The sequence below is a fragment of the Mycoplasmopsis alligatoris A21JP2 genome (assembly GCF_000178375.1).
Classification (GTDB): Bacteria; Bacillota_I; Bacilli_A; order Mycoplasmatales; family Metamycoplasmataceae; genus Mycoplasmopsis; species Mycoplasmopsis alligatoris.
Window position 1 is genome coordinate 1 of sequence record NZ_ADNC01000027.1, and the last position, 115343, is coordinate 115343.

Below are 115343 nucleotides of genomic sequence, written 5' to 3' on the forward strand. Positions count from 1 at the left end.
ATTTAAATCTTGTTGATGAAATTTTTGTAATTTCAGGTTCTTATAAAAATAGTTTTACTAATAAAAATTTAACATTAATTACATCAGAGTTAGCTAAACAAATTCTTGATGCAACAAATCCTCAAAGTGTTTTTGCTTTATGCAAAATTCCACAAAATAAATATAAAATTACCGGTAACAAAGTTGTATTTTTAGATAATTTGCAAGACCCTGGAAATGTAGGAACGATCATAAGACTATCAAAGTCTTTTGACATTGATACATTGATTGTTAAAAATTTTGATATTTACTCACCTAAATGTTTACGCTCAACACAAGGTGCAATATTTAATCAAAATATAATTTTAGTAAATAATAATGATTTACTAAAAGAGCTACAACACAGTGGTTTTGAGATAGTAACTACTGTTTTAAATCAAGAATCCATTGAACTAAACAATTTTAACTTTAACAAAAAAACTGTAGTGATTTTTGGAAATGAAGGCAGTGGAATTGAAAAAGAAATAATTAACAATTCTAATAAAAAAATATACATACCAATATCATTTGAAAGTTTAAACGTTGCTACTTGCGCAGCTATTGTTTTAAACAAATGAAGAAACGGATAAAAATGACAATAACAGAACTATTAAAAGTATTAAATGAAAAAGAATTTAAAACTAGCATTTACGGTTATGACATAGAACAAGTAAATAAATTTTTTGTAGATTTTTCTTCAAATTTATACTCACATGATATTGAATTTCAAAAAATAAGCAATGACTATGAAACACTACAAAAAAAATACATTGAATTAAAGCAAGACGCTGAAAAAATGAAATTTGATCTTAAAAAACAAAGTGACATAATTAAAGGGTTTACTAATGGAAAAAAATAAAAAAGATGAGTTTAAAAACTTAATAAATTGATTTCCTGGACACATGGCAAAAGCCATTAAGGAAATTAAAGAAATCTCAACTTTAGCCGATTTATTTATTGTAGTTCTAGATGCACGTTGCCCTATTAGTTCTTATAACGAAGACTTTGACAAAATAGCACCTACTAAACCAAGGTTGTTTATTATTACAAAATCTGATATTATGGACCAAAATAAAAAAACACTAATCACAAGTAGATTTAAAAACGAAAATCTGCTATGGTTAGACTTAAGAAAAAGTAAATCCAGAAATCTTATTTTAGCTAAAATAAATAAAATCATGGATGCTAAAATAAAACGCGACAAAGAAAAAGGAATGATTAGTAGTAAACTAAAAAGTTTTGTTGTTGGAGTCCCAAATAGTGGAAAAAGTACACTAATTAATTTAATGCAACAAAAATCTACTCTTAAAGTTGCAAATTATCCAGGTGTAACTCGCCTTAAGCAATGAGTTATAGTTGGTAATCATTACTTTTTAGACACTCCAGGTATTTTACTTCCTAAGTTTGAAAATCAAGAAATAGCAACTAAATTAGTTACAATAGGTTCTATAAAAAGCGACATATTCCCATTAGATTTTATTTCTACTCAATCATTTAAATTAATGTCTAAATATTATCCAGAAATAATTAAAAATCAATTAGGAGTCGAACCATCACAAGACGAAAAAGAAATCTTTTCTATATTTCACGATATCGCTAAAAATAAGGGATTTTATACAACAAACAATAAAGTTGATTTAGTAAAAACCAGAATATTTTTTATGAATTGAACCAAAACTATAACTGGTGTAACCTTTGATTAAAAAACATATTTGTTAAAACAAGTATGTTTTTTTATTAAATTAATAATCGCTCATAATTCTTATTATCATAGAAAAAAACGTTTGTTAAAAATGAGATCATAGTATTCAAGTTTTTTCTGTCAAACAAATAAAACTGATGTTTTATTTTATCTAAATACCTATAAATAAGGCATTTTGGTTTGAAATTTCTTCATTGAATTTGTGTAAATATTTTTCTTTAGCAAACATTATAGATAAAATAATTTTTTGTTTTTGATCTTCTGAAAAACTTAAATTGTATAAATTAGCTCTTTTTTTAAGATCTTGAATATTATCTTCTTGTGATTTGATAAGAGCACTAAATACTGAGATTAAGTTTTTAATTTCTTTAATTTGTTCACAAGTTTAATAATATTTTGACTTCTTTCTTTTGACCTCCAACAATAACACCACCAACACAAATATTTCACCATCTTTTGTCACAACCATATATTTTTTGTCAAGTATGTTTGCAACTTTATTAGTTGTTTCAACATCTTTAAGAAAAATTTGTTGCGTAAATATGCTAAGCAATCAATTTTTAAAATAAAAATCAAACAATATTGAAAATGTTTGATTTTGTCCTTACTCAGCTTTTAAAACATCAAAATATAAATCATTCAAATTTACTGATTGTTTTCCGCTGGAGTCAATTTTGATTTCTTTTTTTAGTAAATATAAAAGAAGTTTATTAAATAAGAGATCATCGCATTTTAAGTGAATAATGTTGTCTTTAATTTGATATTCAACATGATAATTTTTGTTAAAAAGTTTTAATGAATCTTCTACTATTCAAATTTCAGGAGATTTAATATAGTAGCTATATTCTTTCTCACTTGTTTTTTCTTGAATGGTTTTTGTTTCGTAAATTTTTCCTTTTTCAATTACAGTATAGCTATCTATATATTTTTCAAGTTCAGCTAAAATATGACTTGAAATAAAAATTGTTTTGCCTTTTTTGTTTAAATCTTTTAAAATTTCATAAAGTTCAATTCTTATTTTTGGATCTAAATTAGCCGCTGGTTCATCTAATATTAATATTTCTGGGTCATTCAATAGTGATTGAATTAAAAGTACTTTTTTCTTCTCTCCAGATGATAAATTTATTCCAGATTTTTTTAAAATTTCTTCTGATAAGTTATGATTTTTTGACAATTCTTGAACCTTTAGTTTTCCTTGTTCAACGCTTAAGCCACTAAGTTGAGCCATCATTTCTAAATATTCAAATACTTTTAATTTTTTTGGAAAAGTTGCTTCTTCTGGTATGTAACCAATTTTTCTTTTTGATTCTTGATCTTTAAAACTTTGACCTAATATTTCAATTTCTCCAGTAACACTTGGATAAAATCCTAAGAGTGAACGAAAACTTGTTGTTTTACCAGCACCATTAGCACCAATAAAACCGTGAAATTGACCTTCATATATTTTAAAATTGATATTATTCAAAACTGTTTTGTGTCCAAAAGATTTATTAACATTTTTAAATTCTATTGCTATTTTTTTCATATTAACGAATCTCCTTTTTCTTAGTAATGTAATATCCACCAATTATTGAAGATACTGAAATTATTGATATGATTAAAAACACTAAATAAATTGGATACGATCAAGATTCTTGTTTTGAAATAATTATTGAATTCATTTCATAAATCGAAGGATTTTCATTTACTTTGTCTAATAAACTAAATATAGTGGCAGGAACTTCTTTGTATTCATTTAAATATTTGTCTAGTACTAATGCATAAATAACAGTTTTATTTAATGTTTGAAAGTTTATAAATGGTATTTTTCTATATAAGTAGTTAGCGTAATTTTCTTTTAATTCCTTTTTAAGAAATTCACGACTTTGAACTTCATTTTCATTTGAAACTGATTCTGTTTTTTTCAGTTCAACAAATAAGTTATCAATTTGTTGGTCTCAATTTTCAAATTCAAGTATTATTGTTTTATCAAGGAATTTTTTTAAATTATTAGATATTGCAGTAAAGTAATTATCATTAAATTTTTGAATTCTTTGTGCTAAATTATTAGGATATTTCTCTGGCGATAAATCTTTATTTTTTAGTAATTCATCTATTAAAACTTTTAATTCTGATTTTTGTTTTTCATCTAATTCTACAATAGAGTTAAGATCAAAATTATTTTTTTCTTTTGAAATTTCTACTAATTCAATTCCAAATTCTATTGATTGATAATGTGATGTAGTTTCATTAGCATCCGGTAAGTAAACTTTGTATTTTCTTGTATATTGTAAAAATTCTTTAACTTTTTGCAGTGTATCAAATAAATTATTGTTTGTAGTTATAATTTTTTGATTATTGTTTAAGGATCAGTAAGTTAAAAACTCTTTGTTTATTTCATCTGCTGTTAAGGGTTTTGAGTATACAAAATTGTTGTTTTGTGGAATTGCTACACCTGGTGTACCTGAATTATTTATATTAAAAACTTTTGAATATGAACTAGTAAACATTTTTGAAACATCAAATAAATAAGAAATATTAGCTAAAATAGGCTGAGTAGGCTGGTCTTGATATAATCTTCCACCAATTGATATTTTTGGCTTACCTACAGCTAAATCGGTAAATTTTTTATTATTGTCATCCTTTAAAGATGTTGCATTGTTTTTTATTGGCTCATTAAATCCTAAGTTATTAAATATATTTGTTAATGATAAAAGTGATGTTAGAAATGTAAATATATAATATGATGAAAATATTAATCCCACTGATGCATTAGCATTTAATACTGATGAAACAAGTCCAAACAGACTTATAAAAAATAAATTAACCAGTAAACACAATAAGGAATAAGCAAGAGTAAAAAGTAAAAATAATTTTAGATCGGTTACAAATGAATCAGATTTTAAAGCTGCAAATATTAAGGCAAAAAATATAGTTAATAAATAATAAACAATATTGAAAAAGCTAGTAAAAATTGATGAATTTAAAAAATTTGAAAAGAACATTTTTTTTCTTGAAATTGGTTTAGATTGCATAACATATGTCAAGCCCTCTCTCTTAACAAAACCAAAACAAAAATTAGATACTAAAACTGAGGAAAGAACAAGTAGAGGTAAAGCTAGAGAAATTAAACTCATGAAGTAACCTTCAACTTGGTTTTTTCCAAAAACAGGAAATTTATCTCCTAAAAAATAATTTAATAAAAAAGTTAATATTGCAAAAATTGCAGTTAGACCTAATGTTAAGTATAATGTCATTGATCTTTTATAAGCTAAAAGATTTAATTTAAATAAAGTTTTCATAGATATATTTTACTATTTTTATTCAATATAAAATCAAACAAAAAAGCCGCTATTATGCAGCTTTTGAAGGGATTATTCCACCAGGAATCATTTTAGCTATATCATCTGGTAACTTTGATGGGTCAGCATTTTTTAAGTCATTTGAATTTACTTTTCCAATGTATTTATCAATAATGCTATTAATTAATTTTGTTTTTAATTTTGGATCAACATTTTTATCGGTATATTTATCTACAATGTTGGTAACTATTTTTGTTGCAGATTCCTTACCGGTTTCATTTAGTTTATCTTTTATATTTAGCGATCCTAAAATTTCATCAACAGGCTTATCATTAATTTTCAATTTACTTGTATCAGCTTTTATAACTGCTTCAATTTCTTTTTCAGTTATTTTTGCTGCTGGATTTTTCTCAATAACTTTCTTTACTTCATCATCAATTTTTTTATTAATAATATTAGCAGCTTGATCACTAAATTCAGGGTTGTTTAAAACATTAACGGTTTTATCAACTAATTCCGTTTTATCCTTGCCGCTAAGACTATTAGGATCTAAAAAGATCAATTTTAAAACATCTTTTTTTTCTAATAAATCGGTTATAGTAGTTAAATTTTTACCTAAACCAATACCATAATTTATGGTTGTTATTTTAACTAATGGATTCAAGAATTTATTTGTAAAATCATTATCTGCTCTTTTAGAAAAGTTAATAACGTTTGATATTAACACTGCTGAAGGAACAGCGGCTACAATACCTATTAATGCACCAAGTATTCTTGATAAAATTACTTTTTTTGATTTTTTAGGTTTCAATTTTCCTATTATAGAAATAATTGCCACTGCTAAACCAAAAATAAAATAAGCCAATAAAAGACAAATTGCTGCAACTAAAGGAGTTACAATCTTTATGATTAACTGCGATGCTGTTTTAAACTCAGGAGTTGTAGAAAATTCTTTTCCAACAACGTCTGCTAAAATTGTTTCAATATTCGCATTTAAAAACTTCGAAAATATTAAAGAACAAATTATAACAACAGAAGGAATAACAACTAAGGCTACTGCACTTCTTAAAATTCCTAATAAAAATCCTAGTAAAAACCCTATTAATAAAATTATTACAAATATTATTGGAACTGAAATTTCGGGTTTTAATACATCAGCTACTTTATTTAATTGAATTATTAAATCTTGTGCTGGATTATTTGGTTCTTTGTTAATAATAATATTAGAATTAGTTAACATTTTAACCTCCTATAGATAAATTGCATTTGCAACTTTTTTTCAAGGTTGTTTTTTATTGATTCTGTCAATAAATAAATTCCCTTGTAGATGATCTAGTTCGTGTTGGAAAACTATTGCTACATAGCCAAATACGTCAAAAGTAACAACCTTTTTTTGAAAGTATGAATATGCTTCAACAATAACCCTTGCATCCCTATGTACAAATCCTTCTTGACCTGGTCAATCTTCATGAACGCTTAAACATCCTTCGCCTTCAGATAAGGCAGTTTTGGTTTCACTTCTAGAAATAATTTTAGGATTAAACAATACATCTCTAAATATTTCTTTGTTATTTACTGAATCACGTACATGAACATAAAAAACGTTTTTTAATATACCATATTGAACAGCTGCAACCCCTACTCCTGGCCGAAATTTAGAATTTTCTTTTTGACTATCGTCGATATGATAAATCATCTTTTCAGCTAGATCAATATCTTCTTGAATAAGTGGAATTGATACATTTACAGATTTCTGCCTTAAAACTTTTTTTGGCAATTTAACTAACTTTACATCAAACATAGTTTTATTATAAACTATTACAATCTTATTTTTCTTATTTTAAAATATAATTTAAACATGTTAAGAATAATTTCAGGAAAATACGGAAAACGTTTAATTGAGCAACCAGATTATGATATTACAAGAGCTACAAGCGATAAAATTAGAGAATCTATTTTTTCCGCATTGCACTTTGAAATAGAGGGAAAAATTATTTTAGACTTGTTTTCTGGTAGTGGTTCATGATCAATTGAAGCTTTATCACGAGGTGCACTAAAAGCTATTAGTATAGAAAAAAATAAGGCTGCTTTTGCAGTTATTCAAAAAAACGTTTCTAATCTAAAAATTACAAATGTTGAATTACACAATTATGATGCTTTAAGATATTTACAAGGTGCAAAAGGTAAAAAATTTGACTTTATTTTTATGGATCCGCCTTTCAAGGAAATTAATTTATTAAATGATAGTTTAAAATTTATTATTGAAAATAAAAACCTTGCTACTTATGGAACAATTATTGTTGAAACCGATCAACCAGAAAAAATACTTATACCCAAGGGTTTACAGGTAAAAAAGGAAAAAAAATATGGAAAAATAACAATACTTTTTTTAAATGAATTTTTCTAAATTTTCTCAATAAATAATTAAACCCAAATCTTTTAAATGAAAAATTAATTTTAAATATATTTCTTTGTTAATTTCTAATGAAACGTTGCTTAAATATTTTTTGTGATCATTTCTTAATAAATAATAAGCTTCCAAAGTTTCGTTATTTAAAGACTTATCAGAATGTAAATTACATAAAAAACCACCTAAAAAAAATTCAAAATCTACTATTTTTTTAGTTGACAAACACACACAACATTTATAAAAGTTAGGTTCTGATCCGTGAAGTTTTAACAAATATGAACAAATAATAGTTAAAATATAAGAATTTTTTCCAAAACCAACAAAATCAATTAATTTTTCATAAATATCTAAAATGTTATTTTTGCCTGTAAATAAGGATAATATGTAAACTAGTTTTTGCGCAAACATAGAATTAAACAAAATAGTACTATCAAAACTTTTTAAAGTATTTGATTTTTTTAATTTACTCATTTTATTATTTAAACGTGCCTGAAAATATTCAATTTCAACAATTGAAGCAGGTATTAAATTGCTACGATTTTTGCTTAATGGTGAATTTAAACCAAAAGCATATAGTTTTAAAATTCCTTGGTTGGTCAAAACACTTAAAATACTTGTTTTTTCATCTATTGCTTCAATTTTCAAAGGAATACATTTTTTCATTGATTCGGACATTATTTTAAATTATATTATTTTTAATTTTATAAAATATAATAATAAGTAAATTTAGGAGATGATGTGGATTTATTAGATGTTAAAAACGCTTTAGTCGAAGTTATTAAAGTTACACCTGGTGTCAAAGGTCTAAATGTTTATGATTTAGTTAATACAACAGTTGTTGATTTAAACGAGGAAGAATGAGCTGAAAATATTTTTGTTGAAGAAACAAGTAAAGGCTGAGCAATAAGATGTGCAATTACTATTTTAAGAGGAATTTCTGCTAAAAACATAGTTAATGAAATTCACCAACAACTTAATTTTAAATTCAAGAAAAAAAATAAAGTTCTCTACAAGTTAAACATAATGATTAAAGGAGTTTCAGATGAATAAAAATTTAGACGGTCAAATGTTTTTAAACGCAATGATTTCAGCAAGTAATGCGCTGAATAATTCAAAAAACAAAATTGACGCACTTAATGTTTTCCCAGTGCCAGATGGTGACACCGGAACAAATATGGCTTCAACAATTACAACTGCAGTTAAAAATTGTGAAAATGTAACCGATGAAAGTATTGGTGTAGTTTCTGCTGCAATTGCAAAAGGAATGCTTTTGGGCGCTAGAGGAAATTCAGGAGTTATACTTAGCCAAATTTTTAAAGGTTTTTCACTTTCTTTAGCCGATAAAAACTCAGCGACAATTAAAGATTTGATTAACGCTTTAAAAGGAGCAAGTAAAAAAGCTTATGGAGCTGTTTTAAAACCTGTTGAGGGAACTATACTGACAGTTATTAGAGAAACTAGTGAAGCTATTGAAAAAGATTTGAAAAAAACTCATTCAAGCTTAACATTAGTTGAATTTTTTACAGTTGTTTTAGAACAAATGCGTAAGGCTTGTGATAATACACCTAACAAATTAAAAATTCTAAGAGAAGTTGGAGTTACTGATAGTGGAGGTGAAGGTTTATACTTAATTTTTAGTGGACTGCTTTCATATTTTGAAGGTAATCCAGTTCAAATTTCAAAAAATACTGATGACATTACAAAATTTATAAACGATACTGAAGTTTATGATGGAGAATTTGGTTATTGTACCGAATTTATTGTTGATTTAGTTGAACCCGAATCGTTTAATAAAGAAGAATTTACAAAAGAAATAGAACAACTTGCTTCTTCGTTGGTTGTTGTAAATGATGAAAATATTTTAAAAGTTCATGGTCACACAATCAAACCTGGAGACATGCTTAATATGTCACAAAGATATGGTGAGTTTTTAAAAATAAAATCAGAAAACATGACTATTCAAGCTAATAATTCTAAATCAATAGCAGAATCTAAAAAACCTTTAGAACAGTTAGAAAATGCAATTTGTGGAATAATTTCATGTAACTTAGGATCAGGAATTATTTCAAAAATGCATGAATATGGTTGTGACTATATTGTTGAAAGTGGACAAACACAAAACCCTAGTGCACAAGACTTAATAGATGCAATAAACGCAGTAAAAGCTGAAACAGTTTTTATACTTCCAAATAACTCAAACATTATTTTAGTTTCTCAACAAGCAGCACAAGTTGTTACTGATAAGACTGTTGTTGTTATTCCTACAAAAACACAAATTCAAGGTCTTAGCGCTATACTAAATTTCAATAAAGAAAATAGTGCAAAAGACAATTTAGAGTTCATGAGTGAAGCTATTGAAGAAGTTGTAAGTGCTGAAGTTACCAAAGCAGTAAGAACTACAAAAATTAATGGTGTAGACATTAAAGAAGGCGAATACATTTCGATTTTAAAAGGTCAAATTATTGCATCAAGCAAAACATATATTGAAGCAGCTAAGGAAGTTATTTTTGAAATTCTTGACGAAGATGATAAAGAAATAATAACTATTTATTATGGTGACAAAGTTAGTCAAAGAGAGGCTGAGGAATTAGCAAACATTGTGCAAGGAAATTACGATGTTGAAATCGAAATTTACCAAGGTGGACAACCTAATTACCACTTTATAATTGGAGCTGAATAATGAATCAATACAAAATAGCTTTTGACTTTAGCGGTAGTGATCACGGAGTAGTTCCTGTTGTAGAAGCTGCTAATGAATTTTTAGAAAAAAATCCAAATTTTAAACTTATTTTAGTTGGTAAGAAAGCCGATTTAGACTCATCATATAATGGTGCTATTCATAAAAATATTGAAATAGTTGATAAGCCAATTTACCCAAGTAATATTAAAAATATAAAACAATCTCTAAGTGAAGACACTGCCATGAATCATGCTTTTAATTTGGTAAAAACTAATCAAGCAAATGCAATTATGTCAGCTGGTGATAGTGGGTTATACTTAGGATCAGCAACACTTATTTTAAAAAGATTGCAAGGAATTTCAAGACCTGCTTTTATGCCACTTATGCCTACAACAAAGGGGAAAAAATTCTTACTTCTTGATGTTGGTGCTAATATAACTACTAAAGCAAACTATCTAGTTGAATGATCAATTATTGCAAATGAATATGCAAAAGTTTTACTAGATTTAACAAACCCTAGAATTTCACTATTAAACATAGGAACAGAAGATTACAAAGGTACTGAAGAAGTAAAAGAAGCTCATCAATTACTTAAAAATGAAAAAATAAATTACATTGGTTTTCAAGAACCTCGAAACATTTTAAACTGAACAACCGATGTTGCAGTTATCGATGGATATGGTGGTAATTTAGTTCTAAAATCTCTAGAAGGTGCAATACTAAGTTTTAAAGACTTAATTAAAGGTAAAATAATGTTAAAAACTATAAGAAAAATAGGTTATTTATTTTTAAAAGGTGCATTCAAAGATGTTGCTGAAACTTTAGATTATCGAAATGTTGGTGCAGCATGAGTAATAGGTGTTGATGGTGTTGTTATAAAATGTCATGGTAGTTCTGATAAAAAATCATATATAGGTGCTTTTAATCAAGTTAAACTAGCTCTTGAAAAAAACGTATTATCCTATGTTAAAGAGAGTTTAGACCAAAAAAATAAAGCGGTAATTAATGATTAAGTGCACAAATTTTGATGAATTTTTTAAATATCATGAAATTGAACCTAAAAACAAGTTAATTTACTTTCAAGCCTTAAAACATGGCTCATTCGTAAAAAAACAATCAAAATTAGAAAGTTATGAGCGCCTTGAATTTTTAGGTGATTCTGTTCTTCAACTTTTTGTTAGTTCATACATTTATACTAAATTTCCTAACATGGAACAAGGTAAAATGACTGAATTAAGAGCAAAAGTAGTAAACGCTAATTCACTTTCACAAGTATCTAATAAAATAGGATTAATTAATCTATTAAAAACAGGCGGTGGACAAACCGCCGTAAGTGTTAAGTCATCAACAAAAGTACAATCCGATATTTTTGAATCAATTATTGGTGCAATATTTGTAGATTTAGGATTAAATCATGCTTATAAATTCATAAGGCTACATTTATCATCAACAATAGATAACTTATTCAAACATGAAAACAAAGATCCAAAAACACGTTTACAAGAATATTTTCAAAACATTAGCCGAGAAAATATAAAATATATAGTAGATCAACTTCCTAACAAATCATTTAGTGCTAAAGCTACTCATGACAAAATAGTTTATGGTATAGGTAAGGGATCTTCAAAAAAAGAATCAGAAATAAACGCAGCTCTAGAAGCGTTAAAAAAATTAAATATAGGTTAAGGTAAAATATGAAATTAATAAAAATTGAAGCTCATGGATTTAAATCTTTTGCTGACCCAGTTACACTTCATTTTGATGGAGGAGTAACAGGAATTGTTGGTCCAAACGGTTCTGGCAAAAGTAATATAAATGATGCTATTAAATGAGTTTTAGGAGAGCAAAGTTCTAAAGAATTGCGTGGAGATAATATGGCTGATGTTATCTTTGCAGGTTCTAAAACAACAAAATCACTAGATAGAGCTGAAGTTACTTTAACTTTTGATAATCGTGAAGGATCTTCTTCACATCCTAGTGAAATTATTACAATCTCACGCGTTCTTGAAAGAGGAAAAGGTGCAAACCAATACTACATAAATGGAGAATTATGTAGACATAAAGACATAAAAGCTATTGCTATGGAAACTGGTATAGGTAAATCATCTCTTGCTATTATTTCACAAGGAACTGTTGCAGATATAGCAGAATCAACTGATGAGCAAAGAAGAGGAATTTTTGAAGAAGCAGCTGGTGTTTCAAAATATAAATTTAGAAAACTAGACGCTACAAGAAAATTAGAAAAAACTACTGAATCATTAGAAAAAGTAGATGTATTAGTTGCAGAACTTGAAAAACAATTAGTTCCATTAAGAAAACAAGCTGATAAAGCTAAGGAATATCTTAAAAAAACTGAGCAACTTAAAGACATTGAAATCGCCGTATTGGCGCATGATATAGAACTTTATGAAGGTCAATATAGACAATTAACACGTGAATTAGAAGGTGTTGAAGAAACTAAAAATGACTATACTGAAAAAATTGAAAAAGTTGAATCAAAACTTAACAAAAGTATTTTACAAAGAGATGGACTTCAAAAAGAAATTTCTGCCTTAATGGGTAAATCAAAAGGTATTAATGAAAGACTAAAAGACCTAGAAATTCTTGCTAATAAAGAAAATCAAAGACAAGAATTAATTGCTCGTGGAGAAATAAAAGTAAGTAGTGCTGAACAAATTCAAAGTCTTAAAAAGATTCTTGAAGAACTTGGGCATAAAATAAATTATTTTATTGAAGAAGAAAAAAACACAAAACAAAAATCTACAGACTTTAATAACCAAATAAATGAACTAAACAATAAAGTAAACGAGTTAACAATACAAATTAACGATAAAAAACACAAAAAAATTAAACTTGAAACCAAACTACAAATAATGGTTGATCAAAAAGAAAGTAAAAGTAACTTATTTAAAGGAACAAAAACTATTCTTGAAAACAAAAGTTTATTTAAAGGATTGCATGGAATTGTAGGAGACTTAATAAAAGTTAATCCTGAATATGTTGCAGCAATTGAAACTGTTTTAGCAAATGCAACACAACACATTGTTGTTGAAAACCCTGAAGTAGCCGTTAAAGCTGTTAACTTTTTAAAATCAAATAATTCAGGTCGTGCTACATTTATACCTCTAAAATCTATTCAACCTAAAAGCGTTAGAGATGACCATATGCTGGTTATTCAAAGTCATCCTGGTTATGTAGGAATTGCAAGCGAATTAATCGATGTAGAACCTAAATATGAAGTTTTAAATAAATTCTTATTAGGAAACATAATTGTTGTTGAAGATATTGAAACGGCTAATAAAGTTGCAAACATACTTGACAAAAAATATATGGTTGTGACAAAAGATGGTGACATTATTCGTGTTGGTGGTGTTATTGTTGGAGGATCAAAAGAAAGAAGTCAAAATATTATTGGACTTGATGAACAAATTAAAGAAATTAAAAACTTAATTCCAGGATTTAATGCTCTTATCAAATCACAAGAAGATAATATTCAAGATCTTAAAACAAAAAGAGCTAATTTATATCAATATAATGCTGAAATTCAAAAAGATATTTCAATCATTATTGAAAAAAGAGTTAACGCTCAAAATCAATTTACTGAATACAAAAATCAATTAAGTTCGTTATCAACTGAAAAATTTGAGCTAGATAGTTCAATTTCAAGAAATGTAGAAAACATTGAAATTTTAGAATCTCAATTCCGTTCAATTTCAGCTGATTTAAGAGCAAAAAATGAAATTTTTGACTCATTAAACATTGAAATTAATGGATTAAACATTTCTAAAAATGATTTAGAAAAAAATTTAAGAGATCTTAACTCATCTTTTGCTAAAAAAATAGCTAGTCAAGAAAGAGCGAAAATCTACTTTGAACAAAACAAAGAAAGATTAATTACTCACTATAAAATGACTGTAGAAAACGCCAAAAATGACTATAGACTAAGCATTTCCATAGAAGAAGCTAGAGAATTTGTTGAAACAACTAGGGAAGAAATTTCTTCATTAGGAACAGTTAATATTGAAAGTATTGAACAACTTTTAGAAGTTGAAGAAAGATACAACAATTTTGTAACAAATCGTGAAGAACTTTATCAAGCTAAAGAAACAATTTTAAATGCAATAGCAGAAATGGACAAAATCATCATTACTCGTTTAACAACTATTGTTAACGATGTAAACACTGAATTTGATAACGTCTTTAGAGCTATGTTTGGTGGAGGAAGCGCAAGAATTGACTTTGTTGATCCTAAAAACATTTTAGAAAGTGGAATTTCAATTGAAGCTCAACCTCCTGGAAAAAGCATTAAAAACTTAAAACTATTTTCTGGTGGAGAAAAATCACTTATTGCTATTTCTTTACTTTTTGGTATTCTTAAGGCTAGACCTTTACCATTATGTATCCTTGATGAAGTAGAAGCTGCGCTTGATGAAGCAAACGTTGTTCGTTTTGCTGAATACTTACAAGCACTTAAAGAAAAAACACAATTTGTTGTTATTACACACCGTCACGGAACAATGTCAAGAATGGACAATTTATTTGGTGCTACAATGCAAAAACGTGGAGTAACAAGTTTCTTTAGTTTACAATTATCAGAAGCTAAAAAAATGGTTGATGAATTCAACGAAATTAATGATTAAAAACGCAAATTACTGCGTTTTTTATTTAACTATTTATACGTGACAAACAAAGTAAAAATACAAAAGTTTTTGCTAAATAAAATAGATTAAAAAATGTAATTTTAAAAACCTTTATTAATGTCTCTTATAGTATAATAAAAGAACGCCATCATAGCTCAGTCGGTAGAGCACATCCATGGTAAGGATGGGGTCGCAGGTTCGATTCCTGTTGTTGGCACCATATCTTTTTAAAGACCAAACTAAGGAAAAATTATGAAAAAAAATATTTTATTAACTAGCATTATTGGTGCAACCATTGTGCCAGTTTCTTTTGCACTTATTTCTTGTAATGTAAATTTAGATAACAAAGATAATTCTAAAGTAGAAAATAACAATAATTCTTCTACCAACAATGATCCTAAAAACCCTGTGGATAACGGAAATACGAATAACAAACCCACCGATAATAAAGATAAAAATCCAGGATCTTCTACCGGTTCAGATGTTAATAAAGAAACCGATAAAAAAATAAGTATTCCTGCCACAAAATTAAAACCAGGAATTACTAAACCAAGAGTTGTTGAAGAATTTAAACTTGATAAAGTAGAAGTCGTTTCTAACTTTCCTGCTTGAATACCAAGCGAACATTTAAATGAAGCTAAAACAGAAATATTGAAGGATAAATTTATAGTAAATAATTTGGCAAGTGGAGTAGTTTTTACAAATAAATTACTTGATTTTAATGACAAGAGCGGCGAAATAATAATTGATTATTTATTTAAAAGAGAAAATGCTAATTTAGGGAAAAAAACATTTACTATAAAAGTTAATAAAATGCCTCTTCCAAATGATCTGTCATTATTCGTTGAAGGAACTAGTAAAAAAATACCAGAAAACTATAAATTAAATAGCGATTCAAAATTAGATGATTTAAAAAAATACGTTAACATTTCTTTACGATCGATTGATGGAGTAAGTGAGGCTGTTCTAAAAAGATACCAAATTGAATTTATAGATACAAAAGTTTTACAAAATAATTTGTTACAACTAAATTACAAAATAAAAGCCCCTAGTTTTTACACCTTTTCAAAAAAAGATGGAGAGGAATATGGACAAAAAAGCAATATTAAAAGTTTAACACTTGAAATAGAGAATGAAATTAATGCAATATTAAGTAAAATAACAATAAACAACAACAATCAAAGAAATAATGTTACTGCATCTTATTTGTTGGAAACTTATAAAAATGATACAGGAAATAATACTCTTAGATCTAGATTTGTAAACGGCGGGTTAATAATAATTCCAGAAATACCATCAAAAAAGGTTTATTCACCAGAAATAGTAGCGGTTGAAGCGGATGATTTGAATGGAAAATTAACTATACAATTTCATTTAAAAGATTCTAGCACTGAATACAGTAATGTTGAGAATTCATCAGTTCGCATTTTAGAAATAACTGGATTTAAAAAAGTTAAGCCTGAATTTTCTAACACTCATGATGACATTCAAAATAAATTTTATATTGATTATGGAACTCAAGCTAAGTTGAAAGACAAACTTAAAACAATTCCAGGTTTTACAAACTGATATGAAAACGACAATAAAATTGAAAAATTATCGCCATATAATGGTGGATATAAACCAAACAATCTTTTCAATTTATGGTTTAATAAAATTAACGCAGATGTTTTAACAGAAAAAAGAGAGTTGTCTTTACAGGATGAATCAAGACCAATATATGAAATTATTGAAGTTAACAAAGAAAAAATTAATAATAAAATAAAAATTTCTTTAAAAGTAAAGGTGTATATGCATATATACGGGTACACAGAAACAGAATTTATAACAACTATTTCATTTTTCAAAAATTAAAAAAGCGTTTCCGCTTTTTTATTTTTTGAATTTAAATTCTTCAGGAATTTTATTTAAACCTTCACTAAAAAGTTTTGTTTTCATATTAGGATATAATTTTTTTAATTCTTCTCTATATGAAGACTTTTGGTTCTTTCCTCCTCCATATATTAAATCGTATTCTTCTAAATTATATTTACCGTATAATCCTTTGTAATCGAATCCTTCGCTTCTAAACGCTGCAGAATATCCAGTTCCAGCATTTGCGTTTGAATAGTAATAAACAGAGAGTAATTCATTTTTATCCGTTCTCACACTACTTCCACTTGACCCTCCAAATGGCGCATAAAATCTTGGCATATAATTTAGTCCATAAGAAAAGTATTGCTTTCCATCTTTTCCTTTATATAAACTTCCATCATCATTTAAAGGATGTGTAATAAAGACGTCTGCTAAACCTGGTTTATCACCAAAATTTCTATAACCTATTTGATATGATAAGTAGTTCCCTCTACTAATTTTATCTAATAATTCTGGAGCTAATTCAGGACCTGTTTCAGTTTTTACTAATTTACCATATCAACCACTATCTCCATTAACTCATAATGATCTAGATTCTTTTCTAGCTGCAATTTCGGCAGCATCTTGATATTCATTTAAGAAATAGTCAGCATCACTTCTTGGATAACCAACAATATAAAGACTATCTTTATCATTACCTATTTTTCCAGAAAGAGGAAAATCAATAGGTTCATATTTTTTAAGATAACTTGTTGATTTAAATTTAACGTGTTCTGATTCTTTACCAGCGTAATTATTGGTTAAAATTTTTGCAGTTTCCTCAGCTTTTCCTTTTGCAGAATTATATTTTTCAACTGTTTTACCATCTGCAATAACACCAAAACCAGTAACTTTTGAAAAATCTATTTCTATAACAGCGAAGTCGCTCATTTCTTCAACATCTTTAAATTTTTCTCTTAATTCAGATGATAAATATTCTTTTGGTGAAGAATTTAAATAATCTTTTGCTCAAAAAACAACTTTAGCAGCAGGTTTATTTTCGTCAAAATATAATGAAAAATCTTCTAAACGCTCTTCAAATTTACTTGTTCTTATTTTATTTCTCTCTACAATTTCTTCATTAACCTTCATTAAACTCAATGTTTTAGCTTTGTCTAATCCTTCTGCAACGTGGGCATTTGTACCAAAGTAAAACTTAGTAGGTTGCTTACCATTTTCTGGTAATTCATAGTCCATTATTCAAATTGTTCCCATAGTGGATAATGATTTTCCTTTATTAATACCCTCCGTTTCTGGAACTAAATCTGAAAAACTTATACCTAATGTTTGTAAGGCAGCTTGTTTGTATTTTTCATTAGGTAACGTTCTTGCTAAACCGGTTAATTGAAAGGAGTTTCTACCAGAAGCATCAACTCATGATAATCCATATCCAGGTATACCATTAGTATTTATATTTAATCCTTCTACATTTCCATTGGCTCCATATTTAGGCACTGTAAATCCTTTAGAAAATGCATCATTATATGTATCCAAGTTTAATTCTTTAGCAATTTTGTCATATTTTGCTGCATTATCCGTACTAGCTTTTTCATCACTTCTTTTGCCTTTAATTTCTCATTGTCTATTTAGATTAGCTAAATACTTTTCACTGTCCATAACAAATCTTGTATATTGGTCAGCTTTTACATATTTAGATTTTTCAGATGATACCAATGAATCAGCTGGATCAAATGGAATTTTATTATCTGCTCCAGATCCAAATGGGCTTGTTTGAAAACCACTTAACTCAATTTTTTTCTTAATAACAATTTTGTCATTATCAATAGGACTTATTGATAAATGAACAGTTGTCTTTCCTGTTTGATTAGCCACTTTAGCGCTTTGTGGGTTAAATACGCCATCAATATTTACTTTAAATTTGTCTTTTAGTGGACCATCAATATTTAATTTAATATCGCTTGTTAATTGAATATCACCAGCAAATAATCCTTTTCATCTGTCTTCAGGTAAATCTTTAATAGATGCAACCGTAATGTTTAAATTATTATTAATTGTTTTTTCCAACTCTTCAGGAGTTGAAATTTTTGAAACATCAAGATTTGCCGCTTCATCTTTTGATAAGGCTTTACCTTCATCCCCTGTTGTTTTATTATCGTTTGTTGAATTACAACTTGCTATTATAGCAACAGGTGCAATTGCCAATGAAAACGAAAATAAGTATTTTAATTTTTTGTTTTTCATAATCTCCTCCTATGAATGCCTTAATTATAAAATATTTATAAGGACATAATATTAATTTTAATTATTAGAAAAAATTATTCAATGATTCACTCATAAAATAAACTAATAAGTCTATTCCATAGGCAAATAAAAAAATTAAATTAAATAAAAAAATACATTTTTCTATTTTTATTTTTTGAAAAACAAATATTCTAAATTTAATAATTATTAAAGAATTATAAATACAACAAGACCAGAAAATTACAAGAAATAAAATTTTTGCCTACTTATTTAAACTATTTTATAAAAATTAAATACTTAATCAAAAACATAATATATTCAAAAAATGTCAAACAAATTAACAATATATAAATTTATGCCAAAAATATTTCTATTTAGCGCTAAGGATTAACATGATTTAATTTGCCTATATTAAAAATATAATCACAAATAAATTAAAAATAGACATATTGTATGCCTATTTTTTTAAACAATATCAAAATTATCTTCATTTGAAAAATCTACATGTTTATCAATTCAGTTTTTTCTTAAAGATGCATTATTGCCCATTAAAGTACTTACTCTTCTTTCAGCAAGAGTAATATCTTCCATTGTTACTTTTATGATACTTCTTGTTGCAGGATTCATTGTTGTTTCTCACAATTGATCCGCATTCATTTCTCCTAAACCTTTATATCTTTGAATTTCTCAACTTCCTGGTTTAGATAAAATTTCTTTTAATTCACTTTCATCTCATGCATAATAAACTAAATTTTTTGCTTTATTAGAAGCTTTATATAATGGAGGTAAAGCAATGTATACTTTACCAGCTTCTATCAGAGGTTTCATGTATCTGTAAAGAAATGTTAATAATAAAATTTGAATATGTGCACCATCAGTATCAGCATCAGTCATAATTATTATTTTTCCATATTGTGCCTTAGACAAGTCAAATTCTTTTCCATATCCAGCACCAATAGAATTAATAATAGTTCCAATTTCAGTGTTTTTTAGAATGTCAATTAACTTAGATTTTTCAACATTTATAACTTTTCCACGAAGCGGTAAAATTGCTTGATATCTACGGTCACGACCACTTTTTGCACTTCCTCCAGCAGAATCTCCCTCAACTAAAAACAACTCTTTTTCTTCTGGTTTTTTAGATTGGGCTGGAGTTAATTTGTCAGATAAAATGGGTTTATCTTTTAAAATGGATTTAGTTTTTCTTAATTCTTGACGCTGTTTTTTTTCTTCATTTCTAATTTCGTATGCTCTTTTTATTTTATCTAAAACTTTTTTTGCCAATTGTTTATGTTCTATAATTCACATTTTTAAATGCTTAGTAACTAATTCTTCAACAACTCCTTTTGCATCTGGAGTTCCTAATTTATCTTTAGTTTGTCCAACAAATTCTAAAAGTTTTTCAGGTACTTTTAAAGACAAAATTACACTTAAGCCTTCGCGAATATCACTAGGTTCAAAAACATTTTTATTTTTTAAAACACCTTCTTCTATTCCAAAGTCATTAAAAACTTTTGTTAGCGCAGTTTTTAATCCAGTTTCATGAGTTCCACCATCTCTAGTTTTAACATTATTAACGAAACTTACTATTAATTCATTATATGAATCAGTATATTGGAATCCACAATCAACTTCAATACCTTTTCTACTATCATTAAACGTAATTGCCTGTGTTATAGCACTTTTACTATCATTTACAAATCCTAAAAAAGCTGCAATTCCATCTGAAAATCTAAATGTTTCACTTGTGCTTGTTGACTCATCATATAATTTTATTTCCAGATTAGAAATCAAAAAACAACTTTCTTTTAATCTCTCACTTATAACGTCATAATTAAGTTTAGCGCGTTTGAAAAAATCATAATCAGGTCAAAATTGTACCTTTGTACCAACTTTTTTTGATTTACCAACAACTTGAGTTTTTTTCAAAATTTTATCTTGACAAAACTCCGTTAAATACTCATTACCATCTCTATAAACAGTTACTACAACTTTTGTTGATAAAGCATTAACCACTGAAGAACCTACACCATGTAATCCACCGCTCGTTTTATAAGCGCCTTCATTAAATTTTCCTCCTGCATGTAATTCTGTAAAAACCAATTCAACTGCGCTACGCCCAGATTCGGTTTTTCCAACAGGAATACCACGACCATTATCTTCTATTGTAACTGAACCATCAATTCCTAATTTGACTGAAATCTTATTAGCAAATCCAGCTAAAGCTTCATCTATTGAATTATCAACTATTTCTCAAACTAAGTGGTGTAAACCATTAACATCAGTTGATCCTATATACATTCCTGGTCTTTTACGAACTGCTTCTAATCCTTTTAACTGTGTAATGTTTTTTGCTGTATAAGTATTGTTATTTGACATAATAAAAATATTATAAATTAAAAATATAATTGTTCTTAAATTTTGTATTTAGTTATTTTATAGGCAAATATGTAATTTTAAACAAAAAAGACACTTTTGTGTCTTTAATTTTTACTACTATCAAGAACTAATTGTAGGGTCTGCAAATGAATGTTTTTGCTTTTTAATATCTTGAATTAAACGTACCAAAACCGTTATTAAAGTAATAAATCCAGAAAAAATTAATAAATAACTTACAATCATTCACACATTTTGTGGTTTATATTCTCTTTGAAATACAAAAACAGTTATTGTAATTTTTAAAATTATATATATGAATATAAAAAAGAAAATAGCTCCTCACATGTCAACTAAAAAGTTACCTGCAAATTTAATTTTTTCTTCCTCCTCTTTTGTTAAGTTAGGATATTTCTCTTTTAAATCTGAAGTTCTATCAGCAAAAATCTCAAATGCGTATTTAAATGTAACGGCAATTGAAGTAATAATTAAAATGTAAATTAATAGTTTTAAAATTATTGCTGTAATAGTAACTCCTAGTTCAACTTTTAGTTTTTTCATGTTACCTTCCTTTTAAATTTATTATATTCTATATTGATAATATAATAATTATGAAAAAAAACGCTGCAAAAAACGTTTTTTTTATTATATTTTATCTAAACTTGTTAGTTTATAAGGTAAAACTATTGCAACACATGCTTCAGGACCAGTATGAATAGAAACTGCACTTGGAATATTTAAAACTTTTGGTGTTTGATTAAAAATTCTTGTAGTTTCTTCAACTATAGCATCAATTTCAGAATTTTTTGAATGTAAAAGTACAATTTCAAATTCAGAAACATTTTTGTTTTTTAACTCATCGTATTTTCCTTGTAAAACATTATAAAAAGTTTTTAAAAATGTTCTACCTTTTCCCTCTTTTAAAAGTTTTCCATCTTCGAATTTAATAATAGGAACTATTTTAAATAGTTTGGCCAAGGTGGCTGCTGCTGGTGATAATCTTCCACCTTTTACTAGAAAATCATTATATTTAGGAACTAAAGATATACTTTGGTTTTTAGACTCTTCAAGTTTTTTGAATAAAACATCAAAATCTTGACCTTCACTTAATTTTTTTTCAAATTCTAACAATTCATAAATAATCAACTGTGAAATATTGACTGATTGAACTATTTTTAACATCGGATAATCTTTTTCTAAAACTTTTAGTGCTTGATATTGTCCAGATAGATGCATACTGATTGGATAAATAACTATTGATTCGTATTCATCTTTTAACTTATCTAATAATTCTGCTACTAAACCTAGTTTTGTTGAGCTAGTTTTTGCTCTTTGTGATTCTGGGCCAAAAATATCAAATAAATTGCTTGAATTAATATCAATTCCATCGTCATATAATTTACCATCTATTTCAATATGGATAGGGATAAAAAATCAACCTAATTTTTCAACTTGACTCTTTGTTAAACCGCAAGAAGAGTCAACAATAATTGCTACTTTTTTCATGTTCTTATTATATTAAACATTAATTCAATTCAAAAAAGACTTTTTTTATTTTTTTAAAATGAATTGTGTGATGCAAAAAAGCAAAATATATAATAAATATGTTAAAAAAATACTTAGTGATATAATAGAAAAATGATAACACAACATACTTTAAAAAATAATTTTCCAAATACTTCAATTATTTCTATAGACGAATTAATTAGTACAGAATTAGAATTAAATTTTAATAAATTCACTGTATTTTGCGACAAAAATTTTAATGTTAAATCAGTAAATATTTTAAACTTAAGTGAATATGATTTTAATTTTGAAAAGCAATTTTCTGTTTTAAATAAAGAGCAAATAAAGGAATTAGAAAAACTTTTAAAAGTACATAATAAGGATTTTAATATAAAATCTAAAACCAAATTTAGCTATGGTAAAGTAATAAAAAGACAAAATCATCCTAAAAGTGAAAAACTTTTTGTTTTGCAAATACAACCAAATCCAAATTCAGATGAATCTATCCAAGTAGTAACTAACACATTAAATTCAACTGAAGGAAAAATTTTAGTTTTTGCTTATGAAGGGGCAAAAGTTCATAGCGGATTAATTATAAAAAACGGTGAAGTTGTAAATGTAAAAAGTTACGCAATGTTAAGTGGATATGAAACTCTTGGCCTAGAAGGAACTTCATTAATTTTTGGAGATGAATCTAACTGAGGAAAAGAATTTAATTTTTAGGAGAAAAATGAATATATTAGATGATTTAAAACAAAGAGGAATACTAAAACAAGTTTCTAATGAGCAAAAATTAAATTCGCTAGAAAAAAATTCAGGAGTTTATTCAGGATTTGATCCTACAGCAAAGTCACTTCATTTAGGAAACTATATAGTTATAATAAATTTACTTAGATTTAAAAAATTTGGTTTCAAACCTGTTGCGATTTTGGGTGGAACTACAGGAATGATAGGTGATCCATCTTTTAAAGATTCTGAAAGAGTTCTTTTGGACGAAAAAACAATTTTTGAAAATAAATTAAAAATTAAAGAACAATTGGAAAAATTTGGTTTAGAAGTTATTGACAACTATGATTTTTACAAAGATATGAATGTGATTGACTTTTTAAGAAATATTGGAAAACTAATAAATGTTTCCTACATGCTGGCAAAAGATTCAGTAGCTTCAAGAATAGAAAAAGGATTAAGTTTTACAGAATTTTCGTATCAATTAATACAAGGTTATGATTTCTACAAATTGTATAAGGATAATAATGTGTTTGTTCAATGTGGTGGTTCTGATCAATGAGGAAATTTAACTGCTGGTTTAGAAATTATTTCTAAAAATATAGGAGATTCAAATAAAGCAGTTGCTATTACATTTAACTTGCTAACTGATTCTGAAGGAAATAAATTTGGTAAATCAACAGGTGGTGGTAGTTTATGACTTGATAAAGAAATGAATTCTCCATATAATCTTTATCAATTTTTATATAATCAACCAGACTCTGAAGTTGAAAAACTTTTAAATCAATTAACTTTACTTGAAATCGATTATATAAAAAAAGTTATTAATGAACATTTAAAGAACACTCAAAAACGTTATGCTCAAGAAATATTAGCTTATCAAGTTGTTTCTGATATTCATTCAAAAAACGATGCTGAGCATGCTAAATTAACTTCTCAAATTATGTTTAATAAAACTTTTGACTTTACCAAAATATCCATAAACCAGCTAAATATGGTGAAAAACCAACTTAAAATTGTTGTTGTAAACAAAAATACAAATCTAATAGATGAACTTATTTCTAAAAAAATAATAAATTCTAAAAGAGAAGCAAGAGAGTTTATTTCAACTAAATCTTTAAAATGAAATATGACTCCTATAGATGAAGAATTCATAACAAAGTCAACACTTTTTGATGGCAAATATGCAATACTTCACAAAGGTAAAAAACAAATTTATTTAGTAGAAATTGCATAAAAAAGAAGATTTTGCATCTTCTTTTTTAATTATTATAAATAACTGGGAAACCCTACAAATTCTTTGACTTCTTTCATTTCGGTTTTTAAAATTTTAATGTCTTCTTTGACTTCTTTCATTTCAGCTTTTAAAATTTTAATGTCTTCTTTGACTTCTTTCATTTCAGTTTTTAAAACAGAAACATCTTGTTCTAATTTATCAAGCCTTGACATTGTTATTGAATGATTTTGTTGAACTGTTTTGCTTAAATCAAGAACTATTGTTACTAAATGATCAAATTTAGTATTTAAATTTTTTATTTCTGTTTTTAAATCATTAATATCTTTTGTTATTAATTCAAATTTAAGATCACACTCATTTTTTTTCATATCATCCTCTATCTTTTCTTGAATAATCTTTTCATAAATTATAACTTTATTTTTTTTGGTTTTTGTCATTGTTTTGATATTCATTTCTAAAATGGCATCTTTGTCAAATAATTCTTCTAATTTTTTTAGTATATCTATTAACTTCATATTTACCTCTTGATTTGTACTCATTCATTTATTACTTATTCTTGTAAAAAGGAATAAATAAGAACAAAATGTAAAATAGCAAGCAAAATAATAAAAAAATTAAAATTAAATAACCCAACAAGTATCAATATAAACAGTTCTAAACTTGAAAAAGAAAAGAATAAATTTTTAGACTGTATTAAAGATCCCGAAAATTTATTAGATATGTCTGGTAATGTAAATACTATTTTTGATAGACACATTTTTACATATAATGCAAATGGCGATTTAACAATATTAAACAAAAAGAAGTACAACAAATTAACTACACACGATGTAGAAGAAATTGAAAAGTATTCAAAAATAAAAAAAGGTTTCTAACCGAAAAACGCATTGATTAAATTCAGAAACGTAATAAAGAAATAAAAAATAGAGCTTAGTAAAAAGTTCTATTTTTTAATTAAATTTCTTCTTTTGTTTTCTTTAACAAATAGAAACATCATTAAGCTAAACCCTACTATATAAAATAAACCAGTTAACAAAAAATATGATTGAGTTAAATCCGGTTTTGATTTAGCATCTGTTATTTCAAAAATGACACTAAAGGCTATTAATCATGCTAACATTGTTACAAATATTACAATATATATTATGTTAAATAGTCTTAATTTTTTGTAAGCTAAACTTCTTCAAATAAATAATACAAAAGCCACAAGTCAAAAGATATTAATTGCCAATACTTCACTTATTGATGTAACAAAAGCAATATTTACAACAAATCTAATTAATAAATAAACAAATAAAACACTAAGTACTACAACATTAAGCAACAATGCTGGAATTAAGCATTTTTCTTTCTTAGATTCTTGTTTAAAAGTTTGCAATTTGTTTTTAATTTTTTCATTAAAAGTCATTTTATTCTCCTTTGCTTGTTAGTAAAATAATATTACATTAAAAATGTATTTTTTTTCTATTTTTTATCAATTGATGCTTTAACAAATGCAGAAAAAAGTGGATGTGGTTCTAGTATTGTTGTGTTAAATTCAGGGTGATACTGAACCCCTAAATAAAACTTTTGATTCTTCACTTCACAAGTTTCGGCAAGTCCTTCATTAGTACTATATCCAGTAAAAATAAAATCATTTTTTTCTAATTGTTTAACATATTTTTTAGTTACTTCATAACGGTGTCTATGTCTTTCAGAAACTATTGGTTTTTTGTAAATTTTATAAATTAAAGTATCTTTTAAAAAAGCTGAATCACTTGCACCAAGTCTTAATGTTCCACCTCAATCAGCATCTTTATTTTTACCTGGTAAAATATCAAGAACTGCTGTTTCTTTTTTATGATTTTCTATAAATTCTGCACTATTAGCATTTTTGATTCCGCACTCACGAGCTTGTGCAACAACCATTGCTTGAAATCCTAAACAAACTCCAAATGTAGGAATTTTTTTTGCCTTGGTATAGGCAGCTACACGTACTTTCCCTTCAAAACCTCTTGCACCAAACCCTGGTAAAATCATTACTGAATCATAAGGTTTTAAAACTTTTTCTATGTTTTCATCAGTTATATAATCAGCATTTATAACTTTGTAGGTTAGTCTAACAGAATTATGAATTGAAGCTATTTTTAAAGATTCGATTATTGATAAATAAGCGTCTTCTAAATCAGTATATTTTCCCACAAGCGCAACATTTAATTCATGCTCTTTTTCACTTTCTACTTTTTGCACAAACGATCTTCAAGGTGAAAGATTTTTTTCAAAATTATCTGCTTCTTGAATTTTAAAATAAGAAAAAACAGATTTTAAAATGTTTTGTTCAAGTAAAAATAAAGGTATTTTATAAATATTAGCTAAGTCTGGAACTGAAATAATTTTTGATGAATCAATAAATGAAGAAGTTGCAATTTTATTAATTAATGATTTTTGTAAATCACCTTGGCTTCTTAAAAGTAAAACATCCGGATTTAAACCAAAACCTCTTAAAGTTGATAATGATACTTGTGTTGGTTTCGACTTATATTCCTTTGAACTAGCTAAATATGGAACGAATGTTACATAAAATAACATTGAATTTTTTCTATATAAATTGAAAAATTTAGCAAGCGCATAAATGAATGGATTAGACTCTATATCTCCAACAGTACCACCAATTTCAACAATCATAAAGTCTGGTTTTTTAGTTTTAGCGCTATCTAAAATTATTGAAATTATTTCATCAGTTACATGAGGAACAACTTGAACAGTTTTTCCTTGATAATCACCGTTTCTTTCTTTAGTTAAGATCTTTTGGTAAATTTTACCAGATGTGTAGTTACTACTTTTATTTAACCTTACTCCTATAAAACGTTCATAGTGCCCTAGGTCTAAATCGGTTTCTCCACCATCTTCTGTAACATAAACTTCTCCATGTTCATTTGGCGACATAACTCCTGGATCTATATTAAGATAAGGATCTAGTTTTAAAACAAATACACTATGTCCATTAGCTTTTAATAAATTACCTAAACTTGCAGCGGTAATACCTTTTCCTAATCCAGAAATTGTTCCACCTGTTATAAATAAAAATTTTGTTTTCATTTTTTTTCCTTTTCTACTTAAATTAATAAAATACATTGCCAAAAAAATAGCAATGTATTCTAATACATAAATTATTTAATAATTTTTGTTACTGAACCAGCACCAACTGTACGTCCACCTTCACGAATAGAGAATTTTGTCCCTGCTTCTACGGCGATTGGAGCGATTAATTTAACTTTTAAGTTAACGTTTTCTCCTGGCATAACCATTTCACGTCCTGCTTTAAATTCAACTCCACCAGTAACGTCTGTTGTACGGAAGTAAAATTGTGGTTTATAGTTCTTTAAGAATGGTGTATGACGTCCACCTTCTTCTTTTTTAAGTACATAAATTGCAGCTTCAAATTCTGTATGAGGAATAATTGAACCTGGTTTAGCTAAAACTTGTCCACGTTCGATATCTTCACGGCTAACTCCACGAAGTAATAATCCTGCGTTGTCTCCAGCTAAAGCTTCTTTTAAGTTTTTACGGAACATTTCAATTCCTGTTACAACTGTTTTTTTAGTTGCGTGTAATCCAACAATTTCAACTTCTTCGTTGATTTGTAATCTTCCACGTTCAACACGTCCTGTTGCTACAGTTCCACGTCCTGTAATTGTGAAAACGTCTTCAACTGCCATTAAGAATGGTTTGTCAAATTCTTTTTCTGGTGTTAAAATGTATGAATCAACAGCATCCATTAATTCCATAATTTTGTCTTCATATTCTGCTTTACCTTGTAATGCTTGTAAAGCTGATCCACGAATAACTGGTGCATTGTCTCCATCAAATCCGTATTCTGATAATAATCCACGGATTTCCATTTCAACAAGTTCGATCATTTCTTCTTCACCTTCTAACATATCGCATTTGTTTAAGAAAACAACGATACGAGGAACTCCAACTTGTTTAGATAAAAGAATGTGTTCACGAGTTTGAGGCATAGGTCCATCTGTTGCAGCAACAACTAAGATTGCTCCATCCATTTGGGCTGCCCCTGTAATCATATTTTTAACGTAGTCAGCGTGACCTGGACAGTCAACGTGTGCATAGTGACGTTTTTCTGTTTGATATTCAACGTGTGATGTATTAATTGTAATTCCACGTGCTTTTTCTTCTGGTGCATTATCAATAGAAGCGTAATCACGAGCTTCTGATAATCCTTTTTTTGATAAAACTGTAGCAATAGCTGCTGTTAATGTTGTTTTACCGTGGTCAACGTGACCAATTGTACCAACATTAACGTGTTCTTTACTACGGTCAAAATCTACTTTTGCCATATTTAATATTTCCTTTCAAAATTTAATTGTATTTTAGCGCTAAAACCAACCTAAAGTCTAGCCTTCCAACTAGATCCTATCCAAAATAACGCCACATAAAATTGTTTATATTATATATTAATTTATTTTTTTAGTTTTAATATATTTGCACAATTAATTTTCATGCCTAAGCACTAAAAAAATAATGTAGATATTATACTACTTTAAGTGATTTTCTAAAAACCTTGCAACACCTGCGTTTAAAAATTCTATATCAGTATTTATATCCGCAATAGCTTTTAGTTCAGGAACTGAATTTCCTAATGCAACCAAGCAACCTATTTTATCTTTTGGTGATGCATCATTTAACGAATCTCCAATGTGCATAGCGTCTTTAGGATCAATGCCTAGGTATTTGCATACTCTTAATTCAGCATGTCCTTTAGTAACATTTGGTGCAGTAATTTCTATAAATTCATTGTATTTTCCACTTATACAAACAGTTAGTTTACCTTCATATTTTTTTGTTCATTTATCAAAAATACGGTTTAATTTTTTCTTAGAAGGACATCATAAAAGTAATTTAAATGTTTCAATTCCACCTTTATAATCTTTATAAGTTTTTGCATTGTATTTAGCAAATTTCATGATTAACTTATAAAAAACATTACTTGCAAAAGCTAAATTTTTAGCATCAGAATTTATTATTACTGTTATCTTTTCATCAAAAATATCTCTAAAAATTTCATCAACCGTTTCTTGATTAATTGCTGTTTTAGCAACTATTTGTCCATCTCAAACAATTTGTGCTCCGTTTCAAGCAATATATCTATTTTGACCAATACTTGAAACTATTTTATCAGTTACTGAATTTACTCCACGTCCTGTTGAAATAACTACTGGAATTTTTTTGTTCAATTCAATTAAATAATCTCTATTTTTTTGACTTATTTCTCTAATGTGTTTTTCTCTTATGTCAAGAAGCGTTCCATCTAAATCTAAGAAAATAATTTTTGGTATAAACGAATTTTTCATACATAAATTATAAAGTACAAATTATTTTAAAATAAAAAAAGTTTCACTTAAGAAACTGTTCTTTTTAGAATTGCTTCAATTATTTGAGCAACTCCTCCTTTTTTGTATTTTGGGCCTACATAATCAGCTATTTTTTTAAACTTTTTATCTGAGTTTTTCATCGCAATTGTTTTACCCATAACTCCAATGGTAGCAGCATCTGACATAGAATCACCAATGTGAATTGTGTCTTTTATATCAATATTTAACTTGTTACATATGAACTCATTAGCAGTCGCTTTATTAACTGAAATATCTGTTATTTCTAAAACTCAATTACCATTAGCAGTATATTTGTTAATATTTGTTAAGTTTTTTTCAACTTTTTTTAACAACTTTTTCATTAAAAATGGTCAAGATAAATAAGCAATTTTTGCAACATTTTGTGAGTTTAAAAATTTAGAGTTTTTATAGTGCTCAACATGTAGTCTTTTATGAAAAAACATGTTAGCTATTTTTTCATGAAATTTATTATAAACAATTAAATGTTCTTTATCCTCAGTAAAAATAACAAAAGGAACTTTATTAGCTATAGCAAAATCTTTTAAATCTTTTAAAGTAATTTGATTAATGTAATTACTTTTTATTAAAATATCGTTTTCATAAATATGAGCTCCAGATGAACAAATTGTAAATTCACTATTTAATTCTTTAGTTATTTTTTCAACTTTATGATCGTTAAAACTTCTTCCAGTCGAAACTACTAAATGAGAATATTTTTTAATTTTGTTTATAGCTTCCATATTTTTTTTGCTAACTAAAATAGAACTTTTTGAGTCAATCAAAGTTCCATCTAAATCTATAAAAAATATTTTTGGCCCGGTATATTTCATTTTTTTCCATTCATTTTATTTACTAACCAATTTTAAATAAGCACATTGTGTAATCATTGCACCATTATCAGTGGCATATTTAAGTTCAGGTATTATAGTGTTTTTAAATAATTTTACAAATTCACTTCTTAAATAAGTGTTGGCACTTACTCCTCCACCTAAAATTAAAGTTTCTATATTATGCTTGTTTATAGCTATTTTAGTTTTGTTTATCAAGTAATCAACTGCAGTTTTTTGAAAACTTGCTGCTACTTGTTCTTTATTAATTTCAATATTTTTTTGAGTATTATTATTTACATAGTTTAAAACTTGACTCTTTAACCCACTAAATGAAAAATCTAGTTCGTTTTGAGTATGAGGTTGAGTGAATTTTATATATTTCCCTTGATAGTTTTCAAAAATTTTATCAATTATAGGTCCGCCTGGAAAACCTAGCTTAGTTCTAGAAGATACTTTATCAAAAACTTCTCCAACTGCATCATCTAATGTTTCTCCTAATATCTCTATTTCATAGACATTTTTGGCTAAAAGTAATTGTGTATGTCCACCTGAAACTAGTAAACATAGAGCAGGGAATTTTACTTTATTGTTAATTGTCGCAGAAAATAGGTGTCCTTCTAAATGGTCAACAGGGACAAGAGGTTTATTTAATGCAATTGATAAAGCACTCGCAAATAAAAAACCTATTTGTAAAGCACCTATTAAACCTGGCTTTTCGGTAAAAGCAATATAATCTAATTTTGATAAATTATATTTTTTATTAAATTTATCAAAAATAATTGCAATATTATTAACATGCTCTCTTGATGCTAATTCCGGTACAGTTCCCCCGAATTTTTTAAAAATTTCAATTTGAGAAATGCTTATCATTTCTAAAATTTTGCCGTCTTCTAAAAGCGCAAAAGAAGTATCGTCATGGCTAGATTCTATTCCTAAAATCAACATTATTTAATACCTCCTAGTTGCGGTTTTTTTATATATAAAGGTTGTATTTTTAGCAAATCATTTGCTTCTATTTTTTTAAAAACTTTTAAGTATTTGGCTCAATCATTTTCTACTTTTATATAATCAACTTTCATTACTTCTAAGTTTGAATCACTAAGAACATTTATAGTTTTTTTAGTTTTATCATAGTAATAAATTGCATTTCCTTGAGCGTCTAAAGTTAAATAATTTTCTTCTTTTTGTAATTCTAAAATATCAAATGAATTGCATACATAAATTGGCTTGTTAAACACCATTGCAAAAGTTCTTAAAAAAACTAATGATGATCTTATCCCGGTAAAAAAACCTGGTCCAATATTTGTGTAATATTCCTCTATTAATGCAGGAATTAAGTTATTTTTTTCTAATAATTCTTTATAAGAGTCAACGATTAAATTGACTTTTTTCTTATATCCAAAATAACAAATTTTGTCAACTATTTCATTATTATTGTTTATTAAAAATAAAATAAAATCCTCAGAAGCTGTATCTAAAAACACTTTCATTATTTAACCTCTACAATCTTATATACGTGTAAATCATCTTTTAAAGTTACATTCATTTTGATAAAATTTTTGAAATTATAATTAGATAAATTTGCTCATTCAATAGCTACAATATTATCTTCAAAAAAGTCTTCAAATTCCTCTAAATCACCTTTATAACTATATAAATCAATATGAACAAGTCCTTCATAATTTTTCATATAGTTAAAACTTGGTGAATTTATATTTTCTTTTATACCTATAAGTAAGCCTAATTCTTTAACTAGCGCAGTTTTTCCAGCACCTAAATCACCATTCATAAGTAAAAATTGATGTTTTTTAATTACAGGTAAAAATTGCTTTGCAAAAAGCTTTAGTTCATCTAAATTTTTACATACAATTTCTTGATTTTTTAACATATTTGTAATTATATATTTATTTAAAAATAAAATAATTAAATATATTTCCATATTGTTTTTTTGCTCAAAATTATTTTAAAAAATTATTGTTTATAATTATCGTTAATAGTAAAACTAAAGGAGAAATTATGAAAAAAGTAGTTTTAATAGTTATTGACGGATTAGGGTTAAGAAAAGAAAAACAAGGTAATGGTTTTGCATTAGCACAAACACCTACCTTTAACGAACTTTTTAGCAAATATCCAAATTCAATTATTCAAGCCTCAGGTCAATACGTTGGATTACCTGAAGGACAAATGGGAAACTCTGAAGTAGGACACTTAAATATAGGTGCTGGAACTATTGTTTATACAGGTTTATCATTAATCAAAAAAGCTCTTGAAGATGGTAGTTATGCAAAAAATGAAGCATTCTTAAAAGCCTTTGAACATGCTAAAAAAGAAAATTCAACACTACATTTAATGGGTCTATTAAGTCCAGGTGGAGTGCACTCATTAGAAGATCACTTATTTGCACTTTTGGATGCAGCATCAAATTTTGGACTTAAAAAAGTTTCGGTTCATGTATTTGGAGATGGTAGAGATGTTGCTCCTAAATCTATTAAAGAATCAATGGAAAAATTAGAAGCATTAACAAATAAATATGGATTTAAAATAGCTTCAGTTGGTGGTCGTTTCTATGCAATGGATAGAGATAAAATGTTTGATAGAGTTGAAAAAAATTATGATGCTATTTTAGGATTTAGTGACAAAAAATATTCTAGTGCTGTCGAATACGTAAATGAACAATATGCAAACAATGTTACTGATGAATTTTTTGAACCAGCAATTAATGCTACATGTTCAAAAGAATATTTTGTAAAAGATAAAGATGCAATTATTTTCTTTAACTTTAGACCTGATAGAGCGAGACAATTAAGTCACTTATTCATAAGTTCAAATTTATATGACTTTAAACCAAAACATCAAGTTAAAATTCCAGTTTTTGTTTCAATGATGAAATACGAAGGAATGAATACAATAGTTGCTTTTGATGAGATGAAAATTACTCATCCAATTGGAAAAGTATTGGAATTAGCTAACAAAAAACAACTAAGAGTAGCCGAAACTCAAAAATATGCACACGTTACATTTTTTATGGACGGTGGAAATGATGTTGAGTATAAAAATTCAAAAAGAATAATGGTTGATTCATTAAAGGTTGAATCTTATGCAACTGCTCCACAAATGTCTGCAAAAGGAATAACAGATGAATTAATTAAAAATGCTCTTGATTTTGATGTAACAATTATGAATTATGCAAATCCAGATATGGTTGGGCACACTGGTGATCTAAAAGCAACAATTCAAGCAGTTACTTACTTAGACGAACAAATAAAAAGAGTAGTTGAATGAGCTAATAAAAATGACGTAACTGTCTTTATTACAGCCGATCATGGAAATGCAGAAATTACTGAAGATGAAAAAGGTAATCCAGCAACAAAACATACATCTAGTCCAGTTATGTTAATATGTACAGATAAAAACGTTAAATTAAAAGATGGAAAACTAGCAAATATTGCTCCAACCGTTTTAGATTATATTGGAGTTAAAAAACCTACACAAATGAACGAAGATTCTCTTTTAGTAAAATAATAAAATTAAAAACACAAGTTTTAAAAACCTGTGTTTTTTTATAAAGCTTTTTTTGAATTGTTTGAACTAATAACTATTAATCAAATCAACGAGACTATTCATAATAGTGGAAAAATTACTCCAATAGTATATTTTACAGCGTCAATTTTTACACCTAAAGTTACTACTGGAACAACTAAAGGTCCGATAAGAGAAATTAATATGAGAATCGCCAAAATAGGCTGTTTTACTCTAAAACAATAAACTACAAATTGTATAAAAAATACAATTAATATTATTCCTAAAATTAGTAATATAAGTCCTGTAACTATTTGAAAAATTAAATTTGAAAATTCTTCTTTGTAATTAATTTGAAATATATTAGCAACATTATTTCAAATTGTCAAAACAATAGACAATATTAAAATAAAAATGGCTCTGTTTCTAACTCTTAAATGATTCATTCATTCTCCTTTTTTTACATAACTAAATAATACAATATTATTTTTCTTTTAAAACTTGATTTACATATGTAGTATTTGTTGTATCTTTTATAGAATGTGAAGAACTTAAAATTTTATTAATATCACTATTTGATAAAGTAGGAGGAATAATAATTCTAAGTTTTAATTTTAAATCACCAGATGTTCTAGTTCCTTTAACACCTTTTCCAATAAGTTTGATTACCATTGTATCCATGTAAGATCTTTTTAATTTGATTTTTTCTAATCCTGAAGGAGTTGGTACATTTACAACATTTTCACTTAGTACATCTAAAAATGAAACTGGAAAATCTAAATATACATCATTTCTATCACGAGTGTAATATTTATGCTCTTTTACAATGATTTTTATGTATAAATCACCAACTGCATTCCCTTGCCCTGGCCCACCAAAACCTGTTAACTTTAAACTTGTTCCAGTAACTACACCAGCTGGAATAGTAACAGACATTTTCTTAATTGATTTAATGAATTTTTTACCATCACAAGATTTACATTTTTTAGTAACTTTTTTTCCTGAACCATTACATTTTTTACATGTTTCACGACTTTGAGCATCACCAAAAAATGTTCTTCTTATATAGTATGTTGATCCTTTTCCATTACAATCTGAACAAGTTGAAAAGTCAGCACTTGATTCAGCACCTGAACCACCACAATGTAAGCAAAGCTCGTATTTTTCAAAATTATCTTTATAAACTGTTCCATTAACTGAGTCAATAAAGGTAATTATTTTAGTCATTTGATAATCTTGTCCAACATCTCTTTGTGATGAAAAACCTGATGATTCTGAACTACCACCAAAGTTAAAAATGTCTTGGAAAAAATCACTAAATCCTCCAGAAAATCCTTCAAAAGGATTACCTGAAAAGCCTTGCCCAGCATTTGCAGAATTGTAATTTTCAGATGAACCATATTTATCATAGTGACTTCTTTTTGTTTCGTCTGAAAGAACTTCATAAGCTTCATTTATTTCTCTCATTTTTTCATCACTGGTTCCATCTTTGACTTTATCAGGGTGATATTGCATAGCTAATTTTCTATATGCACTTTTAATTGTTTTTGTATCGGCTTTTTTGTCGACACCTAAAATTTCATAATAAGTTTTCTTGCTCATAATAAATATATTTTAGCATAAAGTGCTTTAAATTGCTAAAATTAAATAATTCAAAAACGCCTATGTTCAAGACGTTTTAGTAAAAAGTGTTTTTAATCATTCTAATTTTATAGTTTTCTTTCAATAATAAAAATTTCTTAAGAAATTAATAAGAATTTAAAGCACAACTCCCTTATTAAGTTTTATTTTTAATAACTTGTGATTGGGACAATACTTAAAAAGCATTTCATAAAATAACTTAGAGTGATTAGGATGAACATAATGGCATAGCTCATGTGTCGCTAAAAATCTAATAATTTCATCAGGAAATGGATAAACGTTAATATTGTAAGTTATATGATTCTTTCTATGTTGTGCATGATAAGTTCTTGAAGTTTTAAGAGAAATTGTATGTTCTGGAATATTCATTATTTTTTCCATTTCTCTTTGGATTAGTTTACATTTTTCAAGTAATTTTATTTTAATTCAATCCATTAAAGTTTCGGAAACTTTACTTAAATTTTTAAGAAATATTTTTTCTAAAAATTCATCTTTTTTGAAGATTAAAATAAAGTTGTTTTCAATTTTATAGTTTAACTTTTCGCCTAATAAGAAAAAATAATCAGGATAAATTACTCTTACGTTTTCAGTAATAAATCCTGGGTTTTCTAAAATTATTTTTACTTCTTTATTTGCTGCTGATTCTATCTCTTTATCTGTTGTGTTTTTAAACTTAGTAATAAAAAAAGTATTTTGATTAAAACGCACACTAACTTTGCCCTCATATTGTGTTCAGTCTTTGAATATTACTTGAAATTTTGTATTATGAAGTTTCTCTAAGTTCAAAATTGCTATTGGCGTTTTCATGTTTTAATTATAAAAAAAATAATCACTTTTGATTATTTTTATCAAGTTATTTTATGTTCTTTTAAGTCTAATTCTTTGTTTCTAAAGTACTTAACAGCTGGTCATAGAGCGCCAACAACTATTGCACTGAATGCTACCTCTACAATAAAGTTTAATCAAATTAAAATAATTCAAGCTTTTAGATTTGTTAATCAAGAAATAGGTGCTACAGAATGGTGTATAAATAAAAAGACAGTAACTAATAAAGTATTGAATACAGGACATAAAATCCCTAAAACAACTGCTTTATAAATATTTGGTTTACCTAATAATTTATAAAACAAGTAAACTAATAATCCAACTAAAATTCTAGGTAAAACTGATAAATCAGGATATATAAAAGTTGGTTCTCCAAACACTATAGAAGCTATTAAAGATCCTATACCAAAAGTTAATCCGGCTGTAAAAGCTCCTATAAAGCCCATATGAAGAGTTGCAACTACAACAATAAAAGGAATTGTTGAAATATGTATTACTCCAATTTTTATATATCCCAATCATGGGACAAGACTCATCATCATTATTAATGCTACATAAATAGCACAGTAAGTTATTTTTTTAATCATTATGCCTCTCAATAAAGTATTTTATAATAAAATATTTTTATTAGGATTAGAAAATGAAAAAAAATAATGAAAAATTTTTAACTATTGATATTGGAAATTCATACATTAAAATGGCTGTTTTTGGTCAAAATGTAGAACTTTTAGAGTATTCTGTTTTTCCAACAAAATTACAAAGCATCAAACAAATAACAAAAACTATTGAGTCTTATAAAAAACTTGAAATTAAACAAGCTATTTTAGGATCTGTTGTTAAGGATTTTGATTTAATAATTCAATCTATTATTAAAGAAAATCTAAAAATTATTCCTTATAAAATAAATCAACAAACAAAATTTAATTTTGACCAAAATGGCTATGTTGAAAAAGGAATTGGACATGACTTGCTGGCTTTAGCACAATATTCAACTCTCAAAAACAAAAACGCAATAGCTTTTTCTTTTGGCACTTCATCTGTTGGTTTATTTATAAAAAACAACAAACTTGTTGGCGTTAGCATTGCTGGTGGGCTTGATTCTTCATATGAAACACTTGTTAAAAAAGCTTCTTTGTTAAACAAAATAGAAATTGATAAAAATTCCATGTTACCCTATGGTACAGATAATAAAGAATGCTTAGAATCTGGCTATCATCATCTAAGAAATGGTTTTGCTTTAAGTTTTATTAGCTCTTTAGAAAAAGAATTAAATATAGCTCAAACATTTATAGTAGCATCTGGAAATGCAGCTGGTAATTTTAAAAATAATTACAAAATAAATGTTGATAAATATGCTATTTTAGAAGGTTATTTAAATATTTTGATTACAAATTCAAAATAGTATAAAATTTGATATATGTCTAAATTAAATGAAAAAATGAGCAAAATAAAAAACGACCGGATTATTCCAGCTATTATTTTGTCTTTATTTTTTGGTGGTTTATTTTGCTTTACTATAATAGGTGGAAATGCAAATGGCAATTTTGGAACTGTTTCAAGGATAATTTCATACATAATTTTTTCTTTATTATTTGTTTATGTTTCATTTGAACTTTTTAAGTCATTTAAACTTGCATGATATATTAGTTTGTTTTTGGCTTTTGCTAGCGCTACAGCTTTTGCTCTACCATTTTCACTTATAAGTCAATACATAGATTATAGTTTAGATCCTGATAATAAATTTTCTATGATAAATGTAGTAACATTTTTATTTGAAGATTATTTAAGTGTTTTAATTCTTTTAGCTGTGTCAATTTTTTACTTTTTTTATCAAACTTTTACTATTGAAAATAGAAACATAAAAAACATTTTTATTAAATCCTTAGTTTTATTTATTGCACTTTATATATTATTAATTTCTTCAAAACAATTAATCTATTCATCAGTTTTTGCTTGACAATATTTTATATTATTTATTGCAGTTAGTATTTGTGCTGATGTAGCAGGTTTTTTTGGAGGAAAATTCTTTGGTCACAAAATTTTTAGAAAAAAATTAGCCCCAAATATTTCACCTAAAAAAACATGAGAAGGAGCAATAACAGCATTTATTTTAACTTCAATACTAATTGTTAGTGTTGTTGTTTCACTTAACTTATACAATGGAAACATCGCTGTTCAAACTATTGTTAGTTTAACATTACCTATTTTTGCAATATTAGGTGATTTGACTTTTTCAGCTATAAAACGGATGAATTTGACAAAAGACTTTTCAAAATTATTACTTGGACATGGTGGAATTTTAGATAGATATGATTCAATAAGTTTTACATTTTTCTTTGGTTTTTTAATGTTGCTTGCAATTTAAAATGAAAATAATATATTCACATTATAAAAATAATTGAATGTATTTTTTTTTGTATCTTTTATTCGTTTGTATAATAATAACATGCATTCAAAAAAATATTACAAAGACGAAGCCTTTAGCAAATTTATGGAATTTTTACAACTACCAAAATTAAACTCACTTAGAGAAAGTTTTATTTCAAAAGATATAACTTATAGCGTTGTTGATGGCAACTATTTTTTTGATGTGTCTATAACTTTTGTTAAACTACCAAACATTAGAGAATTTGACTTATTAATAAAAAAAATTAGAAACAACAATACTCATACTTTTAATGTTGACTTTACTATTATTAATAATATAAATGATAATTTACATGTTAAACAATACTTATATTATATTGCTGACAATAATTTAACTTTAAGTTGAATAAAAGACAGTTTTTTTGAACACAATTTAACTTCAAATAAAACCAATACTCATTGATTAATAAGTTATACAAACATCAATGACTCTGAAAAGATTGCACAAGCCTGCTCAATTTTTAACCAGGAAATGTCATGAATGGGATTTAAAGATTTTAAAATTTCACCTCTATTAAAAGAATATACAGTTTCAAAAACTCAAACAAGCATTGATTATCAAGAAGCTCTAAGAAAAAAAATCGAAATAGAAAACAATGAAGCTTTAAATGCAGCAAAAAAATCTCTAAATAGAAAATTAAGATATTCCAAAAGTGCTAACTATTTAAAACAAACCATTTCAGAAATAAACGCAGATGAATTAGATGAAAAATCAAGAATATGCTTTGAAGGTGTAGTTTACAAAAGTGCCTATAGCCTAGCTAAAAATTCACAAAAACATATGTATGTTTATAATATTACAGACTACGCTGATGCCATTGAGGTTAAGTTATTTTTAGAGCAACCATTAGAAGGTAATAATCTTATTAATGACAATGATTATGTTATCGTTGAAGGTTCCATAGCTAAAAATAATAGAAATGTGATATTTATCTGAGCCAACTCTATTACAAAAACTGAAAATAAATTTGAATCTGTTTTAGACGATGCCTTAACTAAAAGAATTGAGTTTAATACTAAAAGTAAAATGAATTCAATGGACGGTATTTTAAACCCTGCCCAAATTATAAAAAAAGCTAAAGAATTAAATCATAAAGCTGTAGCTCTTTTAGATTCAAACTCAGTTCAAGGATTCCCAGAATTTTATTCAAGTGCTTTAAAGCAAGGAATTAAACCAATTTTAGGAACGACTTTTAGTGCTATAAACAAGTCACATCAGGCTGTATTAAACTATCAACATGATCAAGTTTTAAAACAAGCAGATTACATAAGTTTTGATATTGAAACAACCGGTCTTTCTCCTCGTTATCACGAAATAATAGAATTTGGAGCAAGTATTATAAAAAATGGATCAATCGTTGCTCGTGAACAATTTTTTATAAAAGCTTCAAAACCGCTAAGTTCTTTTACAACAAATCTTACTGGTATAACAGATAAAATGCTTCAAGAAGAAGGTATTGAACTTAAAACAGCATTAGAAAGAATTTTAAAATTATTTGAAAATAAAATCGCTTTAGCTCACAATGCCCAATTTGATATGAACTTTGTTTTTCAAAAACTATTAGACAATTGTTATGCAATACCATCAATTTCTTTTGTTGACACATTAATGATTTCAAGAATAATTTTTCCAAACAAATCAAAACATAGATTAGGTGATTATACTTCAAACTTAGGTATTAATTACTCTGTTGATGATGCTCACCGTGCTGATTATGATGCTGAGATTTTAGCACAAGCATGAATAGCTTCAATTTCACATTTAGCTCAATTGAATTTAAACAATTTATCTGATTTACACAATTATCAAAATAGCAATTTGCATGCTAAAAAGTTCTCTAATGAAGTAAGTATCATTGCTAAAAACCAAATTGGTTTAAAGAAGCTTTTTAAATTAGTTACAAAAACTCTAACCGAAAGATTTTTTGACTCACCTAAGTTATTCTTAGAAGACTTAGAAAAAGACCAAGACTTACTGGTGGGTTCAGCTGGTTTAAATGGATTTTTATTAAACACTTTATTTTACAAAAGTGATTTAGTTTTAAGAGAATACATTAAACTTTATGATTATGTTGAAATTCCTTCAATTTCAAATTTTAAACATTGAATAGAATACGAAGATTTTACTCTTGAACAAATACAAGATGGGTTAAGATATTTAATTAATTTAGCTTTAGAACACTCAAAAATTGTAATAGCAGTTGGTGATGTTAGATACATTGATAAACCAGGTAAAGCCGCTTATGATTTATTAATTTATGCTAAAGCAATTGGTGGAGATAGACACTATTTATATGAATATAGACGTAGACATAACTTAAAAACACCAGAAAGGTTTTTCTTAACAACTGAACAAATGTTAGAAGAATTTGAGTTTTTAGGCAAAGAATTAGCTTATAAAATAGTGGTTCAAAATACAAATTTAATAGCAGATTCTATAGATAATATAGAAGTAATTAAAAAAGATTTATACACACCTAAATTTGATGATTCGCATGAGAAATTAAAAGATTTAGTTTACAAAACTGCTCATAAAAAATATGGCGAAGTTTTGCCAGAAATCATTGAGAATAGGATAAAAAAGGAAATTGATCCTATTCTAAAATATGGATATGATGTTATTTATTGAATATCACACAAACTTGTAAAAAAATCGGTTGAAAATGGATACTTAGTAGGTAGTCGTGGTTCGGTTGGTTCATCGCTAGTTGCAACATTATCCGGTATTACAGAAGTAAATCCTCTACCTCCTCACTATATTTGTCAAAATTGTAAATATTTTGAACTTGTAGAAAGCCCTATAACAACTTCTGGTTTTGATTTAGATGATAAAAATTGTCCTAAATGCAATAGCATTTTAGACAAAGATGGTCAAACTATACCTTTTGAAACTTTTTTAGGATTTAAAGCAGATAAAGTTCCAGATATTGATTTAAACTTTTCAGGAGAATATCAAGCACAAATTCATAATGAAGTTAAAAGATTGTTTGGACAAAATCATACTTTTAGAGCTGGAACAATTTCTACAGCTGCATATAAAACAAGTTTTGGTTACATAAAAAATGCTATTGATGAAAACGGAAAGCATATCTCTGATAATTTTGTTGATTATTTAACAACTCAAATTGAGGGAGTAAAAAGAACTACAGGACAACACCCAGGTGGAATCTTAATTATTCCTAAAGAATTTGATGTAGAAGACTTTTGCCCGATAAATTTCCCGGCTGATGATACAAGTAGTGACTGAAAAACAACTCACTTTGATTTTAGAGCTATTCACGATAATGTTCTAAAACTAGACTTACTAGGGCATGATGATCCTACTGCTATTAGAATGTTAGAAAAACTAACAGGTTTAAATGTAAAAAAAGATATACCAAAAAAAGATGAAAAAGTTATGTCGATTTTTAAATCACCTAAGGCATTAGGAATTGAGCCATCACAAATAGGAAACGAACAAACAGGTGCTCTAGGAATTCCAGAATTTGGTACACCTTTTGTTCGGAAAATGCTTGAACAATCTAAACCACAACATTTTTCGGATTTAATTTCTCTTTCAGGATTGTCCCACGGAACAGATGTTTGATTAAATAACGCACAAAGTTTAATTATGAATGAAGGATTAACTATTGATAAAGTTATTTCTTGTCGTGATGACATTATGGTTTATCTAATTCAAAATGGTGTTGAATCATTAGATGCTTTTAAAATTATGGAACAAGTAAGAAAAGGTCAAGGTATTAAACCTGATCAAGAAGAAATGTTGAAAAAAATTGGTATTAAAAATTGATACATTGAAAGTATGAAAAAAATAAAATACATGTTTCCTAAAGCCCATGCTACTGCATATGTACTAATGGCTTGAAGAATTGCATGATTTAAAGTTTATAAACCTTTAGAATATTATGCAACATACTTTACAACACGTTGTGATGTATTTGATATAGAATCAATGGCTAATGATGTAAATCTTGCAAAAATTAATAATAAAATTAGTGAAATAAATAATAAAAGCAATAACGAACGAAGTGTAAAAGAAAACAATTTAATACCAGTTTTAGAAATAGCTAGAGAACTTTATGCTAGAGGTTTTAGTATTTCATCAATTTCTGTACACGAATCTCTCGAAAACGAGTGAATTATTAATCGTGAAAAGAAATGTTTAATTCCTTCTTTTTCAACCATGGATGGTTTAGGAATAAATATAGCTGAAACCATTACTGCAGCAAGAAAAGAAAGACCATTTACTTCTAAGGAAGACTTTTTTAAAAGAACTTCGATTACTAAAACACAGTTTAATGAGTTTGAAAAACTTGGTATATTCGGTGATTTACCTGATTCTGAACAAAACACATTATTTTAACTATGCACAAGCATAGTTTTTTGTATATATAAATTTTTTTATACTTTACACTTATAAAAAATAAACTGTTTACCCATAAGTCTAAGTAAGTCTATAATAAAAACAAGCATTAATACAAAAAATATAAATAAAAAAACTTGCATATCTGCAAGTCTCTCATTATTTTTTAGCATACATTCAAATTTTTGCTTGTGAGCCCATTTCCTTGCCAAATATTTCTTTAACAGCTTCTATTCCTAAATCAACAGCTGCTCCAGCACATTTACCTGATAAAAATTTTCCTTTATGGTTTGTTACCATATTATCGTTTCTTAAATTAGATGCTACCATATTTGGTATTGGATAAGAAGAATAAGGAATAGAATCATCAATAATATGGTTTTCATAAATTACATTTGGCGCATCACATATTGAGATAACATATTTTTTGTTTTGTATAAATTTCTCTATAATTTTCAAAGATTCTTTATCTTTTCTTAGTTCTTGAGCTCCTGGTCCTCCAGGAACGAATAAAATATCAAATTCATTAAAGTCAACTTTATTAACCATATTTAGTTTAATAATACTAAATTGTCCTATTGCTTTAGTATATTTAGGATTGTAATAAACAATATCATCTAGCTTTTTTGTTCTTTCTAAACAAGCAACCACTCCTGTTAATTCAACATCATTAAATCTATTGTGTACTAATACTAATAATTTCATACAACCTACTTTCAAATTTATTATACCAAGCTCTAGTAACAAAAGTTTAACAAAAAAACTTGTTATACAAGTTTAGTTTGTTATTACTTTGCTTTTTTACGTTTAATAATTCTAAATACCGCAAGTATTGCAATAAAAATTGGTAGCACAATAAATATTCCAACACATATTAAATAAACTTTAAGAAGTGCTTTATTTAGTTTCTCTTTTGAAACTGCAACACCTTCCATAATTTCATGTGTTTTTTCTCCAAGAAAATCTTGTAAGTCAGAAATTCTTTTTTTATCTATAACACTTGCAAATATGTAAACTCCAGTTATTGCAACAAGTGCAATTACATTAATTATTGTAAAAACATTGACATTCCCAAATGCTTTTTGAAGAATAAGCTCCATATTAAGCTTTAGAGCAAAAATATCACTCTCAGTATTGATCTTTAAATACTTAAGTCCAAATACAACCAATGTAAAGAAACCATAAAAAGTTAAAATGTTAATAAAAATTCACATTACTTTCACTGTTTTTAAACTCATTTTGCGATAAGTTGTATGAAACATAACATTAGCTGATGAATCTCCTCTTGAATAACTATCTCTAAGTCTTTTTACTGTATTTTTTCATGAAACAAAATCAATTAAATTTCTTGCCATAAAATAAAATGCTATAAAGGAAATTAAAGCTAATAAAATGTAATAACCAATAACATTTCCATTTACCGTTTTATCTATGTATTCGGTACCAAAAGGAATTTTTATAATTTCGCTAAAAACTAAATACAAAATTAATATTGTTAATAATGTAGTAAATAAAAGTGCACCTCAAACTAATGATGTAATTCCTTTTATTACTTTTTCACGGCGAATTATTTTATAAGCTCTTGGACTTAATTGACCAAGCGGATCACTTTTTAACATTGATTCATTATTTATAGTGCGATCTAGACTACTATTTTGAATAACATTAATTCCTTGAGTGTCTTTTATTGGGTTAAACTGCATTGATCTCCATTCATATTTCTATATATTATATTATAATTGTAAAATACATGAGGTAAATATGACAAAGAGAATTAATTGAGATACTTATTTTATTTCTTTAGCAAAAATTTCGGCTTTAAGAAGTAAAGATCCAAGCACACAAGTTGGTGCTTGTATAATTAACGATGAAAAAAAAGTTATAGGTCTAGGTTATAATGGAATGCCTAATGGAAATGACATTGATTTTCCATGAGGTAGAGATAGCAAAATAGCCAAAGAAACTAAATACCCATACGTTGTTCATGCTGAAGTAAATGCAATCTTAAACGCTATAGTACAGCCAAAAGGGGCAATTATTTATACAACTTTATATCCTTGTATAAATTGTGCAAAAGTAATTGTTCAATCAGGAATTAAAGAAGTTGTTTTTGAAGATGACAAGTATAAAGACACTGAAGATGGAGAAATGGCAAGATACTTATTTGAGAAATGCAATATCAAAACACGCAAACTGACAACTAGTGCAAAAATTATTTTAGAACAAATACCAAACTAAAAGGAGTAATATTGAGGCAGAAAATCAAAAACATTACACAACACTTACCTAGTGGAACCAGTGGTTTAGGACTAGGTTCAATCTCGCTTGGAGGAATATGATTCTTCTTTATGAGATACATTTATCAAAATACTAATGAAATTTTATATTATGACTTTGGGTTAATAGTTTACTGAATGACATTCATTTTCGGAACCTATTGTTTCATAAGTATTTTAGTAAAATTTAGCTTCAATTTTAAACTCTTTATGCATGAGTGAAAAGGAAGTGCTACTTCAGGTTTTTTGCCAACTAAATGAATGCTTTTAATACAATTAATTGCCTTTATTTCAGGTCTCTACACTGGTTCTCACGACAAGGACTTTAACTACGATTATGTAACACGAGTTGTTAATGTCGGAACTATAATAGGTTCAATAATTAGCATTATTGCTCTACTACTACAATTAATTATGCTTGTTGGTTTTTTAACATTTGTTATTAAAAATCACAAAATAAAAAGCGATTTGGCTTACTCATCATGATTTGTTCCAACTGTCGGTATAGTTATTATTTGTAACGCCTATCCTAACTTTGGAAATGTTATACCAATAGAATTTTATCGTTTTGTTTGATTCATTGGATTTGGACTTTATGCTCTATTTTTACCAATCATACTTTATAAAATAATTTTCTTTAAGTACAGTGAAAAACCTCAATTTGCTTCAATGGGTGTTTTTGTTTCTCCAGGTTGTTTATTGTTGGCTTCTTTTTTAAGTATTTTTACTGACCTTAATTCGTACTTTGCATATGATTCTAAATTCTTTTGTTACTTTATGGTCATGATTTTAATAGCTATAACTATGCTTGGAATGTTTATATTCTTTATTTCACTTCTTAAAATTATTTCGCAAGGGTTTCATACAAATTGAACTGCTCTGACTTATCCTAGTGCAGTTACATCAACAGCTTTTTTAAGGTTGTATGCAGATTTTAAAGATTTGCAAGATTTAGAAAAAGTATCAACTTTTGCCCATAACTTTTTTGGAGCCGCTTACACCTTTTTCTTGGTTATAGGAAGTATCTTCTTAATAATATCGACTTTGATAATTTCTTATGTATCTTTTAGATATTTAGTAATTCACTTTCAAGTTTACTTTAGAAAACTACAATTTGAAAATGATTTATAAACTGGAATTTTTTCCACATTTAATGTAATTTTTATTCTTTATTAGCGAGTATTAACTCGCTATTTTTAATAAGCGTATAATCTAAATTGTAAAAATCTTTTAAGGTATTTTTACGTTTAATAAACTTATTTATGGAGATATTATGGCAAACAGAATGGTATTAAATCCGGTATCTTACTTTGGACGTAATTCACGTCAAAACATAGTTACTGAAGTACAAAAAAGAAAATTAAATCATGCTTTTATATGTACTGATAAATCAATCGTAGAACACAAAGTTTTAGATCTAGTTACAGATGTACTAAAAGCTAACAATTTAACATTTACTGTTTTTGACAATGTTGAAGCAAACCCTACAATTGAAAATATTCAAGCAGGAGTTGAAGCTTTTAAAAAATCAAAAGCTGATTACATTTTAACAGTTGGAGGAGGGTCAGCTCTTGACACTGCAAAAGGAATTGGAATTATTATTACCAATCCAGAATTTTATGATGTTAGATCTTTAGAAGGATTAAGTCCTACAAAAAACAGAGCGATATTTACAATAGCTGTTCCTACAACTGCTGGAACAGCATCAGAAGTAACAATGAACTACGTTGTTACAGATAATGAAAAACACAGAAAATTTGTCTGTGTTGATCCTAATGATGTACCTGAAGTAGCTATTGTTGATGCTGATATGACTTCAACAATGCCAGCTGGCTTAGCAAAAGCAAGTGGGATGGATGCTCTTACACATGCAATTGAAGGTTATATAACCAAAGGTGCAACTATCATGAGTGATATGTTACATATTAAATCAATTGAATTAATTGCACACAATTTAGAAAAAGCTGTTAAAGGTGATAAAGACGCTAGAGACAACATGATTTTAGCCTCATATGTTGCTGGAATGGGTTATTCAAATGTTGGGTTAGGAATTGTTCACTCAATGTCACACCCGCTTAGTGCTTATTATAAAATGGCACATGGTATTGCAAATGCTATTTTATTACCAACAGTTATGGAATTTAATGCTCAATATAGTGGAGAAAAATATAAAGATATTGCGGTTGCTTTTGGTGTTAAAAACACGGAAAAAATGTCTCAAGATGAGTATAGAAAAGCAGCAGTAAATGCAGTAAGACAACTATCATTGAATCTAGAAATTCCTCAAAGTCTAGTTGGTTTAATGAAACCAGAAGATTTAGAAAAAATTTCTCAATCTGCACTTTCAGATGTATGTACTGGAGGAAATCCTAGAGACGTTAATTTAGAAGACATTAAAACTTTATATAAAAAATTATTAAAATAGTTCTTAAAAGTATCGGAATCACCGATATTTTTTTAATTTTAAAAATCTAAATTACTTCTTTTTTGATTGTTTATTTAATATATAATAAAAAAATATTTGTAAGGGAGATTCTATGAAAAAACACAATAAAATCATTTTTAACTTAACTATTTCAACTTTTACACTTTTACCAGTTATTTTAAGCTCATGTTCAAAAGCAACAACTGATACTTTAAAAAAGAGCGATGTAGAAACATCTAAGTCTCCGATTAATAATAAAACCAACGAATCTATTACTATAAATAAAGAACCAATGACAACTAGTTCAGACACAAATGATAATAAAGAGTTTTTAGAATTAACCGAAAACACTATGAATAAGAATAATAAAGAAAAAGAAGTAACAAAAATTTCACAAGAAGTATTAAATTTTAAAAATAAACATAGTTATATTATTAATTTAAAAAACAGTGAAATTGCATTAGAACATAAAAACTTAATCACTAAAGTTGATTCTGATTATTTATTACTTAAAAATGAAGATAAATTACAATTAAAAAATGAGTATAGTAAAATCACTAATGTCAAAAACGCCTTATCCACAATATTAAATAAAAAAATTGAGAAGGAAGAGTTATTAAAAACAGAGATTAAAAACTGAAGCACTTTTATAATAAAAATAGATAATAAGTCTCGTTTTTTAAGTTTAAAAAATGCTTCATCTCACTTTATAAATTATTTAGATAAAGTATTAAAAGGTAAACAAATATTTAATGACTTAAATGATTATGATAATCTTTTAGAAACGTCTAAAAAATACTTAAACCAATTCATTCAAGAAGAAAAAAAATTATCACTGACAGAAGTTACTGTTGATGAGTCAAAAACTGATTTTAAATTAATTTTAAAGTCTGAAAAAGTAGTTAATTTAAAAAATAAAATACAAGAGGCCATCAAGAAAAATCCTGTTTTTAATGAATTAGACAAAAGGCTAAATGAAGCGCTAACTAAATACACAAAAATATTAGATGAAGTTTCAGATAAAAGTAAAATCGCTGACATTCATAACGCCTTTAATAATGAATTAGAAGGCATAGAAAATGGCTTTAGAAGCTTTTCTGAATTACCTTCAAACAAATAACAAAAAACTTGGTTACAATGAACCAAGTTTTTTTAAAATTTATAAATTATTTTGCTAAGTTGTAGAATGCTTTTTCACCTTCAAATGAAGCTGTTTCTGCTAATTCTTCTTCGATTGCTAATAATCTGTTGTATTTAGCAATTCTATCTGTACGAGACATTGATCCAGTTTTGATTTGTCCTGTGTTTAAGGCAACAGCAATATCAGCGATTGTTGTATCTTCTGTTTCACCTGAACGGTGTGATACAACAGCTGTCATGTTTGCTTTTTGAGCCATTTCAACTGCTTCTAAAGTTTCTGTTAATGAACCAATTTGGTTAACTTTAATTAAGATTGAGTTCATTGATTTTTCTTCAATAGCACGTTTTAAAATTTCTGTGTTTGTTACTGTTAAGTCATCACCAACAATTTGCAATTCACTTCCAAATTTTGCAGTGAATTTTTTAAATCCTTCTCAGTCTGCTTCTGCAAAACCATCTTCAATAGAAATAATTGGGTATTTTTTAACTAATGACCCTAAGTAATCAACCATTTCATCTGTTGTATATGTTAATTTAACATTTCCTAAATGATCAAATCCTGGTTTTTTAGCCTCAATAGCTGCTTTTAATTTTCCAAATGTATATACGTTGTTTTCATATAATTCACTTGAAGCACAGTCCATAGCAATAGCAACTGCTTTAGCACCTTTTTTAGCTGGTTTGTAACCTGCTGCTTTAATTGCTTCTACTAGAAAATCTAAAGCTTCTTCATGTGACTTGAAGTTTGGAGCAAATCCACCTTCATCACCAACTTGAACTCCGTGTCCAGCTTTTTTAAGTAATTTAGCTAGGTTGTGAAATACATGGTTTGCCATTTGCATTGATTCTCTAAATGTTTTAGCACCAACTGGCATAATCATGAATTCTTGAAAATCGATTGTGTTTGATGCGTGTTCTCCACCATTAATAACGTTTAACATTGGCACTGGTAATTGGTGTGCATTAAATCCACCAATGTATTTATATAATGGTAAGTCTAATTCATCAGCTGCTGCTCTAGCAACTGCTAAAGAAACTCCTAAAACTGCATTAGCACCAAATTTAGATTTTGTTTTTGTTCCATCTAATTTGATCATTAATTTATCAACTTTACGTTGTTCTGTAACTTCTAATCCTAATAAGTGTTTAGCAATTTTGTTGTTAACATTATCAACTGCTGTCATAACACCTTTTCCACCGAATCAATTTGATTCGTATGCTGTTCCTTTATCTCTTAATTCTAAAGCTTCTCTAGAACCTGTTGAAGCTCCAGAAGGAACCATTGCTGAACCGTAAGCTCCAGCTTCTGTTCAAACTTCTACTTGAATTGTTGGATTTCCTCTTGAATCTAACACTTCACGAGCATGAATTTTATTAATTGCTGACATATTGTCTCCTTTAAATAATATATAGTGGAATTATACCACTAAACACTAACATTTTATTTAATACAAAAAGCACTATAAGTCATTTTTGTGGAAATGATTATAATGCTTTATTAATTATTATAATTTACCAAATAACGCTGTGGTAAAGCCACTTTGTGATTTGTAAATTTCTTTTAAGTTTTCTTTGTATGAAGTTTTTTGGTCTTTATATCCGTTTGCTTCTGAACCTTCAATTAAGTTATATTTAGGTAAAATATATTTTGTAGGGTTAGAATTTTCTGCGCCAAATTCTTTCATATCTATTTGTATGTCATTGTGTTGTACAAATAATTCTATAGCTCCAAAACTTACAGCACTACCAAAATAAATTCCGGTTGGCAGACCGTATTCATTCATTACTAAACTACCTGATGCTCCACCTTCAAGAGAAGTTTCGATAGCTTTTGGAGAAGCTCCAGTAACGTGAATTCATTCATTTTTATTGTTTCTAGAGAAAAATCCACTTGGTGCGTTAAACACAGCTGAGTTTCTTCCTCCTTCAACAGTATTATTACCAATGCTTGAATAACGTTTGTCATCGGAATCAACCACATTATTTTGAACTCAAACTAATTTGTTGAAATTAAATGGTTGATGTCCTTGGCCACTTAGAGATAAACCTAGTGATGGATAACCAGCAACGACAAATTTTCCTAATTTCTTTTTAGTATCATCTGTTTCATTTTCAACACTTAAATAATCTTTACTCATGTAAGCATTTTTATTCTCATTATTATAAGTTTTAAAAGCTTTAAATCATTCGACTGTTTTGTCTACACTTTTTATGGCTTTTAAAATTCATTCTTTTAATTCAGGATATTCTTCTAAAACTTTTTTGTTTACTTTTAAGTTTAAAACAGCAAAATCTCTAAAAGGTTTAATAGTTTGTTTATCTATTCCAACTAATTCACCTCTTGGGTCTTGAGATCTAGAAGCTTTTGTTTTAAAGTATGTGTTCATTGCTTTAAAATATTCACCGCTTTCTTTATAGGTATCATATCCCATAAAAACTGTTGTTGGTAATTCAAATAATGATTTTTTAACTTCGTTGTATCCACCAGTTTGATATAAAGGTGTTGTTAATATTTGAGGAACTGGTGAATTACCATAATAAACTGGTTGAGGTCCATACATTTTGTCTGTATTTTTAAGAGAATAAGGGACAATTTGTGAGCTTCTTCCTAATGCAAAACCAACTGATTCTGGGTTGTTTGCAGCTGGTATGTAGTCAAATTTACCATTTGATGATTTGTTATCTTTTTTATTAACAACATTAACAGCAACGTGGACGTTTGTTGCTATAAACAAGTTATAAAATTCACTAGAATCATTTTTTTCATAATCTAATAATCATCCTGTTCCAAATACTGGTGAATCAACATCGATTAAGCCTTCACTTGGATCGGCAGGATTTTTAGGACCTTTACGTTTTGAGATTATTCCTAAAGAAAATTCTCTGTCATGGATTAATTGATAAACATCTCTGTCATTTAATGTGGGACTAAAAGCTGAATCTCCGTTTTTAAAACCTTCAATATCAAATTTATTTGTAGTGCTAAAGTCTTTATAAGTTGTTTTATATTCTACTTCTAAAGTACCTTTTTTATCGGCTTTTTCTTTAACTGAAACAAGTTCAGATTTTAATTCATTAATGTGTAAAAATTTAGGACTAAATTCAAAGTAATTTTTTAGGTTTTCTTTTGTTACTTCACTTCCTTTAACTTCTGAACTTTTTCTAACGTTTTTATCGTTTAGTGTAAAGAATGAATCATCGTTACCGTAAAATTTAACATAATTATCCATTACATTTTTAAGATTTTCTTGCGTAGTGATTGCTTGTTTTTTAAATCCATCTACTACAAAATGTTTTGTAATTTTATCACCAGTTGTATCTAGTGTAATTTCCATGTCTAGACTTAATGTACCAGTTAAATTATCTGGTTTAATATTTTTAAAGTCAATTTTTGAAGCTACTTTTTCGTTAATTAATTTTGAATAAGTAGTTAAAATTCCTGGTAAATCAAATACAAAAATTTCTGAAGGAAGAACTGAAAATTCATTTTTTCTAACCTTGTCTTCATTAGCATATTTTTCTATTTTTTGACTTACTGATAACTGTTTGTCAACAGTGTTCCCTGCGGGTGTATTAGGCTTGTTTACAGGATCTTTTGGTTTTGATCCAGTATTGTTTTCGGTTTTATTGTTTTCGGTTTTGGTAGCAGAATTACATGCTATTGCCAACAATGGTGCTGCTATAATACAAGCGGTTCCCAACAATAATTTACTCAATTTAAATTTCATTTTATTTTACCTTTATCAATGATTCTATTTCTACGTTTTTATCAAACATTGATCTTCCGTTTAAAAATTCTAATTCCATCAATAGTATAACTTTTTTAACTATTGCCCCTTGACTTTCAAGTAGTGTAATAATCGCTTGTGTTGTACCACCTGTAGCTAAAACATCATCTACAATAGCTACTGTTTGCCCTGGTTTTACAAATCCTTTTTGAATCTCTAGTGAATTTGAACCATATTCTAAATCATAGTCCATTCTAATTACTTCACCTGGTAATTTATTTGGTTTTCTAACCATAATAAAAGGTTTTTTTAAATATGCAGCAACTGGTGTACCAAATAAAAAACCTCTTGCATCTGGTCCAACTATTAAATCAACGTCTTTACATAAATTTGCCATTGTTATAATTGTGTGATTTAGTGCTTTTCCATTTGCTAATAATGGAGAAATATCTTGAAAAATAATTCCTTCTTTAGGAAAATTAGGTACTTCTCTTATGTATTCTTTTAAATTCATTTCTATCCTTAGTTTATTCTTACATCTTCATAAAATTCTAAAATATCATCTTCTTTAATGTCGTTAAATTTCTTAATATGTGTTCCAAAATCTTTACCTTTAACAACTTCTTTTGCATCGTTTAATTCTCTTTTTAATGAGTCAATTACACCTTCATGAATTAACTTATTCATTCTAAATAACTTAACTTTACAGTTAGCTTTTACGCTTCCTTCATCCATCATACATCCTGCAATATTTCCTACTTTAGAGTAGAAAAATACTTTGATTATATGAGCGGTTCCAATTTTTCTTTCTTCGTAAACTGGAGCTTTTAATCCTTCTAATAAGTTTTGACAATCATCAATAATTTTGTATATAACATCATGTGAATATAAATCAATACCAATATTTTTAGCTGATTGTTTTACTGCAACTGATGGTTTAATATTGAAGGTAAAAATAATCGCATTTGAAGCTTGTGCTAATAATAAGTCAGAGTTACTTATATTTCCTGCACTAGCTGAAATAACTTTAATTATTGCTTCATCATTTGACAATTCATGAATTTGACCTTTAATGGCTTCACTTGTTCCATGAACGTCAGTTTTTAAAATAACATTTACTATTTTTTTATCACCATCTAGATTAATCACTGATGTTTTTGAATATAGATTATTTTGTCTATCGATCATGCTCTTTTCTGCAGCTAATTTTTTAGCAAATTTTTCGTCACTAAAACCTACAAAACGGTCACCTGCCATTGGTGTATAGTTAAGACCGGAAATAACAACTGGCGCTCCAGGTTCTGCTTTTTCTAATGCATGACCTGCATGATCTGAAAGAGTCCTTATTCTTCCATACATTGAACCAGCAACAATAAAATCACCTTTATACAATGTTCCATTTTCAACAATTAAAGTTGAAACTGAACCAATTCCTTTGTCAACTCTTGACTCAATAACAGTTCCTATTGGGTATCTTTTAGGGTTTGCTTTTAAATCTAAAATTTCAGTTAATAAGTTTATTTTGTCAAATAAATCCTCTAAACCGTCTCCATTAAGTGCTGATCCATAGGCAATTTGGGTATCTCCACCATATTCTTCAATAACTACATTATTTGATGCTAGTTCACCTTTAATTCTATCTAAATCACGATTTGGTTTATCCATTTTATTAACAAAAACTACAATTGGAACTTTTGCTGCCAAAGAGTGTTCAATAGCTTCTTTTGTTTGAGGCATAACTCCATCATCAGCTGCAACTACTAAAACTACAATATCAGTAACTTTTGCTCCTCTAGCACGCATCATTGTAAAGGCTTCATGCCCTGGTGTATCAATAAATGTTATATTTGAATTCTTATATTTTATTTGGTATGCACCAGTATGTTGGGTAATTCCAGAAGTTTCAGATTCAGCAACATTTGTGTTTCTAATACGATCAATTAAAGTTGTTTTACCATGATCAACGTGACCCATAACTGTAATAATAGGCGCTCTTTTTACTAAGTCTTTTTCTTTATCTTCAAATAAAACTTCGTCTAAAAAGTTACTTGCATCAACGTTTGTTTCTTTATTAAATTCAAAATTATTTTCTAAACATAGTTCAGCAATTTCTTCCTCGTCTAAAACGTGATTTAAGTTATACATCTTTCCTTTTATAAAGAATTTTTTGATAATTTCATTGGCATTTAATTTTGTTTTAGCTGCAAAATCGACTATCGACATTTTACCTGTGAAAGTAAAAACACCATCCTTTAATTCAGTTTTAAAATTTGATAATTGATTTTTAACGTCATCAACGTTACTTATTCTGTTTGTTTTTTTTGCCATACAGCCTCCATTAATTCTTTATAAATTTTTTCATATTGTTCAGATGTAAAATTTGTTTTAAAAGATCTATTTAAACATTTCTTGTTATAGAATGTTGTTCATAAATTTGGATCGTTTTTTAGGTAGCATCCTCGACCTTTTTTAGTTAATTTTAAGTCTAAGCTAAGAATGTTATTAGCTTTATCATAGTCAAATCTGATTAATTCATCAATTGGATATATTTGATTAGTTGCTACACATTTTCGTGTATAACTATTTTTCTCATTCATCGTCAAACCCACTTAAGTCTAGGTTAGAATCTAATCCGTAGTTGGTTAAATCTGAATCAACTTTAAAATCTTTTAAATCAACTTTAGCTTTTTTGTATTTAGCTTTTACGCTTTCGTCTTTTTGTGTTACTTCTGTTTCATTTGATTCTTCATCAACTTCTTCAATAAATTCATTTTCATCATTATCATCAAAAATATCGTTTGAATCAATATCTTTAATAAAATCATATGTGTCAGTAGAATCGTCAAATCCACTCATTTCTTCGTCAAACATTGAATCAAAGTCAGGACTTTTTTGTTCAACAACAGTAGATGATTTTTTATTTCTTATTGCTTGTTTTGCTGCTAATTTATTTGCTTCCTTAATTGATTCTTTAACTTCATTAATTTCTTTTTGTGTTTCCATAAACATTGAAACATCTTTAGCAAAGTCACTTAAGTTAATATCGATACCATCAAAGTAATTTGAAGGTCTTGATTTTTTAACAAATGTTTTGACATTTCCTCTACCAATTAAAGGTTTATCATAAAACTTAGCTTTATTAAACTCAAGTCCTTTTTCAACGGCTTCAGCAGCTTTTATTAATTCAATTCTGCAACCACTTATTTTTTTAGCTAAGTTAACATTAACTACACCTTTACCCATTGCAACATACATATCTGTTTCGCTATTTACAATTGCATAATAGTAATTATCCATTGCTTTATTTTTAACAACATCAACTATTCTTGCTGGTGATAAAGCGTTTTTAATATATTCTGTAATTTCTTCTGAATATAAAATTACATCTATTTTTTCTCCGCCAAGTTTTCTTGATATTTCATTAATTCTAGAACCGTTAACACCAATAACGGAGCTAATTGGATCAACTTCACTTTCAACTGAAGTTTTACGTACAGCAATTTTGCTTCTAATTCCAGGTGCTCTCTGGATGTTCATAATTTCTACTAATCCTTGAGCTATTTCCGGAACTTCATTTTTTAATAAATCATAAACCATTTGTGGTGAGTCGGTTGAAACTTGTACTTGAGAAAGTTTATTTTCTTCACTTACAGTTTCAATGTAAACATCAATTAAAACTCCGTGTTTTAGTTCAATTCTAGTATTGATATTGCTAAAAGGTAAAAATGCAGTTACGCCATCTTCAAAAGCTAAATTGTATGAACCGTCTTTGTTTCTACTTAAAATTTTAGCTTTAATTTTTGTTCCTATTAATTGGTGATACTTTTTAAATATTTCTGCTTTTTCATTCGCTTTTAATTGTTGAATAAATCCATTTCTAATAGCAGTTTTACATTTTTCTGTTACTATTTCAAAATCTATTTCTCACTCAATAATATCATCTACGTGAACTTCTTTATTTACTTTTTTCGCTTTTGAATAAGGCACAAATGAAATGTGTTGAACATCTGTTTCTCCACTAAATTCAAAGTCATCTTCAACCACTACTGCATTTGTATTTTTTATAAATACGCTTTCACTTGATTCATCAACTGTAAAAGTAATAATTGCTTCAGGGTCAATATCTCTATTGATTGCTTTTGTTGTTTCGTCTGCTATCATGTCAGCTACTTGTTGAGCGGTTAAATTATTTTTTAAAGCATAACCTTTTGAAATAATAAATCACTTGTTATTATTTGGAATTGTTGATACTTGATTTTGTGTTTCTTTTTTCATGATTCTCCTTAAAAATCTACCTTTATATATGTAATGTTTTCTTTTAATATTTCAACTTTTCTAAATTGTCCTTTATTGTTTCAATGTAAAACAATATGATCGTTTGAAACGCTTAATATCTTACCTGGAATAGGGTTTAAATTCTGGATTGGATTTTTAAGTCCAACTAAAACTTTTTTATTTAAATGATTGTTAACTTCATCGAGTTTTATTTCAATGTCACTACCTTTAGAAAATACTTCTAAATTCGTTGAATCATCAAGCAAATTATTTGTTTCTAAATACTCATAAATTTGTCTTGAGTATTTTTCTACAGTTAATAGATCATTACAATCTAGTGTAATTTCTAAAGTTTTATCCTTATTATTTTGAATTTCTTTGATTTCCAAAACAATTGGAAAATTTTTCTTAATTGCCTCTAAAATAGACATTTTTACCTCCAAGTAAATAGGAAAAAGTTGCAAAACGCAACTCCTTTCATTAATTGATATTATACTACCTTTTCTTTTTATAAGAAATAATATCTTTTCATTTATAAGGAAATTTTGAACTCGCACTTCTTAGTTTTTTTATTCAAATAATATTATTGTCTTTTTGATTATGAGTATCCAATTTTTCAATAGTGATTTCTGTTTTTATTCGTTTTAAAATTTCTTGTGCATGTTCTATTTCAGAGTCATAATTTTTACCTTTTATTAGTGCCATATAGCCATTTAGGGAAATTAAATGGAATGAAGACATAAGCATTGTTGAAACATCTCCAACAGCTCTTGCTGTAACTAAATCAAAACAATTTTTGTCTTTTACATCTTCTGCTCTAAGTGCAAATATTTGTACATTTTTTTCTAAAGATAAAGTATCAACAACTGTATTTAAAAAGTCAACCCTTTTTTTAATAGGCTCATAAATAGTAATTTTTAAGTTTTTATTGACAATAGCATAAGGAATGCTTGGAAAACCAGCACCAGCTCCTATGTCTAATAGAGTTTTAGAATCAGTTTTAGTTACTATTTTATCTATAAATAAGAGAGATTCGTAAATTCCTTCTTCTCATAATTTGTCGCCTTCAAAACCTGTTAAATTAAGAACTTTATTAGTTTCAGTAACTAAACTAAAATATTTTTCTAAATCTTCAAAATTTCATGAATTTTTTTTACACAAATCTTTAACTTTTTGTTTAAAACTCATTATTTCTAATTTTTTCTTTTACATTATTATATAAACTTGAAATACTTGTTCCGTGAATAGATGTGCTTATAACATTAGCTAAAAACTCATCCAAACTCACGATTTCAAGTTTTTTAAATTTACCAAGTAATTCTGAATTATCAATACTATCAGTTACAATAACTTTTTCAACATTTGGGTTGTTTTCAAACATTTCAAAACCTTTTGTAAAAATACCATGAGTAGCAGCAACAATAATTCTTTTTGCTCCGTTGGTTTTTAAAGCATCAACAGCTTTTAAAATTGTTCCACCAGTATCAATAATGTCATCAATAATAATTGCGTTTTCATTGTTTATTTCTCCGATTAGACCCATAACCTCAGTTTGGTTTGTACCGATTCTACGTTTGTCAATAATTGCAATTTTTACAGTATCAGCAATTAACTCAGCTAACTTTCTAGCTCTAACTGTACCACCATGGTCAGGTGAAACTACTGTTCATTTATCTTTAGTTTTCTTAACTCATTTAGCAAAAGTATAATGTGCTCTTAAGTCATCGACTGGTATGTTGAAAAACCCTTGAATTGATGGGTTGTGTAAGTCAACACAAATTACTTTAGTAGCACCAGCGGTTTGTAATAAGTCTGCCATTAATTTAGCTCCTATTGATTGTCTTCCGCTAGCTTTTCTGTCTTGTCTTGCATATCCATAGTAACTTAAACAAATAGTAATTGAACGAGCGCTTGCTCTTTTTAGTGAGTCTATAAATAATAAAAGTTCAACTATATTATTATTTACTGGTCTTGAATTACTTGCAATAACAAATAAATCCTTGTCTCTAACTGTTTCTTTAGAAACAAGCATTACTTCTCCATCAGCATAAACTGTTCTATCAATTTCAGTTAGTTTAATTCCTAATTTTTCAGAAATTCTTAATGCTAATTTTTCAGAATTTTTCATTCCAAATAGCATTACATTTTTTTTATCCATTTTTCCCCTTTAAAAGATTTTTATAGATAAATTATAACATTATGAAAATTTTCTTAGTTTATTAATTAAACTTAAAAAATATTAAATACTTTTTTACTTGTTATTTGTTTTTTATAGGTAACAAAACATAAATAAAAAACCCATTTATTATAGGTTTTTTAGTTTTTAGAGCATTCTTCTTTTTCGGCTTTTTCAAAAAAATCATGTTCTATTTTTCTAGATCAAGACAACTTAATATTATCAATGTTTGGCATTACTTTTTTTAAGAATCTTATACTTAAAAAGAAAATTGTTAATCCGGCTACAACTGAGTTTACTGCAAAAGCCATAGGTATAACCAATGAAGAATAAAATAATCCTACTTCAGCATTGTGTAATGCATAACCAGATGCTATGGCAATTCCTATAACAGGACCAAATGTAATTAAACTTTCCATTGAGGTCACTATTAGAGACATTTTTATATTATTAGTTCCTTGGAAAAGAAGTATTCCACCTATGGCAAAGGCATAAAAGAATAATCTCCAAATAGTTATTCTTAAAAATGCAACTGGTCCACTTGTTTGACTTAATAGACTTCCGTTCATGTCTGTTGTATTTAACATTCATAAAAATTGAGGTGCTAAAGCTATGGCTATAAGTGTAACTGTAAAAGCATAAATAAATGTTATTATCATTGCTCATTTAAATATTTCATTACATTTTGCAAAATTTCTTTTTGCGTAGTTGTAACTTAAAATACTTCTTATTCCATCTGATATTCCAAACAAGGCTAAGAAAAATAGTGTTACAACTGGGGATGCTTTAGATCAGTTATATATAGATAAAGAACCTTCAGTAAATGGCATTCGTCCTAATAAAAAAGTAATTATAAATAATGCAACAGCTATTCCAAATGATCTTAAAAAAGCGCTTAATCCTAAAAGAGAAATTGGAGCTAAAAATTTTAATCTAAATTTAAATGAGATCAAATGATGAATACTTATTCAAGTAGTTCCTCGTTTGTTATTGACGTATATGTATGCAATATAGGCTAATAAGTTAATTGTTCACCCAATTATAGTTGCTAATACTCCACCTAAAACTCCCATTTTAAAAACAATTATAAATAAAGCGTTAAATGCTATTCCTGCAATGTTTGCTCCTATAGCTCAATACATTACATATGCATTTTTTCCTTCAGATCTAATTAAATAACTAATTAAAACGTATATTCCTTGAATTAAAGTTCCTGCTCCAAATATATAAATATATAATTTTGCTCAACTTAATGATATAGTTTGACAAGCATTGTAATAATCTTGAAAGATTTCTGATGCTTTATGGTTTGCACTATACTTATTTAAAATTCCTTTTACTGCTGTGTCAGAGTCTAATTGGGAAAGAGCGTATGTATTAAAGTGTGGTTTTGCAAGCAATGAATCTAGTAATCCACATCACATTGCAATATACATTATTAAAGCAGTTAATATAGAAACAAAAATAGTTGTATAAAAACAAGTACTTCATAAATCTTTACCGGTTGCTTCAAGTTTTTTAGAAATACATTTTGTATAATAAACACTTGCTCCAACAGGTATTAAAAATATTATCGAACCACTAAATAATGAAAAAGGAAAAGTAGCATTAACTGAAATAGTAGCAATTGAGTCTCCAGAAATTTTTGTTATACCTTCCGTTCCGTTTAAATAAGAAACATAGGATCTAAAAATAACATCAAAATCGGCCCGATCAAAATGGGCTTTATTTCATGAACTTAAATAATCATAAATAATTCCAGTATCTGTGGAATTAGGTATATCACCATTTAAAATTGGTATTGTTTTTGGAACAAAATTTAGTATAAAAACTTGATTTAAAAAAGTATACAAACCAATCATAAAAGATGTTAATAAACCAGGTATAGCAACTATCCAAACAGCTTTTTTTACATCCATTTTTTCAAACAAAAACTTAGCACGTGACTGCTTATCAATTTTACTATTATCCATTTTTCTTAATCCTCTTATATAATTTTTACATTATATAACAATAGTTAAAAATTAGTTTTCTTTATCTTCTAAATAATTGTAAAGTTGTAGAACTTTTTCCAAGTCCAATTCTTGAATTCTTGTGTTAGTAGTTAAGTCAAGTTTTTCAAAAGAGCTCTCAATTTTTTCTAACGAATATTTTTGTTTTAAAGAAAAGCTAAGTTTTTTTCTACGTTGTAAAAAACACAATTTAAAAAAGTTGTTTATTTCTTTATTTCATACTCTATTTTTATTAAATGTTAATGAAATAATTGCCGAATCTACCTTGGGAGCAGGTATAAAAGAGTTTGCTTTTACAATAAATTCCTTTTTTGTGGTTGAATAATACTGACAAGTTAAAGATAGTTTTGAATATTCTGAAGAATTTTTTTTGGCTTCTATTCTCTCAGCGACTTCTTTTTGAACCATTAAAATAGCACCATAAAAATTTTGTATGTTTTCTAAAATTTTAAAAATAATTTCTGTGGTTATATAGTAAGGAATGTTTGCTATTATTCAATAGTTTTTTAAACCAGAAATATCTTCCTGTAAAAAATCGTTTGGAACTAATTGAAAATGCTCTTCTTTTATTTCTTCATTTAAGAATCTAACTAAATCTCTATCAATCTCATAAGCTTTAACAAAATTTGCTTTTTGTAATAATTTTTTAGTTAAATCGCCTCTTCCTGGCCCTATTTCTAAAACGTTTTGATTTTCTAAATCAACCAAATTCACAATTCTATTTAATACATTTTGGTCTTTTAAAAAGTTCTGACCAAATCTTTTTTTTGCATTTAAATTATTTTGTTTCATATTATTTTAAATCGAATAAAGTTCTTAGGTTTTTATTTATAGCACTAACAAATTTATCCATTCCTACTCCTTTTAAACCTGCTATATAGTAAGAGACAAAAATTACTGTGTTTGGTTCATTTATTAAACCTGTGTAGGGATGAACTCTTAAATAAGGAGAATCAGTTTCAGTTAAAATTCTATCTAAAGGTAAAAATTTTATTACTTCTCTTGTCACATCACTACTTCCAAATGTCACAGTTCCAGAAAAACTAAAATAACAGTTAAATTGCATAAATTTTTTTGCTCATTCAATGTTACCAGCATAAGTGTGAAGCATAAATTTTAGGTTTTTGTATTTTTTAACCAATTCATATACATCTTCAAAAGCTTGTTCGCTGTTTTCTTTATCTCTTATATGTATTACAACTGGCAGATTCAATTTAGCTGCTAGTTTTAATTGCCCATTCATACTTTTAATTTGATTTTCTCTGGTTGGTGCATCTTCATAATAATAATCTATTCCCAATTCCCCTATACCAATTACATTTTGGTCAATTAATGATTCAAATCTTTTAACATCATTCTCATCCTTTCCATCTTCAGGATGAATTCCAATAACTGCTTTTAAGTGAGAATGTTTTTTAGCTAATTCTATTACTTCATGATTTTCTTGTTCATGACCTCCATTAACTATTAAAAATTCTATGTTGTTTTCTGAAGCTTTTTTAATTATGTTTTCTAATTCGCTTATTTTGTAGTATTTTTGTGATAAATGACAATGTGCGTCAACAAAATTTGTTCTTTTTTTACTCATATTTTCCTTGTTTTGAATTATATCTTATTTAAAATACATATATTGTATAATTAAAAACACTTATAAGGAGTTTACAATGGATAAAAACGCACTAAAGCAAGACTTTTACAATGAAGTTAATAAAAAATGATTAAAAGAGTCAAAAATATTATCAGATAGATCAAGTACGGGTTCTTTTTCAGAAATAGATATAGCACTTGAAGATAAATTGAGAAATTTATTAGATTCTTGAGCAAAAAAACCTGAATTGGTCCCTAATGATAAATACATTATTGAGATGATGAAATTTTATAAAATGGCAACTAGCTTTGACAAAATAAATTCTTTAGGATTTGAACCTTTAAAACAATATTTAAACAAAATAGAAGAGTTAAAATCATTTGATGAATTATTAAAAAATTACAAATATTTTGTGTCTAAATTTGAAGCAAATCCTTTTGAATTCAGTGTTTATGCCGATTTTAAAAACCCTGATATTCAAGTTTTATATCTAGATTCACCAAGATTCTTTTTACCTGAAAAATCTTATTATGCTGATGAAAAAAAGAAAGAAAAATTAATAAAAAGTTTGACTGAAACAGTTACTAAATTACTTACAAAATATGGGAAGTCAAAAAACGAAATTGAACACATTATTAAATGTGCATTAATTTTTGATGAATCTTTAGTTTCTTGAGCTAAATCCGCTGAAGAAGATGCACAAATAGTTGGATACTATAACCCATTCAGTCCAGATGAATTAAAAAAAGTTGTAGTCAATTATGACTTAATAAAATTAGCAGAAAAATTACTAAATCAGTCTGTTGATAAAATAATATTAAGTAACAAAAGATTCCCTGAAAACATAGATAAAGTTTTTAATAAAAACACATTTGAAAACTTTAAATGATTTATGTTTGTTAAAAATTTACTAAAAAATTCTTATTATTTAAGTGAAGAAATCAGAGTTATTACTGATGAATTCAAAAGAGCTATAACTGGAATTGAAAAATCTAAAAACAAAGAAAAACATGCATATGAATTAGCAACATCTTTATTTGATATACCTTTTGGAACCTATTACGGTAAAGAATTTTTTGGACAAAAAGCAAAGCAAAATGTTGAAAAAATGATTCAAAATATGATTGGAATTTACAAAACAAGATTGGAAAATAATAATTGACTTTCTAAAAAAACTATAGAAAAAGCATTATTAAAACTTTCTAATTTAGAAGTAATGGTAGGATACCCAGAAGTTATGCAATCATACTTTGATTCATATGTTGTAGATGAATACGAAAATGGTGGTAGTCTTGTTTCTAATATTTTTAAATTTGTAGAATCTAGATGATTGGACAATATGTCTCAATATTTAAAACCAGAAAATAAAAAATATTGAGGAATGTCTCCAGCTGTGGTTAATGCATATTTTCATCCTACAAAAAATCACATTGTTTTTCCTGCTGGTATTTTACAATCACCTTTTTATTCATATGAAGTTAATTCATCATTAAATTATGGTGGAATTGGTGCTGTTATAGCTCATGAAATTTCTCATGGTTTTGATAACAACGGTTCTCAATTTGATGAAAAAGGTAGATTATTCAACTGATGAACTGAAGAAGATTTAAAACAATTTCAAAGCAAGGCTCAAGGAATGATTAATCTTTTTGAAGGTAGAGAAACAGAGTTTGGTAAATGCAATGGTACTTTAACACTTTCTGAAAATATAGCTGATGCTGGTGGATTTAGTTGTGCTTTAGCAGCAGCAAAATTAGAAAAAGATTTTGATATTGAAAAATTCTTTACATCATGAGCTATTATTTGAAAAACTAAATATAGAGAAGAAACAGCAAAAATGTTGTTAGTTTCTGATGTCCATGCACCAACAAAATTAAGAGCAAATGTTCAATTAATGAATTCAAAAGAATTCCAAAAATACTATGGTGTCGATAAAAACGACAAAATGTATTTAGATGAAAAAGACATTGTTGAAATTTGATAAATTAAAACTTGATAGTTTCTTTTTATATAAAAAACTTCTCTATACGAGAAGTTATTTTTATTATTTTCCTAAACAAAAGTTTTTAAACATACTATCTAACAAGTCTTCTTTGTTGACATTTCCTTTTATTTCACTAATTTTTTCTCAGGCATTATAAATATCAACAATTATTACATCAAAAGTTAATCCAAGATTTAAACTTTTTATCGCATTATTTAGATTATTTTTTGCTTCTTCTATTAAAGAAATTTGTCTTGTGTTGTTTAAAATTCTTTCATCATCTAAATTAATATTAGAATATTTTGAAATTATTTCTTTTTCTAAATCAATAATATCATTGTTTAAAGCAGACGTTAAAACTAAATCACTTTTTACTTTTTCACCTATAATCAAATCTTTTTTGTTAATTATTTTTATGTAAGTTTTATTTTCTTTTTTACTTTCTTGTTCAATTTTTAAATCAAATTCATCTTCATTATTCAATGGATCAATTACATGTAATATTAAATCAGCTTTTTTAATTTGTTCTAAACTTTTCTTAATTCCTATTTGTTCAATTAACTCATCGCTTTTTCTTAAACCGGCTGTATCTACTAGTGTAAATAATATTCCATCAAGTTGATATGAGGTTTCTATTAAATCTCTTGTTGTTCCAGCAATGTCAGTTACAATTGCTTTATTCTCACTCACTAATGCATTAAGTAAACTACTTTTTCCAACATTTGGTTTCCCTAAAATAGCAACTTTGATACCTTCAAAAATTTTTTGACTTCTTTTGCTTATTTCTAAAACTTCAGAAATTTCAGTTGCTAGATTTTCAATACTTTTTAGCATAATTTCCTGATCCAATTGCTCAACATCATCATACTCAGGATAATCAATATTAACTTCACAAAGACCTATGAGATAGTTTAATTTGTCTAAAAACTTAGATAATAAATCTGATGTTTTACCAGTAAATTTGTTAACAGACATGTGTGCTTGTTTTTGACTTTTTGCCATTATTAAATCATGTATTGCTTCTGCTTTTACTAAATCCATTTTTCCATTCAAAAATGCTCTTCTGGTAAATTCACCAGGTAATGCCAAACGTGCTCCTGATGATAATATTAATTCTAGAATAGAATTTGTAACTACAATTCCGCCATGACAATTTATTTCAACTAATTCTTCGCCTACATAATTTTTGTATTCTATTTCTAGTCCTTTTTTTACCCCAATAAATCACATTACTAAAACTTCATCAAGGACTTCTTGATTATTATTTACTATATTTCCAAAGGTAATGGTTTTATCTTCGCCAATTTTTCCTTTAAATATTTTTTTCATAATATTAACTGAATCAGGTCCACTAATTCTTATTATTGAAATTGGTTGGTTAATTTTAGAACCACTTGAAATAGCTGCGATTGTATCAAACATAGTTTAATTTTACTTTTTTTTGAATTTAAAAAAAATTTTCCTTTAAAATTTAGCTATGAATTGAATTCTATTATCACAAATATCGTCTTGAACTACTGTGGTGATAACTATATCACTTAGTTTACCCCAGCTTTTCAAGCTATTAAAAGACAAAAAAACCGGGAACGTCAATTTCTTATCGTTTTGAGTGTTCCATTTAGGGATAATGTTGTGATTAGTTTATGGAGCTCTTTCCACTATTGAAGTGCCTCATATGCTTATGAACGTTATTATCGCCGATGGTTTCTCCATTTTACTTAATGGAGTTATGACGTTCTTGTTATATTACTTCAAAAGAGATTTTGAAAGAAAAAAACTTATATATGTAGCTGCCGGTGTACTGGCAACCTGAATTATTTCAGCTGTTCTTGTAGTTATTTGAGTATGATACCCAACAATTAGAATCTCGTCTAATGCAGCATTGGTATTTTCTCTAATAGCGCCAACATTTACAACTTTTGCATTTGTACCTCAATTAATTCAATCAATCAAAACTAAAAATTGAAGAGGTGTATCACATTGAATGATCTTATTATTTGTAGTTAACAATATTGTTTGAAACATTTTCTGAATTTCAAACATAGTTATTAATTCGCAAGCACAAAAAGGGATTACTGATTTAATCGGTGCTTTAATCTGACAAACAGTGTCTCTTATTATCTATACATATCAATACGGAGCAACTCTTTATTACAATAAGAAAAATCTTAACAATAATGAAAATACTAAAAAAGTGGCATAAAAACCGCTTTTTTTAGTAAAATTTTCATTATTAAGAAGGAGTAATATGTATAAATCAAAATTAAATATAAAAGAAACACAACTTGCAATACAAGATTTAAAATTTGCATTCACAAAAGAGTTGAATAAGAATCTTAATTTAACAAGAGTTTCAGCACCATTATTTGTTAGAACCGATACAAGAATTAACGATGGATTAAGTGGAGAAGAACCTGTGAGATTTTTTGCTAAAAATATAGATTTTTCTCATGACATTGTTCACTCATTAGCAAAATGAAAAAGAACTGCTTTACAAAAATATTCATTTGAAAAATATGAAGGTTTATGAACAGATATGAACGCCATTAGAAGAGAAGAAAGTTTAGATTATAAACACTCTTACTATGTTGATCAATGAGACTGAGAAATGGTTATTGGTAAAGAAGATAGAAATTTAGAATTTCTTAAAAGTACTGTAAACAAGATCTTTAAGTCAATTAAACACGTGGAAAGAAAACTAAATATAAACTACCCATTATTAGTAGAAAAACTACCAAAAGAAGTATTTTTCATTTCTTCAACAGATTTATATAATATGTTTCCTTCTTTAAGCGCAGAACAAAGAGAAGATGAAATAGCAAAAATACATAAAGCTGTTTTTATACACGAAGTAGGTCATAAATTACCAGATGGAATACCTCAATCAGCAAGAGCTTTTGACTATGATGATTGAAAATTAAATGGTGATTTACTTGTTTGAGATAGTGTAAACAACAGAAGTTTAGAAATTTCATCAATGGGAATTAGAGTTGATGCTAAATCGTTAGTAGAACAATCTAATATTGAAAATAAAGGCGATTTATGAGGTGAATATCACTATAACATAGCCGAAAACAAATTACCACTTACTATTGGTGGAGGAATTGGTCAATCAAGATTAACAATGTTTTTATTAGAAAAAAAACACATCGGTGAAGTTCAAGTTTCTTCATGAACCGATCATATCTTGGAAGAATGCGAAAAACAAGGTATTAAATTATTATAAAGTTGTAAAAAAACAAGAGCCTTGGCTCTTTTTTTATATAAAAATATATTATTTGTTTTTATACTTCAACTTCTTTTTCTTGTCCTTCAGAGTCTTCTGCTACAACTTTTATAACTTCATCGTTTATTCAAACAATATCCCCTGGTTTTATTTTTGTAGATCTTCCTTCAGGAGTTTTTTCGTTAATTGTAATAGAGTTTAATTTTATAAAAGATTTTGCTCCACCACCTGTAGAAATTTCGTTAATCTTTTTTAAAAATTGACTTAGTTTAATACTATCACCACTTATTTTTACTATCATTTTATAACCTTCTTATTGTTGTAATTAATTGTTTATTATTAGGATTTTTCTTAGATAAAAGTAATACTATGTTTTCCATTAAATTAACTCCAATATTTAGTTCATCATCTAAAACGCTGATTGCTTCTTTTAAAAATCTAGAATTAAATGTTAGTTCAATAGGGTTACCATTTAAAGTAAAATCTTCAGTAGAAGCTTGTGAATGTCCAACCTCTGTTTCTTCATAACTTGCTGTTAAAAGTTTCTTTGTAAATTTTAATTCTATTTTTGAACCATCTTTGTCAAAATCAAAAATTGTTTTATTAATTAAATCTAAGAGTACTGATTTTTGAATAACAATATTTCTTGTTATTTCAGTAGGGAAAATTCTTTTTATATCATGATAAGGAATATCAACTAGTGATGATTGAATAATTGTATCTTCTGTTGCAACACCAAATTTATTCATGTTAAAGAATATATAAATATTTTTTATAGTGTTATCTTTAATCATCATACTTTTTAAGTTTCTAGCATCTACAGAAATATCAAAATTCATTTCCTTTGAAATTTTAACTGTAAAAGTAGATAATCTAAATGAATCTGTACCACAAAATCTAATTTCATTTGAGTTTGCAAACATATTGATTGCTTTTAAAATAGATGAGTTACTTTTTGAATCTGCTACAGCAAAACCAACGTTTTTAATAGCTTCATCAAAATCATTTTTTTTCATTTGAAATCTATTTTCACTTTCATTAAAATCAATGATTGGAAAATTATCACTTATAGTATTTAAGTTGTATTTTGTTTTTCCTTCAGTTATATTAATTATGTTACTTTTTTTAGCAAGTGTAATGTCATCTGACAAATTACGAATAATATTTTTAAGAACTTTGTTATTTAATAATACTTTTCCTTCTTCTTCAACTCTTACGTTTACTTCATCAACATTAATTGTTTTTCTAGCCGACATTGTAGAAGATGATACTGTAAAAACTAATTTTTCATGTGTAACTTCTAAATGTATATATCTAAAAGCTAAAAATGTATCAGTGGAATTTATGTATGTTCCTAAAAAATCTACTACGTTTTCAAGGATTTCTTTTTTAATTGTTATCTTCATATTTCTCCTATATTAATATTATGTTTTGTGGATAAGTTAATAACTACTAAAAAGTTATTTTTATCTATATAAATATTAATAATTATGTGTTTTTATTGTTTTTTGTTTTGTTAGTAACTTTAGTTTAACTTAAATATTTCTTCATTTAAAAAACTTAAAGCATTCTTAAAAGATTTGTTGTTTTCAGGTTCATCATATTTTTTAATAGCGTTAATTATCGTTGAATGATCTTTATTAAATATTTTTCCTATTTCTTCAAGTGATAATTCCAAATGGTTTCTTATTATAATCATTGCCATATGTCGAGCTACAACAATTTCCTTTTTTCGGGAGGCTCCAATAATTTCCTTTTTAGGTATTTTGTAGTATTTAGAAACTGTTTCAATAATTAAATCAGGTGTAATCGATTCTTTATCTTTAACTAAGTCTTTAAAAGAATTTTCAACTACAACATCAGAATAATTAGAGTCAATTATATCTTTTTTATAGTAACCAATGCGTTTTACAGCTGCTGAAATGTTTCTTACATTGGAACAATAATTTCGAATGATGAAATTTTTTGATTCCTTGCTTATATTTTTTAATAAAGGGTCTTCTTTTTCTAAAAAGAAATTTAATAATTTATAAAAATCATCTTTGTTTGGAGGTTTGATTTGTGTTATAAATCCAGAAGAAAGTCGTGTAATAATTCTGTTATCAAAAAGCGATTTAAGGCTTTGAATAGGGCCTTCAGAAGCAAACAATGTAGGTTTTTCTTTTTGAATTCTATGATCAATTATTTGAAAAATAAATTGTATAGTAGCTTTTTTTTGCCCATTTCCAAAAACTTGAATATCGTCAAACATTAATAGATCAACCTCACAATAATAATTCAATAATTTAGAAATTTTATTTTGGTTATTTTCCTGTAAATAAGTAGCTATATCTCTTGAAAAAACAGAAGGATTTATATAAAAAGCAGTTTTTCCGTTTTTTATAAATTCATTTCCTATTGCATTCAATAAATGCGTTTTTCCAAATCCAGAACTTGCTTGTATATAGATAGGAGTCATTTTAAATTCATTATTTATTAGTAGTTTACAAGCGTTAATTGTTTCTTTGTTAAAGTCTGATTGAACATAAGTCTTAAATGAATAATTTTTATCAAAACTAGAAAAAGAATTTTTTCTTTTTGTTGGTGTGCTTAAAGGTTTTTCAATTCCTTGCGTTTGATTTTCGTTGGTACTTTTTAAATTTTCTGGTGAATCTTCTAATTTATTAACTAATTTATAAACTAGTGGTTTACCAAAAATTTCCTTTATTGCTTTTGAAATATTATCATCAAAAAAACTTCTTGTTTTATCTAAAATATTGTCAGAAAGATTTAAATAAAAAGTAATCATTTCACTATTAAAATTAACAACTTTTAAGTCTTTAAAAAAATTAGTAAAAAGCATTTGATCATTTATATCAAGTTTAATATTTTCACGGAAAAGTGATGTATAAGTGAATATGCTTGCCTCTTTATTGTTTTTCATATTTAATATTTTAAATTAATAATTTTAAGGTTAAAGAATTTAAAAATAAAATTGTTGAAAAGAAGAAGTTATCCACAATGTTATCAACAACTTTTTAGTCTATAAAATAGGTGTATTATGTTTTATAAACAAAAAAAATAATTGATGTTAATAACTCAAATATTAGTATCAAAAACTAACCTAGCTTTTTTAAGTAATTTAATATAATAAATAAATATGAATGATCAATTAAAATTTAAAGGAATTTTCTTCAGAAAACAAGCAGGTGGAGAAGATAAAGGATGAGCTCTAATGTTGTGTAGAGATCAACAAACAGGCAAAAATTTTGCAGTATTTTGTACTAACTTTTTTCCAAAATTAAGAGTTTACTATGATGTAGTTATTGAAAAAAACAAAAGAGATTCTTTTAACTTGCTTTCAATGATTGAATCAGCTCCTGATTATGGTGATGATTTAGTTAAATTTATTACTTCTAATATTAAAACAATAGGAAAAATCACAGCGGAAAAAATCGTTGCGAAATATGGAAAAGACATTTTTGAACAATTAGCTCAAGATAACAACATGGAAATTAATGAGTTGAGCGATAAACAAAAAGAAGAAATGCTTAAATTTATTCCTAGCTTTAACAAGGTTGATGTTGAGTTTTTTACTGGGAATAATATGTTTTTATTTTATGAACAATTAAAAAACAATTTTGTTCTTGAAAAAGGAACTTTTGTTGATTATTTTAAATCTACTAATCCTTATATTTTGTATTTAGAACATAATATGAATATAATAGATGTTGATAAATTCGCTTTATGCTTAGGTGTTGTTAATGAAAAATCTATATTAAGATTTGAAGCCATAATTACGTATATTTTTAAAGAAATGGAAAGTGACAATCATACTATTTTTGAATTAGAAGCTACTTTTGTAAGTTTAAATAAAATATTTGAATTTAGTAGAGATGATTTTATATATTTATTTGGTCAAATGCTATTAAAAAAAGTTATTGTAGAAGTAGAAATTGATAATAAAAAAATGTTTTCACTAAATGAAACAAGAACAAAAGAATTAGGAATTGTCTCAACATTATCAAATATTAATAATAAAAAAATAGTTAATGTTTTTGAAACAACAGAATTTAATTTAAAGCATTTAGATGAATATCAATTAGATGCATTTAAAAACGCCATGTTAAAAAATGTTTCAATTATTTCTGGAGGTCCTGGAACTGGTAAAACATATTTGATTAGAGAATTAGTTAATACTTTTACCAAAAACGCCAATAATGTAGGAGAAGAAATACAAATTTTAACACCTACTGGTCGAGTTTCATCCAACATAACTAAAAAAAGTAGATACCTTGCTAAAACAATTCATAGTTTCTTATCTATTAGTAGAGATGAAGAACTTAAAACAGGAGTAATTACAGATTTTTTAAAGAAGAATTGAGACAGTTTAAAAATATTAATAATTGATGAGTTTTCTATGGTTAATTTAAATATTTTTTCTGCATTACTTTCAAGATGCAAAAATATTGAAAAAATAATAATCATTGGTGATAGCGATCAACTTCCGGCTATAGGTCCTGGTAATATTTTGAATGATTTAATTGCTCTTAAAAAATTTAAAGTTAGTTATTTAAAAAATAATCATCGAAGCGAATCCTTAGATATTTTTAACCATTATAATGCATTAAACAACCATCAAATACCTTCTTTTGTTAAACAAACTGTTATTAATATTGATAATTCTCTTGATAATAATGAATTTATAAGTATGTACAATAAAGAGGTAAAGAAAAATTCTCTTGATGACGTAATTGTCTTGTCGCCAATGTATTCTGGAAAATCAGGACTTATAGAGTTAAACAATATTTTACAAAAAGAATTAAATGATTCAGGAGCATTTGTCTTATCAAAAAAAGAACGTGGAATTGTAGTTAATTATAAAATAGGCGATAAGGTTATTCAAACTCTCAACAGGACTTTAGATGGAGTTTTTAATGGTGATTTTGGTTATATTGATTCAATAGAACAACATACTGAAAAAGACAATTCAAAAAGCATAACTATAAAAGTTAAATTTAAAAACGTTGCCAATGAAACAGGTGAAGTTAAGGAAAAAATTTTAGAATATACAGAAGTTGAATTCAGACAAGAAATTTCATTAGCTTATGCAGTTTCAATTCATAAATTTCAAGGAAGTGAAAGTCAAATAGTTTTTTATATAATGAGTCCAAATCATGAATCAATGAATAGAAAAAAATTGGTTTATACAGGAATATCAAGAGCCAAAAAACGCCTTTATATAGTTGGATCGATAAATTATTATTTATATTTAGTTTCTAAATTTAAAAAAGAAAAAGATGATATAAGAACAAATATTAGTACTTTATTAAAATAGAAAGGAATATAATTCTAACATGAGATTAATAGTAGGATTAGGAAACCCAGGAGATAATTATAGACACACTAGACATAATGCCGGTTTTCTAGTAATAGATAAAATTTGTAGAATATTAAAAACAGATTTAAATAAATCCAAATTTAATGGTAACTTTGTAAAAATGGAAGATCTAGTTATTGCTAAACCGATGACATACATGAATTTATCAGGTAATTTTATTAAAGAAATAATGGATTTTTACAAAATAAATCCAGAGGATGTTTTAGTTATTTATGATGAAAAAGACTATGAAATAGGTACTTCATCAATTAAAATTGGTGGCAGTGCAGCTGGACATAATGGCATAAAAAGTATTATTGATGCCTTAAAAAATAATTCGTTTAAAAAACTAAGAATTGGTATAGGTAAACCAAAAACTGGTTATCATATAAAAGATTATGTTTTAGGAAATTTTTCAGTTGAAGAAATGACTTTATTAGAACCTATTTTAGATTTAGCAGCTGAAGCAGCGATTTCGTTTGCTTATAATGATATAAACATTGTTATGAACAAATATAATGTTTTAAGAAGAAAGAATGATTAAAAACGATCAACCAATTTTAATAGCAGTAAGCGGTGGCCCAGATAGTATGTTTTTGTTAAATAAATTTTACAAAAAAAACTATGTGATAGCCGCTTTTGTAAATTATAATCAAAGAAGTGATTCAAATATTGATCAAAAAATAGTTGAGGAATTTTGTTTTAAAAACAACATAGTTTTAGAAAAATTAATTCTTAATAAAAGTGATTATACAAAAGGAAATTTCCAAGATTGAGCAAGAATAACTAGATATAATTTTTTCAAAGAAATGTATAAAAAACATAATTGTAAAAAATTACTAGTTGCCCAACACAAAGATGACTTTATTGAAAATTATTTTTTACAAAAAACCAGAAAAAAAGATCGCTTATTTTTTGGAATTGATAAAAAAAGTGAGTTATTCGATATGTATGTTGAAAGACCGCTAATAAATAGATATTTTAAGAAGCAAATTATTAAACAAAATATGAAAAATAATTTGATCTTTGCAAACGATTATACAAATCATGAACCTAAATATAAAAGAAATGAAATAAGATTAGAATTGTCAAACAAGTCTATTTTATTAAAAGAGTTTTTGTTTTTAAAAATAAAATTATTAAATTTAAAATTATCTTTTAAGCGTAAAAAAATAGAGTATTTATTTAAAAAGTGAAAAGAAAATGCTTTTGACCAAAACTGCTTAAATAAAGATAAATATAACAAATATTTAGTCTATAAATATTTAAATAATAACTTTACTAACATAAATCTTAGCTCATCAAAAATTGAGTCAATTATAGAATTTATAAAATCAGATAACAGAACCTCTCAGTATAAACTTGATGAGTCAAATTATTTGATTAAAAAAAGAGGTAAATTAATAAACTAAATATTTAAAATATATATAATTTTATTATTTTAGAAAGGAATAAATGGCTATTAACAAAAATAACAACAATGGTAGAAAAGGTAGAAGACCATGAATCTTTATTGCTTTAACTATCATTTTAGCAGTAGTAATTGGTATTATTTTATATCAATCGCTTTCAAAAAGCGCTGTTGAAGCAGTGTCTTTATCAAAACTTGCAGATCATATTAAAGAAGCTGCAAAATCAACTGAGGATAAAATCTATGTTGATTCTTTAAAATATGATCAATTAACTAATTTATGAACTTGAACATTTAATAATGGGACAAAAGAACTTTTATTTAAATCGGCTGGAACAGAAGCTGCGCTAAAAGAAGTTTTACTTCCTAACACAAGCGGAACAATAGGAGAGTTAGTAAACACAGCTACAAAATTTAAAAATGAAGCTGGTTTAGATGTAAACAATGGGTTAAGTTTTGTTGAATATTCACAACAAAATCCATGATTAGCTTACTTTTTAAGATTCTTACCTACCTTATTACTTATTGGATTCTTTATTTTTATGTTTAAATTACAAAGCAATGCAATGAGTGGAGGAGGAGGAATCCTTAGTGAAAAAAACCCTGCACAAAAAATTATTTCAGACAAAAAATTTGTTGATATTGCTGGAAACAAAGAAGCAATCGAAGAAATTAAAGAAATAGTTGATTACTTAAAAAATCCTAAAAAATATGATAATTCTGGCGCAAGAATGCCAAAAGGAATATTATTGGGTGGTCCTCCAGGAACTGGGAAAACTTTATTAGCAAAAGCAACAGCTGGAGAAGCTAATGTTCCGTTTTACTTTATTTCAGCATCTAACTTTGTTGAAATGTATGTAGGACTTGGAGCTAAAAGAGTTAGACAAGTTATTAACGAAGCAAGAAAAAATGCACCTTCAATTATCTTTATAGATGAACTAGATGCTATTGGTAGAACAAGAGGAAGTGGTATTGGTGGTGGACACGATGAAAGAGAACAAACACTTAACCAACTTCTTGTTGAAATGGATGGAATAACAGGAAACAAAGGATTATTATTCTTTGCTGCTACAAACCGTACAGACGTTTTAGATCCTGCTTTAATTAGACCTGGTCGTTTTGATAGAACAATAACTGTTGGATTACCTGACGTAAAAGAACGTGAAGAAATTTTAAAACTTCATGCAAAAGGTAAGAGATTTGACAAAAGAATTGAATTTAAAAATATTGCTAAAAGAACTCCTGGTTATTCAGGTGCTCAATTAGAAAACGTTATAAATGAAGCTACATTACTTTCTGTTAGAGAAGATAGTGAATTTATTACACTTCCACAAATCGATGAGGCAATCGATAGAGTTATGGCAGGTCCTGCTAAAAAATCAAGAACTATAACACTAAAAGAATTGACATCAGTAGCTTATCATGAAGCTGGGCATGCTGTTGTAGGAATTAAAACTCCTGGAGCAAATAAGGTTCAAAAAATCACAATAATACCACGTGGTCAAGCCGGTGGATACAACTTAATGATGCCTGAAGAAGAAAAATACAATATGTCTAAAAAAGAACTTTTAGCTATTATTGCAAGTTTCATGGGTGGTAGAGCAGCTGAAAGTATTATTTATGGTGAAGAAAACGTTTCAACTGGAGCTAGCGATGATATTTCAAAAGCAACAAACATTGCCAGAAGAATGGTTACTGAATATGGAATGAGTGATTTAGGAGCTATTAAATTCGAAGAACAAGAAGGAAATCCATTCTTAGGAAAAACTCTTGGAACAAACAAAAGTTTTTCAAACCAGTTAGCACATGAAATTGATTTAGAAATTAAGAAAATTATTGATGAAGCTTTAGCACATGCTCATAGAACAATAAAAGAAAACTTACAATTATTAGAATTAATAAAAGAAGAACTTTTAGAAAAAGAAACAATTGTGTCTGAAGAAATTGAATATATTGCACAAAATCTAAAAAGACCTCCTTCAAAAGAGGAAGAAGTAAAGGCTCAAGAAAAAACTCCATCACTTGATGAGTTAATTAATGAATCATGAGCAACAACAGAAGAAAAAAAATAAATTTTTAATACATAGAAAAGCAATTTTTTATGTATTTTTTATCAAAAAATAAACTTATTTTATATTTTTAAATATAAGTATAATATACAAGTATTTTAACAAAGGAGGCTAGATGTGAAAATTGTTTAAAGAAACCTTTAAATCACTTAAAAAAAATAAAGTAACTGTTATCGGACTAACTATCTTAGTTTTTTTATCTTCGGCAATTTTTACACTGCTTTATGACGTTTCCAAATCAATGTCTCAACAATATAATGAGTATAAAAAAGAATCCAAACTACATGATTTAACTTTAGATTTAAACATACCCTCATCTGGGAATGCCTATAACAATGGGTTTTTGGTCAATGGTCTATCTAAAGAAAGACAAGAACATTTTGAAAGTTACGAAAAGCCACTTATTTACAAAGCACAAAATAAAAACCTTGTTTCTAAATATATTATTAATCTAGAAGTTGAGTCAGGAAAGTATATTAAATTACAAAACATTGGTGTTTCTGATGACAAATTTAAAGATTTATATTTTGACAAAAACGATTTTTATGATATCTTCAAATTTTTTAATATTAGTGAAGTACAATCAACTGTTAAATTTGAATTGAATCCTAAATCTAAATCTTTTGTTAAATTCTTAAAAGACTATAACATAGAGACTTATGAAAACAAAAACAATGAATTTGTAAAATCTGTTAAAAATAATCAAATAAACTTAACTGACTCAATTAGACTTGATAAAGAATATAAATTTAGTGACATATTTAGAAGTAGAACTCTTTTAGATGATAAAACAATTTTTACTGATCCGTCAACTTTATTTATAAATTTAGAGACTAAAGAAGCCACATTTGATTTTGTTAAAGGGAGAGGTTGAGACGATTTAAATCGATCATATAAAGTACCCGTTCTTCAATTAGCAAATGCTTTTGGGCTTATTCCAAGCAATGAATCGAATACCATTTTTAAATTTGACAGCTCTAAAACACCTTCACTACTAAATGCTAAATTAGATTTAAAAAATCAAGCAACAGCTACCTTAAAAAATGAAGTTAAACTATCTGATTTATCAAAAGAAAAAGTTGGACAAAGTATTGATAATCTTTATACATTTGTAAAAAACAAAGAATATAATTTACCAAAAAATTACATTGCTAAAGAAGAGATTTTAACTTCATATCAAAGATGAAATTACACTTCTAGTTATAAAAATGAATTAAAAGAAAAATGAAGCGGTTCTTATAAAACATTTATGGATTTTTTAATTTCATCAAATGAAAATAAGATACCAAGCGAGATCAATGACTTTTCACACTGAAACATTGAAATTTCAACCTATCAAACTAATCACGATGACAAGGGTAACGAATTAAAAAATAATTTAATGAACGTTCGAAGCAATATTTTAAGTTTTGAAGATGTAACAAAAACAAAGTTATATTTTGACGCTTTATACCAACCTAAACATGTTGATTCAAAACTTTATAAATACGATGGTTTTAAAACTATTTTTGAAATAGAAAAATTAAGCAAAATAAATGATGCAATTCTGCAAGATATTAATGATAACGAGCTAAAAGAAAAAAGATATTTAATTATAAAAAATGGTGCTTTAAAAATCACAAAAGAAAGTATTACTAATAAAGTAATTGAAAAAGTTGGTCGTGAAAATCTAGGATTAAGAAAAACAATAACAATTGATGCAGTAGATGCAATTACTAATAAAAAACAAGTATTTCATTTTATAAATGTTGGTGATAGTAAAAATAGAATAGATGGAATTGACTTAAACGTTGGTAAATTGTACAATGAGCAAAAAAATCCAACAGCTTTAAATGGATTTACTGACATCAATAATTCTTATTTTAAAACTAAGGAATTACCCATTTATGTAGGTTATGTTTTAATTAAAAATGCCCCATTTAACTTGACACCAAATCCAGACTTAACATTATTAGACTATAGTTATGAATCAGTAAAATTTATAAATCCAATAAGTAAAGAAGTAGAAATCAAAAACGGCGCTAAAGTTTATAAATTAACAAATTTTTTAAATGATAATAACCATAAAGACATTAATAAATTTAATAATTTTGGAATAGTAATTGACCAATTAAATTTTGCTTTTGTTCATTACAATGATAAAAACGAAGTTAAATGAGAAACCATTGTAACTGATAAAAGAGATAAGTTATTTTGAAACGCCGAAGAAGTTTTAGAATACTTAAGACAAAATAAATGAACTTTAAAAGTTTTAAAAATAAATGATGATGGATGAGTTGAATTTGATAAAACTTTTAAAAATATAGCTTACTTACCTTTAGGTTTTAGATCGCCAAAGCCTCAAATAGTAAACGAAGCTCTAAACAATGACACATTAGTTTTTGCATTTAAACAAATACAAAATACATTACTAAATTCTAGCTTTGTAAAAGAAGGGATTTTATCGCCAGAATCGATTTATTCATTTATTGAAACCGCTATAAAATCAACAGAAAATGGTTTAGTAGCAAAAATTTTTAAAACCGCCAAGATGAACATGAGTGAGGTAGTTGAAAATGCTTTTACATTTATGTATGATATGTCACACACTCCTAACGGTGATAATTTAACAAACTTAATTGATGATATTTTAGAGGGTATTAAGAAAAAAGTCTCAGACAAAAAAGATATAGCAGCTCAAAAAGCTTATCTTGAAGAACAACTAGGAAATTTATTTAACTTTATGGGCGAATTAGCAACAAATCCATTAGTTAAAAATTTAGATCCTAGAACATTAGTGAGCGCTTCTAAAGAACCTTTAAAGTTTTTAGAATCAATTTCAAAGATAGTTAAATCAATTAGTTTTAAGGACTTTACACAAGAAATTTATAACTTTATAACTTCAAAAGAATATAACAAAATTGTTAAATATGAAGGCGCTGATAGAAAAATTAAATTCAGTAATTCGCAACTTTTAATTTGATTTTTCAAGCATATCGATGAAAAATTACTAAAAGAAGGAATTAACGAAATTATTGATAATTTAGATACTAAAGCTATTAGTAATTTTGAAGATCCTAACTCATTATTAAGTGTAATTGTAAGAATTTTCTCTGAAAAAATTCAAGGATCTATTAAAAACTTGTTAAAAAGTGTTGATGCAAATCCTAATGATCCTAACAAGAGTTATACTAATTTAACAAATGGTTTAAAGCAATTAATTAACAGTTTAAACATTAAATTAATGATAAAAACAATGGAATCAAAATTAGTATTAAGACCTTTTGATCAAACCTTATCTGCCTATGATTACGTTAAAAACGAAACTATTACACAAGATTTTCAGTACTTAGCCTATTCTATTTCTAACCATGATATTTTTTATTCTGTATTAAAATCGCTATTTGAAGTTGAAGGGTCTAATAAAGCCATTAAAGACACTCTAATAAGTATGTTTAATTTATCTGACAAAGGTATTTCGATAAAAGTAGATGACAAAACCAATATTGTTTTACCAAGTGCTGACAATGAAAAAATTGACTTTTTTGATCTAGTTGCTTTAGCAACAAGTGCTAGTGCAGAAAGTTCAATACAGGAAAAAAATTCCATTACATTAAGTAATTTTGAAGAAACTTATTCAACTATATTTAGGTTGAATAAGAAAATAGATGAAATTGGAACAATCACTGTTGATCATCTTTCAAGTAAAGAAAAATTAATAGCAACTGATATATTAAATATAGACTTAAAAAGTAATGATTTTGACAAAGAAATTAAACAAAAAGTAAAAAATGCTTTAGAAATAATTAAGATTTTTGAATTTAATAATAATGTGCAAAAATACCAAAACGACTCATCTTTAGGTAATTTAGGTAAATTCTATTTTGATTTTAAAAATACTACAACAGGTAATTCACTATGAAATACTGCGTTTAACTTCATGAAAGAAGTTTTAAAATATAACCCTACAAACCAATTTAGCTATGGTGTAGACGTTTATGGCTTATTAAAGATTTGACAAAGCATATATTTTGAAAAAGGTATAAGTAACATAGAAAAAGAAGAATTTGCCAAAGCACTTTTAGAATTTGCTAATTCAAAAGAAATAATCGATGAATTTAATGATTTTAAATTAATTCAACCTTCTGCTGAAAATATAGCTTTACATAAAGAAACTGGATTTGGTATTTCTAGTTCACTAGCAAACCCACAAGCTTTTAGTTTAGAATTTTTTAGAGAAGAAAGCATGAGTTTTAAAAATCAAGCCTTAAACAAATTTGTGCTTAGATTTCCAAAATTCAAAAAATGAATTGTAAATAATGAATTTGAACTTACAAAAACTTTTTCTTATATTGCTTCTTCAAATATGTATTATTTTTACTCACAAGATGAAATAAACTCGTTGAATATAAAATCAGGTTATAAAAACCTTCATTCTATAATTATTGAAAACTTTTTAAATGGTATTATGAAAAGAGAAATAGTTACTCAAAATATTGATATTTTCGAGAACATATCAACTCTTTTTCCATCTAATAATGCAATCAATTCAATAGGAATTTCTGATGTTTTATTAAACCCTGTTTTAAGACAATTTTTCCCACAAGTTTTAATATGAACTCTTTCTGATACTAATAATAAAGATACTTTAAACACAAAAAATAGATCAAATTTAGCTTATTTTTTAATTGACAAAGTTATTAATTTTGAAGATATTTTAAACAGAGGAGAAAAAGAAACTTATAGATTTATTGCTAATTTATCTAAAGAACATATTATTAATCCTATTTTTGAAAGCGAATTAGCTGGAAATATTGCTTTTAATAATGACTTTTTCATTAATTTATTAAACTCTGAAAAAAATAAAAAAGGTGAATTTAATGTTTTTGGAGTTAATCTTGCAGAATTTTTAATAAGTATAATTGATTCAATTACAACTATTGATTATTCAACATCTTCATATAAATTTGATGAACCATCAGCATATGTTGCAAAAGCTAATTATGCTTATTTAAGTAAAAATAATAAAACAATTTATACTGGTGAATTACCAAAAACTCCAACTGAAATAAACGAGCTAATTGCTAATTTAGATGAAAAATTTCTTTTAAATGTTAATGGATTAAAATTCATAATTTTAGGTGACGAAATTACAACTGATTATTTATACCCGGTTATTGATGAAAACAACATTCAAGTTGACACATCATCGCAAGCACTTGTTTATGTTAACCAAAATGGTTTTGATAGAGCAAGATTTGCTTACCAAGGTAATAACGTTAAAGAATACTTACTAATAAAAAGCCCAGACAAAGAAAGTATCCCTGTCTTAGAAGAAGAACTTGAAAAGTTTGTCTCGAATAATATTGATGATACTGCTAATTTAAGAAGAGTTTATGATATTCATTCTATTGACCCATTGAACCCAGAACGTTCAGTTAGAATCAATGTAATTGATGGAATTATTAAGAGTGTAGATAGTGTTTCAACAATTCTTCTTTCATTATTAATTAGCTTAGTTGCTATATCAATTATTTTTATTATTAAGCGTTACATAAATAACAAAAATAAAGTTATTGGAATTTTACTAGCTCAAGGTTATTCTCCATTCCAAATTTCAGCATCATTTACCGTATTTGCCTTTGTTACAGCACTAATAGGTGGAACTTTAGGTTACTTACTAGGTTTTCTATTACAAGGGCCTACAATAAGGATTCTTGATAATTATTGGACATTACCTATTATTACTACAAGTTTTTCTTGATTCTCATTTGTCTTTACATTAATACTTCCATTTATTGGAATGTCACTACTTATATTTGTAGTTTCATTATGAGCATTACGATACAAATCAATTGATTTAATGTCTGGAATTACAGAGGTTCAAACTGGTGATTTATATCAAAAATATCATTCAAAATTTAGAAGAAAAAAAATAACAACAAAATTTGGAGCTTCATTAATTTTTAACAGTTTTTGAAAACTTTGATCATTTGCTTTAAGTGTTATTTTAACTGCTATTACTACTATATTTGGTATTTCAACTTTTGGTGTATTTGATAAAAGTATTACAAAAACCTATGAAAATAGGGCATATAAATACAAATACGATTTACAAACTCCTACTTTAGAAGGAGGAGCATTAATACCATATAATCCTGGTCAAATGCAGAATTCTTTATATGTAACTCAAGGGTTACCACAGGAATTAAAACGTAATAATTTTGATTACTTTAAACCAGGATTTTCAAGTGTATTGAACGCTGGTTATCAAGCCAATGGTACTCCTGATACGTTTACACCACACATTATTACACAATTTTCTATTAATTTAAAAGTTGATTCAGGAGTTTCTGTTGATCCTTGATCAATAGCATATAATTCAATGCCTGATACTCAAAAATCACGTATAACCTTACTCAGAAATAAAATTGGTGTTTTATTAGAAAAAACCCAAAATGGCTTGGTGTATGATAAAAAAGGAAATTTAGACTTAAATAATTCAAAACACACATTTAGTTACTTTAGATATGATTTAAATGATAAAAGCCCACTAGATTCTAAATTTGTTTATATGCTATACAACAAAGATAGCAAAAAACATGATGAAAAAATAATTACAACATCTGCTTTTAGAAGTGAATACCGTAATTTCTTGGTAAATGGATATACAAAACTTTATAAAGAAGGTAAAGAAAGTGATTTCTTTATTGGATTTGGTGGTATATTATTTGATCCTAAATACGACGAAGGATATACCTATGCACAAGGATTATTAGGAAATAGTAAAATTAATTTTTATGGATATAAAAAAGATTCAACACAAGTAAAATTAATTGATAGTTCAGGTTATGACCTACTTGAAGAACTTTATTCTGATCAACACAAGGATCGAGACTATATTCCGCTTGTAATTAATGAAGTTGTATCTAAAAAATTCAATTTAGGTATAGGAAGTGAAATTGAAAGTAAAATATTAAATACTACAGATCGATTTACCAATAAATTTAAAGCATTAATAAACAATTCAAATTCTAATAAAGATTTAGGCTATAAATTTAGAGTTGTTGGTATTAATCCTACATATATTAATTATGAATTTATAATACCTAAATACATAGCTGATAAAATAACCGGTTTAGATAAATTAAGTTATCCAGGTGAAGCGTTTAACGGAATCTTATCTAAGTCTGAAAAACCTGAACAATTAATAGGCTCAACAGCTCTATATTCAGTTAGTGGATATTGACCAGCATTTTCTTCTTTTGACTTAACCACAGTTGAAAAAGATGATAAGTTAGAAATTTTTGATAACTTATTTGGACGCAGTGGTATATTAATCAAAAACGGTTATACACAAGCTGATATAGCTAAATTCCTTAGTCCAACCGTTTCTTCAAACTACGAAAAAGCCTTTAGTACTGCTAGAAATACTCCTGATGAGTTTATAACTAAATACGCACAAATATTTGACAATTCTTTATATATTCCGCCTGCTAATTCAATAATTGCTAGTGATATTGAAATAGGATTTACTCAAACTATTTCGCATACCGTTCAAATTATTGTTACTTCTGTTATTATTTTAAGTTTTATTGTTTCATCAATTATTCTTATAATAGTTTCTAGTATTTTGATTTCTGAAAACGAAAAAAATATTGCTATTTGAACCATTTTAGGTTATTCACAAAAAGAAAAACTAAAAATGTTCTTTGGAATATTTATACCGTTTATATTTATAGCTTTATTAATTGCTATTCCTTTAGCCTTATTATTAATAAAAGTTTTTGCTTTATTCTTAATTTCCACAGCAGCTATTTCAGTGCCTATAAGTTTAGGATTCTTTAATATAGTATTAACCTTTATTGTAATTATTTCAATATTTACATTAACCTCGCTTCTTTCTTGAAGAAGAATAAATAAAATTAAAGCAGTTGACTTACTGAAAGGAAAATAATGCCAAAAAAAGAACAAGAACAGTTAAAAGAAATGACACAAATTATTGACCTAAAGTCAACTACAGATACTAAAATTACAAAACACAATGTTTTTGAAGTTTTAGATCAGGACGGTGGAGTTAAACAATCAAAAGTTGCAAGAAATTTAACAAGAATATTAAAAAGATCTTCAAATATTAAAAGAAAAAAAGATGAAAATAAAGGACTTGTTAATAGTGAAAACGCTATTATAGAAGTTAAAAACGTAAGTAAATATTATTTATCAGGAGACGTGGTTACAAGAGTATTAAAAAATATTAATTTAACTATTAACCGTGGTGAAATAGTAGTTATTGTAGGAACTTCTGGAGGAGGTAAAAGTACATTATTAAATTTAATCAGTGGATTAGATCGACCTAGCAAGGGCGATGTTATAGTTAATAATGTAAATCTTCCTTATTTAAGTGATTCACAATTAACACACTTTAGAAGAAAAAATGTTTGTTTCATATTTCAAAACTATAACTTATTACAAAACTTATCTGGCTATGACAATGTAGAAACCGGTTCATATTTACAAAAAGATCCTAATAAAAAATTTAATATCACTGAACTTTTTGAACAGTTTGATTTAGTAGATGTTATGGATAAATATCCTTCTCAAATGTCAGGGGGACAACAACAAAGAATTTCAGTTTTAAGAGCTTTAGCTAAAAACTCAGATATAGTTTTTGCTGACGAGCCTACTGGAGCTTTAGATAACAAAACAACCGAAGTAGTTTTAACCGCTCTTTATGATATGAATAAAAAATATGGTTCAACAATCATTATTGTTACTCACAATCCTGACATTGAAAAAATAGCTACAACAGTTGTTAGAATAAATAACGGAAGAATTCAATCTTTAAAGAAAAATAAAAAACCTCTTCATCCTTCTAAAATAGAAATAAAAGAACAATAAAAAAGTGGCAGGAAATCCTGCTACTTTTTAATTCCAATTTTTAACTTTTTTATCAGCAACAATAATTTTAAAAATCAAATAAATTCCTTTTAATTTTTTATATATATTTTAAAATATTAATTATTAATACTAAAAGTAAGGAATTAAAATGAATAATAACAATAAATACACCGAACAAGAGCAAATTAGACGTAATAAAATAAGTTTTTATAACGAAAAAAATGTTCCAGCTTTTAAACTAGTTGATGAACTTGTCACATATGATTACAGCGATGAAATTACTAAAAAATTTGCTGATAAAACCAAAGACGAATTAGAAGTAGAAAAAAATTCAATTAAAGCTTCCGGAAGAATAGTTTCAATGAGAGGACCTTTTATTTTAATTAAGGATTACCATGGAAAAATTCAAGTTTACTTTAACAAAAAAGAAAATGAAAACTTAGCAAAAATTGTTGAAACTTTTGACTTAGGAGATATTATTTCTGTGCAAGGTTTTGCAATGAAAACACACACTAATGAAGTTTCAATAAGATCAGTAAATATTGAACTTTTAACCAAAGCTTTAAAACCATTACCAGATAAATATCATGGGTTAAGTGATGTTGAAGAAAGATACAGAAGAAGATATGTTGATTTAATAGTTAATGAAGAAACAAAAAATACTTTTTGAACAAGAACTAAAGTTATTAGTGAAATTAGAAGATATTTTGACAGTTTAGAATATATGGAAGTTGAAACACCATTTTTACATGATTATATTTCAGGTGCAGCCGCTAAACCATTTAAAACACATCATAATGCACTAGACCAAGAATTTGTTTTAAGAATAGCAACAGAAATTCCACTTAAAAAACTTTTAGTAGGTGGAATTGATAGAGTTTATGAAATTGGTAGAATTTTTAGAAATGAAGGAATTGACACTACACATAATCCTGAATTTACTAGCATTGAATTTTATGAAGCATATTCTAATTTAGAAGGAATGATGCAAAGAACAGAAGCGTTGTTTAAACAATTATGTAAAAGATTAAATAAAACTATTTTTCTAAACAACGGAGTAGAAATTGATTTATCAAAACCATTTTCTCGTTTAAATATGGTTGATGCCGTTAGTGAAGCAACTGGTGTTAATTTTAGAGAAATTAGTTTTGAAAAAGCCTGTGACATAGCCAAAAAACACAAAATTAAAATTGAAAAATTTTATAAATTAGGTCATATTGTAAACTGTTTATTTGAGGAATTAATTGAAGAAAAATTAATTCAACCAACTTTTGTAACTGGACATCCAATTGAAATTTCACCTTTAACAGCAAAATCTAAGGATCCAAGATTCACTGAAAGAGCTGAATTATTTATTAATAAAAAAGAATATGCAAATATGTATACAGAACTTTCAGATCCAATTGATCAGCTTGAAAGATTTGAAGAACAATTAAATGAAAAAAATTCTGGTAATGATGAAGCTAATGATATTGATTACGATTTTATTGATGCTTTAGAATATGGAATGCCTCCGGCTGGTGGTTGTGGAATTGGAATTGATAGATTAATTATGTTACTTTCAGAAAAAGAATCAATTAGAGATGTACTTTTATTCCCTACATTAAGAAGAAAAAAGGTAAATTAATGAAAAAAATATTTGCTTATGATTTGGATGGAACGTTATTAACAAGTGAAAACGACATTCATCCTTATACAAAAAAGATAGTAGTAGAAAGTCACAAAAAAGGTAACGTAAATATTGTTGCAACAGGTAGAGGTATTAAAAAAGTAATGCCACTTTATGACAAAGATATATTTACAGGGTTTGATTATTTAATTTGTTCAAATGGTGCATATGTTTACGATGTAAATTTAAAGCAAGGTTTAACTTTAGGTAGTGTACAAACTAAAGCTTTCGATGTTTTAGAAAAAATAGCAAAAGAAAATCAATTAATTTTAACTCTTGATACTAATGAGTATAATGGTACATGAATTCCTGCGCCAGAAGGAAAATTATATCCAGATTGAATGAATGAATCATTGATAATGGACATGAATATTCTAAATCGAGCAACTCTAGAAGAACTTAGAGTACAGGCTTACAAAAAAAATATAACAATTTTTCAAATTGCTCTAAGAAACCCTATAAATGTAGCAAAAAAAATTACAAAACAAGTAAGCGAAATTTTAGGAAAAACACATGCAGTTTTTTTAACAAATGGAATTTACACAGATGTTTGTCCTTTTGGAGTTTCTAAATATAAAGCATTAGAAAGCTTAATTAAAAATATGAATTTATCCGATGAAAACCTTTATGCTTTTGGAGACAGCGGAAACGACATAGACATGCTAAAAAATGCTAAAATAGGATTTGCAATGTCTAATGCAACACATGATGCTAAAGAAGCCGCTGATGTTATTATAGGTGACCATAACAGCGGCGCTATAGGGGAAACAGTCGAAAAATTCATGTAATGACTTATATAAAAATTACTTCAAAGAGTAATTTTTTTGATGTCCCATTTTGTTAATATTTTGTCCCATTAATCGTATTATTAATATATAGAGGTAAAAATGAAGAAAAAAAATATTATAGGACTTATTAGATATCATGTAGAAAATAATGATGTTGCTTTTAAAACAGAAGCAGAACAAATAGCAAGATATTTTTATGACACTGGAGATTTGGAGCTTAGTGAATATATATTATCATTAATACACGAACTAAGCTTGTGAACTACAAATGAGTTTAATCATGAATTGCAATTTTTAAAAAAAATAACTGTAAAAAATGATGACATTTTAAATTTTCCTACTCCTATATTAGATGATTTAAAAGGAATAGTAAACGCTATAAAAAATGACTTAGATATAAATAAATTTTTGTTTGAAGGTAGTCCTGGAACAGGAAAAACTGAAGCCGCAAAAAGACTTTCAAAGTTGCTTGCGTACGACTTATTTGTTGTTAATTTTGAAAAATTAATTGATAGCAAATTAGGACAAACTAGTAAAAATATAGCTGATTTATTTAACGAAATCAAAGTACTCTCAAGTGATAAAAAAATAATAGTTTTGTTTGACGAAATAGACGCTTTAGCTTTAAATAAAATTGATTCAAAAGACATAAGAGAAATGGGAAGAGCTACATCAATTTTTTTAAAAGAACTCGACGAATTAGAGGGATACAACAAAAATATAATTATTATAGGAACAACCAATTTATTAATGAATTTTGATAAAGCATTAATTAGAAGATTTGATGCGGTTGTAAATTTTGATAGATATGAAAAAGAAGATTTGATTGAAATATTTGAACTTTACTTACATAAGTTTATTAAAAAAATGAATAACTTACCTAAAGATTCAAGATTATTAAAAAAGATTTTGAATCTATCGATTAAGATGCCAAATCCGGGCGATTTAAAAAATATAGTAAAAACTTCAGTAGGTTTTAGTGACCCAAAAATTCAATATAACTACATTCAAAGAATATATACAAATTTAATTTCGGATATAAAAAATAAAGACATTCAAAGTTTAAAAATTGAAGGATTCACACTAAGAGAAATTGAAAAATTGAAAAATAAATCAAAAAGTTCAGTTGCTCGTATTTTAGATAGAGAAAATTTATATGAATAAAATAATAGAACTAAAAGGGAATCGTTTTTTAAAAGAAAAGTATCCAAAGAAAAATTTTGAACTAAAATTAAATTCACTATCTTTAATTAATTCTGATTTAGTAGAGAAATTACGTAAAGAGTTGTTAGAAATTGTCCATTTTTGATCAAATGAAAAAAAGTTTTTAAAGGTGTATTATTATCTGTTGAACATAATAAAATAATTCCCAAGAGTAGTAGAATAAATACTATTTTTTCAGGAAAAAATTCTAATCAAAAAATAGTAGGTATTAAGTATAATGAGTCAAAAAGCAAACACATAATAACATATTATCTTGACATTAAATATATAATTGAAACCATAAATTCATTAAAAGATGTAAGCAATATTTTAAAGAAATTTTTTCCATCAGGTATAAATTCCATTAAATTTAAAGAACTTAAAAGTTTAAACATAATTTTTAGTAAATCACTAAAAAACCTAAGTAGATTTAAAGGAATATTGGTTGATATTTCGTGCATTGAATCATTTAAAATTATTTTGTATGACAAAAAACCTGATAATAATATTTTAACTTTTTTCAAAACGGAAGTAGATTTAAATACTTTATTGAAAGAAATAGGAATAGTTACTTATAATGGCTCAATTTTAGATCAAACGGTTTTTCTAAAACCAAATGAATTAGAAAAAGTTTTTAAAGAAATTCCTTATTTAGTTTCTATGTCTACAAAAGATACAAATGAATTTTTTTATAATAATACTACTTTAACACTTGCTCCTGTTATTAAAATTCCAGATCCAGAAAATGAACCAATTATAGGAGTGATTGATACGTTATTTGACACATCTGTTTATTTTAATAAGTGAGTAGAATATGTAGATTGTGTTGATTTAAATTTACCAAGAAATCAAAGTGACTATGAACATGGAACTGGTGTTAGTTCGTTAATAGTAGACGGAGAAACACTAAATCCATGATTAGCTGACGGGTGTGGTAGGTTTAGAGTTAAACATTTTGGGGTACTTACTGGTTCTAAATTTTCATCTTTTGCGATTGTAAAGAATATTAAGGAAATTGTTGCAACTAATAAAGAAATAAAAGTTTGAAATTTATCTTTAGGAAGTAACAATGAAATAAACGATAATTTTATTTCATTTGAAGGTGCCGCATTAGACAAAATACAAGAAGAATACGATGTAATTTTTATTATTTCAGGAACAAATGCTTATAAAAATAATGATAAGAAAATTAGATCGCCTGCTGACTCTATTAACTCAGTAGTTGTTAATTCTGTTAATGAAAATAAAGATTCCAGCGACTATAGTAGAAGAGGGATTGTTTTATCTTTTTTTCTAAACCAGATGTTTCATATTATGGAGGATCAAATAAAAAACCGATTAGCGTTTGTGTTAGAAATGGACAAAAATTAGTAACTTGAATATCGTACGCAGCCCCTTGAATATCGAGAAAAATGTCATTTTTAATCAATGTTATAGGTCTTAATAAAGAAGTTGCAAAAGCGTTAATAATAGACTCAGCAAGAGAATGGAACGATAATTATGATCCAATTAAAATTTCTTATCAAGGTCATGGCATTGTTCCTATTAAAATTTCAGATATATTAAGTTCGAAAAAAAATTAAATAAAGTTTATAGTTTCTGATATTAGTAACGAATGAAAGTCTTATAATTTTAATTTACCGGTTCCATTAGTTGACAATAAATATCCGTTTTATGCAAAAGCAACAATGTGTTATTTTCCAAAATGTAGCAAAGAGCAAGGAGTTGATTATACTAATACAGAACTTGATATTATCTTTGGAAGAATAAAAAATAAAAAAATAGTTAAATTAAACACTAAAAAATTAATTTCCTTTAAAAGCATAAATTCCTTAAATTATTTGTCTGAATCTCAGGGTAGAAAATTGTTTCGAAAGTGAGATAATGTAAAATCAATAATAGAATATTGTCCAAAAAATTTTCTTCAAAAAAATCATTTACAAAGAAAGAATGAGGAATTGAAGTTAGAAAAACAAATCGTTTGAGTAGAGAAGATGGTAAAAACATACGTTTTGGAATAGTAATTACACTAAAAGAAATCAATGAGAAAAACAGAATAGAAGAATTTAAAAAAATGTGTGTTTATAATGGGTGACTAATAAACGAAATAGACATTAATAATAGATTAAATTTAGTGGAAAAATTGGAAGAAGAAATTAAATTAAAATAAAAAGGCTGGTGAGGCCTTTTTATTTTAATTATTCAATGTCTTTTAATCAGTTTAGTGTTCTTGTAACCCCGACTTTTCAAGCTTTTAATAGTTTTTCTACTCTTTCTTTAGGTAGCTTAGGTGTTCATTCAGCTCCTAATTGAATTTTGCTTTGTAATTCTTCAACATTTTTTCAGTATCCAACTTTAAGACCAGCTAAGAATGCTGCTCCCATTGCTGTTGTTTCAATGTTTTTAGGTCTTTGTACTTTAATATCTGAAATTGATGATTGGAATTGCATTAAGTAATTTGAATTAGATGCTCCACCATCAACTTTTAGAACAGGAATTTTTGCATTAATATCACGTGACATAGCTTGAATCAAGTCATTACTTTGGAATGCAACAGATTCTAATGTAGCTTTAATAATGTGTTCTCTTCTTGTTCCTCTTTCAAGTCCAAATATTGCTCCTCTTGAGTATGAATCTCAATATGGTGCACCAAGTCCTGTAAATGATGGCACAACAATAACGTCGTGTGTTTCATCTTTAGCAGCTAAACTTGCATAGAAATCACATTCTGCTGAATCATAAACGATTCTTAATGAGTCTCTTAATCATTTAATTGAAGCTCCAGCAATAAATACTGATCCTTCTAATGCATAAACAGGTTTTTCTTTTCCTAATTTTCAAGCAACTGTTGTTAATAAATTGTTTTTTGATAAAATTGGTTTTTCTCCGATGTTCATAAGTGTAAAACACCCTGTACCATAGGTATTTTTAACCATTCCTTTTTCAAAACATAATTGTCCAAACAATGCTGATTGTTGATCTCCAGCTACTCCAGTAATAGGTACTTGACCTGTTGCTCTATTTGATCATAGAGTTGGTGTAACAATACCATATTCATCTGAAGAAGATTTTACTTCAGGCAAAATGCTTCTTGGTACTTCAAATGTTTTTAATAATTCATCATCTCAATCCATTGTGTTAATGTTGAATAATAATGTTCTTGAAGCATTAGATACGTCGGTTGCATGAACTTTTCCACCTGTTAATTTTCAAATTAATCATGTATCGATTGTTCCTGCTAATAAATGTCCTTCTTCAAAAGTTCTTTTAGCTAGTGGAACATTTTTAAGAATTCATCTAATTTTTGTTCCTGAGAAATAAGGGTTAACAATAAGTCCTGTTTTTTCTCTAATTTTTTCTACAAGTTTTTTATCTTGTTCTAAACCTTCACAGTATTCGCTTGTTCTTCTATCTTGTCAAACAATAGCGTTATATACTGGAAGTCCTGTTTCTTTATTTCATAGAACAACTGTTTCACGTTGGTTTGTAATTCCTAAACCTATAACGTTATTTGATTTAATTTCTGCCTTGTTTTTTGCAGATTGCATTGTTGAAAGTTGAGTATTTCAAATTTCTAGTGCATCGTGTTCTACTCATCCACTTTTTGGATAGTATTGTGTAAATTCTGTTTGTGATACACTTAGCATATTTGCTTTATCATCAAAAACAATACTTCTACATGATGTTGTACCTGAATCTAAGGTAATAATATATTTTTTGTCGTTTATCATTTTCTCTCCTTATTTTTTATGTTAAAACTTCAAAAGTTGGATCTCATTTTTCAGCTTTTTCAAGTTTAAGTCCTAATAGTTGCACTACTTCTTCTGCAATAATAGGTGCTGATGAAAGCGCTGGTGATTGCATTCCTCCTGCTATCACAAAGTCAGGATCATTTTTACTTTTTCTGATTACGAAATCATTTGTTTCAATATCAATTGGTCTTGAACCAGCTAGTGTCATCATTGTGTTTTCAATAGCTAAATCAGGAACAAGTTTTTTACCAATTTTTCCAATGTAGTCGTATTTTTCTCTTGTTACTAATCTTGTATCTTTTTTATCTACTCCATCTTCTGCTGTAGGTCCAATAATGTAACGTCCATCTAAAGTTGGAGCTACAACTACACCTTTACCATGTATTGTTGGAACCATAAATACAACTGAATTAACTAAATTATCTACATATTTTGTAAGAACTCTGTATTCACCTCTTTTTGTTGTTTGTTTGAAATCATCAAAACCGTTTTCGTTTGCAATTGTGTCAGCAAAGTGTCCTGCTGCATCAACTACTTTTTTAGCTAAAACAACCTCACCACAAGCTAATGTGAGTTCGAATAGGTTGTCTTTATTTTTCTTAACTTTAACAACGTTTGCGCTTTTTCTTAAAGTTAAATTATTTTTTAATGATGCTCCTACAAGACATTTTGTAGCTTCGACTGGGGCAATAGCTCATGATGAAGTACACAATAATCCACCAACTATTTCTTTTGATAAGTTAGGTTCTCTTTTTTGAATTTGTGCAGGACTTAAAACTTGCATATCTTCTTTTCTAACTTTATTAACTAATCCTCGGTCATATAACATGTGAATGTGTTTCATTTCTTCTTGGCTAAATGCACAAATTAATGAATCTACTTTAACTCTTGGGAATTGTAAGTGTTTAAATCATTCTTCAACTCATCTTTTTGTACCAGCAACATTCATTCTTGCTTCTATTTTGTGAGGCTCAGGGTCAAATCCTCCATGCAATAAACCTGTGTTTGCTAATGATGTTTCAGATCCTAATACAGGATTTTTCTCAAACATAATTGTACTTAATTTATATTTGCTTAATTCGTAGGCAATGCTGGCACCAATGATACCACCACCTATAATAGCAACGTCATATTTTTTCATTAAAAACTCCTTTGAACCAAATGCGTTCCTTTTCATTATAGAACACAAAAAGGTTTTTATGGAAATTATTCCAATTTTTCCATATTTCAAGAAGATTCCACATTTTTAAAAATTTTTTTATTTTGAAAACAGCAAAAAAAAGTACCAAAAACTAACTTTTTGGTTATTTTAAATTAAAACACTTAACCAAAAAGTTAGTTTTTTAAAGTTATTTCAAACATATTTTTTTTATGAATATATAAAATTTGTGGAAACATATGCATAAAATGCCAAAAATGTGGAAATTATCTAAAAATGGAATTATTTCTATATGATTAGTTAGAAACGTTTTTCAGTTTCAAATTTAATTTCGAAAATAATATAAGGAGAAATAATGCATGAACTACTAAAAGTTTTCTTAGGTGAATTCTTTGGTACAGCTATTCTAATTTTATTAGGTAATGGTGTATGTACCGCAGTTGGATATAAGAAAATGTTTGCCGCTTCAAAAGGCGGAAATTGAGTTCCTATAGCACTAGGTTGAGGTATGGCTGTACTTCTAGGTGTACTTGTAGGAAACGCATTTGGATCAGGAGCACACCTTAATCCAGCAGTTACAGTTGCTTTTGCAGTAAAAGGCGCTGTAGTACCAGAAGCTATTGCAGTATACATAGTTTCACAATTCATAGGAGCAATGTTTGGTCAAGTAATTTTAAACTTAATTACATACAAACATATGCTAGAAACAGATTCAGCTACAATCAGAAGCTGTCACTCAACAGGGCCAGCTTATCCAGAAGCAATTGCACAAAACATTGGTATGGAATTTGTTGGAACAGTTGTTTTAATTGGAACAATTATGGCATTAGGTGCTAAAGGTAATGCAACTTTAGGAGCAGCAGGACCATTAGTTGTTATGATTATTGTTATGTCAATTGGATTCTCATTAGGATCAACAACAGGTTATGCTATTAACCCAGCACGTGATGCAGGACCAAGAATTGTTTACACATTAATGCCTATTAAAGGAGAAAAAGTTACAGCTAACTGACAATATGGATGAATTCCAGTTGTTGCACCTACTGTAGCAGGAGCTGTATTAGGATTAATCGCAAGATTTGTAGAATTATAATTAATAAAAATAAAGGTGGATGGTACCTTTATTTTTATAATATAAAAAAAATTATTGTTGATTTTTATAAAATGATTCTAAAAAGAAGTAAATAATTAATAAATTATGATTTAAGTATACATATATTAATTATTAATCAATATGACACTTTTAGTAAAAAGTATATATATTTTTTAATTAACACTTTTTGAAAAAACAAGAGAACAAAAATTCATAAATTTATATATTAAATTATAATTTTTATCTAAAAATACTATAAAACGAGAGTTAAGGATAATTTTAGGTGACATACATGAAAGGAATGATTTAAATAGTAAACCAATTGTTTATAATATTAGAAATGATAAAAATGCAATTGGTATACTTACTGAAAAAGGAAATTTGATAACAAAAAATAATTATATTTTCTTAAGTTTAGTAGGATCAAATTTAATTTTTTTCCAAAAACATTTAAAAAAACATATACTAACCCGAATTATGGTGAAGGGATTTATTCAGCTCCAACTCAAGTTGTAAAAGAATATACAAAGTCTATAATAAGTAAAAAAATTGTTATTTTTTTGTTCAAATAGTTCTTACTACAATTCAAAATATTTAATTTCTGATTCAGATCTTAAATCTTTTAAAAAATTAAACAATATTAACAGTGAAAAAATATTTTTAAAAGAAATTTATTTTATTCCAAGAATTCAAAAGAATGCAAGTAAATTGACAAGATTAGTTTTAAAGTAAAAGGCGAGTTAAAAATTGGTTTCAACAAAATAGAAATTAATAATGAATACAAAATAATTCTTTTTTGTTCTATGATCAAGACAAATATGTAAAAAGTGAATTATCATAGTTATAATTTTTAAATGTTTTTTACTTAACTCTTATAAACTTTTTTAAATAGTTTTAGTTTAAAACAAACATAAATTAACAAGATTAATTTTTAATGTAAAATATTATCACAAGGGGAAATATGAAAATTATAGAAGTAGAAAAAGAATTCAGTATACAAGGTGAAGATTGAATTAAATTACAAAAACAAACACTTGATTATTTACAAGCAATTAAGGAAGAAAAAATTGATCAAGAAAAAATTTTATCTTATGCACTAAATCGTTTTATTAATGAAAATAGCAACAATTTTTTACAAACAAATTTAGTAAAACATGATAGATTTTTTAGAGATCCAATAGTCATAAGCGCAACAAAAAATATAGAATCAGCAAATGCAAAATTAATGTTTTTTGAATATACAGAATATGACAAAAAAATGTTTGATGAAAATGTTAATGTAGAATTTAAACTAAATGGCGATTATAATGCGGTTAAAACTTTTGCAAAAACAATTATGACTGCATACAATTTTAGAATAAGTCAAGATAAGATAGATGAGCAAACTAATTCACTAAGTGTAGAAATTTTAGATTTAAAAACCAATGAAAAAGATCAAAGACTAGTAAAAAAAGAAAATGAATTATTTAATATTCTTATTAAAAAAACTAATTCAGCAAAAGGCGACTCTTTTCAAGATGAAAAACATAAAATTACAATTTTAGATATCTATAAATATAAAGTAGAACCTATTACCCAAAGTAATTTACATCTACTAAATATTGATGAATTAAAAAACTTAGATCAAGTAGAAGCATATATTGAAAAAATAGCTGGAGAGCAATTTTACAATATAGCTTTAAATGATTATAAAAACCAAATTTATCAACACTTTATGAAAAAACTTAATACTCCAGATTTAAGAGTTAGCGAAGCTCTAGTAAGATCGTTAGAGTATACTCAAAGAGAATTATTAAAAAATTATTACAAAGGAAAAAAACAAGAAGTTGATAAAGAAACATTTAACCAACAAGTTCAATTCTTTGTAAATTCAAGCATATTTTCATATTTCATTGATCAATACTTTTTTAAAAAGTTTTATAAAGAGATAACAAAAGAAGCTATTGAAAAAGAAATTTATATAGTAAAACAATTAATGCCTATGGAACAAAAAGAAGAAATAGATGAAGGAAAAATTTATAAAATTTTAATTGATAGAAAAGTATCGTTACACTTTTTAAAGATGAACAATAAAGAACAGTATGAAAAATATTTAAATATTGTTAAATAAAAAATTCGGGCAACCGAATTTTATTTATACTCTTTCAAAATTTCATTATAAATTGAAGTGCTTTTCTCAAACAAAATGGCGTGTCCGGCATTTGATATTTCTATTAGTTCTATATTATTGTTTTCTCTAAGTAATTTTAAGTCATCTATTAAGGTAAATTTATCATTTGTTCCTGAAATTATTTTTATATTTTTTTTGCTATTGTATAGAGGTTTTAGGTTATTTAAAAGTCACTCTTTATTTAAAACTTCTTCTTTAACCATATAAGAAAATACATTTTTAAATTTTTCAATTGAATTCATCTGTCTTTTAGCATATAAAATTGAACTTTTCTTAATAATTTCTGAGGGATTGTTAAAAAGAGATAAATAAGCTTCTTGAGCTTGATTATATGTGTTGGGAAGTAATCACTCATCTAATTCTACTAAATGCTGATTTTTGTCAATTAACCTATAGTTGAATGGAGAAAGTAAAATTATATTTGAAAAATAATTCTGATTTTTAAGAGCGCTTCAAGCACCTAATGAATGTGAAACAACAACTATTTTTTTATAATTATTTAAAATTTTTAAAATAAATTCTTCAGTTGTTTTTGAATATTCTTCTAAAGTTAAATTGTTTTTTGATGAAGATAAACCACAACCTGGAAAATCAAAAGATGCTCAATTAATTTTTTCCTTATTTATCTTGCCTATAGATAAAAAAGTTTTTCAACTATCACCAAATCCATGTAAAAACAAAACAATTTTATTATCATCATTATTTATTTTTAAAACATAATTTATTTCAAAATTGTTTAATTTAATTTTATTCATTTTGACCAAATATTAAACTTAAAATTTCTTCTATTGTAAGTGTTCCAAAATATTTTTCTAGTTCAAATTCTAATATGGTTTTTTTAACTTCGGCCTTACTAAATTTAACGCCCGATAATTTATTTTCGATTTGACTAACATCAAGTTTACTTAAAAAATCACCTTCAAATTTAATGTTTTTAATAACACTGTTTTCAACATTAAATTTAACATTTAGAATTCCACCAGGAAACTTAGCAATGTTTTGTGCACTAAATTTAGCTTGTTTATCGAAGATTCAGGATTCAGAACTTCTAAGTTTTTGAAGTTCATCTAATTCTTTTTGATATTTTGAAAAAGGTATTTCTTCGTTGTGTGCTTGATATTTTTTTACAAAGAAATCAACCAATGATTCAATAAATGTTTTTACATCCATTGAATAGTTTAATTCTTTAGCTATGTTTGTTACTCTTGATCTAATCGATTGAATTCCTTTAGATTCAATCTTTAGTTTAGATGGATTAAGTGCTTTAGAAAGTTTTGTTAAATCAACATCAAAAAGAAGTGTTCCGTGCGAAACGATTTTATTTTTATAAATGTATTGCGCATTACCGCTTATTTTTGCTCCATTGCATAATAAGTCATTTCTTCCATGGAATTGTGCGTTTAATCCCAGTGAGTTTAAAAAATCAATAATTGGTGTTAAAAACGCCAAATAATCTCCACCATTTACATTTTTAGAAATAAATGAAAAATTAATATTTCCCAAGTCATGGTAAACAGCTCCACCACCACTTAACCTTCTTGAAACTTCAATTTTGTTCTGCTCAACAAAGTCTTTATTTATTTCTTCATGTGCATTTTGATTTTTTCCAATAATAATTGCGTTTTTATGTTGATAAATGTAAAGAATGTTATCTGTAATTGATTCATCTTTTACTAATAGTTCTTCTATACTTAAATTTATATAAGGACTAGTGTTGTTTGATACGAATATTTTCATGAAAAAATTATATCAAACAATGTTAAAAGATAATGAAAAGTAGAAACCAAAATCAAACATTTGTATAAATCTATTTTTAGATTATTTGCAAAATATTTAAAAATAAAGCTTTTTAAAAGTGAAGTTTTCAAAATATTAAAGATAATACATATTAAAAATATTTTTGACTTTATTAAAATATAATAAGAAATATAAAATTCGTGAGGTATTTATGCACAAAAAGAAAAAATTATTATTAGTAGTTTTAGCAGTTTTACTTGCAGCTAATGCTGTTGCTGTATCACTTTTAGTTAAAGCTAACCCAAATCGTTGAGAAATACAAAACCCTGCAAACGGAACAACAAATCCTGGTTCTCCATCAAAACCAAACTCTAAAAGCGGTGTTCTTCAAGAAAAAATTAATGAGAGTGAATTACTATTATTAGAACTTGAAAAAGATTCAAAATATGAACCAATTAAAAATGAGCTTAATAAAGCATTAAAGAATGCAAAAGAGGTTAACAAAAACCCTAATTTAACTTCAGAAGAAGAAGCTAAAGAAGCTGATAAATTAAATGTTGCTTTATCATTAGCTGCTGTTGATAAACACATAACTGATAAACCAGTTAAAGAAACTTCATTAGGAGTTTTAGCTAAAAAAATTAAACAAGTAGAAGAATTTTTAAAAGGTCTTGGAAATCAAGAAAAATATGCACCTATTACAAACTATTTAACAGATGCATTGGTTGATGCTAAAAAAGTACAAACTGACCCTGAATTTACTGAAGCTAAAGAAATTGCTGCTGAGGATAAATTGAATACTATTTTATCTTTAGCTGAAGTTGATAAAAGTATTGCTGATAGACCAAAAGATGCCAAATTAACTGAATTAGATAAAAGAATTATGAGTGCAGAAGAATTATTTGCTGTACTTAAACAAGATTCTAAGTATGACAAGATCGCTTCACAATTAGCTAGAGCACTTTTAGATGCTAAAATTTTAAAATTCAAAGGAAACATGAGTGCCGAACAAGAAGCTAATGCTGCAGATAAATTACATGTAGCAACTTCATTAGCATTTGTAGACAAACACATAATTGACCGTGGTTTAGTTAATGAAGAAAAATTAAGTGAATTAGACAAACTTATAAGAATGAGTGAACAGTTTTTAAGTGACACTGCAGGGCATTATAGATATGAAAAATTAAATGCTGAACTTTCAAAAGTTCTAGGGTTAGTTAAATTAGCACAATCTAATCCTTCTGGATTCTCAAAAGAACAAGAAGCAAGCGAATTAGATAAACTAATTGTTGCTTATTCACTAGCACAAGTTGATAAGCATATAGCCGATAGAACACAGGATGCTTTAGAATTAGAAATTGCCAAAGCTGAAGAAATGTTAATAGTAATTAAAGGTCAAGAAAAATATAACCACATTGTTAAATATTTAGAAAATGAAAGATTAAACGCTGTAGCGGTGGCTAAAGGATTTGCTGGACTAAATCAAAGAGAAACAAACGCCAGAAAATTATCGCAAAAACTATCATTAGCTTATGTAGACAAAGCAATAGCTGATAAGAAGTAGAATTATTTATAATTTATCTCAATTACAAAATACAACTGAATTATGGTTGTATTTTTTTCTTTAACATAATCAAAATCTAAAATTTTTAATAATAATAATAAACCTAACAATATCACCAAAAAATTTGCATTTCGGCTGAAAATAAAAAAAATCACCACGAAAATTATTAAAAATATATCAGTTTTTTCTTATTTTTGAATAACACACATATATTTTTTTAGTTAATTTTTGACACTTTTTTAAAGATTTTCATTTATTTTTAGCATATAAAAAAGAAATTTAAAATTTTTTCTATAAAAAATATCTTATGAAATTTTTTTATGGTAATTTTATTTACATTTTGCATTTTTTTCATTTGAAAGAATATAATATAAGAACATAAAAAAAGATAAAGGATTTTATATGCAAAAAAAGAAGAAACTACTATCAATAGCTTTAGCAGCCGCCATTGCCGCAAATGGTGTTGCTTTAGCAGTTCTTTTAACAAAGAACGCAAACGAAGAAAAAAATAAAAATGAATTAGTCAATCCGTTTGACTTGTTTACAAAATTGCAGGTAGATAATAATGAATATTTCCCTGAAAAAACACTTAAAGAAGTTAAATTAAAATTTAATGATTCAGAGTTTTTTACAATTAATAACATTGATTCAACAAAATATAATATTGAAGTTTTAGGTGAAGGATTTAAAGTTGATCCAATCAAAAACATAATGAATGTTAAACTTAAGATAACTGATAAAAAAGATAAATCAAAAGTAATTAATAAAGATGTTGTTGTACCTCTAAAAACTAAACCATCAGAAAATAAATTAAAAGATTCTAAAAAGAATTTACAGGCAGTTGTTGATGCTTATAGACAAATTGGAGAAAAAGAATTTAATCAACCAATTCATTCTGCAGTGAATGATGATTTTAATTCTCAATTAGATGAAGCACAAAAAGTAATTAGTAATCCTAATTCAACAATAGAACAGTTAAATAAGGCTAAAAAGGATTTGGACAAAAACTTATTTGATGCTAGAACTGAAAAAGAAAAATTAGTTAAGGACCTAAAAGCTCATAAAGACAAATTAAAAGAATTAATTGATAAATCAACTAAATATACAAATGATAATTTAACTAATAAAGACATTTACAAAGATCTTAAAAAATTATTTGATGCAGCAAATAAAAAGGCAAATGATGCATTAAATGATAAGTCTAAATCAATTGCTGATCTTAAAAAAGATTACGAAGAATTAGACAAAGAATTTTCAAAACTTAAAAGAGATAAGCATGTTTTAGACAATAAAATTATTGCTGAAAAACGTGCAGAATTAAAAGAAAAAGTTTTAGAAGCTAAAAAATATAGAGATGCAAATTTAATAGTTGCTCCATACAAAGATATTGAATCTGACTTAGACGAACAACTAGAAAATTCAGAAAATGATATTCTAGATCTTACAAAAAGTGCAGTGGAATTAGATAAAGCCTTAAAAGATTTAACAAAAGCTTTTGAGGATGCTAAAACTGCTAAAGAACAGTTAGACAACGATTTAAAAGACAATGAATTAAAATTAGCATTAGAAGCTGCAAAAGCAAAGATTGTAGAAGCTAAAAAGTTTGCCAATGAACAATTAAGTAAAGACATTTATAAAAATACTAAAACAATTTTAGAAAACGCACTAAGTAACCTAGATAACTCTTCAGGGGGGGCTTAAATACCTTATCTAAAAAAGATTTAGATAAAGTTGAGCAAGATGCGGATCTAGCTTTAAATGTGGCAAAACGAGATAAAGATGCCATTGATCATAATATTCAAAGAGAATATGATGATATGAAAAAAGCGCTAGATAATGAAATTAAAGATGCTGAAAAATTATCAAGTGCTGAATTAAAAGATGATAAATATAAAGATATTAAAAAACTTTTAGAAGATGAAATTAAAAAAGCTAAAGGTGTTTTTGATAATGCTCAAAGCACAAAAGAACAATTACAAAAAGCTAAAGAAGATTTAAACAAAGCCTTTGATACCGCTGAAAATGCAAAAATAGCAAAAGATAATGATGATAAAAAATTAGAAGATGCTAAGAAGAGATTAGATGTTGATTTAAAAGAATCAGAAGAATTATTAAAAACTCTTGTTGTTGATAAATATAAAGTTTTAAAAGATGCTTTAGAAACTAAAGAAAAAGAAGCTAAAAAGATAAAAGAAGAAACAAAAGAAGTATCTGCTTTAGAGAAATTAACTAAAGCACATCAAGATTTAACTGATGAAATCAATAAAGCCAAAGATGAAAAAAGAGACCAAGATGCTAAAGATGCTAGAGAATTGGCTAATTCAAAAGAATTATTAGATAATAAAATAAAAGAAGCTCAAGAATTTAAAAATACTGTTAGATCTAGTCATTTAGATTTACATAAATCATTAAAAGATGCTATAGATAAGGCTAAAAAGACCCATAATGGTGATAATAAAGCAAGTATAGATCAAGAAACAAAAGAACTTGATGAATTAATTAAAAAATCAAAAGTTGATTCAGAATTACTTAATGCTAAAGATGAATTAAATGATTTACTAAAAGAATCAGATACTTTTAAAGATTCTTTAACCAATTCTACTCATTCATCTATTAAAGAAGAATTTTCTAAAGCAATAGAAAAAGCTAAAAAAGCAAATACATCAACCTTATTAAATGAAGTTGACAAAGCAATTAACGAATTAAAATCAGCTTTAACAAAAGCTAAAAACGATGATATGGCTCAAGACGCGCGTAATGAGTTAAATTTAGTTATAAAAGAAGCAGAAGAACTTTATAAAGCTACAACCTTACCTACACACAAAACTATTAAAGAATTTATGGATTCTTCTATAAATAAAGCTAAAGCAGCTAAAGAAAATACTGATTATAAAGTTATTGATCAGGCTAAAAAAGATTTAATTGAAGCAATTAAAAAAACTGAAAAAGACACTTTAACACAAAATTCAAGAAATGAAATGAATACTGTTATTGATAGAGCTAAAGCGTTTAGCGGTACATTAAATGAAGCTTCATATAAATCAATAAAAGACACTTTAGATAAAGCAATAACAAAAGCTACTGAAGATACTAAAAAAGATAACTATGCAGAAATAGACAAAGATAGAAAAACTTTAGATGAAGCTCTACAAAAAGCTAAAAAAGATGCTTTAATACAAAACGCTAAAAATGAATTAGATACTGTTATTAATTTATCTAATGCTTTCGACAAAGAATTAGATCCTATTGTTCACAAATCAATCAAAGAAGCATTATCAACGGCTGTAAAACAAGCAATTATAGAAAAAGAAAAAACAATAGAAAAAGAAATTGATGATGCTAAAAAAACTTTAAATGAAGCTTTAAATAAAGCCAAAAAAGAAATGTTAGTAGAAAATGCTAGAAGAGAATTAAATACTTCAATTGCATCAGCAGAAGCGTTTTTTTCAAAGCTAAATAATGATGAAAATAATGGTATAAAAACGACTTTAGAGCAAGCAATTACAAAAGCAAAAGAGAAGAAAGAATCTAAAGAACAAACTGAATTAGAAACTTCTAAAGTCACTTTAGATAAAGCTTTAGAAGAAGCAATTAAAAATAATAAAATAAAAACAGCTAAGGAAAAATTGGAAGCTACAGCAAAAACTCTTGAAGGATTCAAAGATTCTTTAAACGAAAAATACTTTGTAGTGTTAAAAACAAAAATTGATGAAAAACTTGTCACTCCTAAAACTTTAGTATCTAATAACAATTCAGATGAGAATAAATTAACAGAAGAAAACACAAAATTAAATGAATTTTTAAAAGAAGTTCAAAAAGAAGCTTTACTAGAAACTGCTAAAAATGAATTAAAAACAAGTATTGCACGTGGTGACGAATTATTAAAATCATTAAACGATATTACACATACTAAAACAAAAGAAGAACTAAATAAAGCTCTTGAAAAAGCAAAATCCTTAAAAGATTCTACCAATACATCAGATGTTGACGCAGCTAAAACAGAATTAGATATAGCTATTCAAAATGCCAGAAGTAATTATGAGTTAGACAATGCTAAAAAAGAACTTGAAGCAAGCAAAAAAATAGTGGATGCATTAAAAACAAGTTTAACAAATCCTATTCACGCCTCTATTGTTAAAGATTTAGAAACTGCATTAGAAAAAGTTGGTGAAGAAGCTGATAAATCTACTTTAGAAAAAGTACAAAAACTTAAAGAGGAATTAGATAAATCATTAGAAAAAGCTAAACAAGACCAATTAGTTGCAAATGCAAAACAAGAGTTAAAAACATCTATAAATAAGGCTAATTCATTCAAAGACAATTTAACTGGCGAAACCAAAAAACCTATTCTTAAACAGTTAGAGGATGCTATTACAAAAGCTGAAACTGAAAAATCAAAACAAGAAGTTAAAACTCTAGAGGATGCTAAAGTAACATTAGATAAAGTTTTAGAAGTAGTTAAAACAAATAATATTTTAACTGATGCTAGAAATGAACTTTCCGAAGAAATAAATTTAGCAACAACTACACTTAATACACTAGATAATAACATACATGCGGAGTTAAAGAAAAAATTAAAAGACGAAATAAATAAAGATAGAGATAAATTAACAAGCAATAGTGTTGAAGAAGTAGAAAAAACAAAAGAAAATTTACATGCACTAGTAGAAGAAACTAAAAAAGCTGCTGAACTAAAAACATCGGTAAAAGAATTACAAGATTTAATTGATAAATCAACTAAATTTAAAGATTCATTAACTACTGATTCTTTAAGTGCGGCAAAAAATAGTTTAAATACTGCCATCGAAAAAGCTAAAGATAAATTAAGTTCAGTTAATTAAGGATGAAGTAGATACTGCTAAAAAATTATTAGAAGTAGAATTAAAAGAAAGTGAAAGATTACATTTATTACAAACTTCAAAAGAAGCTTTACAAGAATCAATTAAGAAAGCAACTACTTTAAATAACAAAAAAAATGGTGATGCATATACTGAATTTACTAGATTATTAAATGACGCAATATTAAAAGCAAATAATTCAGTTGCAAGTACCAATCCTGATGTATTAATCGAAGCAAAAAAAGAATTAGATAATTCATTAGAAGAAATTTCTTCAAAAATCAGAGTAAAACTCAAAGAATTATTAACTTCTGAAGTTGCTACTGCTGAACCTATATTAAATTCATTAAATGTTAATGCTGATTACAAAGAAGCGAAAGATAAATTAGAAAAATTAATTAACAAAACAAAATCAGATCTTAAAGATGAGTCAAAATTACTTGATGATTTACTTGATGATTTACCTAAATTAAAAGAAGGAATTTTAGAAGCAAATGCATCAAAAATTTCTATAGATAAGGAACATTTAGCTAAAAGAGAAGCATTAAATGCTAAGATTAATGAATCTAAAAATTATAGTGATACATTAAAAAACAATGAATCATATAAATCGTTTAAAGATGAATTAGACAAACTTGTTGTATCGACTGAATCTAAAAAAGATTTAGCAGATAAAACTAAAATCGATTTAGATAACTTACTTGAAGCCCTAAACACTAAATTAGAAGAAAGCAAGGAAAACAAAGCAAAAATTGATAAAAAAGATGAAATCAAGAAACTGCTTACATCTTCAGAAACCCTTCTGGGTGAATTAAAATCTAATTCTGAACATCAAGATATTTACAACGCTTTAAAAGCGGTTGTTGATAATGTTAAGGCTGAATATTTAGACAATGATAAAACACTTACCAAACTTGACGGATTATTTACTACTTTAAGCCAATCTTTTGAAGGTGCAAAAACTAAAAAAACTGAAAAAGATGAAGCAATTAAAGTTGTAAATGACAAATTAATTGAAACACTTAATGAAACAAATAAATTACTAGAAATATTTGGCAATAAAACTGAATACGCAGAAATTAAAAAGAATTTAGAAAAACAAAAAAATGAATCAAAAAGTATATCAACAGATAAAACTAAAACAATTAATGAAATTGAAAAATCATTAGAAAAATTATCTAAAGAGCTTGCTAAAACACAATTAAGTAAAAAAGTGCTTGACAAAAAAACTGAAATTACAGAAAAACTTAAAGAATCTGGACAATTAGTTACTGAACTATCAAATAATAAAGATTTTGATGCAATAAAAAATACTTTAGATGCAAAAAACAAAGAAATAGCAGATAAAATTAAAGCCGATAAATCATTTGATGAATTAGAAGTTATTTTTAACGATTTAGATGATTCAATAGATAAAACTAAACTTGAAAAAGCAAAATTAGAAACTGGTAATAATGCTATAAAAGAATTAATAAAAGCAAAAGTTGATGAAATTAAAGACTTTATTACAAAGATGCCTTCTATAAGTGATTATGATGTTATAAAAAGTGCGTTAAATCCTTTATCAGCCGAATATGACAAAATAAAAAACGATGTTTCTAAAAATAAACAACAATTAACTGAGTTTTTAGAACAAATTAGCACAAAACTAGATAAAGCAAATGAAGATAAAAAAGTCAAAGATGCAGAATTTGTAGCTAAAAAAGCTAGTTTATCAGAAAAAATTAATGAAGCAAAAACATTTATAGATTTACTACCTGAAAACAAAGATTATACAGAACTAAAATTAACACTTCAAACTTCTTTAGATAAAGCAAATCAAGATAATGGTAAAGAAAATAACAGCCTTGCTAAACTTGAAGAAATAACCAATTCTTTAAATAGTAAATTAACTGAAGCAAAAACTTCTAAAGAAGCTAAAGATGAATTGATTAAAGCAGAAAAAGATAAAATCTCTAATAAAGTTTCTGAATTAGATCAATTTATCCAAGGCTTAGGAGAAGATGAAAAATATTCTGAACTTAAAACGAGTTTAAACGAAATTAAAGTTATATCATTAAATAATTCAACTGATAAAACAAAAACGTCAGAAGACCTAAAAGCAGTTTTATCAAAACTTCAATTAGATATTGAAAAAGCAACTGAATCAAGAAAAGTTATTGATAAAAAAACTGAGTTAGAAGCTGAAATAGTTAAAGCTACTGAATTAGCAAAAACCTTAGAAGAAAATCTTGACTTTGCAGAAGCTAAAAAAGAATTAAATAACAAATTAAAAGAAACTAATATTGCAAAAGACATAGAAAATATTACTTCAGCGAAATTAGAGGAATTAATTACTAACCTTAAATCAACATTTGTTTCAGCAACAGCTAAAAAAGAGGCTGCTGAGACTAAATTAGCCCAAACTAAAGCTAAGATTACTGAGGAGTTAGGAAAAGTTGAACAAACACTGGCTGGAATGCCAAATGTAAGCGACTATGAAACAATTAAAACTTCACTAGAGGCTTTAAAAACTGAATGAAATTCAATAAAAGATGTTAAATCAAAAACTAATGAAGAATTAACAACTTTCGCTAATAAACTTAATGAAAAACATCAAGAAGCAAAAACTAATAAAAACAACACTGATAAACAATTAGCTAATAAGAAAAAAGAAGTAGAAGAAAAAATTCAAGAAATAACTTCTTATTTATCAGAATTATCTAAAAATGCAGACTACACCGAGTTTAAATCCATATTAGAATCTGCAAAAAATAAAGCAAGCACTGACAAAGATGTTTTAACAAATTCAATTTCAGACTTAGCTAATATTTTATCTACAATCACTAGTGCGTTAGAAACAGCAAAAGAAAAACAAAAAGAAAAGATAAATTAATTGAAGCACAAAAAGATAATTTAAAACAACTTTCAAGTGCTTTAGCTTTATTGACAACTTCTTTAGAAAATGTTTCGAAATATGAATCACTAAAACCTAGAATAAATAGTATTAAAGAAAAAATAGCTCCACTTACAGCTTCAAATGTGAAAACAGCTGATGAATTAAAAACTGAATATGAAAAATTAGTTCAAGAATTAGTTGCTGCAACCGAAGAAAAAAATATTATTGACTCAAAAGAGAAATTAACTCTAAAAATCGAAGAAGCAAAATCATTTTCAAAAGAATTAGATGTTAATACTGATTTTTCGAAAGAAAAACAAAAATTAGAAGCTAAAATTACTGAAACATCTAATTTAAAAGATGCAAATGACAATACATCAACAAAAATTTTAGAATTACACAAACAATTAGATGATGCAATAAAAGCAGTTAAAGATTCTAAAGAGGAAATTTTAAAACAACATAATGTTGTTAAAGACAATATTCAAAATGAACTTGTAAAAGTTGATGAATTGTTAAAAACTTTACCTACAAATAGTGATTATGAAACTATAAAATCTACATTAACTACCTTAAAAGAAGAAACAATTAAGAATAAAAACTTACAATCTAAACAAAAGAAGAACTAGATACACTGTTAGAAAAAGTTAAAAACGATTTAAAAGATGAAATAACTAAAAAATCAGCACTAGACCAAGAAATACAAACAAAGAAAAACATCATAAATCAAAAAGTTGAAGAAATTAAAGAATATATTAATTCTGATTTATCGCTTCATCGTGATTACGCTTCAATTAAGACTGAGTTAGAAGAAGCAATTAAAACTTGACCCGCTGCTAAAGAAAATGTAGAAAAAACAAAAACAGAATTAGATGAAATTTTAGATACGTTTACTAAAAAATTAGCAAAAGCAAAAAGTGATAAAGAAAATGTATCTGTTGAGATTTCTAAATTAAAGGAGCAACTTCAAGAAAAAATTACAGCTACACAAACGTTACTAGAAAAATCAAAAAACAATAACGATTATGCTGAAGTTAAAACACATTTAGAAGAAGCACTACAAACAGCTAATGAAGTAAAATCAAGTGATACTAAAACCAAGGATGAATTAAAAGCTTCAATATCTAAGCTTGAAGAAGTTTATCAAGCACAAAATGTTTTATATGAAGCCAAAAAAGCTTTAATTGATGAACAAAAACAAAAAGTTAAAGAAAAAATTACAGAGGTAGAAAATTTTGTTAAATCATTAAATAATGATGAAAAGTACAAAGATTTAACTTTAATTTTAAACGCTATTAAAGAAACGGCAAAAAATCATTTAATGGATGAAACTAGAACTGCTGAAAAATATAAATCACCTACTTTAGAAGCTTTAAGTAAAGGATTAAAAAATATGCAAGACAGAAAAGCAATAATTGATCAAACAGAAATTTTAAACGAGACAATTGCTAAAGCTAAAAAACTTGATAGTGAATTAGCTATTAATGCTGAATTTAATAATTTAAAAATTGCTTTAAAAGAAAAAATAGATCAAACAAATAGTGAAAAAACAACTGACACTGCAAACTTAGAAATATTAAAAGAACTAAACACAACATTAGAAGCTTTAATTCAATCAACAACTAAATCCAAAGAATCATTAGAACATGCGCAAGAAGCTGTAAGAGTAAAAATAACTGGAAAAGTTTCTGAAGTATCTACATTTTTAGAAAGCATTTCAAAAACACATCCAGACTATAATTCAATAAAAAATGAATTAGAAGAAATTGCTAGTTCATGAAATAATGAAAAAGCAGATAAATCTAAAACAAGTGGACAATTAACTACAAAATTAGCAGATGTTGAAGCTAAATTTGCAAAAGCTAAAGAAAATAAAACAAATTTAGATAAAGAATTAAAAACACTTAAACAAAAATTAGACGAAAAAATAAAAGAAGTTACACAATTTAATTCTAATATTAATGCTAACACTGATTATAAAACCATTAAAGATACTTTAATTGCATCAATAAACACTGCAACCAAGATTAAAGAAAATAATGATGAATCAAAAGTTAACATACAAAAGGCCTTAGAAACATTAACTACTTCACACAATGAACAAAAAGCATTATATGAAACTACTAAAGGCAAAATAGATGCTGAAAAACTTAAAATAACTAATAAATTAGCAGAAGTAGAAGAATTTTTAAACGAAATTGGTGGGCAAGATAAATATAAAGTTCTAGAGTTGATAATTAAAACATTAAAATCACAAGCTAGCACTGATAGCAATAATGATTTATTACCATTAACCGATCTAGAAAAATCATTTACAAACTTAAGTGATGCATTAAACGCAGTTAAGGATAGAAAAACAATAATCGATAATATCACGTTATTAGAAGAAAAATTATCCGAAGCTACTCAACTAACTGAATCAATGAAAGAAAACTCAGATTTTAGTGAAGCCGCTGAAACCCTTAAACAAAAAGTGGAATCTACAAGAAATTCTATAAATGACGCGGATTCTAATAAATTAAATGAACTAAAAATAGATTTAGAAAATTCTATTAACACTGCTAAACAAGCAAAATTAGCTAAAGAAAATGAACATGAAGCTATAAGAACACAAATAAATCAAAAAGTAACAGAAATTTCAACATTTATAAAAGAAGAATGAGCTTCTTACAAAGATTTTGCTGCAATTAAATCTGATTTAGACAATATAGTAAAATCTTGGGAAACAGCAAAAGTTGATAAAACAAAAACAAAATCTCAATTAGAAGTGTTGTTGCAAGAGTTTATACAAAAACTAGAACAATCTAGAACCAATAAATTAAACAAAGATAAAGAAGTTTCTAGTGCAAGAAATAAATTAACTGTAGAAATTGCAAAAGTACAAGAATTATCAAACGGAATTAATACAAATCCTGATTACCAAACGGTAAAACAAAAATTAGTAGAAGTTCTAGGAGCATCTAATGCAATTAAAGATGACAAAACAAAAACCATTGAAGAAATTAATGCAGGATTAGAAGCTCTAAAACAGTCACATAATACGCAAAAACAAGCTCTAGAGGCAGCAAAACAAGCCATAAATAGTGAAAAAGAAAAGTTGGTGGCTGAATTAGAAAAAGTTAATAACTTTATAACAACATTAGAAAATAATGAAAAATACAACACATTAAAAGATGTATTAAACAACGCAAAAACTAAACCTACTGCAGATTCAAAAGATGAAACAAAATCTAAAGAAGAATTAATAGCATCATTACAAGCTATTACAAGTGCATTAAACGACGCTAAAGAAAGCAAGAATCAAGTAGATGAAAAATTAACTTTAAATGAACAAATAACATTAGTAGAAAAAATGATTACTTCATTAGAATCTAATGATGATTACTTAACAAATAAACAAAAATTACAAGCAAAATTAGATTCAGTAAAAGAAGAAAAAGATAAACCTAGCATTTCTTCTGAAAACCTAAAAAAATTGTCAAATGAATTAAAAGAAGCATTACAAACTTCAAAATCTGAAAAAGCAGCAACTGATGCTTTATTAACTACAGCAAGAGGTAATTTAGATAACAAAATAACCGAAGCAAACAGCACATTAACTTCATTATTAACAAACACTGATTATGCTGTTGCAAAATCTAAATTAACTAGTGCAATAGATGAAGCTAAAGCAACAAAAGAAAATAATTCTAAATCTAAAGCAGAATTAGAAACTGCTCTACAAACTTTAACAAATAAAATTAAAGAAGCAACAGATGCTAAAACTGAAAAAGATAGATTAATAGCAGAAGAAAAAGCCAAAATAGATAAAAAAATACAAGAAAGTAAAGATAAACTAACTGAATTCAATGCTAATCCAGATTATGCTACTCTTAAAAAAGAATTAAAACAAGCAAACAGTAAAGCAAAAGAAGATAAAGATGTTGCTAATACATCAGTTACTAAATTAACTGAAATATTGAGCACTCTAGACACTAAATTAAAAGATGTTACATCTCAATTAAATGATAAAAAACAAGCTATTACAAGTTCTCTAAACACTTTAAAAGCATCTATTGAAGTCGCACAAGGCGTTTTAGATAATTTAAAAACAAATAATGATTATGCTGCAACTAAACAAAAATTAGAACAAGAGATTGCAAAAGCTAAAGTCGGAACCGATACAATGTCTAAAGATGAATTAGATAAATTAAACGCAGCTCTTGCAAGCAAAACAGAGTCATATAAAGCAGAAAAAACTGTTATAGACAAAAAATTAAAACAGGCAAAAAGCTCTTTAGATGAAGAAATCAAGAAAGTTGATTCATTAAATACAACAATTAATGCAAATACTGATTTTGCCGTTATTAAATCTTCTTTAAGTGATTTAAAAACGACAGCTACACAATTTAAAGATAATTCAAGTAAAACAGAACAAGAATTAAAAACCGAAACTCAAAGAGTAAAAGATGAGTTACAAAAACAACAAGGATTACTTGATGCTGCTAAAGAACTTATTAAACAACAACAAAAGTTAATTAATAATAAATTAGAAGAAGTAGAACCGTTATTAAGTCAATTAGGTAATGAAGATAAATATACTTCTATTAAACAAAAATTACAAACTGCTAAAGATAATGCAACGAATAATATAGATGTTGATACAAAAACAAAAGAAGAGTTAAAAACATTATTATCTGAATTAAATTCTGCATATACAACTGCTAAAAATGAAAAAGTTAAGGTTGATGAAAGACTTAATCTAGAAGCCAAAATAAAAGAGGCAGATGATTTAGTTCAATTATTATCTACAAATAACGATTATTCAGCAGAAAAAACTAAATTAACAAACGTTTTAAATCCTATTAAAACTTCTAAAGATGATACAACTAAATCACTTGAAGAATTAAAAGAATTTGCAAACCAATTAAATAATGCTATAGCAAATGCTAAAGGTGAAAAAGACAAAGTTGATAAGTTATTACAAGCTGCAAAAGATAAAATTACAGCCAAAATCGAAGAATCAAACAAGATTGTTACATCGTTACAAGCAAATACTGACTTTACTACATTAAAGGATGCTTTAGTTAAAGCAAACGATAAAGCAAAAGAAGATTCACACATACCTTCAAAAACTCAAGTAGACCTAAAAGCAATTTTAGATACTTTAACTAGTGAAATGGAAAAAGCTATTGAGGGTAAAGCAAAAGCTGAAAAATTAATTAGTGACGAAAAACAAAAAATAGATACTAAATTAAGTGAGGTTACAAACTTTTTAAAAGAATTTAATCAAAATCCTGATTATACTGATTTAAAAACAGAATTGAATAATGCTCACTCAACAGCAGACACTTCAAAAAAAACACCAAATTTACCTGTTTCTAAATTAACAGAAATTCTAAATAAATTAGAATCTAAATTTAATGAACTAAAACCTCAATTAACAAATAAAAAACAAGATGTACAAAATTCATTAAGTACTTTAAATGCCTCAATATCTACAGCTAGACAATTTGATGATTCTTTAAACTCAAACACTTCTTATATTTCTACTAAACAAAAACTAGTAGAACCTTTAAAAAATGCAAAAGAAAACAATAACGATTCCACAACAAAAGCTAAATTAGATGATTTAAAATCTAAACTAGATGCTGAAGTCCAAAGATTAAAAACAGAAAAAGCAGTTATAGATAAAGAAATTCAAGAATTAAGAGACAAAATTACTGAAGTTAACGAAAAATCTAAGAATTTCTGAATTAATAAGGTAGATAAAAAAGTATCAAAGCATTTATATACCGATTTTAAACAACTAATGGTTGATAGGTTTAACCGAACAAATACTAAATTAAGCAATCAATCTCTTTCTGTTGATTCATTAAAAGAATTATTTCAAACAATTAATGATGCTTATAATAAAGATATGAATAAATATGCAGAAATAACTCCTGAAACATTAAAAGAAGCTGAAAAAATAGAAGAAATCATAATTAATGAGTATTATTCTAAAAAAAGCGAATTTAAAACAAGTGATAAAGTTAAAATGTTTCATAATAAATTGTCAAGTTTATATGAAAAAATGTTTAATACAATTCTAAAAAATAAAAATTTATACATTAGCCTGAAATCAAAATATATAAATAAAGCTAAAAATAGACCATCAAATGGTCAAATAAATGATTTTACTACAGTAAAAAATCTATTTAATGATTTATATGTAGTCGATAATAATAAAAAAATATTTATTGCAGATTTATTCATAAAAGAAACATTTGATGTTCCAAATGAAATTTTATTAAGA

At 26.7% G+C, this 115343-nt stretch carries 91 protein-coding genes and 1 tRNA gene (1 of these 92 running past the window's edge); 45 read left to right on the forward strand and 47 right to left on the reverse strand.

Annotation, left to right across the window (positions count from 1 at the left end; translation table 4 throughout):
* The 3 genes from MALL_RS02635 to ylqF all read left to right on the forward strand — a co-directional run.
* Window positions 1–608, forward strand: a 608-nt coding sequence (locus MALL_RS02635) for a TrmH family RNA methyltransferase (RefSeq protein ID WP_005683903.1), incomplete at its 5' end; no start/stop codon positions are given.
* A 2-nt stretch (window positions 609–610) separates the two neighbouring features.
* A complete protein-coding gene (locus MALL_RS02640; RefSeq protein WP_005683972.1) occupies window positions 611–877 on the forward strand; it encodes a hypothetical protein in 267 nt (88 codons plus the stop codon).
* Entirely contained in the window at window positions 864–1721 is an 858-nt protein-coding gene (gene ylqF, locus MALL_RS02645) for a ribosome biogenesis GTPase YlqF (RefSeq protein WP_005683764.1), read from the forward strand. The genes MALL_RS02640 and ylqF overlap by 14 nt, the downstream gene beginning before the upstream one ends.
* 603 nt (window positions 1722–2324) lie before the next feature.
* On the opposite strand, the gene MALL_RS02655 is transcribed toward ylqF, so the two are convergent.
* The 4 genes from MALL_RS02655 to def are packed head-to-tail and all read right to left on the reverse strand — an operon-like array spanning window position 2325 to window position 6802.
* The gene (locus MALL_RS02655) at window positions 2325–3245 is read right to left on the reverse strand and encodes an ABC transporter ATP-binding protein (RefSeq protein WP_005683838.1); all 921 of its coding nucleotides are present in this window, start codon (window positions 3243–3245) and stop codon (window positions 2325–2327) included.
* A 1-nt stretch (window position 3246) separates the two neighbouring features.
* Window positions 3247–5001, reverse strand: a complete 1755-nt coding sequence (locus MALL_RS02660; protein ID WP_005683727.1) for an ABC transporter permease — start codon at window positions 4999–5001, stop codon at window positions 3247–3249.
* A gap of 52 nt (window positions 5002–5053) precedes the next feature.
* On the reverse strand, window positions 5054–6241 hold the full coding sequence (locus MALL_RS02665; RefSeq protein WP_005683810.1) for a hypothetical protein: 1188 nt from the start codon (window positions 6239–6241) through the stop codon (window positions 5054–5056).
* 9 nt (window positions 6242–6250) lie between these two features.
* Window positions 6251–6802 carry a peptide deformylase gene (def, locus tag MALL_RS02670; RefSeq protein WP_005683925.1) on the reverse strand — a complete coding sequence of 184 codons (552 nt, stop codon included), beginning with the start codon at window positions 6800–6802 and terminating at the stop codon, window positions 6251–6253.
* A gap of 57 nt (window positions 6803–6859) precedes the next feature.
* On the opposite strand from def, the gene rsmD reads away from it, so the two are divergent.
* Window positions 6860–7408: a 16S rRNA (guanine(966)-N(2))-methyltransferase RsmD gene (rsmD, locus tag MALL_RS02675; protein ID WP_005683959.1), complete on the forward strand. Its 549-nt coding sequence runs from the start codon at window positions 6860–6862 to the stop codon at window positions 7406–7408.
* Here the strand turns inward: rsmD and MALL_RS02680 are convergent.
* Complete coding sequence (locus MALL_RS02680; RefSeq protein ID WP_235746469.1) at window positions 7391–8074, reverse strand: recombination protein O N-terminal domain-containing protein; 684 nt, start codon at window positions 8072–8074, stop codon at window positions 7391–7393. The two genes, rsmD and MALL_RS02680, sit on opposite strands and share 18 nt — an antisense overlap.
* 75 nt (window positions 8075–8149) lie before the next feature.
* On the opposite strand from MALL_RS02680, the gene MALL_RS02685 reads away from it, so the two are divergent.
* The 7 genes from MALL_RS02685 to MALL_RS02715 all read left to right on the forward strand — a co-directional run bounded on the left by MALL_RS02685 (window position 8150) and on the right by MALL_RS02715 (window position 16585).
* On the forward strand, window positions 8150–8461 hold the full coding sequence (locus tag MALL_RS02685) for a hypothetical protein (protein ID WP_005683836.1): 312 nt from the start codon (window positions 8150–8152) through the stop codon (window positions 8459–8461).
* Window positions 8454–10091 (forward strand): DAK2 domain-containing protein, encoded by a 1638-nt coding sequence (locus MALL_RS02690; protein WP_005683908.1) that lies wholly within the window; start codon window positions 8454–8456, stop codon window positions 10089–10091. Before MALL_RS02685 ends, MALL_RS02690 begins: the two co-directional genes overlap by 8 nt.
* Window positions 10091–11104 carry a phosphate acyltransferase PlsX gene (gene plsX / locus MALL_RS02695; protein WP_005683716.1) on the forward strand — a complete coding sequence of 338 codons (1014 nt, stop codon included), beginning with the start codon at window positions 10091–10093 and terminating at the stop codon, window positions 11102–11104. Before MALL_RS02690 ends, plsX begins: the two co-directional genes overlap by 1 nt.
* A complete protein-coding gene (gene rnc, locus MALL_RS02700) occupies window positions 11097–11777 on the forward strand; it encodes a ribonuclease III (RefSeq protein ID WP_005683868.1) in 681 nt (226 codons plus the stop codon). Before plsX ends, rnc begins: the two co-directional genes overlap by 8 nt.
* An 8-nt stretch (window positions 11778–11785) precedes the next feature.
* A complete protein-coding gene (locus MALL_RS02705) occupies window positions 11786–14731 on the forward strand; it encodes an AAA family ATPase (protein WP_005683913.1) in 2946 nt (981 codons plus the stop codon).
* A 144-nt stretch (window positions 14732–14875) separates the two neighbouring features.
* Window positions 14876–14951: transfer RNA gene (locus MALL_RS02710), tRNA-Thr, on the forward strand.
* Window positions 14952–14983: 32 nt separating this feature from the next.
* Window positions 14984–16585 carry a hypothetical protein gene (locus MALL_RS02715; protein WP_005683757.1) on the forward strand — a complete coding sequence of 534 codons (1602 nt, stop codon included), beginning with the start codon at window positions 14984–14986 and terminating at the stop codon, window positions 16583–16585.
* A gap of 18 nt (window positions 16586–16603) precedes the next feature.
* Here MALL_RS02715 and mip read toward each other — a convergent pair whose 3' ends face one another.
* The 4 genes from mip to MALL_RS02735 form a co-directional block, all read right to left on the reverse strand.
* Window positions 16604–18826 carry an Ig-specific serine endopeptidase MIP gene (mip, locus tag MALL_RS02720; RefSeq protein ID WP_005683722.1) on the reverse strand — a complete coding sequence of 741 codons (2223 nt, stop codon included), beginning with the start codon at window positions 18824–18826 and terminating at the stop codon, window positions 16604–16606.
* 465 nt (window positions 18827–19291) lie between these two features.
* Window positions 19292–21205 carry a DNA gyrase/topoisomerase IV subunit B gene (locus tag MALL_RS02725; RefSeq protein WP_005683793.1) on the reverse strand — a complete coding sequence of 638 codons (1914 nt, stop codon included), beginning with the start codon at window positions 21203–21205 and terminating at the stop codon, window positions 19292–19294.
* 117 nt (window positions 21206–21322) lie between these two features.
* Window positions 21323–21763, reverse strand: a complete 441-nt coding sequence (locus MALL_RS02730; protein ID WP_005683715.1) for a hypothetical protein — start codon at window positions 21761–21763, stop codon at window positions 21323–21325.
* 84 nt (window positions 21764–21847) lie between these two features.
* On the reverse strand, window positions 21848–22708 hold the full coding sequence (locus MALL_RS02735) for a DegV family protein (RefSeq protein ID WP_005683953.1): 861 nt from the start codon (window positions 22706–22708) through the stop codon (window positions 21848–21850).
* Between the two features lie 132 nt (window positions 22709–22840).
* On the opposite strand from MALL_RS02735, the gene tapR reads away from it, so the two are divergent.
* On the forward strand, window positions 22841–23431 hold the full coding sequence (gene tapR, locus MALL_RS02740; RefSeq protein WP_005683920.1) for a TyrS-associated PheT N-terminal domain-related protein TapR: 591 nt from the start codon (window positions 22841–22843) through the stop codon (window positions 23429–23431).
* Window positions 23432–23438: 7 nt separating this feature from the next.
* Window positions 23439–24671, forward strand: coding sequence for a tyrosine--tRNA ligase (tyrS, locus tag MALL_RS02745; protein WP_005683759.1), 1233 nt, complete (start codon window positions 23439–23441; stop codon window positions 24669–24671).
* 32 nt (window positions 24672–24703) lie between these two features.
* Here the strand turns inward: tyrS and MALL_RS04290 are convergent, their stop codons facing one another.
* Entirely contained in the window at window positions 24704–25186 is a 483-nt protein-coding gene (locus MALL_RS04290) for a coiled-coil domain-containing protein (RefSeq protein WP_005683834.1), read from the reverse strand.
* Between the two features lie 204 nt (window positions 25187–25390).
* Here MALL_RS04290 and MALL_RS04445 point away from each other — a divergent pair, with 204 nt between their 5' ends.
* The gene (locus MALL_RS04445; protein ID WP_005683909.1) at window positions 25391–25546 is read left to right on the forward strand and encodes a hypothetical protein; all 156 of its coding nucleotides are present in this window, start codon (window positions 25391–25393) and stop codon (window positions 25544–25546) included.
* Window positions 25547–25614: 68 nt separating this feature from the next.
* Here MALL_RS04445 and MALL_RS02755 read toward each other — a convergent pair whose 3' ends face one another.
* The 8 genes from MALL_RS02755 to tsaE all read right to left on the reverse strand — a co-directional run bounded on the left by MALL_RS02755 (window position 25615) and on the right by tsaE (window position 32782).
* Window positions 25615–26079 carry a hypothetical protein gene (locus MALL_RS02755; protein WP_005683956.1) on the reverse strand — a complete coding sequence of 155 codons (465 nt, stop codon included), beginning with the start codon at window positions 26077–26079 and terminating at the stop codon, window positions 25615–25617.
* 56 nt (window positions 26080–26135) lie between these two features.
* The gene (locus tag MALL_RS02760; RefSeq protein WP_005683832.1) at window positions 26136–27749 is read right to left on the reverse strand and encodes a CTP synthase; all 1614 of its coding nucleotides are present in this window, start codon (window positions 27747–27749) and stop codon (window positions 26136–26138) included.
* A 71-nt stretch (window positions 27750–27820) separates the two neighbouring features.
* The gene (gene tuf, locus MALL_RS02765) at window positions 27821–29008 is read right to left on the reverse strand and encodes an elongation factor Tu (RefSeq protein WP_005683895.1); all 1188 of its coding nucleotides are present in this window, start codon (window positions 29006–29008) and stop codon (window positions 27821–27823) included.
* Between the two features lie 198 nt (window positions 29009–29206).
* Window positions 29207–30022, reverse strand: coding sequence for a Cof-type HAD-IIB family hydrolase (locus MALL_RS02770; protein WP_005683771.1), 816 nt, complete (start codon window positions 30020–30022; stop codon window positions 29207–29209).
* Between the two features lie 47 nt (window positions 30023–30069).
* Entirely contained in the window at window positions 30070–30894 is an 825-nt protein-coding gene (locus tag MALL_RS02775; RefSeq protein ID WP_005683997.1) for an HAD-IIB family hydrolase, read from the reverse strand.
* A 15-nt stretch (window positions 30895–30909) separates the two neighbouring features.
* Window positions 30910–31839: a tRNA (adenosine(37)-N6)-threonylcarbamoyltransferase complex transferase subunit TsaD gene (tsaD, locus tag MALL_RS02780; protein ID WP_005683943.1), complete on the reverse strand. Its 930-nt coding sequence runs from the start codon at window positions 31837–31839 to the stop codon at window positions 30910–30912.
* The gene (tsaB, locus tag MALL_RS02785) at window positions 31839–32384 is read right to left on the reverse strand and encodes a tRNA (adenosine(37)-N6)-threonylcarbamoyltransferase complex dimerization subunit type 1 TsaB (RefSeq protein ID WP_005683999.1); all 546 of its coding nucleotides are present in this window, start codon (window positions 32382–32384) and stop codon (window positions 31839–31841) included. The genes tsaD and tsaB overlap by 1 nt, the downstream gene beginning before the upstream one ends.
* The gene (gene tsaE / locus MALL_RS02790; protein ID WP_156785634.1) at window positions 32384–32782 is read right to left on the reverse strand and encodes a tRNA (adenosine(37)-N6)-threonylcarbamoyltransferase complex ATPase subunit type 1 TsaE; all 399 of its coding nucleotides are present in this window, start codon (window positions 32780–32782) and stop codon (window positions 32384–32386) included. Before tsaE ends, tsaB begins: the two co-directional genes overlap by 1 nt.
* Window positions 32783–32910: 128 nt before the next feature.
* Here tsaE and gpmI point away from each other — a divergent pair, with 128 nt between their 5' ends.
* Window positions 32911–34416, forward strand: coding sequence for a 2,3-bisphosphoglycerate-independent phosphoglycerate mutase (gene gpmI, locus MALL_RS02795; RefSeq protein WP_005683844.1), 1506 nt, complete (start codon window positions 32911–32913; stop codon window positions 34414–34416).
* A 38-nt stretch (window positions 34417–34454) separates the two neighbouring features.
* Here gpmI and MALL_RS02800 read toward each other — a convergent pair whose 3' ends face one another.
* The 4 genes from MALL_RS02800 to MALL_RS02815 all read right to left on the reverse strand — a co-directional run bounded on the left by MALL_RS02800 (window position 34455) and on the right by MALL_RS02815 (window position 37466).
* Complete coding sequence (locus MALL_RS02800; RefSeq protein WP_005683986.1) at window positions 34455–34859, reverse strand: hypothetical protein; 405 nt, start codon at window positions 34857–34859, stop codon at window positions 34455–34457.
* 37 nt (window positions 34860–34896) lie between these two features.
* Window positions 34897–36015, reverse strand: a complete 1119-nt coding sequence (locus MALL_RS02805; RefSeq protein WP_005683889.1) for a DnaJ domain-containing protein — start codon at window positions 36013–36015, stop codon at window positions 34897–34899.
* 156 nt (window positions 36016–36171) lie between these two features.
* A complete protein-coding gene (locus MALL_RS02810; RefSeq protein ID WP_040545588.1) occupies window positions 36172–36861 on the reverse strand; it encodes a YgjP-like metallopeptidase domain-containing protein in 690 nt (229 codons plus the stop codon).
* A 38-nt stretch (window positions 36862–36899) separates the two neighbouring features.
* Complete coding sequence (locus tag MALL_RS02815) at window positions 36900–37466, reverse strand: ECF transporter S component (protein ID WP_005683751.1); 567 nt, start codon at window positions 37464–37466, stop codon at window positions 36900–36902.
* Window positions 37467–37519: 53 nt separating this feature from the next.
* Between MALL_RS02815 and MALL_RS02820 the strand changes: the two genes are divergently transcribed.
* The 3 genes from MALL_RS02820 to MALL_RS02830 all read left to right on the forward strand — a co-directional run bounded on the left by MALL_RS02820 (window position 37520) and on the right by MALL_RS02830 (window position 43669).
* Window positions 37520–38281 carry a type III pantothenate kinase gene (locus tag MALL_RS02820; protein WP_005683755.1) on the forward strand — a complete coding sequence of 254 codons (762 nt, stop codon included), beginning with the start codon at window positions 37520–37522 and terminating at the stop codon, window positions 38279–38281.
* Between the two features lie 15 nt (window positions 38282–38296).
* Window positions 38297–39244: a phosphatidate cytidylyltransferase gene (locus MALL_RS02825; RefSeq protein ID WP_005683816.1), complete on the forward strand. Its 948-nt coding sequence runs from the start codon at window positions 38297–38299 to the stop codon at window positions 39242–39244.
* An 81-nt stretch (window positions 39245–39325) separates the two neighbouring features.
* On the forward strand, window positions 39326–43669 hold the full coding sequence (locus tag MALL_RS02830; RefSeq protein WP_040545590.1) for a PolC-type DNA polymerase III: 4344 nt from the start codon (window positions 39326–39328) through the stop codon (window positions 43667–43669).
* A gap of 159 nt (window positions 43670–43828) precedes the next feature.
* On the opposite strand, the gene MALL_RS02835 is transcribed toward MALL_RS02830, so the two are convergent.
* A complete protein-coding gene (locus MALL_RS02835) occupies window positions 43829–44374 on the reverse strand; it encodes a DJ-1/PfpI family protein (RefSeq protein WP_005683766.1) in 546 nt (181 codons plus the stop codon).
* 83 nt (window positions 44375–44457) lie between these two features.
* A complete protein-coding gene (locus MALL_RS02840) occupies window positions 44458–45372 on the reverse strand; it encodes an MSC_0882 family membrane protein (protein WP_005683969.1) in 915 nt (304 codons plus the stop codon).
* 58 nt (window positions 45373–45430) lie between these two features.
* Here MALL_RS02840 and MALL_RS02845 point away from each other — a divergent pair, with 58 nt between their 5' ends.
* The 4 genes from MALL_RS02845 (at window position 45431) to MALL_RS02860 (ending at window position 49490) form a co-directional block, all read left to right on the forward strand.
* Complete coding sequence (locus MALL_RS02845) at window positions 45431–45907, forward strand: deoxycytidylate deaminase (RefSeq protein WP_005683912.1); 477 nt, start codon at window positions 45431–45433, stop codon at window positions 45905–45907.
* An 11-nt stretch (window positions 45908–45918) separates the two neighbouring features.
* On the forward strand, window positions 45919–47076 hold the full coding sequence (locus MALL_RS02850) for an SLAC1 family transporter (RefSeq protein WP_005683842.1): 1158 nt from the start codon (window positions 45919–45921) through the stop codon (window positions 47074–47076).
* Between the two features lie 142 nt (window positions 47077–47218).
* A complete protein-coding gene (gene fucO, locus MALL_RS02855; RefSeq protein ID WP_005683725.1) occupies window positions 47219–48370 on the forward strand; it encodes a lactaldehyde reductase in 1152 nt (383 codons plus the stop codon).
* Between the two features lie 112 nt (window positions 48371–48482).
* On the forward strand, window positions 48483–49490 hold the full coding sequence (locus tag MALL_RS02860; RefSeq protein ID WP_005683864.1) for a hypothetical protein: 1008 nt from the start codon (window positions 48483–48485) through the stop codon (window positions 49488–49490).
* 46 nt (window positions 49491–49536) lie between these two features.
* On the opposite strand, the gene eno is transcribed toward MALL_RS02860, so the two are convergent.
* The 12 genes from eno to MALL_RS02920 all read right to left on the reverse strand — a co-directional run bounded on the left by eno (window position 49537) and on the right by MALL_RS02920 (window position 63289).
* Window positions 49537–50898 carry a phosphopyruvate hydratase gene (eno, locus tag MALL_RS02865; protein WP_005683930.1) on the reverse strand — a complete coding sequence of 454 codons (1362 nt, stop codon included), beginning with the start codon at window positions 50896–50898 and terminating at the stop codon, window positions 49537–49539.
* A 117-nt stretch (window positions 50899–51015) separates the two neighbouring features.
* Window positions 51016–53238 carry an MIP family Ig-specific serine endopeptidase gene (locus MALL_RS02870; RefSeq protein ID WP_005683726.1) on the reverse strand — a complete coding sequence of 741 codons (2223 nt, stop codon included), beginning with the start codon at window positions 53236–53238 and terminating at the stop codon, window positions 51016–51018.
* 1 nt (window position 53239) lies between these two features.
* A complete protein-coding gene (locus MALL_RS02875; RefSeq protein ID WP_005683809.1) occupies window positions 53240–53752 on the reverse strand; it encodes an adenine phosphoribosyltransferase in 513 nt (170 codons plus the stop codon).
* An 8-nt stretch (window positions 53753–53760) separates the two neighbouring features.
* Window positions 53761–55566 carry a translation initiation factor IF-2 gene (gene infB, locus MALL_RS02880; protein WP_005683797.1) on the reverse strand — a complete coding sequence of 602 codons (1806 nt, stop codon included), beginning with the start codon at window positions 55564–55566 and terminating at the stop codon, window positions 53761–53763.
* The gene (locus MALL_RS02885) at window positions 55542–55835 is read right to left on the reverse strand and encodes a YlxR family protein (protein ID WP_005683888.1); all 294 of its coding nucleotides are present in this window, start codon (window positions 55833–55835) and stop codon (window positions 55542–55544) included. The genes infB and MALL_RS02885 overlap by 25 nt, the downstream gene beginning before the upstream one ends.
* Complete coding sequence (nusA, locus tag MALL_RS02890) at window positions 55819–57513, reverse strand: transcription termination/antitermination protein NusA (RefSeq protein WP_005683794.1); 1695 nt, start codon at window positions 57511–57513, stop codon at window positions 55819–55821. The genes MALL_RS02885 and nusA overlap by 17 nt, the downstream gene beginning before the upstream one ends.
* Window positions 57514–57521: 8 nt before the next feature.
* Window positions 57522–57944 (reverse strand): ribosome assembly cofactor RimP, encoded by a 423-nt coding sequence (locus MALL_RS02895; RefSeq protein ID WP_005683935.1) that lies wholly within the window; start codon window positions 57942–57944, stop codon window positions 57522–57524.
* Window positions 57945–58008: 64 nt separating this feature from the next.
* Entirely contained in the window at window positions 58009–58701 is a 693-nt protein-coding gene (gene rsmG / locus MALL_RS02900; protein ID WP_005683768.1) for a 16S rRNA (guanine(527)-N(7))-methyltransferase RsmG, read from the reverse strand.
* The gene (locus MALL_RS02905) at window positions 58691–59671 is read right to left on the reverse strand and encodes a ribose-phosphate pyrophosphokinase (protein ID WP_005683835.1); all 981 of its coding nucleotides are present in this window, start codon (window positions 59669–59671) and stop codon (window positions 58691–58693) included. Before MALL_RS02905 ends, rsmG begins: the two co-directional genes overlap by 11 nt.
* A 158-nt stretch (window positions 59672–59829) precedes the next feature.
* The gene (locus MALL_RS02910; RefSeq protein WP_005683862.1) at window positions 59830–61662 is read right to left on the reverse strand and encodes an MATE family efflux transporter; all 1833 of its coding nucleotides are present in this window, start codon (window positions 61660–61662) and stop codon (window positions 59830–59832) included.
* Window positions 61663–61713: 51 nt separating this feature from the next.
* Window positions 61714–62493 carry a 16S rRNA (adenine(1518)-N(6)/adenine(1519)-N(6))-dimethyltransferase RsmA gene (rsmA, locus tag MALL_RS02915; protein WP_005683949.1) on the reverse strand — a complete coding sequence of 260 codons (780 nt, stop codon included), beginning with the start codon at window positions 62491–62493 and terminating at the stop codon, window positions 61714–61716.
* Window position 62494: 1 nt separating this feature from the next.
* A complete protein-coding gene (locus tag MALL_RS02920) occupies window positions 62495–63289 on the reverse strand; it encodes a TatD family hydrolase (RefSeq protein ID WP_005683781.1) in 795 nt (264 codons plus the stop codon).
* A gap of 76 nt (window positions 63290–63365) precedes the next feature.
* Here MALL_RS02920 and MALL_RS02925 point away from each other — a divergent pair, with 76 nt between their 5' ends.
* Complete coding sequence (locus tag MALL_RS02925) at window positions 63366–65273, forward strand: M13 family metallopeptidase (RefSeq protein ID WP_005684005.1); 1908 nt, start codon at window positions 63366–63368, stop codon at window positions 65271–65273.
* A 60-nt stretch (window positions 65274–65333) separates the two neighbouring features.
* On the opposite strand, the gene mnmE is transcribed toward MALL_RS02925, so the two are convergent.
* Complete coding sequence (mnmE, locus tag MALL_RS02930; protein WP_005683963.1) at window positions 65334–66695, reverse strand: tRNA uridine-5-carboxymethylaminomethyl(34) synthesis GTPase MnmE; 1362 nt, start codon at window positions 66693–66695, stop codon at window positions 65334–65336.
* Between the two features lie 205 nt (window positions 66696–66900).
* On the opposite strand from mnmE, the gene MALL_RS02935 reads away from it, so the two are divergent.
* Both MALL_RS02935 and asnA read left to right on the forward strand, forming a co-directional pair.
* Window positions 66901–67476 carry a PQ-loop domain-containing transporter gene (locus tag MALL_RS02935; RefSeq protein ID WP_235746470.1) on the forward strand — a complete coding sequence of 192 codons (576 nt, stop codon included), beginning with the start codon at window positions 66901–66903 and terminating at the stop codon, window positions 67474–67476.
* Between the two features lie 45 nt (window positions 67477–67521).
* Window positions 67522–68499: an aspartate--ammonia ligase gene (gene asnA, locus MALL_RS02940; RefSeq protein WP_005683891.1), complete on the forward strand. Its 978-nt coding sequence runs from the start codon at window positions 67522–67524 to the stop codon at window positions 68497–68499.
* Window positions 68500–68557: 58 nt separating this feature from the next.
* Here the strand turns inward: asnA and MALL_RS02945 are convergent, their stop codons facing one another.
* From MALL_RS02945 to MALL_RS02955, 3 genes are all read right to left on the reverse strand, one after another.
* Window positions 68558–68800, reverse strand: coding sequence for an RNA-binding S4 domain-containing protein (locus MALL_RS02945; RefSeq protein ID WP_005683942.1), 243 nt, complete (start codon window positions 68798–68800; stop codon window positions 68558–68560).
* 1 nt (window position 68801) lies between these two features.
* On the reverse strand, window positions 68802–69905 hold the full coding sequence (dnaN, locus tag MALL_RS02950; protein ID WP_005683799.1) for a DNA polymerase III subunit beta: 1104 nt from the start codon (window positions 69903–69905) through the stop codon (window positions 68802–68804).
* A 119-nt stretch (window positions 69906–70024) separates the two neighbouring features.
* Window positions 70025–71422, reverse strand: coding sequence for a helix-turn-helix domain-containing protein (locus MALL_RS02955; RefSeq protein WP_005683733.1), 1398 nt, complete (start codon window positions 71420–71422; stop codon window positions 70025–70027).
* Window positions 71423–71638: 216 nt separating this feature from the next.
* Here MALL_RS02955 and MALL_RS02960 point away from each other — a divergent pair, with 216 nt between their 5' ends.
* The 12 genes from MALL_RS02960 (at window position 71639) to MALL_RS04565 (ending at window position 92045) form a co-directional block, all read left to right on the forward strand.
* Window positions 71639–73816, forward strand: coding sequence for an AAA family ATPase (locus tag MALL_RS02960; RefSeq protein WP_005683934.1), 2178 nt, complete (start codon window positions 71639–71641; stop codon window positions 73814–73816).
* Window positions 73817–73835: 19 nt separating this feature from the next.
* Window positions 73836–74402, forward strand: a complete 567-nt coding sequence (pth, locus tag MALL_RS02965) for an aminoacyl-tRNA hydrolase (RefSeq protein WP_005683845.1) — start codon at window positions 73836–73838, stop codon at window positions 74400–74402.
* Entirely contained in the window at window positions 74395–75270 is an 876-nt protein-coding gene (gene tilS, locus MALL_RS02970; RefSeq protein WP_005683803.1) for a tRNA lysidine(34) synthetase TilS, read from the forward strand. The genes pth and tilS overlap by 8 nt, the downstream gene beginning before the upstream one ends.
* Before the next feature lie 43 nt (window positions 75271–75313).
* Window positions 75314–77341 (forward strand): ATP-dependent zinc metalloprotease FtsH, encoded by a 2028-nt coding sequence (gene ftsH / locus MALL_RS02975; protein WP_005684004.1) that lies wholly within the window; start codon window positions 75314–75316, stop codon window positions 77339–77341.
* 112 nt (window positions 77342–77453) lie between these two features.
* Window positions 77454–85274 carry an ABC transporter permease gene (locus MALL_RS02980; RefSeq protein WP_005683982.1) on the forward strand — a complete coding sequence of 2607 codons (7821 nt, stop codon included), beginning with the start codon at window positions 77454–77456 and terminating at the stop codon, window positions 85272–85274.
* Complete coding sequence (locus MALL_RS02985; RefSeq protein WP_005683775.1) at window positions 85274–86215, forward strand: ABC transporter ATP-binding protein; 942 nt, start codon at window positions 85274–85276, stop codon at window positions 86213–86215. The genes MALL_RS02980 and MALL_RS02985 overlap by 1 nt, the downstream gene beginning before the upstream one ends.
* 148 nt (window positions 86216–86363) lie before the next feature.
* On the forward strand, window positions 86364–87842 hold the full coding sequence (gene lysS, locus MALL_RS02990) for a lysine--tRNA ligase (RefSeq protein WP_005683904.1): 1479 nt from the start codon (window positions 86364–86366) through the stop codon (window positions 87840–87842).
* Window positions 87842–88672, forward strand: coding sequence for a Cof-type HAD-IIB family hydrolase (locus MALL_RS02995; RefSeq protein WP_005683979.1), 831 nt, complete (start codon window positions 87842–87844; stop codon window positions 88670–88672). Before lysS ends, MALL_RS02995 begins: the two co-directional genes overlap by 1 nt.
* Before the next feature lie 99 nt (window positions 88673–88771).
* On the forward strand, window positions 88772–89836 hold the full coding sequence (locus MALL_RS03000; RefSeq protein ID WP_005683788.1) for an AAA family ATPase: 1065 nt from the start codon (window positions 88772–88774) through the stop codon (window positions 89834–89836).
* A gap of 141 nt (window positions 89837–89977) precedes the next feature.
* A complete protein-coding gene (locus MALL_RS04555; RefSeq protein ID WP_005683828.1) occupies window positions 89978–91246 on the forward strand; it encodes a S8 family peptidase in 1269 nt (422 codons plus the stop codon).
* Window positions 91247–91287: 41 nt separating this feature from the next.
* Window positions 91288–91458, forward strand: a complete 171-nt coding sequence (locus MALL_RS04560; RefSeq protein WP_005683958.1) for a hypothetical protein — start codon at window positions 91288–91290, stop codon at window positions 91456–91458.
* 323 nt (window positions 91459–91781) lie between these two features.
* On the forward strand, window positions 91782–92045 hold the full coding sequence (locus tag MALL_RS04565) for a hypothetical protein (RefSeq protein ID WP_005683985.1): 264 nt from the start codon (window positions 91782–91784) through the stop codon (window positions 92043–92045).
* A 28-nt stretch (window positions 92046–92073) separates the two neighbouring features.
* On the opposite strand, the gene glpK is transcribed toward MALL_RS04565, so the two are convergent.
* Window positions 92074–93603 carry a glycerol kinase GlpK gene (gene glpK, locus MALL_RS03010; RefSeq protein WP_156785647.1) on the reverse strand — a complete coding sequence of 510 codons (1530 nt, stop codon included), beginning with the start codon at window positions 93601–93603 and terminating at the stop codon, window positions 92074–92076.
* Window positions 93604–93622: 19 nt separating this feature from the next.
* Window positions 93623–94768 (reverse strand): type 2 glycerol-3-phosphate oxidase, encoded by a 1146-nt coding sequence (gene glpO, locus MALL_RS03015; protein WP_005683894.1) that lies wholly within the window; start codon window positions 94766–94768, stop codon window positions 93623–93625.
* 373 nt (window positions 94769–95141) lie between these two features.
* Between glpO and MALL_RS03020 the strand changes: the two genes are divergently transcribed.
* Both MALL_RS03020 and MALL_RS03030 read left to right on the forward strand, forming a co-directional pair.
* Window positions 95142–95879, forward strand: a complete 738-nt coding sequence (locus MALL_RS03020; RefSeq protein WP_005684003.1) for an MIP/aquaporin family protein — start codon at window positions 95142–95144, stop codon at window positions 95877–95879.
* A gap of 961 nt (window positions 95880–96840) precedes the next feature.
* A complete protein-coding gene (locus MALL_RS03030; protein WP_005683712.1) occupies window positions 96841–97989 on the forward strand; it encodes a trigger factor-related chaperone in 1149 nt (382 codons plus the stop codon).
* Between the two features lie 20 nt (window positions 97990–98009).
* On the opposite strand, the gene MALL_RS03035 is transcribed toward MALL_RS03030, so the two are convergent.
* A complete protein-coding gene (locus MALL_RS03035; protein WP_005683796.1) occupies window positions 98010–98804 on the reverse strand; it encodes an alpha/beta fold hydrolase in 795 nt (264 codons plus the stop codon).
* Window positions 98797–99786: a lipoate--protein ligase gene (locus tag MALL_RS03040; RefSeq protein ID WP_005683987.1), complete on the reverse strand. Its 990-nt coding sequence runs from the start codon at window positions 99784–99786 to the stop codon at window positions 98797–98799. The genes MALL_RS03035 and MALL_RS03040 overlap by 8 nt, the downstream gene beginning before the upstream one ends.
* Window positions 99787–99997: 211 nt before the next feature.
* On the opposite strand from MALL_RS03040, the gene MALL_RS03045 reads away from it, so the two are divergent.
* The 3 genes from MALL_RS03045 (at window position 99998) to MALL_RS03055 (ending at window position 106191) form a co-directional block, all read left to right on the forward strand.
* Window positions 99998–101350 carry a hypothetical protein gene (locus MALL_RS03045; RefSeq protein WP_005683767.1) on the forward strand — a complete coding sequence of 451 codons (1353 nt, stop codon included), beginning with the start codon at window positions 99998–100000 and terminating at the stop codon, window positions 101348–101350.
* Window positions 101351–101752: 402 nt separating this feature from the next.
* Entirely contained in the window at window positions 101753–103051 is a 1299-nt protein-coding gene (locus tag MALL_RS03050; protein ID WP_005683965.1) for a hypothetical protein, read from the forward strand.
* Between the two features lie 59 nt (window positions 103052–103110).
* Window positions 103111–106191 carry a hypothetical protein gene (locus tag MALL_RS03055; RefSeq protein ID WP_040545598.1) on the forward strand — a complete coding sequence of 1027 codons (3081 nt, stop codon included), beginning with the start codon at window positions 103111–103113 and terminating at the stop codon, window positions 106189–106191.
* On the opposite strand, the gene MALL_RS03060 is transcribed toward MALL_RS03055, so the two are convergent.
* From MALL_RS03060 to MALL_RS03065, 3 genes are all read right to left on the reverse strand, one after another.
* On the reverse strand, window positions 106174–106485 hold the full coding sequence (locus MALL_RS03060; RefSeq protein ID WP_040545600.1) for a hypothetical protein: 312 nt from the start codon (window positions 106483–106485) through the stop codon (window positions 106174–106176). The two genes, MALL_RS03055 and MALL_RS03060, sit on opposite strands and share 18 nt — an antisense overlap.
* 276 nt (window positions 106486–106761) lie before the next feature.
* Window positions 106762–106962: a hypothetical protein gene (locus MALL_RS04455; RefSeq protein WP_156785636.1), complete on the reverse strand. Its 201-nt coding sequence runs from the start codon at window positions 106960–106962 to the stop codon at window positions 106762–106764.
* A gap of 66 nt (window positions 106963–107028) precedes the next feature.
* The gene (locus MALL_RS03065) at window positions 107029–107412 is read right to left on the reverse strand and encodes a hypothetical protein (RefSeq protein ID WP_005683846.1); all 384 of its coding nucleotides are present in this window, start codon (window positions 107410–107412) and stop codon (window positions 107029–107031) included.
* Here MALL_RS03065 and MALL_RS03070 point away from each other — a divergent pair.
* The 3 genes from MALL_RS03070 to MALL_RS03085 form a co-directional block, all read left to right on the forward strand.
* Window positions 107402–109063 (forward strand): hypothetical protein, encoded by a 1662-nt coding sequence (locus MALL_RS03070; protein WP_005683784.1) that lies wholly within the window; start codon window positions 107402–107404, stop codon window positions 109061–109063. The two genes, MALL_RS03065 and MALL_RS03070, sit on opposite strands and share 11 nt — an antisense overlap.
* Before the next feature lie 50 nt (window positions 109064–109113).
* Complete coding sequence (locus MALL_RS03075) at window positions 109114–109695, forward strand: AAA family ATPase (protein ID WP_005683849.1); 582 nt, start codon at window positions 109114–109116, stop codon at window positions 109693–109695.
* A 692-nt stretch (window positions 109696–110387) separates the two neighbouring features.
* Window positions 110388–115343 carry the 5' portion of a coiled-coil domain-containing protein gene (locus tag MALL_RS03085; protein WP_005683829.1) on the forward strand. It continues 156 nt past the right edge of the window, so 4956 of the gene's 5112 nt are visible here — the first part of the coding sequence; it begins with the start codon at window positions 110388–110390; its stop codon lies off the right edge, out of view.